General features: G+C 68.6%; 86 protein-coding genes and 3 tRNA genes (1 of these 89 cut by a window edge). 53 read left to right on the plus strand and 36 right to left on the minus strand.

The annotated features are described in order from the left end of the window. On the plus strand, positions 1–981 hold the 3' portion of the coding sequence (locus AC1RQF_RS13160; protein ID WP_492872205.1) for a DUF1800 domain-containing protein. Its footprint begins 456 nt before the window's first position; 981 of the gene's 1,437 nt are visible here — the last part of the coding sequence; the start codon falls outside the window, past its left edge; the stop codon is at positions 979–981. Positions 982–1,027: 46 nt separating this feature from the next. Continuing rightward, on the plus strand, positions 1,028–2,245 hold the full coding sequence (locus AC1RQF_RS13165) for a DUF1501 domain-containing protein (RefSeq protein ID WP_274002597.1): 1,218 nt from the start codon (positions 1,028–1,030) through the stop codon (positions 2,243–2,245). Between the two features lie 33 nt (positions 2,246–2,278). Here AC1RQF_RS13165 and hpnD read toward each other — a convergent pair whose 3' ends face one another. Further along, positions 2,279–3,115 (minus strand): presqualene diphosphate synthase HpnD, encoded by an 837-nt coding sequence (hpnD, locus tag AC1RQF_RS13170; RefSeq protein ID WP_492872206.1) that lies wholly within the window; start codon positions 3,113–3,115, stop codon positions 2,279–2,281. Between the two features lie 233 nt (positions 3,116–3,348). On the opposite strand from hpnD, the gene AC1RQF_RS13175 reads away from it, so the two are divergent. The 6 genes from AC1RQF_RS13175 (at position 3,349) to AC1RQF_RS13200 (ending at position 5,628) form a co-directional block, all read left to right on the plus strand. Further along, positions 3,349–3,435: transfer RNA gene (locus AC1RQF_RS13175), tRNA-Leu, on the plus strand. A 173-nt stretch (positions 3,436–3,608) separates the two neighbouring features. After that, positions 3,609–3,845, plus strand: a complete 237-nt coding sequence (locus AC1RQF_RS13180; protein ID WP_492872207.1) for an Arm DNA-binding domain-containing protein — start codon at positions 3,609–3,611, stop codon at positions 3,843–3,845. Further along, positions 3,766–4,020 (plus strand): phage integrase central domain-containing protein, encoded by a 255-nt coding sequence (locus AC1RQF_RS13185; protein ID WP_492872208.1) that lies wholly within the window; start codon positions 3,766–3,768, stop codon positions 4,018–4,020. Before AC1RQF_RS13180 ends, AC1RQF_RS13185 begins: the two co-directional genes overlap by 80 nt. 158 nt (positions 4,021–4,178) lie before the next feature. Next, positions 4,179–4,328 (plus strand): hypothetical protein, encoded by a 150-nt coding sequence (locus AC1RQF_RS13190; protein WP_492872209.1) that lies wholly within the window; start codon positions 4,179–4,181, stop codon positions 4,326–4,328. 383 nt (positions 4,329–4,711) lie between these two features. Then, on the plus strand, positions 4,712–5,209 hold the full coding sequence (locus tag AC1RQF_RS13195) for a lysozyme (RefSeq protein WP_492872210.1): 498 nt from the start codon (positions 4,712–4,714) through the stop codon (positions 5,207–5,209). Further along, positions 5,206–5,628 (plus strand): lysozyme inhibitor LprI family protein, encoded by a 423-nt coding sequence (locus tag AC1RQF_RS13200; protein ID WP_492872211.1) that lies wholly within the window; start codon positions 5,206–5,208, stop codon positions 5,626–5,628. The genes AC1RQF_RS13195 and AC1RQF_RS13200 overlap by 4 nt, the downstream gene beginning before the upstream one ends. 508 nt (positions 5,629–6,136) lie before the next feature. On the opposite strand, the gene AC1RQF_RS13205 is transcribed toward AC1RQF_RS13200, so the two are convergent. Next, a complete protein-coding gene (locus AC1RQF_RS13205) occupies positions 6,137–7,135 on the minus strand; it encodes a fimbrial protein (RefSeq protein WP_492872212.1) in 999 nt (332 codons plus the stop codon). Between the two features lie 288 nt (positions 7,136–7,423). Between AC1RQF_RS13205 and AC1RQF_RS13210 the strand changes: the two genes are divergently transcribed. Then, on the plus strand, positions 7,424–7,621 hold the full coding sequence (locus AC1RQF_RS13210) for a hypothetical protein (RefSeq protein WP_492872213.1): 198 nt from the start codon (positions 7,424–7,426) through the stop codon (positions 7,619–7,621). A gap of 345 nt (positions 7,622–7,966) precedes the next feature. On the opposite strand, the gene AC1RQF_RS13215 is transcribed toward AC1RQF_RS13210, so the two are convergent. The 3 genes from AC1RQF_RS13215 to AC1RQF_RS13225 all read right to left on the minus strand — a co-directional run bounded on the left by AC1RQF_RS13215 (position 7,967) and on the right by AC1RQF_RS13225 (position 12,752). After that, positions 7,967–9,808: an amidohydrolase gene (locus tag AC1RQF_RS13215; protein WP_274002627.1), complete on the minus strand. Its 1,842-nt coding sequence runs from the start codon at positions 9,806–9,808 to the stop codon at positions 7,967–7,969. Positions 9,809–10,418: 610 nt separating this feature from the next. Next, positions 10,419–11,528, minus strand: a complete 1,110-nt coding sequence (locus tag AC1RQF_RS13220) for a class II histone deacetylase (RefSeq protein ID WP_492872214.1) — start codon at positions 11,526–11,528, stop codon at positions 10,419–10,421. Positions 11,529–11,564: 36 nt separating this feature from the next. Then, positions 11,565–12,752, minus strand: a complete 1,188-nt coding sequence (locus AC1RQF_RS13225) for an MFS transporter (RefSeq protein WP_492872215.1) — start codon at positions 12,750–12,752, stop codon at positions 11,565–11,567. A 387-nt stretch (positions 12,753–13,139) separates the two neighbouring features. On the opposite strand from AC1RQF_RS13225, the gene AC1RQF_RS13230 reads away from it, so the two are divergent. Then, the gene (locus tag AC1RQF_RS13230; protein ID WP_492872216.1) at positions 13,140–14,282 is read left to right on the plus strand and encodes a helix-turn-helix transcriptional regulator; all 1,143 of its coding nucleotides are present in this window, start codon (positions 13,140–13,142) and stop codon (positions 14,280–14,282) included. Between the two features lie 16 nt (positions 14,283–14,298). On the opposite strand, the gene AC1RQF_RS13235 is transcribed toward AC1RQF_RS13230, so the two are convergent. The 4 genes from AC1RQF_RS13235 to AC1RQF_RS13250 all read right to left on the minus strand — a co-directional run bounded on the left by AC1RQF_RS13235 (position 14,299) and on the right by AC1RQF_RS13250 (position 16,134). Beyond that, entirely contained in the window at positions 14,299–14,922 is a 624-nt protein-coding gene (locus tag AC1RQF_RS13235; RefSeq protein WP_492872217.1) for a phospholipase D family nuclease, read from the minus strand. 386 nt (positions 14,923–15,308) lie between these two features. Next, positions 15,309–15,506, minus strand: coding sequence for a CsbD family protein (locus tag AC1RQF_RS13240; protein ID WP_492872218.1), 198 nt, complete (start codon positions 15,504–15,506; stop codon positions 15,309–15,311). Between the two features lie 71 nt (positions 15,507–15,577). After that, on the minus strand, positions 15,578–15,928 hold the full coding sequence (locus tag AC1RQF_RS13245) for a BON domain-containing protein (RefSeq protein ID WP_492872219.1): 351 nt from the start codon (positions 15,926–15,928) through the stop codon (positions 15,578–15,580). Further along, positions 15,925–16,134 (minus strand): hypothetical protein, encoded by a 210-nt coding sequence (locus tag AC1RQF_RS13250; protein ID WP_492872220.1) that lies wholly within the window; start codon positions 16,132–16,134, stop codon positions 15,925–15,927. The genes AC1RQF_RS13245 and AC1RQF_RS13250 overlap by 4 nt, the downstream gene beginning before the upstream one ends. 223 nt (positions 16,135–16,357) lie before the next feature. On the opposite strand from AC1RQF_RS13250, the gene AC1RQF_RS13255 reads away from it, so the two are divergent. Then, on the plus strand, positions 16,358–17,347 hold the full coding sequence (locus AC1RQF_RS13255) for a 2-dehydropantoate 2-reductase (RefSeq protein ID WP_274002639.1): 990 nt from the start codon (positions 16,358–16,360) through the stop codon (positions 17,345–17,347). A gap of 48 nt (positions 17,348–17,395) precedes the next feature. Here AC1RQF_RS13255 and AC1RQF_RS13260 read toward each other — a convergent pair whose 3' ends face one another. Then, positions 17,396–17,845: a MarR family winged helix-turn-helix transcriptional regulator gene (locus tag AC1RQF_RS13260; protein WP_252985047.1), complete on the minus strand. Its 450-nt coding sequence runs from the start codon at positions 17,843–17,845 to the stop codon at positions 17,396–17,398. A 157-nt stretch (positions 17,846–18,002) separates the two neighbouring features. Next, positions 18,003–19,160, minus strand: a complete 1,158-nt coding sequence (locus tag AC1RQF_RS13265) for a glycerate kinase family protein (RefSeq protein WP_492872221.1) — start codon at positions 19,158–19,160, stop codon at positions 18,003–18,005. Positions 19,161–19,528: 368 nt separating this feature from the next. On the opposite strand from AC1RQF_RS13265, the gene tig reads away from it, so the two are divergent. The 7 genes from tig to AC1RQF_RS13300 all read left to right on the plus strand — a co-directional run bounded on the left by tig (position 19,529) and on the right by AC1RQF_RS13300 (position 28,115). After that, positions 19,529–20,878 carry a trigger factor gene (gene tig / locus AC1RQF_RS13270; RefSeq protein ID WP_274002641.1) on the plus strand — a complete coding sequence of 450 codons (1,350 nt, stop codon included), beginning with the start codon at positions 19,529–19,531 and terminating at the stop codon, positions 20,876–20,878. A 136-nt stretch (positions 20,879–21,014) separates the two neighbouring features. After that, a complete protein-coding gene (gene clpP / locus AC1RQF_RS13275; RefSeq protein WP_274002642.1) occupies positions 21,015–21,668 on the plus strand; it encodes an ATP-dependent Clp endopeptidase proteolytic subunit ClpP in 654 nt (217 codons plus the stop codon). Between the two features lie 152 nt (positions 21,669–21,820). After that, the gene (gene clpX, locus AC1RQF_RS13280; RefSeq protein ID WP_274002643.1) at positions 21,821–23,092 is read left to right on the plus strand and encodes an ATP-dependent Clp protease ATP-binding subunit ClpX; all 1,272 of its coding nucleotides are present in this window, start codon (positions 21,821–21,823) and stop codon (positions 23,090–23,092) included. A 197-nt stretch (positions 23,093–23,289) separates the two neighbouring features. After that, a complete protein-coding gene (gene lon / locus AC1RQF_RS13285) occupies positions 23,290–25,710 on the plus strand; it encodes an endopeptidase La (protein WP_274002644.1) in 2,421 nt (806 codons plus the stop codon). A gap of 211 nt (positions 25,711–25,921) precedes the next feature. After that, positions 25,922–25,997 (plus strand) — tRNA-Val (locus AC1RQF_RS13290). 21 nt (positions 25,998–26,018) lie between these two features. Further along, positions 26,019–26,095, plus strand: a tRNA-Asp gene (locus tag AC1RQF_RS13295). 85 nt (positions 26,096–26,180) lie between these two features. Further along, positions 26,181–28,115, plus strand: coding sequence for a SurA N-terminal domain-containing protein (locus AC1RQF_RS13300; protein ID WP_492872222.1), 1,935 nt, complete (start codon positions 26,181–26,183; stop codon positions 28,113–28,115). Between the two features lie 258 nt (positions 28,116–28,373). Here AC1RQF_RS13300 and AC1RQF_RS13305 read toward each other — a convergent pair whose 3' ends face one another. Beyond that, positions 28,374–29,048 (minus strand): arylesterase, encoded by a 675-nt coding sequence (locus tag AC1RQF_RS13305; RefSeq protein ID WP_274002648.1) that lies wholly within the window; start codon positions 29,046–29,048, stop codon positions 28,374–28,376. Between AC1RQF_RS13305 and AC1RQF_RS13310 the strand changes: the two genes are divergently transcribed. Beyond that, on the plus strand, positions 29,047–29,766 hold the full coding sequence (locus AC1RQF_RS13310; protein ID WP_252984660.1) for an ABC transporter ATP-binding protein: 720 nt from the start codon (positions 29,047–29,049) through the stop codon (positions 29,764–29,766). The two genes, AC1RQF_RS13305 and AC1RQF_RS13310, sit on opposite strands and share 2 nt — an antisense overlap. A gap of 92 nt (positions 29,767–29,858) precedes the next feature. Here AC1RQF_RS13310 and pgi read toward each other — a convergent pair whose 3' ends face one another. The 3 genes from pgi to AC1RQF_RS13325 form a co-directional block, all read right to left on the minus strand. Continuing rightward, on the minus strand, positions 29,859–31,478 hold the full coding sequence (pgi, locus tag AC1RQF_RS13315; protein WP_492872223.1) for a glucose-6-phosphate isomerase: 1,620 nt from the start codon (positions 31,476–31,478) through the stop codon (positions 29,859–29,861). Between the two features lie 79 nt (positions 31,479–31,557). Beyond that, a complete protein-coding gene (locus AC1RQF_RS13320; protein ID WP_492872224.1) occupies positions 31,558–33,168 on the minus strand; it encodes an NAD(P)H-hydrate dehydratase in 1,611 nt (536 codons plus the stop codon). A gap of 32 nt (positions 33,169–33,200) precedes the next feature. Beyond that, the gene (locus AC1RQF_RS13325; protein WP_274002652.1) at positions 33,201–34,505 is read right to left on the minus strand and encodes an FAD-dependent oxidoreductase; all 1,305 of its coding nucleotides are present in this window, start codon (positions 34,503–34,505) and stop codon (positions 33,201–33,203) included. Between the two features lie 230 nt (positions 34,506–34,735). On the opposite strand from AC1RQF_RS13325, the gene purL reads away from it, so the two are divergent. Continuing rightward, positions 34,736–38,803, plus strand: coding sequence for a phosphoribosylformylglycinamidine synthase (gene purL, locus AC1RQF_RS13330; RefSeq protein WP_492872225.1), 4,068 nt, complete (start codon positions 34,736–34,738; stop codon positions 38,801–38,803). A 112-nt stretch (positions 38,804–38,915) separates the two neighbouring features. On the opposite strand, the gene AC1RQF_RS13335 is transcribed toward purL, so the two are convergent. The 5 genes from AC1RQF_RS13335 to AC1RQF_RS13355 all read right to left on the minus strand — a co-directional run bounded on the left by AC1RQF_RS13335 (position 38,916) and on the right by AC1RQF_RS13355 (position 42,690). Then, positions 38,916–39,695, minus strand: coding sequence for a peptidylprolyl isomerase (locus AC1RQF_RS13335; protein ID WP_252984654.1), 780 nt, complete (start codon positions 39,693–39,695; stop codon positions 38,916–38,918). 27 nt (positions 39,696–39,722) lie between these two features. After that, complete coding sequence (locus AC1RQF_RS13340; protein ID WP_274002655.1) at positions 39,723–40,031, minus strand: BolA family protein; 309 nt, start codon at positions 40,029–40,031, stop codon at positions 39,723–39,725. Position 40,032: 1 nt separating this feature from the next. Further along, positions 40,033–40,563, minus strand: a complete 531-nt coding sequence (locus AC1RQF_RS13345) for a septation protein A (protein WP_274002657.1) — start codon at positions 40,561–40,563, stop codon at positions 40,033–40,035. A gap of 78 nt (positions 40,564–40,641) precedes the next feature. Beyond that, a complete protein-coding gene (gene msrB, locus AC1RQF_RS13350; protein WP_274002658.1) occupies positions 40,642–41,073 on the minus strand; it encodes a peptide-methionine (R)-S-oxide reductase MsrB in 432 nt (143 codons plus the stop codon). Positions 41,074–41,124: 51 nt separating this feature from the next. Beyond that, positions 41,125–42,690, minus strand: a complete 1,566-nt coding sequence (locus tag AC1RQF_RS13355; protein ID WP_492872226.1) for a protein adenylyltransferase SelO — start codon at positions 42,688–42,690, stop codon at positions 41,125–41,127. 116 nt (positions 42,691–42,806) lie between these two features. Here AC1RQF_RS13355 and AC1RQF_RS13360 point away from each other — a divergent pair, with 116 nt between their 5' ends. The 5 genes from AC1RQF_RS13360 to AC1RQF_RS13380 all read left to right on the plus strand — a co-directional run bounded on the left by AC1RQF_RS13360 (position 42,807) and on the right by AC1RQF_RS13380 (position 50,602). After that, positions 42,807–44,450 (plus strand): 3-(methylthio)propionyl-CoA ligase, encoded by a 1,644-nt coding sequence (locus AC1RQF_RS13360; protein ID WP_274002661.1) that lies wholly within the window; start codon positions 42,807–42,809, stop codon positions 44,448–44,450. Between the two features lie 199 nt (positions 44,451–44,649). Next, on the plus strand, positions 44,650–46,734 hold the full coding sequence (locus AC1RQF_RS13365; RefSeq protein WP_492872227.1) for a 3-hydroxyacyl-CoA dehydrogenase NAD-binding domain-containing protein: 2,085 nt from the start codon (positions 44,650–44,652) through the stop codon (positions 46,732–46,734). Positions 46,735–46,769: 35 nt separating this feature from the next. Next, complete coding sequence (gene pncA / locus AC1RQF_RS13370) at positions 46,770–47,396, plus strand: bifunctional nicotinamidase/pyrazinamidase (protein ID WP_274004286.1); 627 nt, start codon at positions 46,770–46,772, stop codon at positions 47,394–47,396. A 45-nt stretch (positions 47,397–47,441) separates the two neighbouring features. Beyond that, positions 47,442–48,620: an acetyl-CoA C-acyltransferase gene (locus AC1RQF_RS13375; protein WP_492872228.1), complete on the plus strand. Its 1,179-nt coding sequence runs from the start codon at positions 47,442–47,444 to the stop codon at positions 48,618–48,620. A 155-nt stretch (positions 48,621–48,775) separates the two neighbouring features. Beyond that, on the plus strand, positions 48,776–50,602 hold the full coding sequence (locus AC1RQF_RS13380) for an ATP-binding response regulator (RefSeq protein ID WP_492872229.1): 1,827 nt from the start codon (positions 48,776–48,778) through the stop codon (positions 50,600–50,602). 659 nt (positions 50,603–51,261) lie between these two features. Here the strand turns inward: AC1RQF_RS13380 and AC1RQF_RS13385 are convergent. From AC1RQF_RS13385 to AC1RQF_RS13395, 3 genes are all read right to left on the minus strand, one after another. Then, complete coding sequence (locus AC1RQF_RS13385) at positions 51,262–51,609, minus strand: STY0301 family protein (RefSeq protein WP_274002668.1); 348 nt, start codon at positions 51,607–51,609, stop codon at positions 51,262–51,264. After that, positions 51,596–52,033: a BPSL0067 family protein gene (locus AC1RQF_RS13390; protein ID WP_274002669.1), complete on the minus strand. Its 438-nt coding sequence runs from the start codon at positions 52,031–52,033 to the stop codon at positions 51,596–51,598. Before AC1RQF_RS13390 ends, AC1RQF_RS13385 begins: the two co-directional genes overlap by 14 nt. A 379-nt stretch (positions 52,034–52,412) precedes the next feature. Further along, the gene (locus tag AC1RQF_RS13395; RefSeq protein ID WP_274002670.1) at positions 52,413–52,934 is read right to left on the minus strand and encodes a lipocalin-like domain-containing protein; all 522 of its coding nucleotides are present in this window, start codon (positions 52,932–52,934) and stop codon (positions 52,413–52,415) included. A 133-nt stretch (positions 52,935–53,067) separates the two neighbouring features. On the opposite strand from AC1RQF_RS13395, the gene AC1RQF_RS13400 reads away from it, so the two are divergent. The 6 genes from AC1RQF_RS13400 to AC1RQF_RS13425 all read left to right on the plus strand — a co-directional run bounded on the left by AC1RQF_RS13400 (position 53,068) and on the right by AC1RQF_RS13425 (position 57,414). Further along, on the plus strand, positions 53,068–53,991 hold the full coding sequence (locus AC1RQF_RS13400) for a LysR substrate-binding domain-containing protein (protein WP_492872230.1): 924 nt from the start codon (positions 53,068–53,070) through the stop codon (positions 53,989–53,991). An 87-nt stretch (positions 53,992–54,078) separates the two neighbouring features. After that, a complete protein-coding gene (locus tag AC1RQF_RS13405; RefSeq protein WP_274002672.1) occupies positions 54,079–54,390 on the plus strand; it encodes a Dabb family protein in 312 nt (103 codons plus the stop codon). Further along, the gene (locus AC1RQF_RS13410) at positions 54,390–54,878 is read left to right on the plus strand and encodes a PaaI family thioesterase (RefSeq protein ID WP_274004288.1); all 489 of its coding nucleotides are present in this window, start codon (positions 54,390–54,392) and stop codon (positions 54,876–54,878) included. The genes AC1RQF_RS13405 and AC1RQF_RS13410 overlap by 1 nt, the downstream gene beginning before the upstream one ends. Before the next feature lie 43 nt (positions 54,879–54,921). Further along, entirely contained in the window at positions 54,922–55,920 is a 999-nt protein-coding gene (locus tag AC1RQF_RS13415) for an NADP-dependent oxidoreductase (RefSeq protein ID WP_274002674.1), read from the plus strand. Between the two features lie 67 nt (positions 55,921–55,987). Then, entirely contained in the window at positions 55,988–56,947 is a 960-nt protein-coding gene (locus AC1RQF_RS13420) for an alpha/beta hydrolase (protein ID WP_492872231.1), read from the plus strand. A 26-nt stretch (positions 56,948–56,973) separates the two neighbouring features. Next, a complete protein-coding gene (locus AC1RQF_RS13425; protein WP_274002676.1) occupies positions 56,974–57,414 on the plus strand; it encodes a GNAT family N-acetyltransferase in 441 nt (146 codons plus the stop codon). 23 nt (positions 57,415–57,437) lie between these two features. Here the strand turns inward: AC1RQF_RS13425 and AC1RQF_RS13430 are convergent, their stop codons facing one another. Further along, positions 57,438–58,283 (minus strand): NRDE family protein, encoded by an 846-nt coding sequence (locus AC1RQF_RS13430; RefSeq protein ID WP_274002677.1) that lies wholly within the window; start codon positions 58,281–58,283, stop codon positions 57,438–57,440. 80 nt (positions 58,284–58,363) lie between these two features. After that, on the minus strand, positions 58,364–59,377 hold the full coding sequence (gene ygfZ / locus AC1RQF_RS13435; RefSeq protein ID WP_492872232.1) for a CAF17-like 4Fe-4S cluster assembly/insertion protein YgfZ: 1,014 nt from the start codon (positions 59,375–59,377) through the stop codon (positions 58,364–58,366). Positions 59,378–59,454: 77 nt separating this feature from the next. On the opposite strand from ygfZ, the gene mltG reads away from it, so the two are divergent. The 10 genes from mltG to AC1RQF_RS13485 all read left to right on the plus strand — a co-directional run bounded on the left by mltG (position 59,455) and on the right by AC1RQF_RS13485 (position 68,377). Further along, positions 59,455–60,471 (plus strand): endolytic transglycosylase MltG, encoded by a 1,017-nt coding sequence (gene mltG / locus AC1RQF_RS13440; protein ID WP_274002680.1) that lies wholly within the window; start codon positions 59,455–59,457, stop codon positions 60,469–60,471. Positions 60,472–60,473: 2 nt separating this feature from the next. After that, positions 60,474–61,094 (plus strand): dTMP kinase, encoded by a 621-nt coding sequence (tmk, locus tag AC1RQF_RS13445; protein ID WP_274002682.1) that lies wholly within the window; start codon positions 60,474–60,476, stop codon positions 61,092–61,094. A 17-nt stretch (positions 61,095–61,111) separates the two neighbouring features. Beyond that, positions 61,112–62,146, plus strand: a complete 1,035-nt coding sequence (locus AC1RQF_RS13450) for a DNA polymerase III subunit delta' (RefSeq protein ID WP_274002684.1) — start codon at positions 61,112–61,114, stop codon at positions 62,144–62,146. Between the two features lie 29 nt (positions 62,147–62,175). Next, the gene (locus AC1RQF_RS13455) at positions 62,176–62,682 is read left to right on the plus strand and encodes a GNAT family N-acetyltransferase (RefSeq protein WP_274002685.1); all 507 of its coding nucleotides are present in this window, start codon (positions 62,176–62,178) and stop codon (positions 62,680–62,682) included. Between the two features lie 20 nt (positions 62,683–62,702). Then, complete coding sequence (locus AC1RQF_RS13460; RefSeq protein ID WP_274002686.1) at positions 62,703–63,515, plus strand: TatD family hydrolase; 813 nt, start codon at positions 62,703–62,705, stop codon at positions 63,513–63,515. A gap of 11 nt (positions 63,516–63,526) precedes the next feature. After that, on the plus strand, positions 63,527–64,240 hold the full coding sequence (locus AC1RQF_RS13465; protein WP_492872233.1) for an ankyrin repeat domain-containing protein: 714 nt from the start codon (positions 63,527–63,529) through the stop codon (positions 64,238–64,240). 79 nt (positions 64,241–64,319) lie between these two features. Then, positions 64,320–64,673, plus strand: a complete 354-nt coding sequence (locus AC1RQF_RS13470; protein ID WP_252987698.1) for a Rap1a/Tai family immunity protein — start codon at positions 64,320–64,322, stop codon at positions 64,671–64,673. Between the two features lie 78 nt (positions 64,674–64,751). Beyond that, positions 64,752–65,939 carry a mechanosensitive ion channel family protein gene (locus AC1RQF_RS13475; RefSeq protein ID WP_492872234.1) on the plus strand — a complete coding sequence of 396 codons (1,188 nt, stop codon included), beginning with the start codon at positions 64,752–64,754 and terminating at the stop codon, positions 65,937–65,939. A gap of 34 nt (positions 65,940–65,973) precedes the next feature. Further along, positions 65,974–67,149, plus strand: coding sequence for an AAA family ATPase (locus AC1RQF_RS13480; protein WP_274002689.1), 1,176 nt, complete (start codon positions 65,974–65,976; stop codon positions 67,147–67,149). Between the two features lie 163 nt (positions 67,150–67,312). Further along, positions 67,313–68,377: a glycosyltransferase family 4 protein gene (locus tag AC1RQF_RS13485; protein WP_274002691.1), complete on the plus strand. Its 1,065-nt coding sequence runs from the start codon at positions 67,313–67,315 to the stop codon at positions 68,375–68,377. Between the two features lie 76 nt (positions 68,378–68,453). Here AC1RQF_RS13485 and AC1RQF_RS13490 read toward each other — a convergent pair whose 3' ends face one another. The 3 genes from AC1RQF_RS13490 to AC1RQF_RS13500 form a co-directional block, all read right to left on the minus strand. After that, positions 68,454–69,041, minus strand: a complete 588-nt coding sequence (locus AC1RQF_RS13490) for a BPSL1445 family SYLF domain-containing lipoprotein (protein WP_274002692.1) — start codon at positions 69,039–69,041, stop codon at positions 68,454–68,456. Positions 69,042–69,185: 144 nt separating this feature from the next. Beyond that, on the minus strand, positions 69,186–69,626 hold the full coding sequence (locus AC1RQF_RS13495) for a hypothetical protein (RefSeq protein WP_252987703.1): 441 nt from the start codon (positions 69,624–69,626) through the stop codon (positions 69,186–69,188). A 205-nt stretch (positions 69,627–69,831) separates the two neighbouring features. Then, complete coding sequence (locus AC1RQF_RS13500) at positions 69,832–70,116, minus strand: PsiF family protein (protein WP_274004289.1); 285 nt, start codon at positions 70,114–70,116, stop codon at positions 69,832–69,834. Between the two features lie 704 nt (positions 70,117–70,820). On the opposite strand from AC1RQF_RS13500, the gene AC1RQF_RS13505 reads away from it, so the two are divergent. Next, positions 70,821–72,197: a PelD GGDEF domain-containing protein gene (locus AC1RQF_RS13505; RefSeq protein ID WP_492872235.1), complete on the plus strand. Its 1,377-nt coding sequence runs from the start codon at positions 70,821–70,823 to the stop codon at positions 72,195–72,197. Positions 72,198–72,676: 479 nt separating this feature from the next. Continuing rightward, positions 72,677–73,711 (plus strand): asparaginase, encoded by a 1,035-nt coding sequence (locus AC1RQF_RS13510; protein WP_274002696.1) that lies wholly within the window; start codon positions 72,677–72,679, stop codon positions 73,709–73,711. A 64-nt stretch (positions 73,712–73,775) separates the two neighbouring features. On the opposite strand, the gene lysM is transcribed toward AC1RQF_RS13510, so the two are convergent. From lysM to gcl, 4 genes are all read right to left on the minus strand, one after another. Continuing rightward, the gene (lysM, locus tag AC1RQF_RS13515; RefSeq protein ID WP_252981911.1) at positions 73,776–74,246 is read right to left on the minus strand and encodes a peptidoglycan-binding protein LysM; all 471 of its coding nucleotides are present in this window, start codon (positions 74,244–74,246) and stop codon (positions 73,776–73,778) included. 356 nt (positions 74,247–74,602) lie between these two features. Next, positions 74,603–75,511, minus strand: a complete 909-nt coding sequence (locus tag AC1RQF_RS13520; RefSeq protein WP_492872236.1) for a 2-hydroxy-3-oxopropionate reductase — start codon at positions 75,509–75,511, stop codon at positions 74,603–74,605. Positions 75,512–75,554: 43 nt separating this feature from the next. After that, positions 75,555–76,364: a hydroxypyruvate isomerase gene (gene hyi, locus AC1RQF_RS13525; RefSeq protein ID WP_274002700.1), complete on the minus strand. Its 810-nt coding sequence runs from the start codon at positions 76,362–76,364 to the stop codon at positions 75,555–75,557. Between the two features lie 49 nt (positions 76,365–76,413). Beyond that, on the minus strand, positions 76,414–78,189 hold the full coding sequence (gcl, locus tag AC1RQF_RS13530) for a glyoxylate carboligase (RefSeq protein ID WP_274002701.1): 1,776 nt from the start codon (positions 78,187–78,189) through the stop codon (positions 76,414–76,416). Between the two features lie 156 nt (positions 78,190–78,345). Here gcl and AC1RQF_RS13535 point away from each other — a divergent pair, with 156 nt between their 5' ends. Continuing rightward, positions 78,346–79,257, plus strand: coding sequence for a substrate binding domain-containing protein (locus tag AC1RQF_RS13535; RefSeq protein WP_492872237.1), 912 nt, complete (start codon positions 78,346–78,348; stop codon positions 79,255–79,257). A 94-nt stretch (positions 79,258–79,351) separates the two neighbouring features. On the opposite strand, the gene AC1RQF_RS13540 is transcribed toward AC1RQF_RS13535, so the two are convergent. After that, positions 79,352–79,744, minus strand: coding sequence for a cupredoxin domain-containing protein (locus tag AC1RQF_RS13540; RefSeq protein WP_492872238.1), 393 nt, complete (start codon positions 79,742–79,744; stop codon positions 79,352–79,354). A gap of 16 nt (positions 79,745–79,760) precedes the next feature. Beyond that, positions 79,761–80,675, minus strand: coding sequence for a metallophosphoesterase family protein (locus tag AC1RQF_RS13545; RefSeq protein ID WP_492872239.1), 915 nt, complete (start codon positions 80,673–80,675; stop codon positions 79,761–79,763). 199 nt (positions 80,676–80,874) lie between these two features. Here AC1RQF_RS13545 and AC1RQF_RS13550 point away from each other — a divergent pair, with 199 nt between their 5' ends. The 9 genes from AC1RQF_RS13550 to AC1RQF_RS13590 all read left to right on the plus strand — a co-directional run bounded on the left by AC1RQF_RS13550 (position 80,875) and on the right by AC1RQF_RS13590 (position 87,537). Continuing rightward, positions 80,875–81,516: an RNA polymerase sigma factor gene (locus AC1RQF_RS13550; RefSeq protein WP_274002707.1), complete on the plus strand. Its 642-nt coding sequence runs from the start codon at positions 80,875–80,877 to the stop codon at positions 81,514–81,516. Further along, positions 81,506–82,531 (plus strand): anti-sigma factor family protein, encoded by a 1,026-nt coding sequence (locus AC1RQF_RS13555; RefSeq protein ID WP_492872240.1) that lies wholly within the window; start codon positions 81,506–81,508, stop codon positions 82,529–82,531. The genes AC1RQF_RS13550 and AC1RQF_RS13555 overlap by 11 nt, the downstream gene beginning before the upstream one ends. Positions 82,532–82,753: 222 nt before the next feature. Beyond that, entirely contained in the window at positions 82,754–83,128 is a 375-nt protein-coding gene (gene rpsF / locus AC1RQF_RS13560) for a 30S ribosomal protein S6 (protein WP_039221416.1), read from the plus strand. Between the two features lie 38 nt (positions 83,129–83,166). Beyond that, the gene (priB, locus tag AC1RQF_RS13565) at positions 83,167–83,466 is read left to right on the plus strand and encodes a primosomal replication protein N (protein WP_274002712.1); all 300 of its coding nucleotides are present in this window, start codon (positions 83,167–83,169) and stop codon (positions 83,464–83,466) included. A 3-nt stretch (positions 83,467–83,469) separates the two neighbouring features. Continuing rightward, positions 83,470–83,745 (plus strand): 30S ribosomal protein S18, encoded by a 276-nt coding sequence (rpsR, locus tag AC1RQF_RS13570; RefSeq protein WP_047900883.1) that lies wholly within the window; start codon positions 83,470–83,472, stop codon positions 83,743–83,745. 27 nt (positions 83,746–83,772) lie between these two features. Then, positions 83,773–84,225 carry a 50S ribosomal protein L9 gene (rplI, locus tag AC1RQF_RS13575; protein ID WP_274002715.1) on the plus strand — a complete coding sequence of 151 codons (453 nt, stop codon included), beginning with the start codon at positions 83,773–83,775 and terminating at the stop codon, positions 84,223–84,225. A gap of 143 nt (positions 84,226–84,368) precedes the next feature. Next, positions 84,369–85,751, plus strand: a complete 1,383-nt coding sequence (locus AC1RQF_RS13580; RefSeq protein WP_274002717.1) for a replicative DNA helicase — start codon at positions 84,369–84,371, stop codon at positions 85,749–85,751. 138 nt (positions 85,752–85,889) lie between these two features. Continuing rightward, positions 85,890–86,516: a DUF47 domain-containing protein gene (locus AC1RQF_RS13585; RefSeq protein WP_274002718.1), complete on the plus strand. Its 627-nt coding sequence runs from the start codon at positions 85,890–85,892 to the stop codon at positions 86,514–86,516. A gap of 10 nt (positions 86,517–86,526) precedes the next feature. Beyond that, positions 86,527–87,537: an inorganic phosphate transporter gene (locus AC1RQF_RS13590; RefSeq protein WP_274002720.1), complete on the plus strand. Its 1,011-nt coding sequence runs from the start codon at positions 86,527–86,529 to the stop codon at positions 87,535–87,537. Positions 87,538–87,995: 458 nt separating this feature from the next. Here AC1RQF_RS13590 and AC1RQF_RS13595 read toward each other — a convergent pair whose 3' ends face one another. Both AC1RQF_RS13595 and AC1RQF_RS13600 read right to left on the minus strand, forming a co-directional pair. Then, entirely contained in the window at positions 87,996–89,063 is a 1,068-nt protein-coding gene (locus AC1RQF_RS13595) for a C40 family peptidase (RefSeq protein WP_492872241.1), read from the minus strand. Between the two features lie 244 nt (positions 89,064–89,307). Then, the coding region (locus tag AC1RQF_RS13600) for a PhoH family protein (protein WP_492872242.1) at positions 89,308–90,812 on the minus strand (1,505 nt) is incomplete at its 5' end.

A 90,812-nucleotide genomic window follows, 5' to 3' on the forward strand; every position in this document is an offset into this window, starting at 1 on the left:
CTGCGCCGGCATGCGCTGGGACGTTTCGACACGTTGTTGCACGCGGTCGCGAAGGACCCGGCGATGCTTCAGTACCTCGACGGCGCGAACAACCGGAAGGGGCGGCCGAACGAGAACTTCGCGCGCGAGGTGATGGAACTGTTCACGCTCGGCGAAGGGCATTACACGCAGCGGGATGTGTCCGAAGCGGCGCGCGCGTATACCGGATGGAGCCTCGATCCCGACACGCTCCAATATGTTTGGCGTCCGAATCTTCACGACGACGGGATCAAGACCGTGCTCGGCGAGAGCGGCCCGTTCGACGGCGACCAGGTGCTCGACATCCTGCTCGCGCGACCGGAGACCGCGCGTTTCATCGGCGGCAAGCTGTGGCGCGAGTTCATCTCGGACACGCCCGATCCCGTGCGGCTCGACGCGATCGCGGCGCGCTTCCGGCAAAGCGGCTACGACATCAAGGCGGCGCTGTCCGAGCTGCTGCTGTCGGACGCGTTCTGGGACGACGGCAATCGCGGCGTGCTGATCAAGTCGCCGGCCGAGTTCGTCGCGGGCACCGTACGCCTGTTCGACGTCAGCTACGGCGATCCCGCGCAGTTCGTGAACACCTTGCGCGCGCTCGGACAGAACTTGTTCTACCCGCCGAACGTCAAAGGCTGGCCCGGCGGCGTGAGCTGGATCAACAGCACGACCCTGCTCGCGCGCAAGCAGTTCGTCGAGCAGCTGTTCCGCGCAACCGAGGCGGCGCGGCGGCCCGCGATGCGCGCGTCGACCGGGAAACCGGCGGCGGTCGGGATGCATTTCGATCTCGACGGCTGGCTCGGCGCGTATCGCACCAAGCCGCAGACGCAGCCGGACGTCTCGACGGAACTGCAGCTGCAGCACGCGGTGCTGCCGCTCACCCCCGTCGCGGCGATCGAGGCCGGCTCGACGAGCAGCGCGTATCTGCAGGCGCTGCTGATGGATCCGGCCTACCAGTTGAAATGAACGCGCGCGGCCGGCGCGCGGGATCCGTGTATGGAAGGACAGCATCATGAATCGACGCGATTTTCTGGCCCTGACAGGGCTCGCGGGGGCGGCGGGCGCCTCGCTGTGGATGCCGGGCGCTTGGGCCGCAGGCGCGCCCGTGCGCGGCGGCGCACGTTATTCGAACGTGTTGATCCTCGTCGAGCTGAAGGGCGGCAACGACGGCCTCAATACCGTGATCCCGTATGCGGATCCGACCTACTACGCGATGCGCAGGAACATCGGCATCAAGCGCGAGCAGGTATTGCAGCTCGACGAACACAGTGCGCTGCATCCGTCGCTCGCGCCGTTGCTGCCGTTGTGGCAGCAACGACAGCTCGCGATCGTGCAGGGCGTCGGCTATCCACAGCCGAACCTGTCGCATTTCCGGTCGATCGAGATCTGGGACACCGCTTCGCGCTCCGATGAATACCTGCGCGAAGGCTGGCTCACGCGTGCGTTCGCGCAGGCGCCGATGCCGGCGGGTTTCGCCGCGGATGGCGTGGTGCTCGGCAGCGCCGAGATGGGGCCGCTCGCGAACGGCGCGCGCGCGATCGCGCTCGTCAATCCCGCGCAATTCATCCGCGCCGCACGGCTCGTCGAGCCCGTCGCGTTGCGCGAACAGAATCCCGCGCTCGCGCACATCATCGACGTCGAGAACGACATCGTGAAAGCGGCCGACAAGCTGCGGCCGCGCGACGGGATGATCGCGTTCAAGACCGCGTTTCCGGCGGGCGCGTTCGGCACCTCGGTGAAGACCGCGATGCAGGTGCTCGCCGCGTGCGATACGCCGCAGCACACGCCCGCGCCGGGGCAGGGCGTCGCGGTGTTGCGGCTCACCTTGAACGGCTTCGACACGCACCAGAACCAGCCCGGCCAGCAGGCCGCGCTGCTCAAGCAGCTTGCCGACGGACTGGTCGCGATGCGCGCCGCGCTGACCGAGCTGGGCCGCTGGAACGACACGCTCGTGATGACGTATGCGGAATTCGGCCGGCGGGTGCGCGAGAACCAGAGCAACGGCACCGATCACGGCACGGCCGCGCCGCATTTCGTGCTGGGCGGGCGGGTGAAGGGCGGGCTGTATGGCGCGCCGCCCGCGCTGGGGCAGCTCGACGGCAACGGCAACCTGCCGGTCGCGGTTGATTTCCGGCAGCTGTACGCGACCGTGCTGGGGCCGTGGTGGGGGCTCGACGCGACCGGTGTGCTTGGGCAGCGCTTCGAGCCGCTGCCGCTGCTGCGCGTGTGACGGAGCGGGTGGGGCGCGCGATGCGCGCCGGAGTCAGCGCTTGCGCGCGGCGCGCCACGCAACCCACAGCTTGCGGATCGGCGTGAGCGCGATGCGCTGGTGCAGGACCTGGAAGCCGTCGCGCGCGATTTCTTCGAGCAGCGTCTGCGCGAGCGCCGCCTGCGCGCGCAGCGTGCGTTGCGCGCGGCGTGCGTCGGCGGGGATCGCGGCGAGCGCGACGTCGAGCGCGGCGCGCGCGCGGTTCGCCTGATACTGCATCAGCTCGGTGAACGCGGGGCTGTAGCGGCGGTTGAGCAGATCGGCGGCGGTGACGGTATAGCGTTGCAGCTCGTCGATCGGCACGTAGATGCGGCCGTGGCGCGCATCGTTGCCGAGATCCTGGATCAGTTGCGCGAGCATCAGCGCGCGACCGAGGGCGGCGGCCCAGGCGTCCTGCGCCGCGTCGGCATGGCCGGCGCTGGCGCGCGCGACGAGCGTGGCGAAGCTGCCGCCGACCTGGTCGAGATAGCGCTGCAGGTTCGCGAAATCGAGGTAGCGGGCTTGCTCCAGATCCATCCGGAAGCCGGCGGCGAGCGCCTGCAGCAGCGGTGCGTCGGTCGCGATCGCGGGATGGTGCGCGGCCAGGGCCTTCGACACCGGATGCGACGGCTGGCCTTCCGCGAGCGCGGCGAGTTCCTTTTGCCACCAGGCCAGCTTCGTGTGGCCGATGGTCGGATCGCTCGTTTCCTTGACGGTTTCCTCCAGTTCGCGACGCAACGCGAACAGCGCGGTCAGGAGTGGCTGGCGGGCGTACGGCGCCTGGCGCAGCGCGTAGTAGGCGCTGGAGCCTGGGGGCATGGCTTTCTGCTGGCAATAGTCGTCGAAATTCACGGGTCTGGAGCGAGTGGGGGCGAGGACGGCGGGGCGCGGCGGCGGGCGGGCCGGCCCGCCGCGCAGCGGACCGCGCGGCATTTTAGCATCGCGGCGGATTCGGGGCCGCCGGTAGAGACAAGCGCATGCGGATCGGTTAGAATCTCGCGCTCGCGCTTTTGGGCGGCTGTCCTGTCATGCAGGGCAAGCGGCCCTCGAAGCCCGCCGGCTGGCGGGTTCGACAGTGCCGAGGCGCGTGAGTGGCGAAATTGGTAGACGCACCAGGTTTAGGTCCTGACGCCCGCAAGGGTGTGCCGGTTCGAGTCCGGCCTCACGCACCACAAATTCTCCCAGCGAGAACCATGGCTGACCATAAAGCCTCGTTAGTCAATGACTTACGAGGCTTTTTGCTACCAGCGTTGCCCATCACTTCCCATTGGCGGCCACCAAATCGGTGGGACATCGTTGGGGGTAGTTTTTCTGACTTGGGGCGTCGAAATGCCCCCGCGCTCACATGCCCCTCACCAATGTCGCGATCCAGTCGGCCAAGCCCCGCGAGAAGGCCTACAAGCTGGCTGACGGTCAGGGCATGTACCTTGAAGTCATGCCGAGCGGCTCGAAGTACTCGCGTCTGAAGTATCGCATCGACGGCAAAGAGAAACGGATGGCCCTTGGGGTCTCCCAGCGATTACTTTGCTGCCGCCCGCAAGGCTCGAGACGAGATCAAAGCGCAGTTGCGCGGTGGGCTTGATCCGTCTCACGAAAAGAATCTTGTGAAGCTGCAGCGGAGTCTGGATCGCGAGAACACCTTCGAGGCTATTGCTCGGGAGTGGCATGAGCAGTGGAAGGAGCGCCATGCCGCACGGATCATGAAGCTGTTGGAGCGGGAGATTTTCCCTTCGCTGGGCGCTCGACCGATCGACTAGGTTTCGGCGCCCGAGCTTCTCGCTGTCTTTCGTAAGATTGAGTCACTCGATGCGATCGAACTCGCGCATAAGGCGATCCGGGCAACGAGCCAGATCTCCGGTATGCGATCGCGACGGGGCGTGCTGAGCGCGATCCGGCTCCGGATCTCCGCGGGGCTTTGAAAACCCGCACTGTCGTGCATATGACGCGTGTGAGCGAAGCCGAGTTGCCGGAACTGATGAAAAGCAACGAGGCATACGACGGCGATTACCAGACGCGGCTGGCGCTGCAGCTGATATCGTTCGATCCCAAGGACGTCGTTGTCTGAACCTCTGATTGGAGGCAGCATGGCAATCACGAATGAGCAGCTTGCTGAGTTTCTGATTGGCGTAGCGAGATCGCAGCAGGTGATCATCGACGCCGTCGCGCTGCATCTCGGTCAAGCAGATGGCCAAGCCTTCCGAGGACGTGCTGTGATACCAACGTTGCAGGCTGCTGCAAACGTGCGGAACCATGGCGCACAACCGACCTTACACGATCTTCCGTCGCGTGTTTTGCTGCGGCTCCAGGGAGATCCTCAGCCCGGAGCACGGCGGCTTGAGGAATGGGTAGCTCAAGAATTGACGAGAATCTTGAGATAGCCTTCGGTGATAAAGTGCGCTGTCCGCGTGGCCGTCGTGGATCCCAAAAAATGGCACTGAGAGGAAGAAAATGGCGAACGAAAACATGCGCCTCAGCGATGCGGGCTGGGCCGCACTGCGAGAGCGCGAACAGGCGGTCATGCACTACTACAACGATCAAGCGAACAACTGCACGTTCGGCGTCGGCACCCTTGCGCATACCGGCGCGTGCACGCCCGAAGAACTGCGGCGCCCGGTGACTGCAGCACAGGTCAATGCACAACTCGCCGCGCGTATTGGCACTGCAGAGGCGCAGGTCCGCCGGAACGTCACCCAGCGCGAACTCACGCAGGCGCAATTCGATGAGTTGGTCAGCTACACGTACAACGCCGGTAACACCGGGGCGCTGTCCGCGCTGCATTCTGCGAACCGGAACGACGACGCCGGGGTCGTTTCGCACATGAGCCAGCGCATCTACCTCCACCCACGCGATGCATGCGGACGGCGCCTCGCCCCGGTTCGATCAACTGGGCTCGCCAACCGGCGCCGCCTGGAAGTTGCCCCCTTCCAACGTCAGAGGACCCGATGAAGAAGCACTTTCTCTGGATGCTCTTGGCGATGTCGGCGGCCGCGGTGGCTGACCAGACGCCTGGTGACGAGATTTCGGCGCGTAGTGGTCTGCCGGCCAGCGAGGTCGCCGCATTGCTCAGCAACTGCGATGGGAGCCAGACCAGCATGAATTTCTGCGCGTGGCGTGACCAGATCGTCGCCGAGCGCGAGCTGCAGCAGGTCATTGACCAACAGGGTAGCGAGCACCCAGATCGCAAGGCAGCGCTCGAGGCGCGAATTTCGAAATGGAAAAAGGCGCGCGACGCGTCTTGCGAGAAGTCAGCCCGGAAAGAGTGGGGCGACGGCTCGATGCGTCCAGCGGCACAGGCGATCTGCGTGACGTCATCGACGAAGACGATGACGAAGCGGCTCGTGGCATCAAGCCACAAGGGGGCATGATGGTTAAGCGACGTAAAAAGTGAAGTACCAACTCACGGATCGGCAGGAGATGATTTTCTTTCCGATCTGGATGGTGGTCTTCATGTTCGCTATTTTCATGTACTTCAGCAAGTAGTCGACCTGATGGAGAAGCTTGATCGCTGGTAGCGCCGACGGGAAGTACCAGCTACCTGTTGAACTATGTTTGTGCCGGTCACGTTCCCGATTTCGAGGGAAAATGTCCGGGGGCACATGTGGGGGCAGGTTAAAAATACGAATTGAGAGAAACGCCATTTAAATTAATGGCTTAATTGGTGGTTGTGGTTCTCGGCCTCGCACCATCAAGCATCCGCAGGCGGCACAAAAACACCCCACAAGCCTTTTCAAGGGGGGAATTTCGGTTGCCGGATCTCCCTAGTCACCGCACGCAATACGTCTTTCCTCGCTTCACCCGCTCCGGTTGGGAGCAGCGGCCAGCGTCGCGGCCGCGCGGTGAGATTGCGCTCGCTGCATGGCACAGCTGCCTTCCTCATTGATATGACATGGTGAACGAGGCTAGCCCGATGGCGGTTCCAGGGACCAGCGCGCCCGATGTGCGTAGATATCTCGCCGTCAGCGGGATGCTGATGTTTGCGCTCGTTGCATTGCCGATGCTCCACTGATTCTGGTTGCCGGCGATCGCGGAATCGGGACCGAACTTGATCGGGATGGCGTTGTAGAGGATTTGATAGCCGATACCCTGTGCACTCGACGACTTGTTGAGAGACAGGACGTTCGATGCATTGTCCGGCTTCGCGACATCCGTCAGCGTCAGATTGATGCCGACGCCAATCGCGCAGGTATCCAGATCGATGGAAAACTTCGTGTCGCCCGTCGTCGAACCGATGTCCTGCAGGTCTTTGCTCATTACCCGAGGCAGATCGACATTGATTGATGAATGCTTGACCTTGCAGGTCTGGCTCGCCACGGTCAAAACTCCCTCGACACGGAGGACGTAGCTCGTGCGCACCCCGTCTTGCATGGCTCGCCAGGTCATGGTGGGAAGCTGGCTTCCGTTGATGGTTCCGGACTGCACCGGCCCGGTCACGACGAGCGTGACTCCAGCGTTGAAGCTCTCCTTCGGTGTATTGAAGGAGATCGAGGTTGTCTTGTTGAAGGGAGCGATCTGCGTATTGCTGATTCCTGGAACCGCAGCGCGGAACTGGATGCCGATTCCTGGTATGCCGGTTTGGTACGTGTCTTGGTAGCCGGGCACAAGTGTTCCGCCGCTAATCTCGGCTGTGGTCTGCACTTGCCCCGCCGCACATCCCGTGGAGATCGTATTCCAGCCATGCGCATAGGTCGTCTCGGTGCTGCCAACGACTTTGTTTCTCGGGATCAGCCAGTCGTTTACGATTACAGATTGATAAATAGGGGTGGGAATAGTGGATCCGCTTCCATTAAAAAACTGGCAAGACGAATGAGCATAGTTCGAGAAAATCGTAACAGAGGCAAATAATGCAATTTTTATCGATGATGTGATTGCCATATGATGGTTCCGGCGATGAGTCGAGCTGAAATTGTTTCGTCAGTACTTTATTGGGGGAAATTCAATTCGATGATTAAAAATTTGCTTTTAATTGTCGAATAGATTGCCTCGTTTTGATATGGGACGAGTACTAAATAAGATTGAAATCCATTTTGTACGAAGTCGTCGCATGACATCTCCGAGGCATGCTGCCGGCAGTGGTCGAAATTCGACCAGATCGACGCGGCCTCGATACCCTGGGGCGGAAAGCTGTTTGACCTCAGCGTGATTGCCGGGCCGGCGACGGGAGTGAACTTCCTGCCGCGTGGGCTGAATGCGATGAATCAGAACGGCTGTGCATTCCGGGATCCTGGCATCGACGGCGGCATCGGGCGAATGTCGATCAGTGGTAATGACAAGCAAGCGCAATGGATTGTGGATAAGGAGGTGGTTGCCGGCGAAGGAGTGGGCGGTGATTGGGTTGCCCGTCAAAGGGGGCGCAGGTGAGTGTTGTTTGAGATTGCTTAAATTCGATGGGTCGAATGGCGTCGGCTATCTTGTGGTGGGCATTGATTTTCGACGTGCCAATAAAATTTCTTTCGACCGGGGTGTCATTGGTTGACCCGAAAAAATCGCGGCGATGCAAGTCTGAGTGGCGCGAATAACATATATTTGGCGACTGCTTTCCTGGATCCTGACGCTGTCCGCGAGGTACAGGATGGCCGACGCATACGATGCCGTCCCGGCCCCTGCGCGCTCGTGCAGGTCATGCGACGCCGATCGCCGATCACGCGCTTGCGAAACGCATGATCAGCGGATCGAGCCACACCACTATCGATACCGAGACGTCGCCTAGCGGGTGTTCGCCTCCAAACTGTCGTAAACCTTGCGCCCGCTGACCCACGTCTCCAGCGCCGCGATGTCACGCAGCCGATACGGATTCCCGGGCTGATTGCCCTGCAGCGGATCGTCTGCGAGGATCACGAGGTCGGCCTGCTTCCCTTCCTTCAATGAGCCGACCTGATCGTCGAGATGGCACTGCCACGCCGCGTCGATGGTCACCGCGCGCAACGCCTCGGACGCGCTCAGGCATTCGGCCGCATTCAAGGTCGCCTGTTCCGGGTCCGCTTCCATCGTTCGCCCCATCGCCTGATCCATGTAGCGCAGCGGCCCCAGCGGAGACACGAAATGATCGCTGTGCAGGCTGACGCGCAGGCCCTCGTTCAGCGCCGATTTGCAGCGGTCGAGCTTCTGCGCGCGCGCTTCGCCCAGGATGGTCTTCTGGAACGCGCGTCCCCAGTAACCCACGTGGCCGATCAGGAAACTGGGCGAGATCGACAGCCGCTTCATGGCGCGCAGATCGTCGTCGCTGAGGAGCGAGGCATGCTCGATCCGATGGCGCAACGCGACCGGCGTCGCACCGGGTTGCGCGGTGGCCGACGCAGCAGGAGGAACCTGGCTCAGCGCCAGTTGGTAGGCCGCCAGCACATTGGCGATGGCTTCGTCCCCGTTGGCATGGGTCAGGACCGGCCATCCCTTCTCGACGACCTGTTGCATGACGTGCGCCAGGCCATCGACGGGCGAGAAGTTGAAGAGCCCGTTGGGCCCGACGCCGGGGACGCGGTGCTCGGCGCAGCACTTGTACGGCTGGCTTTGCAGGCCGGTCAGCCCCTGGTTGGAGCCGTCGGCAATCAGCTTCATCGCGCGGATGCTGAACAGCGCTTCGGGCGCGCTGGCGAATTCCGGCTTGAACTGATTCAACCACAACCGCCAAAGATCGTTGTTGCCGAACAGGGCCGCGCCCATGCGCGCCGTCATCAGCGGCGTCTTCGCCAGCGCCTGCATCAGGACAACTTCATAGAACCCGATGCCCATTCCCAAACCCGCGTCGAAGACGGTGGTGATGCCGCGCTTGTTCGCCTCCTGCAATACCGCTCGCATCGCGAGCAGCAGGTCCGCCGGTTGCGGCTTGGGGATGGCGTTCATCACCAGATCGACCCGCGTTTCGGTCAGCACCCCGTTGGGATAGGTGGCCTCGAGTCCGGCGGCCTGCAACGCGGCGCTGTTGGCATAGCCGAGATGGCCTGAGGCGTTGATCAGGAACAGGCGCACGTCCTTGCTGATGTCGTCCAGCCAGGCGCGGTCGATATCCACCCAGACGTCCATCAGCGACGGGTCGACGCCGCTTCCGCACACCCACGCGTCGCCTCCGGCCGGCGTATCGTTGACGGCAGCCACAATCTGGTCGCGGATCCAGGCCGCGCTGTAGCCGGGGCGCAGCTTCTGCTCCTCGAACGGCGTCACGTTGATCCACGGCGCGATGCGGAACACCGCGCTGGGCAGCAGGTGCATGTGCGGCTCGACCAGGCCGGGGAGCAAGGTCTGGCTGCCGTGGAGTATGCGTTCGATGGCGTTGGGGTGGCGCTCCCACATGCGTTGGCGCACCTCGTGGAGCGTGCCCGCGGCGACGACCTTGTGATCGGCGATACCCAGTGCGTCGACGCGCGTGGCGCAGTCTTCCGGATCCGGATAGATGCGTCCGCCGTGGAAGATGACGGCTTCGGGTTTTCGCGGCGTTTCCAGGCGGCTCAATTCCTGGAGCAAGTCTTGCCATGCGGATTCGCTTTGGCCGAGGACGGGCGCTAATAAATGCGGGCTGCAGCATGCACATCCGAGCTGGTGTCGCTGGAACATAATGGGCTCCTTGTCAGTTTTTATTGATTGCGCGAACGCATTGCTTATGGAAAGCAAAATCGACAGCTGGGCGGGTGCGCGAAATCCGCGTATTGCCGTGCGCGGGCTACGACTTCGATGCGTGCTGCCGGGCTGCCGGCTCGCATGACGGCGCGCGACGCGACATCGTCCTTGCTGTTCGCCGCAGACAATGTCGGGAATCAAGGCGCCGAAGACGGAGGGGGCGGGGGCGCGTGATGCGGAATCGATGAAGCTCGCTTCTGGAATCCCATCGGGACATTGCGTCGGCTCCGCATGCGACGACACCCGGCGCGGCGCAAATGCAATACGCGATGATATTTATAAATATGGATTTTGTATGGAGCGAGATCAAAATACCCGCGCCGATATTCGCGGGCAACTACGATAAATGGCGGGAAATTACAATGATAATCCGAGGTATTTTGTGGGAAATAAATGTATTGCCCGGGTTTTGACGGGGAATGCGCGGCGGTCGCGCAGGCCGGCTCCCGCCGGCCCTGGATCGTCCCGACCGGCGCCGCGCATGCGGCGCATATGACGGCCTCGCCCGGCGCGCGCCGAAGCGCTGGATAGCGCCGCTGACCGACGCCTAATAACCGAACTGCGACGCCAATTCGTCGATGAGGTCGCGCTGGAACGCGTTGAACCGCTCGCCCGGCTGCTGCGCGGTCATCAGCGCGAGCGCGGGGTCGTCGACCGCGGTGCGCAAGCCCGCCAATGTCTCGACGATCGCGAGGCCGCAGAACGGCACGTACGCCTCCGAATAGCCGCCTTCGTGCACGACCACCAGGCGTCCGCCGCACAGCCGTTCCGCCGCGTCCTTCACGCCTTGCGTGAGATGCCGGTAGCTGTCGCTGTGCAATTGCATGCGCGCGAGCGGATCGACCGCGTTCGCATCGAGCCCGCTCGCGACGACGATCAACTCGGGCCTGAACGCATCGAGCGCCGGCAACACGATGCGCGCGAGCGCGTGACGATAGGCGTCGTCGCCCGCGCCCGCGAGCAGCGGAATGTTGAGATTCGCGCCCACGCCCGCGCCTGTGCCGCGTTCCTCGGCGCCACTGTAGCCGGGCGGAAAGCAGCGGTCCTGGTGCAGCGAGATTGTCAGCGTGTGGGGATCGTCGTAATAGATCGACTGCGTGCCGTTGCCGTGATGCACGTCCCAGTCGATCACGGCGATGCGTTCCACGCCGTGTTTCGCGCGCGCGGCCTCGAGCGCGATCGGGATGTTGGCGAGCAGGCAGAACCCCATCGGCTTGTCGCGCAGGCAGTGATGGCCGGGCGGCCGCGACAGCGAGAACGCGTTGGGCGCGCGCGCGTCGAGCACGGTGTCGACGGCCGCGAGCGCGAGCCCGGCCGACAGCGCGGCGATTTCGTAGCTGCCCGGGCCGAACGGCGCGAGATCGCCGAGGTCGCCGCCCGTCGCGTCGCTCAGGCGCTTGAAGGCATCCAGATACGACGCGGGATGGATCCGCCGCAGATCGGCGTCGGTCGCGGCCGGCGCGGTTTGCATCGCGAGGCGGGCGCCGAGCCCGGAGGCCTGCACGAGCGCAAGCAGGCGGCGTTTCGAATCGGGCGATTCCGCGTAGCCCGCGGCCGACGGCGGCTGGACCCAGCCGCCGACCGGCAGGAACAGCGCGTGCATGCCGCCCGTATGCCAGAACGTGCGTTCGTCGGTGAAGAATGCGGTTTTGCTCATGAGATCGGTCAGGTGGGTTGGAAAGACAAGGCAGGGTCAACCGGCGCGCCGCTCGACGCGCAGCAGCAGCGCGAGCGACGCGCACGCCGCGACGGCCGCGAGCGCGAACAGCTGGCGCTGGGTGCCGCCGCCGTCGAGGAGCAGGCCGGCGACGAGCGGTCCGGCCGCGAGCCCCGCGCCGATCACGAGGTTGAGCGTCGCGATCAGGCGGCCGGACGGATCGACGCGCGCCACGCTGGCGAGCGCGAACGGCAGCACGAAGGTCCACGCGAACTTGAAGGCGAGGATCGCGGCGGCGAAGCCGGGCGCGCCCGCCTGCGCGGCGAGCAGAGCCAGCGCCCCGACGAGAATGCCGTAGCCCGTGTACAGCATCGCGCGCCGCGCCGCGCGTCCGCCGAGCAGCGCGGCGAGCGTCGCGCCGGCGATGCCGAACAGGCTCGCGATCGCGAGCACGGTGCCGGTGGCGGACGCATCGAAGCCGGCGGCGGCGGCGGCGCGACTGGCGAAGGTCCACACGCCGCCGATCGCGAGGTAGAACGTCAGCACGCCCGCGATGGCGAGCGCGGCGAGCCACGCGGACGAGGCGGGCGGCATCGTCTCGCCGTGGCCGGCGGCGCGCGCGCCGAGCGCGGCGGGGAACGCGCGCGCGAGCGGCGCTGCGAGCGCGCCGAGCAGGGCCAGCGCGAGGTACAGCGCGCGCAGCCCGAACAGCTGGAACACATGCGGCAGCACGAACAGGCCGATCGCGCCCGCGATCAGCTGGCCGATCACCCAGACGCCGTAGACCCGATCGTGGTTGCCGCTGGTGGCCGCGCTCGTCATGCACAGCACCATCAAGGTGCCGCCGCCGAACGCGGTGACGGCGCGCAGCGCGAGCAGCGCGGGGAAGCCCGGCATCAGGCCGGCGGTGGCGAGATTGCCGGCGCAGAACACGGCGACCGCGACGAATGCGACGCGCGGCGCGGCCACGCGCCCGAGCCATAGATAGGACGGCAGCGTCGCCGCGCTGAACGCGCCCAGCTCGACGAAGAAGTACACGCCGACCTGCGAGGCGGACAACCCGAACTGAGCCGCGAGCTGCGCGGCGACCGCGGGCGCGACGAGCAACAGCAGCGGCGTGATGGCGGCGAAAGCCACGAGCGCGGTGAGCGTGGCCGATGTGAAGTGCGGCGCGTTGGGGTGCGCGGCGGCGAGCGGCGCGGGTGGTGGCAGGGTTTCGGGCATGGGGTGGCCGGTTGGGGGCGGGACGGTCAGCACGATGGTGCCGGGCGGCGCACGTGCGCGGACGGCGCGGCATCGCCGTGCCGGGGCGGGTGGTGCTGCATCGGCGCTCCTTGCCGTGAGGCGGGGCCCGATGCGACGAGTGTCGGCGGCGATCCGGACCTTGCCCAGTCGTGCAGATGAACGTTGAGGAAAACCCGCGAGAGCCGGACGGCCGGAAGACACCGGGGGTGGCGCTTCGTCCGGCGACGGCGGCGCGGCAGGTCCCCGTCCAAATGAACGGGGTGTGAACGGGGGCGCGCCCGGGGGTTTTTCAAAAAAAGCGCTCGCTATAATCGTCCGTTCATCGCGGCACGCGGCCCGGGCGGTCCGGCGGGCGAAGGAGCTTCAGTGACGGTCAGCGCAGGAATCCGGCAGTACCCCGATGCGCCGAGCGACGTGCCGGCCGCGATCGTGCTCGACGAGGCCGCCTGGCCGTCGCGCCCGGCACGCCGGGCCGACTTCGCCGGTGTGCCGGGCGCGGCGGTGGCGTCGCCGCGCGAATTGAGCCTGTTGTTGCTCGATCTGTACGCGCTCGCGGGGCAGGCCGGGATCGGCGAATTCGAATGCCGCTTCTTCGCGCTGCTGTCCGGCTACCTGCCGTTCGACGCGGCCTGGACCGGCGTGACCACCCACCTGCCGTCCGGGCCGGTGATGCACAACAGCTACCTGTACCGCCTGCCGCCCGCGTTCTTCAGCGACTGGCTGCGCGTGCGCGACGCCGATCCGCTCGCGGCGCGGACCCTGGCGGCGGTCGGCTGCGCGGCGCGGGTCTCGGCGCTCGACGCGGGGCTCGACGGCTGTTTTCGCGATTGGTGCGTGCGATACGGGCTCGCGCAGCTGATGTGCGTGAGCGTGTTCGATCGTCGCTTCGGACTCACGACCTTCCTGTCGATCTATCGGCATGGGCTGCACCAGCCGTTCAGCGACGACGACGCGCGCCGCTACGAGGATGTGATCCCGCACCTGGCCGCGGCGCTGACCATCAATCGCGCGGCGCACCTCGCGCGGCTGCGCGGCGAGGCGGCGGCGTCGACGGCGCGCGCGATCTGCGACAGCTTCGGCGTGCTGCATCACGCGGATCCGGAATTCGAGGCGGCGCTGCGCGGCGAGTGGCCGCAGTGGCGCGGCGAGCGGCTGCCGGGCGAATTGGTCGAGCACGTGCGGGGCCATGCGGGGCAGCCGTTCCTGGGCGAGGCCCTGCGCGTGCAATGTACGGGCGTGGCGGGGCTGTTCCTGCTTGAAGCGCGCCCGCGTTCGCTGCTCGACCGGCTGAGCCCGCGCGAGCTGGCGGCGATTCGCTATTACGGCGAGGGGCGTTCGCACAAGGAGGTCGCGCAGCGCATGGCCATCTCGCCCGCGACGGTGCGGCATTACCTGCGCTGCGCGTATCGGAAGCTGGGGATGCACGACAAGAGCCAGATCCCGGGCGTGCTGGGCGCGCTGGATGCGCCGGACCGGCGCGCGGCCGACCCGCCGCCCGGCGCGGCATGACGGCGCGCGGCGACGCTCAGTAGCTGGAGCGGTAGTTCGTGCCCTGGTCGTAGCGGTTCTGCCAGTGCTGCAGGTATTGCGTGGCGAGCGCCGGGTTGTTCCACACGACGAGCACGTTTTCCGAGTTTCGCGAGGCGGCGGAGGCCGAGTAGTTGAACGAGCCGGTCTCGACGTGGCGGCCGTCGACGACGATGTACTTGTCGTGATGGATGGCGTAGCGGTCGATTGTGCGGGTCGGCACCTTCGCGTTGACGAGCAGGTTGAGCGCCTGCTTCGACGCCTTCGAGCGATTGCCGTCGTTGTCGACGACCACGGCGATGTCGACGCCGCGCTGGCGCGCGTCGAGCAGCGCGCGCACCACCTTCGGCGAGGTGAACGAATAGCCGGCGAGCCGCAGCGAGGCGCGCGCCGCGCCGATCACCTTCAGGACCAGCGCTTCCGCGCCGCCGTCCGGCGAGAACGCGGCCTCGATGACCTGGCCGGCCGGCGCTTCGCGCGGCGGCGCAGAGAGCAGGCGCGACAGGTAGGCGACGACCTCGGCGTACAGGGTGTCGGTAGGCGTCTTGGCGACGGCCAGTTGAGGGGCGGACAGCAGGGCGACGGAGAGACACGCGGCGGTCAGCCGGTTGCGCAACAGCATGAGGTTCGGGCGGAGCGTGGAAAACAAACGAGGCGAGAGTGTAACGGCAGTCGGCGGGTTTCGCGAAGCGACGCGTGCGTGGGGCGAGCCGGTGGGGCGCGGGAGGAAGGAGGCGCGTCGGATGGGAGAAGGAGGGGCCGTCCGGATCGATGAGCGGGTGCCGATGCGCGCCTGCGCGCGCATCGGCAAGCCGGCGAAAGTGATGCGGCCGGCCCGAATGGATGGCCGGCCGCGCGGTTGCCTACAGGATGTGAGCGACCAGGCAGGCGATCACGAGCACGCCGAGCGGCACGCCCAGCAGCCAGGCGATCAGGTACTTGCCCAATTCGACGCTCCTCGATGAGAGGGGAAGGGCGGGACGGCCGATCGTCGTCCCGCATGCCCGGTTACAGCGACTTGTCGAAATCCTTCAGTTGCCGCTCGGCCTCGTCGCGCGCGATGCCGTAGCGCTCCTGGATCTTGCCGGCGAGGTATTCGCGATTGCCTTCGACGGCCGCGAGATCGTCATTGGTCAGCTTGCCCCATTTCGCCTTGAGCTTGCCGGTCAACTGCTTCCACTGTCCCTTGATCTTGTCTTCGTTCATGCTGTTCTCCTGGTTGGGAATCGACGCCGCCGCGCGGGCGCGGCGGCGGTTGGTGCGAATCGCTGCAGGCGTCAGGCCTTGGCCTTCAGGCCGGCGGCATCCACGTGCTTCACGCCCTTCACGGCGCGCGCGATGGCCACGGCCTTCTTGACGGCGATCCGGGTCGGCAGCACGCCCGTGAGCGTGACGATGCCGTCGATCGTCTTCACGCCGACCTCGGTGCTCTTCACGCCGTCGGTGACGGCGAGTTCGCTCTTCACCTTGGTGGTGATCCAGGTGTCGGTGACGGGCTGGCTGGATTCGGCCGCCGCGCCGTCGCTGGCCGGTTCGGTCTGCGCGTAGGCGCTGCTCCAGCCGGCTGTGCCAAGCAGGAATGCGGTGCTGATCGCGAGTACGGACGAAAGGGATCGGGTTCGGTTCATGCGGGCCTCCAGGGGTGAAAGAAAGACGGGGTCGGCGAGCGCTCAGGCGCACCAGCCCGGGCCCGGCGCACGATCGGCGTGCCGGGTTGCGGCACGTCGGGCGGAACGGGGATGCCGGGCGGCTGCTGCCCGGGGAACGGCTTGCCGGGCTGGGGCGGCGGCACGTCGGCCGGTGGGCGCGGGTCGGGCGTCTGGTGCAGGTTCATCGGCGACTCCTTGCTGCGGATGTATTGGAATGCGTGACAGGTTCAGAATACGGAGCGGCAATCCGCGTCGACAGAGGCAAATGCACCCGGTTTCCTAGTGCGTTTGCGCCAGCCGGCGAGCAACCGGCCGCGGCGCGGGACGCCATGAAAACTGGTTGTGTTCGCAACCATGAATGCCTATCCTCGTCGGCACGACGATACCAACCAATCAGGAGACTCGACGATGAATGCATCCTCCGTGCGCGTGGCCGTGGTGGGCCTGGGCGCGATCGGCGGCCTGTTCGCCGCGGCGCTGGCGCAAGCCGGCTGGCAGGTCGGCGCGTTCGCGCGCGGCGCGACGCTCGACGCGGTCCGCGCGGACGGGCTGCGCATCGCCGACGAACAGGGCGGGGAGACCGTCGTGCGGCTGGCCGCGAGCGACGACGCGGCGGCGCTGGGCGAGCAGGACTACGTGGTGCTGGCGCTGAAGGCGCAGGCGCTGCCGGCGTTGGCGTCGCGGCTCGCGCCGCTGGTCGGGCCGCGCACGGTGGTGGTGGGCGCGATGAACGGGCTGCCGTGGTGGTTCCTGCACGGCTTTGCTGGGCCGCTCGACGGCGTCTGCCTCGAATCGATCGATCCGGCGGGGGCGGTGTCGGCGGCGTTGCCGCCGGCGCAGGCGATCGGCTGCGTGGTGCACCTGTCGTCGGCGACGTCCGCGCCCGGCGTGGTGCGGCGCGGGCGCGGCAACCGCCTGATCGTCGGCGCGCCGGACGCGGCCCGCGAGGCGGCCGCCGCGCGTTTCGCCCGGGCGCTTGCCGCGGGCGGCTTCGAGGTCGAGACGAGCGCGGCGATCCGCACCGAGATCTGGGCCAAGCTGTGGGGCAACATGAACATGAATCCGCTGAGCGCGCTCGCGGGTTCGACCGCCGATCGCCTGCTCGACGATCCGTACACGCATGCGCTCGCGCTGCGGATGATGGAGGAGGCCGACGCGATCGGCGCGCGGCTCGCGCTGTCGACCGGCATGAGCGGCCCGGAGCGGATCGCGGTCACGCGCCGGCTCGGCGCGTTCAAGACCTCGATGCTGCAGGACCTGGAGGCGGGACGCCCGCTCGAGATCGGGCCGATCCTCGGGGTGTTCCCGGAGCTGGGCCGCCGGCTCGAGGTGCCGACGCCTTACTGCGACGCGGTGCTGGGGCTGCTGCGGCAGCGCGCGGCCAACAGCGGGCTGTGAGCGGGCGCGGCCGGACGGCGCGAGGCCGGACGGCGCCGCGCCGGGTCGTCAGGCGAGACGGTCGCTCAGGCGCGCGATGATGCGGTCGAACGCGCGTGCGAAGACCTGCTGCTCGTGCTCGCTCAGGCCGGCGAGCAGCTCGGCGTTCCATTTGCGCGCGATCGGCATGATGCGGCGATTGAGCGCGACGCCGTCGCGCGTCAGCGCGACCAGCACGACCCGCGCATCCTCGTCGCTCGCGCCGCGTTCGACGAGCCCGCGCCGGATCAGCGCCTCCGCCGCGCGGCTGGCCTGGCTCTTGTCGAGGTGGGTGTGGCGGGCCAGTTCCATGATCGAGAACGGGCCGAACGCGCCGATGGCCGCGATCACCCGCGCCTCGGGCAGCGAGATGCCGAGCTTCGTCTGATAAAGCTCGCCGATCCCGCGATCGGACAGCTTGTTCAACACGTGCAGGCGATAGGTCAGAAACTGCTCGAGGCCGGCTTTGCTGCCTTTCATGTCGGAATCCTGAAGGAGGGGGCGGCCCGATTGTTGCCGTATCCCGGCGCGCGGTCAACGTCGGCGCGCGCGGTGCGGCGGCCGCGCGACGTCCGAACCGCCTTCGGCGAGGCGGCGGCGTCGCGCCGACGGCCGCCCTTTCAGGTGCGGCCGTACTTCAGGTGCGGCCGTACTTCAGGCGGGTCAGCTGTTCCGCCGCGTCGGCGAGCAGGCGGGCCGCGTCGCGGATCGCGACGTCGAGCGTGATCGGGCCCGGCGCGGGCGAGAAGCAGCCGTCGAAATGCGCGCCGAGCGCCGCGAGCGCGGCGGCGTCGACCGCGCCCGACAACAGCGTGGCCGGCACGCCCGCCGCGCGCGCGTGCCGGCAGGCGACGAACGGCGCCTTGCCGTGCAGCGTCTGCGCGTCGGAGCGGCCTTCGCCGGTGATCAACCAGTGCGCGCCCGCGAGTGCGCCGTCGAGGCCGATCTGCCGCGCGACCACCTCGGCGCCCGCTTCGAAGCGCGCGCCGAGCATGTGCAGCGCGAAGCCGAGCCCGCCCGCCGCACCGGCGCCGGACAGGTCGCGCGCGCGGCCGGCGGGCGTGCCGGGGCGGCGCGGCAGCGCGGCCTCGAGCAGCTCGGCGAAGTGCCCGAGCGCGGCGTCGAGCGGTTCGACCTGGGCGGGCGTCACGCCCTTCTGCGGACCGAACACCGCGGTTGCGCCGTGCGCGCCGGTGAGCGGGTTGTCGACATCCGACATGCCGATGAAGGTCGCCTGCGCGAGCCGCGGATCGAGGCCCGCCACGTCGAGGCGGGCGATGCGCGCGAGCGTGGCGGGCGTCGGTTCGAGCGCGCGGCCGTCGGCGTCGAACGCGCGCAGGCCGAGCCCGGCGAGCAGGCCCGCGCCGGCGTCGTTGGTGCTGCTGCCGCCGAGCGCGACGTAGAAGGTGCGCACGCCGTCGTCGAGCAGGGCGCGGATCGCGTCGCCGAGGCCGCGCGTGCTGCGCGCCTCGACCGGCGCGGCCATCCCGGCCGGGTCCGTGATGCCGACCACCTCGGCCGTCTCGACGAGCGCCGTATCCGGGCCGAGCCGGCCGACCGCCGCGTCGCGCGGCGCGAGCGCGGCGCCCGCCACGCGCAGCGTGCGTCGCGCGCCGCCGTGCGCGAGCATCGCATCGAGGGTGCCCTCGCCGCCGTCCGCCATCGGCCGGCAGCGCAGCTCGGCGTCCGGCTGCGCGCGGCGCACCCCGGCGCCGATCGCGTCGGCCACCTGCGCGGCGGAAAGCGAGCCTTTGAAGGAATCGGGCGCGATGACGACAACGGGCGGATGCGGCATGGTGTCTCCGGACATGGAACGTCGATTGGTGTGAGGAATTCGGCGGCGCGCGGCGCCGCGTCGGATCGAAGCTTAGCAGGGCGGCCGGGTGGCCCGGATACGGGGCGGCGCATGACCGGCATCGCGCGGGGTGCGGGCGTGCCGTCGACGGTCGCGGGGCGAGCGGGGATGGAATCTCGCGGTGCGGGGAAAATAGTTTGCTAGAATAGTCGATTCTTCCGGCCAAAGCCGTGCTTGGAAGCCGCCCGCGCTGCGCACGCTCGTCGTTTGCGCGCGGGGCGCGCAACGGCGGCGCGGGCACATCCGCCGCCGCGCGGGTACGGCAAGGAAAACCGATTCGCTCGAATAATTTTAGGACGATTGAAGCCATGGCTAACGTTGTTGAAAACCTCGGCAAGCTCGAACGCCGCGTCACGATCTCGCTGCAGAAGGCAGTCGTGCAGAAGGAAATCGACGCCCGTATTCAGAAACTCGCGAAGAACGTGCGCATGCCGGGCTTCCGCCCGGGCAAGGTGCCGCTCAAGATGGTCGCGCAGCAGTATTCGGGCCAGGTCGAAGCGGAAGTGCTGAGCGACAAGATCGGGCAGGAATTCTTCGACATCAGCCGCGCGGAAAACCTGCGCGTCGCCGGCCAGCCGAGCTTCGCGCCGAAGCAGGAAGCCTTGTCGGAAGAAGCGTACGCGTTCGACGCGACCTTCGAGGTCTACCCGGAAGTGAAGATCGGCGATCTGGCCGTGGCCGAGGTCGAGCGTTCGACCACGACCATCGGCGACGCCGAGATCGACCGCACCCTCGACATCCTGCGCAAGCAGCGCGTGCATTTCCACGCGCGCGGCGAAGGCGGCGAGCACGGTGACGGCGGCGCGGAAACGGCCGCGCAGAACGGCGACCGTGTGACGGTCGACTTCGTCGGCAAGATCGACGACGTCGCATTCCAGGGCGGTACCGCGGAAGACTTCCCGTTCGTGCTCGGCGAAGGTCGCATGCTGCCCGAATTCGAGAAGGCGGCGCTGGGCCTGAAGGTCGGCGAGTCGCGCGAATTCGACCTGACGTTCCCGGCCGACTATCACGGCAAGGACGTCGCGGGCAAGACCGCGAAGTTCACGGTCACGATGAAGAAGGTCGAGTGGGCGCACCTGCCGGAGATCGACGCGGCATTCGCGAAGTCGCTCGGCATCGAAGACGGCGATCTGACGAAGATGCGCGGCGAGATCAAGGAAAACCTGGAGCGTGAGGCGAAGCGTCGCACCCAGGCGATCGTGAAGAATCAGGTGATGGACGCGCTGCTGAAGATTTCGGAGCTGGACGTGCCGAAGGCGCTGGTCGAGCAGGACCAGGAGCGTCTCGTCGAGATGGCGCGCCAGGATCTCGCGCAGCGCGGCGTGCCGAATGCGGCGCAGGCGCCGATCCCGGCCGAGATGTTCACCGAGCAGGCCGAGCGCCGCGTGAAGCTGGGCCTCGTGCTGGCCGAACTGGTGAAGTCGAACGGCCTCGAGGCGAAGCCGGAACAGATCCGCGCGGAAGTGGACGAGTTCGCGAAGAGCTACGAAGACCCGAAGGAAGTGGTCCGCTGGTATTATTCGAACCAGCAGCGCCTCGCCGAGATGGAAGCGTTCGTCGTTGAAAGCAACGTCGTCGACTTCGTGCTGGGCAAGGCGAAGGTGACGGACAAGGAAGTGAGCTTCGAAGCACTGGCGAGCGCGACGGCGCAAGCTTAAGCGTTGCTCCAGCGGCGTGCTGGCTGTCCGAGCGACGGCCCGCACGCCGTTTTCGCATTCTGTGCGACTGCCGGTAACATGGTGGTCGCGGTTTGCTTCCGCTCCGTTCAATACTCACTCGGACAAGGCTCATTGAATGATCAATCGCGCTCAATTGCTGGATACGTTGGCTTCGCACGCTCCGCGGGATTTCGAGACCCAGGCGCTGGGTCTGGTGCCGATCGTCGTCGAGACGAGCGGCCGCGGCGAGCGTTCGTATGACATCTATTCGCGCCTCCTGAAAGAGCGCATCGTGTTCATGGTCGGCGAAGTGAACGACCAGACCGCGAACCTCGTGGTCGCGCAGTTGCTGTTCCTCGAGAGCGAGAATCCCGACAAGGACATCAGCCTCTACATCAACAGCCCGGGCGGCTCGGTGTCGGCCGGTCTCGCGATCTACGACACGATGCAGTTCGTGAAGCCCGACGTGTCGACGCTGTGCATGGGCCTCGCGGCCAGCATGGGTGCGTTCCTGCTCGCGGCGGGCGCACGGGGCAAGCGCTTCGCGCTGCCGAACGCGCGCGTGATGATCCACCAGCCGCTCGGCGGCGCGCGCGGCCAGGCGTCGGACATCGAGATCCAGGCGCGCGAGATCCTCTACTTGAAGGAGCGCCTGAACGCGCTGCTCGCCGAACACACGGGGCAGGACGTCGAGCGCATCGCGCGCGACACCGATCGTGATAATTTCATGTCCAGCGATGATGCGAAGGCATACGGGCTGATCGACCACGTGTCGGCCAAGCGTCCCTGATCTAGTGGGGTGCCGCCCCAAAACGGCGGCCGTCCCCGACGCCCCGAGCATCGGCGGCAAGCACATCCAGCCGGCCCCCGCGCACCCCGGATCGTGGTGTCGGGGGCAAACGGCGTATCATGTAACTCACGCGTCCGGAGGCTCATACATCCATGGCGGACAAGAAAGGTTCTAACAGCGAGAAGCTGTTGTATTGCTCGTTCTGCGGGAAAAGCCAGCATGAGGTGAAGAAACTCATCGCGGGCCCGTCGGTGTTCATCTGCGATGAATGCATCGACCTGTGCAACGAAATCATTCGCGACGAAGCAGCCGCGGCGGGCGTCGAAGCCAGCCTGTCGAAATCGGATCTGCCGAGCCCGCAGGAAATTCGCGACATCCTCGATCAATACGTGATCGGGCAGGAGCGCGCGAAGAAGATTCTCGCCGTCGCGGTCTACAACCACTACAAGCGCCTCAAGCATCTCGACAAGAAGGACGACATCGAGCTGTCGAAGAGCAACATCCTGCTGATCGGCCCGACGGGTTCCGGCAAGACGCTGCTCGCGCAGACCCTCGCGCGCCTGCTGAACGTGCCGTTCGTGATCGCCGACGCGACCACGCTGACGGAAGCCGGCTATGTCGGCGAGGATGTCGAGAACATCATTCAGAAGTTGCTGCAGAACTGCAACTACGAAGTCGACAAGGCGCAGCGCGGCATCGTCTACATCGACGAGATCGACAAGATCAGCCGCAAGTCGGACAACCCGTCGATCACCCGCGACGTGTCGGGCGAGGGCGTGCAGCAGGCGCTGCTCAAGCTCGTCGAGGGCACGATGGCGTCGGTGCCGCCGCAGGGCGGCCGCAAGCACCCGAACCAGGATTTCATCCAGGTCGACACGACCAACATCCTGTTCATCTGCGGCGGCGCGTTCGACGGCCTGGAGAAGGTCATCACCGATCGCACCGAGAAGACCGGCATCGGTTTCGGCGCGACCGTGAAGAGCAAGCAGGAGCGTGACGCGGGCGAGGTGCTGCGCGAGGTCGAGCCGGAGGATCTGATCAAATTCGGGTTGATCCCCGAACTGATCGGTCGTCTGCCGGTGGTCGCGACGCTCGGCAAGCTCGACGAGGCCGCCCTGGTGAAAATCCTGATCGAGCCGAAGAATGCGCTCGTCAAGCAGTACCACAAGCTGTTCGCGATGGAACGGGTCGAACTCGAAATCCGTCCGGGCGCGCTGCAGGCCGTCGCCCGCAAGGCGATCCGCCGCAAGACCGGCGCGCGCGGCTTGCGCTCGATCATCGAACAGGCGCTGCTCGACGTGATGTACGAATTGCCGACGATGAAAGGGGTCAGCAAAGTCATCATCGACGACAATGTCATCGACGGCGATGGTAAACCGTTATTGATCTATGAGGACGCGCCCAAGGTGGCGGGTTCGAATTGATCGGCTTTAAGGTGTGGTAAGCAAAAAAGCCGTTCATGGCGTCGTGAGCGGCTTTTTTTCGTTTATCTTTGTGGGTAACTCTGACTCGAACCGCCACGGTTGAATTTTTACCGAATATTTCCCACGCGCTGAAGGCTTGCAATCTGCTGTGCCGGCCTCAATTACCGAACAATTGATTCCACTCATGGGGAAATGAAATGTCAGGCACCCAACTTCTTCCGCCGGAACGCATCACGCTCCCGCTGCTGCCGCTGCGGGATGTCGTCGTTTTCCCGCATATGGTGATCCCGCTCTTCGTGGGTCGACCGAAATCGATCAAGGCCCTCGAAGTCGCGATGGAAGGCGGCAAGCACATCATGCTCGTCGCGCAGAAAACCGCGGCCAAGGATGAGCCGACCGAAAAAGACATGTACGAGGTTGGCTGCATCGCCAACATCCTGCAGATGCTGAAGCTGCCCGACGGCACCGTGAAGGTGCTCGTCGAGGGCTTGCAGCGCGCGCAGGCGCTGTCGATCGAAGAGCAGGAGACGCAGTTCTCCTGCGAGGTGATGCCGCTCGAACCGGATCACGCGGACAGCGCGGAAACCGAGGCGCTGCGTCGCGCGATCGTGTCGCAGTTCGACCAGTACGTGAAGCTGAACAAGAAGATCCCGCCGGAGATCCTGACCTCGCTGTCGGGCATCGACGAGGCGGGCCGTCTTGCCGACACCATCGCCGCGCACCTGCCGCTCAAGCTCGACCAGAAGCAGCACATCCTCGAGATGTTCCCGGTGATCGAGCGCCTCGAGCACCTGCTCGCGCAGCTCGAAGCCGAGATCGACATCCTGCAGGTCGAGAAGCGCATCCGCGGGCGCGTGAAGCGCCAGATGGAGAAGAGCCAGCGCGAGTACTACCTGAACGAGCAGGTCAAGGCGATCCAGAAGGAACTGGGCGAGGGCGAGGAAGGCGCGGATCTCGAGGAGCTCGAGAAGCGCATCAACGCCGCGCGCATGCCGAAGGAAGCCAAGAAGAAGGCCGATGCGGAGCTGAAGAAGCTCAAGCTGATGTCGCCGATGTCGGCCGAGGCGACCGTCGTGCGCAACTACATCGACACGCTGATCGCGTTGCCGTGGCGCAAGAAGAGCAAGGTCAACAACGACCTGTCGAACGCCGAGCGCGTGCTCGACGAGGATCACTACGGCCTCGAGAAGGTCAAGGAACGGATCCTCGAGTATCTCGCGGTCCAGCAGCGCGTCGACAAGGTGAAGGCGCCGATCCTGTGCCTCGTCGGGCCTCCGGGCGTCGGCAAGACCTCGCTCGGCCAGTCGATCGCCCGCGCGACGAACCGCAAGTTCGTCCGCATGGCGCTCGGCGGGGTGCGTGACGAGGCGGAGATCCGCGGTCACCGCCGGACCTACATCGGCTCGATGCCGGGCAAGATCCTGCAGAGCCTGTCGAAGGTCGCCGTGCGCAATCCGCTGTTCCTGCTCGACGAAGTCGACAAGATGGGCATGGATTTCCGCGGTGATCCGTCGTCGGCGCTGCTCGAGGTGCTCGATCCGGAGCAGAACCACACATTCGCCGACCACTACGTCGAGGTCGACTTCGACCTGTCGGACGTGATGTTCGTCGCGACCTCGAACTCGCTGAACATCCCGCCGCCGCTGCTCGACCGGATGGAAGTGATCCGCCTGTCCGGCTACACGGAAGACGAGAAGGTCAGCATCGCTCAGCGTTACCTGCTGCCGAAGCAGAAGAAGAACAACGGCCTGAAGGAAGGCGAGATCGAGGTCACCGAGCAGGCGATCCGCGACATCATCCGCTACTACACGCGTGAAGCGGGCGTGCGTTCGCTCGAGCGCGAAGTGTCGAAGATCTGCCGCAAGGTCGTGAAGATGCTGCTGCTCAAGAAGGCGACGGGCGCGATCAAGGTCGACGGCGAGAACCTCGACACCTTCCTCGGCGTGCGCAAGTACGACTTCGGTCTGGCCGCGAAGGAAAACCAGGTCGGCCAGGTCACCGGCCTCGCGTGGACGGAAGTCGGCGGCGATCTGCTGACGATCGAAGCGGCCGTGATGCCCGGCAAGGGCAACGTGATCCGCACCGGTTCGCTCGGCGACGTGATGAAGGAGTCGGTCGAGGCGGCGCGTTCGGTCGTGCGTTCGCGTTCGCGCCGGCTCGGCGTGAAGGACGAGGCATTCGAGAAGCAGGACATCCACATTCACGTGCCGGAAGGCGCGACGCCGAAGGACGGTCCGTCCGCCGGCATTGCGATGACGACCGCGCTGGTGTCCGTGCTGACGGGCATCCCGGTGCGCGCCGATGTCGCGATGACGGGCGAGATCACGCTGCGCGGCGAAGTGCTGCCGATCGGCGGGCTCAAGGAGAAGCTGCTGGCTGCGCATCGCGGCGGCATCAAGCTCGTGCTGATCCCGGAAGAGAACGTCAAGGATCTCGCCGAGATCCCCGACAACGTGAAGAACGCGATCGAGATCGTGCCGGTCCGCTGGATCGACAAGGTGCTCGAACTGGCGCTCGAGCGTTTGCCGGAGGCGCTGCCGGAAGAGGAGGCGAAAGCCGCCGCGCCGGTCGCGGATGCCGCCAAGGATGCGGGCGCGTCCGATTTCGTCAAGCACTGAGCATGAGCGGCGCGCCGTGCGGCGCGCGCTCCCGAAACCCGCGGCGCGTGCGCCGCGGGTTTTTTATGGGTGCTTGGGATCGGATCGCGCCTGGGCTATATTGCGTACGGAAGCGATGCGAATGGGCTTGGCAAACAGGGCGCGGTTGCGCTATAGTTGCGGGCTCGCTGCTTGAGGGTTGCAAGACTCCGGGCAGGCGGCAATGCGGAGCGGGTGCTTAGCTCAGTTGGTAGAGCGGCGCCCTTACAAGGCGTAGGTCGGGAGTTCGAGCCTCTCAGCACCCACCAGTTCCGATTGCCCAAGACCAAGGAGCGGTAGTTCAGTCGGTTAGAATACCGGCCTGTCACGCCGGGGGTCGCGGGTTCGAGTCCCGTCCGCTCCGCCATCATTCCGAAAGGCGAACTCCGGTTCGCCTTTTTTCTTGCCCGCTGAGGTAATATCGGGCGTTTTATCCTTCTCAATCGTCACGCATGCTCGATTTCTTCCGTAATCACCAGCGCCTGATGATGTTCCTCCTGCTCCTGATCGTGCTGCCGGGGTTGGGGATCGTCGGGATTCAGGGTTTCCGCGGCTTCTTCGACGAGACCGCGAATGTTGCGGAAGTCAACGGGCACAAGATCACGCGCGCCGAGTTCAACACCGCGCTGCGCCAGCAGGTCGACCAGGCGCGCCAGATGCTCGGCGCCCAGTTCGATGCGAAGACCTTCGATTCGCCCGAGCGCCGCCAGCAGCTGCTCGACAATCTGATCCAGCAGCGCGCGCTCGCCGACGAGACGCGCCGCCTGCACCTGACCGCCTCGGACGCGGAAGTGCGCCAGACGCTGCTCAGCGATCCGGTGATTGCCTCGCTGAAGAAGCCGGATGGTTCGTTCGACGGTGAGCGCTACACGCAGTTGCTGGCGATGCAGGGGATGACGCCCGACCAGTACCAGGAGCGCGTGCGCTACAACCTCGCGTTGCAGCAGATCCCGAACAGCGTGATCACGACCGCCTTCACGCCGAAGAGCCTCGCGCAGCACCTGACCGAACTCGCGGAACAGCAGCGTGAAGTGCAGGCCCTAGTCCTGAAGCCGGCCGACTACGCGTCGAAGGTGCAGCCGACCGGCGCGCAGATCGGCGCCTACTACGATGCGCACAAGGCGTCGTTCGCGACGCCCGAGTCGGCGACGATCCAGTACCTCGTCTATTCGCCGGCCGCCGCGGCGGCGAGCGCGCAGTTGACCGACGCCGATCTCAAGAAGTACTACGACGACAACGCCGCGCGTTTCCGCACCGACGCACAGGTGCGCGTGAGCCATATCTTCATCGCGGCCGCGAAGGATGCGAGCGCGGCCGACAAGAGCGCGGCGAAGTCGAAGGCGGAGCAACTGCTCGCCGACGTCAAGGCGCATCCAGACCAGTTCGCGCAGATCGCCGCGAAGCAGTCGCAGGACGCGCCGTCGGCGGCCAAGGGCGGCGACCTCGGTTTCATCGCGCGCGGTTCGACGGCAGGCGGCCCGGCGTTCGACAACGCCGCGTTCGCGCTCAAGCAGGGCGAGGTGAGCACTGTCGTGGAATCGGATCTGGGCTTCCACATCCTGAAGGCGACCGAGGTCAAGGCGGCGACGCAGAAGCCGTTCGCCGAGGTCAAGGATGCGATCGCGACCGAGCTGCGCCAGCAGTACGCGGCGAAGGCCTACGCGGACAACGCCGAGGGGTTCTCGTCGACCGTCTATGAGAAGTCCAAGAGCCTGCAGCCGGCTGCCGACAAGTACAAGCTGACGATCCAGACCGCGACGGTCTCGCCGCAGCTGAATCCGGCGCTGCCGCCCGACAGCCCGCTCAACAACGCGAAGTTCCTCGCGGCGGTGTTCTCGGCCGATGCGACCAAGGTCGGCAACAACACGCAGGCGATCGACGTCGGCAACAACACGCTGATCTCCGCGCACGTGACCGAGCACAAGCCGTCCGTCGTGCCGACGCTCGATGCGATCAAGGCCGCGGTGCGCGAGAAGGTGGTGGCCGAGCAGGAACTGGCGCTCGCGAAGCAGGATGGCGCGGCGAAGCTCGCGGCGCTGCAGAAGTCGAAGTCGACCACGGGCTTCACGCCGGCCGACAAGATCTCGCGCACGCAGGCGCACGGCTTGCCGCCCGCGGCGGTGAGCGCGATCTACAAGGTGGATCCGAAGTCGCTGCCGGCCTATGTCGGTGTCGATCTTGGCGAGGCGGGCTACGCGGTCTTCCGCGTCAACGCGCTGGTGCCGGCCGCGCCGGTCGACGCGCAGCGCCTGGCCGCCGCGCAGCAGCAGCTTGCGCAGGTGTACGCGCAAAGCGAGGTCGAGGCGGTGATGGCGGGGCTGCGCGACCGCTCGAAGGTCAAGCACTACGGCTCGATCGCGGACGCGTCCCAGGACGGCGGCGAGTAAGCCGCGCGCCCGGCTTGCCGGGCTTGCGCATCCGACACAAGGCCCCGCACGCGCGGGGCCTTGTTGCGTTTACGGCGCGCGGCGACTCAGCGCGCGGCGACTCGGCATCAGGGCTCGATCTCGCGGCGTCGAATTTGCCTGCTCATGGCTGTTCATCCGGTTGCGTTTCCTGGGACGCTGAAACATGGCGCGCGCCGGTTTCCCGGACGCTTCCGGACGAAGGCCCTATCGAAGCCTCGCCTCGCACGCGAGGGTGGCTCAGCGCGTGGTGGTCCGCAGCAGCGGCTTGAGCGCGGGCCACACGTTGTCGAGCAACTGGCCCTGCGCCTGCTGGGTCGGGTGGATCTGGTCGGCCTGGAACAGCTCGGGCCGGTTCTCGATGCCGGCCAGCAGGAACGGCACGAGCGGCACGCGCAGCTCTTGCGACAGCGTGCGGTAGACGCCCTGGAATTTCTGCGTGTAGTCCGGCCCGTAATTGGGCGGCACGTACATGCCGACGAGCAGCACCTTCGCCTGCGCGGCGCGGGCCTGCGTGACGATGTCGCGCAGGTTGCGCTCGGTGGTCGCGAGCGGCACGCCGCGCAGCGCGTCGTTGCCGCCCAGCTCGACGATCACGACCGTGGGCTTGAGGCGCGCGAGCACGGCCGGCAGGCGTGCGCGGCCGCCGCTCGTGGTGTCGCCGCTGATGCTGGCGTTCGCGACGCTATAATCGATGCGTTCCGTCGCGAGGCGCTGGCGCATCAGCGCCACCCAGCCGGTGTCGCGCGGCAGCCCGTACTCGGCCGACAGGCTGTCGCCGAGCACCACGACGACCGGCTTGCCGGCGTCGCCTCCCGCGCCCGGCGTGGCGGCCAGCGCGCCGCCCGTCGTGACAACGGCCCATCCGAGCCACGCGGCGATCGCGCCGGCTTTCCAGTGAAGTGTCTTGTTCATGCTCAAGAATACCGATCCGATCATCGAAGTTCGCAATGTGTCGAAACGCGTGGCCGACGCCGCCGGGGAACTGACGATCCTCGACGGGATCGACCTGACGGTGCGGCCGGGCAGCAGCGTCGCGATCGTCGGCGCGTCCGGATCGGGCAAGTCGACGCTGCTCGGGCTGCTTGCCGGCTTGGACAGCGCGACGGATGGCACGGTTCGCCTGCTCGGTCACGAACTCGGCGCGCTCGACGAGGATGCGCGCGCGGCGTTGCGCAACGGCGCGGTCGGCTTCGTGTTCCAGTCGTTCCAGCTGATGCCGCATCTGACCGCGCTCGAGAACGTGATGCTGCCGCTCGAATTGCGCGGCGGCGTGAGCGCGCGCGAGGCGGCGGCGCAGGCCCGCGAACTGCTCGATCAGGTCGGGCTCGGCGCGCGCACCGGCCACTATCCGAAACTGCTGTCGGGCGGTGAGCAGCAGCGCGTCGCGCTGGCCCGCGCGTTCGTCACGCGCCCATCGGTCCTGTTCGCCGACGAGCCGACCGGCAGCCTCGACGCCGCCACCGGGCATGCGGTGATCGACCTGATGTTCGATCTCAATCGCGCGTATGGCGCGACCCTCGTGCTGGTCACGCACGATCCCGAACTCGCGCGCCGCTGCGACGCCACCGTGACGCTCGACGCGGGCCGGCTCGTCGAGCCGGCCGCATCGCGGCAGCGTAGCGGCACCTGAGGGTTTCGGCCCCGGTAGCGCGGGCTTGGCCCCTCGCGCCGGGTGCCGCGCGGCTCGCGTGGAGGCGAGCCGCGCCGCCGGCACGGCGCCCGTCAACGCGCGAGCGCGGCGCGGGCCCGCGCGATCAGCGCGGAGGTCGACGAATCGTGCTTGCCCGGATCGGCCTGCGCCGCGTCGAGATCGGCTTCCACGACCTTGCCGAGGATCTTGCCCAGCTCGACGCCCCACTGGTCGAACGGATTGATGTTCCACACCGCGGCCTGCACCAGCACCTTGTGCTCGTACAGCGCGATCAGCGCGCCGAGCGCACCCGCGGTCAAGGCCTCGACGAGCAGCGTCGTGGTCGGCCGGTTGCCGGGGAAGGTCAGGTGCGGCGCCAGCTCGGGCTTGTCGCCCGCGATGCGGCGCGCCTCGTCGAGCGTGCGGCCGAGCATCAGCGCCTCGCTCTGCGCGAAGCAGTTCGCGAGCAGCTTCGGATGATGGCTCGCGAGCGCATGCTCGGGCGTCAGCACCGCGATGAAATCGATCGGCACGATCGTCGGCCCCTGGTGCAGCATCTGGAAGAACGCGTGCTGGCCGTTGGTGCCCGGCTCGCCCCAGGTGACGGCGGAGGTCGGGTAGTCGACGAAGGCGCCGTCGAGGCGCGCCGACTTGCCGTTGCTTTCCATTTCCAGCTGCTGCAGGTAGGCGGGCAGGAAGTGCAGCGCTTCCGAATACGGTGCGACCAGGTAGCTTTGCGCGCCGAAGAAGTTGCGATACCAGATCCCGATCATGCCGAGCAGCACCGGCAGGTTCCGTTCGAGCGGCGCGTGACGGAAATGCTCGTCCATCTCGTGCGCGCCGGCGAGCAGCGCGTCGAATCCGCGCGGGCCGATCGCGATCATGATCGACAGCCCGACCGCCGACCACAGCGAGTAGCGGCCGCCGACCCAATCCCACATTTCGAATACGTTCTGTCCGGCGATGCCGAAACGAACGACCTCGGCCGGGTTCGCCGACACGCCGACGAAGTGCTTCGCGAGCGCCGTCTCCGGACAGCCCTTCGCGATGAACCAGTCGCGCAGCGAGCGCGCGTTGGTCATGGTCTCGAGCGTCGTGAAGGTCTTCGACACGATGATCGCGAGCGTTTCTTCCGGGTCGATTCGTTCGAGCACGCGCGCGAGATCCGCGCCGTCGACGTTCGACACGAAATGGCTGGTGATCTCGGGCGTGGCGAGGTGATGCAGCGCGTGCACGACCATCTTCGGGCCGAGATCGGAACCGCCGATGCCGATATTCACGACGTGGCGGATCCGCCGTCCGGTGTAGCCGGTCCAGGCGCCGTCGCGCACCGCGTCGGCGAAGCGCGCCATCTTCGCGCGCTCGGCCGCGATCTGCGCGTGGAACGGCGCGTCGGACGCGGTCGCGCGCAGCGCGGTATGCAGCGCCGCGCGGCCTTCGGTCGGGTTCACGACCTGGCCCGCGAACATCGCGTCGCGGCGCGACTCGACGCCCGCCTCGCGGGCCAGTTGCACGAGCAGGCCCAGCGTCGCATCGGTGATGCGATTCTTCGAGAAATCGGCGGCGAGTCCGCCGCCCGAGAACGTGAAGCGCTCGGCGCGGGTCGGGGCGGGATCGTTGGCCGGCGCGAACCAGTCGCGCAGGTGCGCGTCGCGGATCTCGGCATAGTGCGATTGCAGGGCGTTCCAGGCGGGGAGCGTGTTCAGCGTCATGGCAGTCGTGGCGAAGCAGCGAATCGATGGGAGTCGCGCGCCGGCGGCGCGCGAGCGGGCCGCCGGCGCGGCGGGCCAGTCAGTATAGCGGCGCGGCCGCGATCGCGTGCGCGTAAAAGCGCCGGTTGAGCAGGCTGCGCACCATCGGCGCGAGCTCGCCCGCGGTCAGGCCGGCGGGGCCCGCGCCGCGCGCGACGAGGCAGTCGGCCGCGAGCCCGTGCAGATACACCCCGGCGCGCGCGGCCGCGAGGCACGGCAGCCGCTGTGCGGCGAGCGCGGCGATCAGGCCGCCCAGCACGTCGCCCGTGCCGCCCGTCGCGAGCGCCGCGCTGCCGGTCGGATTGATCGTGGTTTCGCCGTCCGGCGCGCAGATCACCGTGCCGGCGCCCTTCAGCACGACGACCGCGCCGAAGCGCCGCGCGAGCGCGCGCGCCGCCGCGATGCGGTCGCGCTGCACGGTCGCGGTGTCGACGCCGAGCAGGCGCGCGGCCTCGAGCGGATGGGGCGTCAGGATCGCCGCGCGATGGGTCGCGCCTTCGGCCTCGCCGGCCTCGCCGCGCGCGACGAGCGTCGCGGCTAGGTCGGCGTCGGCGGCGATCAGGTTCAGGGCGTCCGCGTCGAGCAGCAGCGGCAGGTCGAGCGCGAGCGCCGCGCGCAGCGCCGCCGCGCCGTGCACGCCGGTGCCGAGCCCGCAGCCGATCGCGAGCGCGCTCAACGCGGCGGTCGGCAGCGCGTCGGCCGGATGCAGCATCAATTCGGGGTGCGGCGGATCGTAGGCCGGCGCGCCCGCGCCGACGAAGCCGACATGCACCTTGCCCGCGCCCGCGTACAGGGCGGCGCGCGCGGCGAGGATCGGCGCGCCGGCCATCCCGGTGTCGCCGCCGACGATCGCGACGCTGCCGTAGCTGCCCTTGTGCGAGGCGAACGCGCGCGCGGGCAGCGCATCGGCGAACAGCGCCGGCGCATTCAGGCGCGTCGCGGGCGCGGCCGGCGCGTCGAGACCAAGCGACGCGACCTCGATCAGGCCGGCGAGATCGCGGCCTTCGCCCATGTAGAGCCCCGGCTTGGCGGCGATGAGCGACAGCGTATGCGTGGCCGCGACCGCGGGCCCGTCGCCCACGCGCATCCCGGTGTCGCTGTCGAGGCCGCTCGGCGTGTCGAGCGCGAGCACCCGGCCGTCGCGTCGCGCGCGGGCCGCGAGCCGCTCGGCGAGCGCGGCGAACCCGCCGTCGAGCGGCCGTGCGAGGCCGATGCCGAACAGCCCGTCGACGAGCCAGCCATAGGCGTCGAACGAGGCGGGCGGCGTCGCGCCGAGCGCGACGCCCGCGTCGCGCGCGCATGCGAGCGCCCAGCGCGCGTCGGCGGGACGCACCTCGACCGGCATGCAGACCTCGGTGTCGATGCCGAGCCGCTGCAACTGCGCGGCCGCGATCAGCGCGTCGCCGCCGTTGTTGCCGGGGCCGGCCGCGAACCAGACGGGGCGGGGATCGTCGCCGACCCGCGCCGCGAGCCAGTGCGCGGCGGCGTCGCCCGCGCGCTGCATCAGCGCATGCGGCGGCAGCGCGGCGTCGGCCCAGGCCTCGATCGCGCGCAGTTCCGCGACCGCCAGCAACGGGGCGGGCGGCGCGGCCAACGGATCGGCGGGGGCGGGGGGCGAAACGGGCAGGTCGGGCGGGGAGTCGGGCGGCATGGCGGCAGAGGACGGTCAGGGGCCGCCCGGCGTCAGGCGGCGAAGCGTTCCACGCGAAGCGCGGCGAGCGTCTCGGCCGGCACGCGGTGCGCGTCGCCGCCGAGATAATCCGCCACCACTTTAGCAGAGCCGCATGCGAGCCCCCAGCCGGCGGGGCCGTGGCCCAGGTTCACGTACACGCGTGGATGCGGGGTCGGACCCACGACCGGCAACCCGTCCGGCGACAGCAGCCGGATGCCTTGCCACGCGCGCGCGGCGGAGATCCGCGCCGCGCCGGGGATCCAGTCGTGGGTGGCCTGGCCGAGCAGCGCGAGCGCCGCTTCCGACAGCGGTTCGGCGAGCGGGCGGCTCGTGTCCTTCATGCTTTGCAGCACCGCGCCGCCGCCGATCCTGAGCCGCTGGCTCATGCGCGTCATCGTGATGCGCTTGATCGAATCGACGATCGCGAGGCGCGGCGCGTGTTCCTCGTAGGCGATCGGCGCGGTCAGCGTGTGCAGCCGCACCGGATGGAGCGGCAGATGCACGCCGAGCCTTTCGAGCAGCGCGAGGCTGCCGACGCCCGCGGCGACCACGATCGCGTCGGCCGAGATCACGTCGACCTCCTTGCCGCGCGTGGCGCGCGGGTCGCCGGGCTCGGGCGCGAGTTCGACGGCCGCGCGGGCCGTGTCGGTGCGGATCGCGGTGACGGCGCGGCCGAGCCGGAACTGCACGTCGTGTTCGTCGAGCACCTGCTTGACCAGTTTCACGAAAAGGGGGCAGTTCGCGGTGCGCTCGCCCTCGAACAGCACGCCGCCCGCGAACGGTGGATCGAGCGGCATCGAGGGTTCGAGCGCCGCGCATTCCTCGGGGCTCAGCACCTGGTGCGGCATCCCGAGCGTGCGCAGCAGCTCGAGCACGGGCTGCGCGTGCGTCCATTCGCGCGCGTCGCGCACCACGTGCAGCACGCCGCTCTTCTGTTCGAAGTCGAGCTGGAAACGGGCCTCGATGTCCGCGATCGCGTCGCGCGACGCGTCGACGAGCGGCCGCAGCTTCGCGTAATGGGCGGCGAACGCGTCCGGCTCGTTGAATTCGCCGAGGCGGCGCACGAAGCGCCGCAGCGGGCCGTTCAGGCCGGGCTTGTAGACGATGCCGCTCTTCAGCGGGCGGCGCTGCCGCATGAAGGTCGGCCCGAACCAGACGTCGAGCGGCGTCGGCAGCAGTGCGCCGCCGTGGCCGTAGGTGGCGCCCTGCGCGACCGTCGCGTGACGGTCGACGACGCACACGCGATGGCCGGCCGCGCGTAACTGATAGGCGGTGGCGACGCCGCCGATCCCGCCGCCAATGACGATGACATCCATGCTTGATTCGATGACGGGCGCGCATGCGGCCCGATGGGTAAGCTTCGAGGCGGGCCGCGAACGACCCGGTGAAGCGCGCATGATAGCGCCAAATGTCGCCGCCGACGGCGCGGGCGGGGTCGCGCACCGTCGCGAAGCGGGTCTGCAGGGCGGCACTTCCGGGTATAATTGCGGTCTTCTTTTCGCCCCACGTCGCCAGCTTGCGCGACTCATCGACGTCAGTCCAGCCCATGGCTCACTTCTCGTGTTTTCCCGGCGCTTCGGCCCTTTCCGATTTCCGTCAAACCCGCCTGCTCGACACGCTCAAGCAAATCGACGGCGATATCGTCGCGATCCGCGGTCAGTTCCTGCACTTCGTCAATGCGCATGAGCCGCTGCCGGCCGACGACGCGGCCCGCGTCGAGGCGCTGATGCACTACGGCGCGCCGTTCGAACCGGCGGCCGAGCGCGGGGCGACCGAGACCTTCGTGGTGGTGCCGCGGTTCGGCACGGTGTCGCCGTGGGCGAGCAAGGCGACCGACATCGCGCTGCACTGCGGGCTGTCGCGGGTGCGCCGCATCGAGCGCGGCATCGAGTTCACGGTCACGCTCAAGAGCGGCCTGCTCGGCGTCGGCGGCAAGAAGGCGCTGTCCGCCGAGGCGCGCGTCGCGGTGATCGCGGCGCTGCACGACCGCATGACGGAAAACGCGATCGCGGCGCGCGACGACGCGCGCCACCTGTTCGACGAACTGCCCGCGAAGCCGCTCGCGACGGTCGACGTGCTGGGCAGCGGGCACGCCGCGCTCGAAGCGGCCAACGCCGAACTGGGCCTTGCGCTCGCCGCCGACGAGATCGACTACCTGGTCGACGCGTTCCGCAAGCTCGAGCGCAACCCGACCGACGTCGAACTGATGATGTTCGCGCAGGCGAACAGCGAGCACTGCCGCCACAAGATTTTCAACGCGCAGTGGACGATCGACGGCGACGCGCAGGACCTGTCGCTGTTCCAGATGATCCGCAACACCGAGAAGCTGAACCCGCAGGGCACGATCGTCGCCTATTCGGACAACTCCTCGATCATGGTGGGCGCGCAGGCCGAGCGCTGGTTCCCGCGCGGCGCGTCGCAGAACGGTCCGGCCGAGCGCTATGGCCGCCACACCGAGATGAGCCACACGCTGATGAAGGTGGAGACGCACAACCACCCGACCGCGATCTCGCCGTTCCCGGGCGCCGCGACCGGCGCGGGCGGCGAAATCCGCGACGAGGGTGCGACGGGGCGCGGCGCGCGCCCGAAGGCGGGCCTCGTCGGCTTCACGGTGTCGAACCTCGATCTGCCGGGCGCGCGCGAAGGCTGGGAAAACGACCGCGACGCCGCGCAGCCGCCGGCCGGGCGCAATCCGGACGCGGCCCACGGCCAGTACGGCCGCCCGGACCGCATCGCGTCGCCGCTGCAGATCATGATCGACGGCCCGCTCGGCGGCGCCGCGTTCAACAATGAATTCGGCCGCCCGAACCTCGGCGGCTATTTCCGCGTGTACGAGCAGAACGTCGGCGGCCAGAGGCGCGGCTATCACAAGCCGATCATGATCGCGGGCGGCATCGGCAACATCTCCGATCAGCACACTCACAAGCACGACCTGCCGGCCGGCTCGCTGCTGATCCAGATCGGCGGCCCGGGGATGCGGATCGGCATGGGCGGCAGCGCGGCCAGCTCGATGGCGACGGGCGCGAACACGGCCGAGCTGGACTTCGATTCGGTGCAGCGCGGCAACCCGGAAATCGAGCGGCGCGCGCAGGAAGTGATCAACGGCTGCTGGCAGCTCGGCGACACGAACCCGATCCTGAGCATCCACGACGTTGGCGCGGGCGGCCTGTCGAACGCGTTCCCCGAGCTCGTCGACGGCGCCGACAAGGGCGCGCGCTTCGAACTGCGCAAGGTGCAGCTCGAGGAGAGCGGCCTGTCGCCGCGCGAGATCTGGTCGAACGAGGCGCAGGAACGCTACGTGCTGGCGATCGCGCCGGCCGACCTGGCGCGCTTCGAGGCGATCTGCGTGCGCGAGCGCTGCCCGTTCGCGGTGGTGGGCGTCGCGACCGACGTGCGCCAGCTGCAGCTCGTCGACGACGATGCGCAGGGCGCGCATGCGTACCCGGTCGACATGCCGATGGAAGTGCTGCTCGGCAAGCCGCCGCGCATGCACCGCGACGTGACGCGCGTCGCGGTCGAGCGCGCGCCGGTCGAGGTCACGGGCATCGCGCTCGCCGACGTCGCCGCGAGCGTGCTGCGTCACCCGACCGTCGCGAGCAAGTCGTTCCTGATCACGATCGGCGACCGCACGGTCGGCGGCACCTCGGTGCGCGACCAACTGGTCGGCCCGTGGCAGGTGCCGGTCGCGGACTGCGCGATCACCGCGATGGACTACGCCGGTTTCCACGGCGAGGCGATGACGATGGCCGAGCGCACGCCGCTCGCCGTGATCGACGCGCCGGCGTCGGGCCGCATGGCGGTCGGCGAGGCCATCACGAACATCGCGGCGGCGCCGATCGCGTCGCTGGACAAGCTGAAGCTGTCGGCCAACTGGATGGCCGCGTGCGGCACCGCGGGCGAGGACGCCGCGCTGTTCGACACGGTGAAGGCGATCGGCATGGAGCTGTGCCCGGCGCTCGGGATCGGCATCCCGGTCGGCAAGGATTCCCTGTCGATGAAGACCAAGTGGGACGAGGCGGGCGTCGCGAAGGAAGTGGTCGCGCCGGTGTCGCTGATCATCTCGGCGTTCGCGCCGGTCGAGGACGTGCGCTGCCACCTGACGCCGCAACTGCGCCGCGTCGCCGACGCGGGCGACAGCGTGCTGATCCTGATCGACCTCGGCCGCGGCCGCAACCGGCTGGGCGGCAGCATCTTCGCGCAGGTCACGCAGCAGGTCGGCAACGACACGCCGGACGTCGACGACGCGGAAGACCTGAAGCGCTTCTTCACGGCGGTCCAGGCGCTCAACGCGCAGGGCAGGCTGCTCGCCTACCACGACCGCTCGGACGGCGGGCTGTGGGCGACCGTGTGCGAGATGGCGTTCGCCGGCCACGCGGGCGTGTCGCTCAACGTCGACATGCTCACGCTCGACGCCGATCACGCGTCGGACTACGGCGATGCGAAGGACTGGGCGAAGCAGACCAGCGGCCGGCGCGACGACCGCACGCTGCGCGCGCTGTTTGCCGAGGAACTCGGCGCGGTGGTGCAGGTGCGCGCGGCGGAACGCGACGCGGTGCTCGCGGTGCTGCGCGAGCACGGGCTGTCGACCTGCTCGCACGTGATCGGCAGCGTGAACGAGCGCGACGCGATCGAAGTGTTCCGCGACGCCAGGAAGATCTACGACGCGCCGCGCGCCGAGCTGCATCGCGCGTGGGGCGAGGTCAGCTGGCGCATCGCGCGCCTGCGCGACAACCCGGCCTGCGCGGACGCCGAATACGACACGCTGCTCGACACCGCGGATCCGGGCCTGTCGCCGGTGCTGACGTTCGACGCGCAAGAGGACATCGCCGCGCCGTTCATCGCCACGGGCGCGCGGCCGCGCGTCGCGATCCTGCGCGAGCAGGGCGTCAATTCGCATCTGGAAACCGCCTACGCGTTCGATCGCGCGGGCTTCGACGCGCACGACGTGCACATGAGCGACCTGCTCGCCGGCCGCGCGACGCTGGCGGACTTCGCGGGCGCGGTCGCCTGCGGCGGCTTCTCGTACGGCGACGTGCTGGGCGCGGGCGAGGGCTGGGCGAAGACGATCCGCTTCAATCCGCAGCTGGCGGACATGTTCGCGGCCTTCTTCGCGCGCCAGGACACCTTCGCGCTCGGCATTTGCAACGGCTGTCAGATGCTGTCGAGCATCGCGTCGATGATTCCGGGCGCGGAAGCCTGGCCGAAGTTCACGCGCAACAAGTCCGAGCAGTTCGAGGCGCGGTTGTCGCTGGTCGAGGTGCAGCCGTCGCCGTCGATCTTCTTCGCGGGCATGGAAGGCTCGCGGATCCCGGTCGCGGTTGCGCACGGCGAAGGCTATGCGGACTTCTCGCAGCAGGGCGACGCGAGCCGCGTCGCGGTCGCGATGCGCTATGTCGACCATCGCGGCGCGGCGACCGAGGCGTATCCGTTCAACCCGAACGGTTCGCCGGACGGGATGACCTCGGTGACGACCGCGGACGGCCGTTTCACGGTGCTGATGCCGCACATGGAGCGCGTGCATCGCACGTTGCAGATGAGCTGGCACCCGGACGACTGGAGCGAGGCGAGCCCGTGGCTGCGCGTGTTCCGCAACGCGCGTCGCTGGCTCGGCTGATGTCCATGCCGTCGCTGTCGCCGCGTGCGGCGGCGGCCCGCGCAGGCCAATAAAAAAAGCCGCTCCGGGGAGCGGCTTTTTGCTGTCCGCGCGAACGCGGACGGGTGCGGTCTTACTCGACCTTCGCTTTCTGGCGCAGACCTTCCTCGAACGACTGCAGCTTCTGCTGGACCAGTTGCTGCGCGATCTGCTGCTTGACCTGCTCGAGCGGCGGCGGCGCGATGCTGCGGATGTCGTCGACGCGGATGATGTGCCAGCCGAACTGGGTCTTCACCGGTGTATTGGTCATCTGGCCTTTCTGCAGCTGCTGCGCGGCCGAGGCGAACTCGGGCACGTAGGCCTTCGGATCGGACCAGTCGAGGTCGCCGCCGTTTTTCGCGGAGCCCGGATCCTTCGAATATTGCTTCGCGAGGTCCTCGAACTTCGCGCCGGCCTTGATCTTCGCGATCAGGTCCTTCGCCTGCTGCTCGTTGTCGACGAGGATGTGGTGCAGGTGATACTCACGGCCGCCCGCGCCTTTCACGAGGTCGTCGTAGCGCGCCTTCACCTCGGCGTCGGTCGGCTGGTTCTTCTTCAGGAAATCCTCGATCATCGCGCGCAGCACGGCGGTCTGCTGCGCGACGACGATCTGCGCCTTCACGTCGGCGCGGGTCGGGATCCCTTCCCGGATCGCTTCCTGCATCAGGATCTCGCGGTTGACGAGTTCCTGGCGCACGGCCTGCTGCAGCTGCGGCGAGTCCTGCTGACCTTGCTGGACGAGCTGCGCGACCATCGCGTCGGCGCGCGATTTCGGAATCGGCGTGCCGTTGACCACGGCGATGTTCTGGGCGAAAGCCGGAGCGGCTGCGAGAGCGGCCACCAGGGCCCACAGGCGGGGGGATTTCAGGATCATCGGGGATTCCTAATGAGACGATTTGACTTAATGAGAAGACACGTTGAATTCTTCGGGGGTGTAAGCAACGATCGCGAGCGCGTGAATACCGCGCTGCATCGCCTCGGCGAGCGCATCATACACCAGCCGATGGCGTGCGACGCGCGCCTTGCCGGCGAACGCGGCGGACACGATCGTTACCGTGTAATGGCCGCCCGCGGCGGCCCCCGCGTGGCCCGCGTGCTGCGCGCTGTCGTCGCGCACGTCGAGCGAGGCGGGCGCGAGCGCGGCCGCGAGGCGCGCCTCGATCAGCGCGATCCGTTCGGCGGGAGAGGCGTTCAGGAACGCATCGCTCATGTCATTCTTCCTTCAGGTATTTCGCGAGCCACAGGCTCTGCAGGATGATGAACACGATCATCGCGCCCGTCGTGCCGAACAGCTTGAAGTTGACCCACTGCGATTCGGTGAAGTTGTGCACCACGTACAGGTTGGCGACGCCGAGCACGGCGAAGAACAGCGCCCAGGCGAGGTTGAGCTTGTCCCATACCGGGTGCGGCAGCGTGAGCTGCTTGCCCATCATTTTCTCGATCAGGTTCTTGTTGAATGCATAGCGGGCGGCGAGCAGGCCGACCGCGAAAAGCCAGTAAAGCACCGTGGGTTTCCATTGAATGAATTTCTCGTCATGCAGCACGAGGGTCGCGCCGCCGAACACGACGATCACGCCGAGGCTCACCCACAGCATCGTGTCGACTTTCTTGTGGCGGAACGCCACCCAGGCGACCTGGGCGAGCGTGGCGACAATCGCGACGGCGGTGGCCGTGAAGATGCCCCATAGCTTGAAGGCGGCGAAAAACAGGATGATCGGGAACAGGTCGAACAGAAATTTCATGGCGATCGCAGCTGCGTGACGGGCCTGGGCGGCCCGCCACCGTTGTAGGGACCCCGCGCGCGGGCGGTTGCCGCCCGCTTACTTCTGCCCGGGTTGAGGCTCGAAGTTTAACGCAGCCGAGTTAATACAGTAACGCAGGCCGGTCTTGTCGCGCGGGCCGTCCTCGAAGACGTGGCCCAGATGCGCGCCGCACTGGTTGCAGCGCACCTCGACGCGCGTCATGCCGTGCGTGTGGTCCATCTTTTCCTCGATCACCTCGCCGTCGAGCGGCTTGAAGTAGCTGGGCCAGCCGCAGCCCGAGTGGTACTTCGCGCCGGATTCGAACAGCGCGGTGCCGCAGACGACGCAATGGTAGATGCCCGTGTCTTCGGTATCCGTGTATTCGCCCGTGAACGCGCGCTCGGTGGCCGCGTGCTGGGTCACCTCGTACTGCATCGGCGTGAGCCGGCGGCGCAGCTCGGCGTCGTCCTTCTGGTAGGGGTAGGCCTGGTCGTCTCGATCATGGGACATGGTTCGTCTCTCCTGGGGAAGGGGCTGGGCGCGCGAGCGCGCGCCCCGGGGTCACGACGAGCAGCTCACCGCGAGCGAGCCGGCCCAGTCCGGCGGCAGCGCGGCATACGCGTCGTATTCCGGCTGTTCGTCGAACGGGCGGCTCAGCACCTGGGCGAGGCGCTCGAGTTCCGAGAAATCGCGTTCCTGCGCGCGGCGGATCGCCGTCTCCGCGAGATGGTTGCGCAGCACGTACTTCGGGTTCACGCGGTTCATCGCGGCGGCGCGCGCCGCGTCGTCGCGCGTTTCGAGCGCGAGGCGCGCGCGGTAGCGCCCGGCCCACTGGTCGAACGCCTCGCGGTCGATGAACAGGTCGCGCACCGCCGCATCGGCATGCGGGTCGTGCTTCGACACATGCGCGAGCCGGCGGAACGTCAGCGTGAAATCGGCGCGGCCCGCGTGCATCACCTCGAGCAGCTGGTTCGAGAGCGCGGCGTCGTCGTCGTGCGCGTGTTCGAGCCCGAGCTTGGCGCGCATCGCGCGTTCTAGCGCGGGGCCGAAGTGTTCCGGGAAGCGGGCGAGCACGGCCTGCGCGTCGTCGACCGCGCGCTCGGCGCGCGCGTCCTCGTCCGATGCGTCGTGCTGCAGGCCGATCAGCGGCAGCAGCGCCTGCGCGAGGCAGAAGCAGTTCCAGTGCGCGATGCGCGGCTGCATCCGGTACGCGTAGCGGCCCTGCGAATCGGAGTGGTTGCAGATGTGGTTCGCGTCGAACGCGTCGATGAAGCCGAACGGGCCGTAGTCGAGCGTGACGCCGAGAATCGACATGTTGTCGGTGTTCAGCACGCCGTGGCAGAAGCCGACCGCCTGCCACTGCGCGACCAGCGCGGCCGTGCGCTGCATCACCGCGTCGAGCAGCGCGAGGTACGGGTCGTCGGCGTCTCGGCAGGCCGGGTAGAAGCGCGCGATCACGTGGTCGGCGAGCGCGCGCAGCAGGTCGGGGCGGTCGTTCGAGAAGAAGTGCTCGAAATGCCCGAAGCGCACGAAGCTCTCCGCGACCCGCGTGACCACCGCCGCGGTCTCGATTTCCTCGCGCGCCACGGGATGGTCGGAGCCGATCACGGTCAGCGCGCGGGTCGTCGGGATGCCGAGATGGTGCAGCGCCTCCGAACCGAGGAATTCGCGGATCGACGAACGCAGCACCGCGCGGCCGTCGCCCATCCGCGAGTACGGGGTGCGGCCCGCCCCCTTGAGCTGCAGCTCGTAGCGGCGGCCGTCGTGCCCGATCTCGCCGAGCCCGATCGCCCGGCCGTCGCCGAGCTGCCCCGCCCAGACGCCGAACTGGTGGCCCGAGTAGACGGTCGCGTACGGCTGCGACGCGGCGGGCCAGGCGCGCGTCGGGTTGCCGCAGAACAGCTCGGCGAAGCCGGGGTCGCGGCGCACCGCGGGGTCGAGCCCGAGCATGCGCGCGGCGTCGTCGGAGAAGCCGACCACGTAGGGCGCGGGCAGCGGTGCGGCGGGCAGGCGCGTCAGGAACTCGGCGCCGAGCGCGAGGAACGCGTCGTCGCGCGGCGCCGCGAGCGACGCGGCGAGATCGGGGAGGGTGGCCGACAGCGCGGCCTCGCTTCTGGAAAACGACATGTTGATCATATGAAAGTAAGCCGATATTGTAATTCCGCGCCGCGCGGGCTGCTTGGCCGCGCGGCGCGCCGCATGCAGCCGACCGATTCGCCGGATCCTCCTGGGAGAACAAGACGATGGGCAAGCCGTTGCTGGGCCAGATGATGGAAATGCCGCTGCTGGTGTCGTCGCTGATCGCGCACGCCGCGCGCCACGCGGGCGACGTCGAGATCGTGTCGCGGCGCATCGAGGGCGACCTGCACCGCTATACCTATCGCGACTGCGAACGGCGTTCCAAACAGCTCGCCCAGGCGCTGACCCGCCTCGGCGCGGGCCAGGGCGACCGGATTGGAACGCTGGCCTGGAACGGCTACCGGCACCTCGAAGCCTATTACGGCGTCGGCGGGATGGGCGCGGTCTGCCACACGATCAACCCGCGCCTGTTTCCCGAGCAGATCGCCTACATCATCAACCACGCGGCCGATCGCTACGTGCTGTTCGATCTCAACTTCGCGCCGCTGGTCGACGCGCTCGCGCCGCAGTGCCCGCAGGTGGAAGGCTGGATCGCGCTGACCGACGCCGCGCACCTGCCGGGCGGGGCGACCCCTTTCCTCTGCTACGAAACGCTGCTCGCGGCCGAGGACGGCGACTACGCGTGGCCGCTGCTCGACGAGCGGCAGGCGGTCGGGCTCTGCTACACCTCGGGCACGACCGGCAATCCGAAGGGCGCGCTGTACTCGCACCGCTCGACCGTGCTGCACGCGTGGGGCGCGGCGCTGCCCAACGCGATGGCGCTGTCGGCGCGCGACGCGGTGATGCCGGTCGTGCCGATGTTCCACGTGAATGCGTGGGGGCTGCCGTATGCCTGCCCGCTCGCGGGCAGCAAGCTCGTGTTTCCGGGCAAGGATCTCGACGGCAAGTCGCTGTACGCGCTGATCGAGGGGGAGCGCGTGACCTATTCGGCGGGCGTGCCGACGGTGTGGCTCGGCCTGCTCAACTACATGCGCGAGGCCGGCGTGCGCTTTTCGTCGCTCGATCGCACGGTGATCGGCGGCTCCGCGTGCCCGCCCGCGATGCTGAACACGTTCCAGGACGAATACGGCGTCCGCGTGATCCACGCGTGGGGGATGACCGAACTGTCGCCGCTCGGCACGCTCGCGACGCTCGACTGGGCGCAGTCGCAGCGGCCGCGCGAGGCGCAGCGGCGTCTGCTGGAGAAGCAGGGGCGGGTGATCTACGGCATCGACATGCGGATCGTCGACGACGCGGGCCGCGAGCTGCCGCACGACGGCGTCGCGTTCGGCGAGCTGCAGGTGCGCGGGCCGTGGGTGATCGACCGCTATTTCGGGGTGGATGCGTCGCCGCTCGTCGACGGCTGGTTCCCGACCGGCGACGTCGCGACCATCGACGCGGACGGCTTCCTGCAGATCACCGACCGCAGCAAGGACGTGATCAAGTCGGGCGGCGAGTGGATCAGCTCGATCGACCTGGAGAACGTCGCGATCGCGCACCCCGCCGTGGCCGAGGCCGCGTGCATCGCGTGCGCGCATCCGAAGTGGACCGAGCGGCCTTTGCTGGTCGTGGTGCCGCGGCCGGGCGCGACGGTGTCGCGCGAGGAGCTGCTCGCGTTCTTCGACGGCAAGGTCGCGAAATGGTGGGTTCCCGACGACGTCGTATTCGTCGACGAGCTGCCGCATACCGCCACCGGCAAGCTGCAGAAGCTCAAGCTGCGCGAGCGCTTCCGCGACCACGTGCTGCCGACGACACAGGGCGCCGCCTAGGCCCGGCGGCGGTCCGCCCCGGGACGCGATGGACAGCCCGAGGTGAATTGAACGATCGTTCTTTTTTGATGTATCCTGCCTCCTGTATTCCGACGCGCGGCGCTTGGCCGCGAGCGGCGCCCCCGGCCGCTCATGGACGCACGATCGCCGCATAGCAGGCGCGCTGCCACGGCGCGCGCAACCGCATGGAGGCAGACAGATGGCAGTGGACTACACGACTCGCGACGGCGTCGCCGTCATCACGCTCGACAATCCGCCCGTCAACGGGCTCGGCCTGTCGACCCGGCTCGGCGTCATGGAGGGGCTCGAACGCGCGCAGCGCGATCCGGCGGTGGCCGCGATCGTGCTGACGGGCGCGGGCCGGGCCTTCTCGGGCGGCGCGGACATCACCGAATTCAACACGCCGAAGGTGCTCCAGGAGCCGACGCTGCACACCGTGATCGACGCGGTGGAGTCGAGCCCGAAGCCCGTGGTGGCCGCGCTGCACAGCGTGGTGATGGGCGGCGGCCTCGAACTCGCGCTCGCCGCGCACTACCGGATCGCGGCGGGCGGCGCGCAGATCGCGCTGCCCGAGGTCAAGCTCGGCCTCCTGCCGGGCGCGGGCGGCACCCAGCGCCTGCCGCGCGCGGTCGGCCTCGAAACCGCGCTCAACATGATCGTGTCGGGCGCGCCGGTGCCGTCCGAGCAGCTCGCGAAAAGCGGCCTGTTCGACGAACTCGCGGAAGGTGATCTCGCGGCCGCCGCGCTCGCGTTCGCGCGCAAGGTCGGCGCGGTGGTCGGGCCGCATCCGCGCGTGCGCGACCGGCCGATCGTGCACGACAACGCGGCCGGTTTCATCCAGTTCGCGCGCAACAGCGCGAAAGCCGCCGCGCCACATTTCCCGGCACCGCACCGCTGCATCGACGCGATCGAGGCCGGCGTGCAGCTCGGCTTCGACAAGGGGCTCGCGGCGGAGCGGGCAGGCTTCCTCGCGCTGATCATGACGCCCGAGAGCCGCGCGCTGCGCCACGCGTTCTTCGGCGAGCGCGCGGCCGCGAAGATCCCCGACGTGTCGGCGGCCACGCCGACGCGCGCGATCGAGACGGTCGCGGTGATCGGCGCCGGCACGATGGGCGGCGGCATCACGATGAATTTCCTCAACGCGGGGCTGCCGGTCACGCTGCTCGAAACCAGCCAGGAGGCGCTCGACCGCGGGCTCGCGACGATCCGCCGCAACTACGACGCGCAGGTGCAGAAGGGCAAGCTGACCGAGGCGAAGCGCGACGCGCGGCTCGCGCTGATCCGGCCGACGCTGTCGTATGCGGATCTCGCGCAGGCGGACCTGATCATCGAGGCGGTGTTCGAGGAGCTGGGCGTGAAGGAACAGGTGTTCCGCCGGCTCGACGAAGTCGCGAAGCCGGGCGCGATCCTCGCCTCGAACACCTCGACGCTCGACGTCAACAAGATCGCCGCGTTCACGAAGCGGCCGCAGGACGTGATCGGGCTGCACTTCTTCAGCCCGGCGAACGTGATGAAGCTGCTGGAGGTGGTGCGCGGCGGCGCGACCGCGAAGGACGTGCTCGCCACCGTGATGCAGCTCGCCAAGAAGATCCGCAAGACCGCCGTGGTGTCGGGCGTGTGCGACGGCTTCATCGGCAACCGGATGATCGAGCAGTATCTGCGGCAGGCGCTGTTCATGCTGGAGGAGGGCGCGCTGCCGGCGCAGGTCGACCGCGCGATCGAGAAGTTCGGTTTCGCGATGGGGCCGTTCCGGATGAGTGACCTGGCCGGCAACGACATCGGCTGGGCGATCCGCAAGCGCCGCTATGTCGAGCAGCCGGATTTCCAGTACTCGAAGATCGCGGATCGCCTGTGCGAGCTGGGCCGCTTCGGGCAGAAGACCGGCGCGGGCTGGTACGACTACGTGCCGGGCGCGCGCCAGGCGAAACCGTCGGCGCTCGTCGACGAGCTGGTGGTCGGCTATTCGAAGGAGCGCGGCGTCGAGCGGCGCCGCATCGGCGACGACGAGATCGTCGAGCGGCTCGTCTATGCGCTCGTCAACGAGGGCGCGAAGATCCTCGAGGAGAAGATCGCGTCGAAGGCCTCCGACATCGACATGGTGTACCTGACCGGCTACGGCTTTCCGCTGTGGCGCGGCGGCCCGATGCTGTACGCGGACACGGTCGGCCTCTACAACGTCGAGCGGGCGATCCGCCGCTACGCGGCGGCCCCGAACGGCGACGCGTGGCGGATCGCGCCGTCGATCGCCGCGCTCGCGCAGGACGGGCGCGGTTTCAACGCCTGACGCGGCCGCGCGATCCATCCGCAAGGAGACGCATGATGAAACGCAGTGACGAGGTTCTGCTCGTGATCGACGTGCAGAACGACTTCATGCCGGGCGGCCCGCTCGCGGTCGCCGACGGCGACGCGGTGGTGCCGGTCGTGAACCGGCTCGCCGCGGCCTTCGGGCACGTGGTGCTGACGCAGGACTGGCATCCGGCCGGCCACGTGTCGTTCGCGGCCAATCATCCGGGCCGCGAGGCTTTCTCGACGATCGCCCTGCCTTACGGCGAGCAGGTGCTGTGGCCCACGCACTGCGTGCAGGACACGGACGGCGCGGCGCTGCATCGCGACCTCGCGATCCCGCACGCGCGCCTCGTGATCCGCAAGGGGCACCACGCGGACGTCGACAGCTACTCGGCCTTCGTCGAGGCCGACGGCCGGACGCCGACCGGGTTGGCCGGCTATCTGCGCGAGCTGGGCGTGAAACGCGTGTGGTGCTGCGGCCTCGCGACCGACTATTGCGTCGCGTGGTCCGCGCAGGACGCGCGCAAGGCGGGCTTCGACGCCCTCGTGATCGAGGACGCCTGCCGCGCGATCGATCGCGACGGCTCGCTCGAACGCGCCTGGCGCAACCTGCGCGACGCGGGGGTGGCGCGCGTCACGTCCGCGGATGCGCTCGCATGACGCGGCCCCTTCCCATTTGCCGGAACACGTTTTCAGGAGACAGGCATGACTGAAGCCGTAATCGTATCGACCGCCCGCACCGGGCTCGCGAAATCCTGGCGCGGCGCGCTCAACATGACGCATGGCGCGACGCTGGGCGGCCACGTGGTCGCGGCCGCCGTCGCCCGCGCGCAGATCGACCCGGACAGCGTCGAGGATGTGCTGATCGGCTGCGCGAACCCCGAGGGCGCGACGGGCGGCAACATCGCGCGTCAGATCGCGCTGCGCGCGGGCTTGCCGGTCGGCGTGCCGGGCATGACCGTGAACCGGTTCTGCTCGTCGGGTCTGCAGACCATCGCGCTGGCCGCGCAGCGCGTGATCGCGGGCGAGGGCGAGGTGTATGTCGCGGGCGGGGTCGAGTCGATCTCGTGCGTGCAGAACGAGATGAACCGCCACATGATGATGGAAGGCTGGCTCACCGAGCATAAGCCGGAGATCTACTGGAGCATGTTGCAGACCGCCGAGACCGTCGCGAAGCGCTACGGCATCGAGAAAGCGCGCCAGGACGAATACGGCGTGCGTTCGCAGCAGCGCGCGGCGGCCGCGCAGGCGGCCGGGCTGTTCGACGCGGAGATCGTGTCGATCACCGTGCGCGCCGGCGTGGCCGACAAGGCCACGGGCCGCCTGTACACGAAGGAGGTCACGTTGTCCGCGGACGAGGGCATCCGTCCTGACACGACGCTCGACGGCGTGTCGAAGATCCGCTCCGCGGTGCCGGGCGGCGTGATCACGGCCGGCAATGCGAGCCAGTTTTCCGATGGCGCGGCGGCCTGCGTCGTGATGAATGCGAAACGCGCGGAGCGCGAGGGGCTGCAACCGCTCGGGATCTTCCGCGGTTTCGCGGTGGCCGGCTGCGAGCCCGACGAGATGGGCATCGGGCCGGTGTTCGCGGTGCCGAAGCTGCTCGCGAAGGCGGGCCTAAAGGTCGGCGACATCGATCTGTGGGAGCTGAACGAGGCGTTCGCGGTGCAGGTGCTCTATTGTCGCGACACGCTTGGGATTCCCGACGAACGCCTGAACGTGAACGGCGGCGCGATCGCGGTCGGGCATCCGTACGGCGTGTCCGGCGCGCGCCTGACCGGCCATGCGCTGCTCGAAGGCAAGCGGCGCGGCGCGAAATACGTGGTCGTGACGATGTGCATCGGCGGCGGCCAGGGCGCGGCGGGGTTGTTCGAGATCATTTGAGCGGTCGGTCGGTCGGCGGAGCGTTGCGCGCGGCACACGCCGGCCGGGTTGGGGGCTGTCCCGGACGGGGGGGAACGCGCTAAGATGCCGCTGCGCGGCGCGCAGCGGCCGCGCGCGATGCTGCTTGTCCACCAGTTGATGACGCGGACCGCCCGATGCCTGCCACCCGGACTTTCCTCAGTGCGTGCTGGTCGATTCCCGAGGCCGACGGAGAGACGCGCCGGCGTTTGCTGAACCGTCAGCTGCGTCCGCTGTTCCTGATCGTTCCGATTCTCTCGTTGACTCATTGCCTGGCCGCGATCTGGCTGATCGCCGCGCTGGGTGCCGCGCTCGCGCCGGCGGATGTCGTCGCATGGAGTATCGGCTTCGTGCTGTGCGAGGCGGCGTGGTCCGCGCATGCGCTGACCCGGCTCGCCGCCAGGCGGTCCGGCCGCCGCGCCGACCACACGCGCGGCGATCTCGCGCTTGCCGCGCTGCTGTGCGGCCTGACCGCGCTGTGGTGCGGCCTCGGGTTGTACCTGAGCACGCCGCGCATCGTCGACGAAGCCGACCGGCTCCTCATCGTCGCCTTCGTCCCCGGGCTGATCGCCACGGGCGTGCTCGCGAGCATCACGGTGCCCCTCGTGTCGGCGGCCTGGCTCGGCACGCTGACGGTGGCCGCGTGCCTCGCGGCGCTTCAACTCGATTACGTGCGCCACGGCGTCGGCATCGCGTTCCTGCTGTTGTACGCGGGGATGCTCGCGTCGGCCTTCCTGCTGATCTCGCGGATGTTCGTCGGCCGCGTGCGGGCCGAACTCGAATCGGCGCGCGAGCGGCGGCTTGCCGAACAGCTGGCGGTGGATCTGCGCTGCCAGAAGGAGATCGCCGAGCAGGCGAGCCAGGCGAAGTCGCGTTTTCTCGCGGCGGCGAGCCACGATCTGCGCCAGCCCGTCCACGCGCTGAGCCTGTTCGTCGGCGCGCTGCACAGCGTGCCGATGCCGCCCGAGGGCCGGCGGCTCGTCGAACAGATCGACGCCTCGACGAGCGCGATGGACATCCTGTTCGCGGCGCTCCTGGACATCTCGAAGATCGACGCGGGCGTCGTCGCGGTCGACCGCCGCGCGTTCCCGATCGACACGGTGCTCGAACGCGTGTGCCGCGATCATCGGGACGACGCGCGGGCCAAGGGCATCGCGCTGTCGCACGTGCGCTGCCGCGCGTGGATCGACTCCGATCCGACGCTGGTCGAGCGGATCGCGCGCAATCTGGTCGCCAACGCCGTGCGCTATACCGACGCCGGGCGCATCGTGGTCGGCTGCCGGCGTCGGCGCGGCGGCCGGATCGCGCTGCAGGTCTGGGATACCGGGCGCGGCATTCCGGCGGCGCAGCACGAACGGGTGTTCCACGAGTACTACCAGCTCGGCAATCCCGAGCGCGACCGCAGCCAGGGGTTGGGACTCGGGCTCGCGATCGTGCGCCGGCTCACGCACTTGATCGGCGCGACGGTGCGGCTGCGTTCGGCGCCGGGCTGGGGCTCGTGCTTCGAGGTGGGGTTCGCGCGCGCGCCGGAGCGGCCCGCGGAATCGCTCGACGCGGCCAACGAGTCCGACGTGCACGGCGCGGGCCTCGTGGTCGTGATCGACGACGAGGCGGCGATCCGCCTGGGCATGTCGATCCTGCTGTCGGGCTGGGGCTACGACGTGGTCGCGGCGGGCTCGGTCGACGAGGCGATCGAGCGGCTCGCCGCGCATGCGCGGCGGCCCGGCCTGTTGCTGTGCGATTTCCGGCTGCGCGGCGGCGAGACCGGGATCGATGCGATCCAGCGGCTGCGGACCGAATACAACGAGCCGATTCCGGCAATGCTGATCTCGGGCGACACGGCGGCGGAGCGCCTGCGCGAGGTGCAGGCGAGCGAGTTGCTGCTGTTGCACAAGCCGGTGCCGAACGACCGATTGCGCACGGCCATTGCGAGGCTGATCGTGATGGAGCCGGAGGAGGGGTAGGCGCTTGGCGGCGTGACGTCGCGGAGGGCTGTCAACGCGACTCAGGCGACGCGCCTGCCGAGGTGCTGGCTGACGAGTGGCGGTTGTTATATCAGCCGGTGTCGAGCAGCCGGCTGCGCCCGGTTATCACCCGGCCGATCGTGATGGAGCCGGAGAAAGGTTGGGCGGAAGGCGAGGCGGTTGGCGGCGCGGGGCCTGCAGTCAACGCGACTCGGGCGGCGCGGCGGCGAAGCGTCTGCGCGAGGTGCCGGCGGGCGAGTGACGGCAGTTGCACCAGCTCGCACTAAACCACCAGCTGCGCCCGGTTATCACCCGGCCGATCGTGATGGAGCCGGGGAAAGGTTGGGCGAAGGGCAAGGTGGTTGGCGGCTCGATGTCGCGGGGGGCTGTCGACGCGATTCAGACGACACGGCGGCGGAGCGCCTGCGCGAGGTGCTGGCGGGCGAGTGGCGACAGTTGCACCAGCCGGCACTCAGCAACCGGCTGCGCACGGCCATCACACGGCTGATCGAAATAGAGCCGGAGGACGGCCCGGCGGAGGACGCGGAACGGCCGGCGACGCGACGTCGCCGGCCCCCGATCAACGAACCGGGGCTCGGGAAGCGCGTCGCATGACGGCCGTGCGCATCCGGCTCGGCCATTCACAGGCAAGGCGGGGCTTACCGGCAGTTCAGCCCGAGCGTCTTGTCCGCGCCAATTCGGTAATCGCAGCGCGCGATGCGCTTGGCGAGCTTCACGTCCGAGGCCTGCCCGTCCGCGTACTTGCAGCGCACCGTGACGAAGCGGCCGGCATCGTAGACATAGCCGAGCTGCCAGTTGCCCGCCGTCGCGCCGGCCTGGTCGGGAACCAGGGTCGCCTGCTCGTCCGGCGCGCCGTCGAATACGTCGACGAAGCGCAGCGGTGCGCCGTCGCGCACCGGGCAGACGGGCGCGGAGCTTGCGGGCTCGATCGCGCAGCCAAGCAGCGCGGCGAAGGACAGCACGGCGACGCGCCTATTCCACGACATAGAAGTTGTCACCGTTGTTCGAGTTGCCATGCGCGCCCCAGCGCAGCATGCGCCGGCCGACGGCCTGCGGGCTCGGCGGCGTCACGAACTGGTCGTAGACGAGGATGCCGGCCGTGCTCTGGCTCACATAGATCGCCGCGTGCCCCTGGTAGTGGCCGGCGGCGTTGAAGGTCGCGATCACGGTGCCGGGCTGGATCTCGGCATTGTCCTTGACCGCCTCGCCCTTGTGCCAGTTGAAGGTCGGCGGCAGCGTCGGGCAAACCTTCTTCACGTACGACACGCACTGGCCGCACAGCTTGGTGCCCTGGGTGTCGCTGCCGGTTGGCACGGTGTCGAACGGGGCGAGGTTGGTGGTGGGTGCGCAGGTCCATTTGCCGACCGGTGCGGCGCTGTTGTTCTGGTAGTTGCTGGAAAGATAGGGCACAAACGCCTCCTGGTCGAGATGCCGGGTATCAGCGGATGCGCCGGCCGGAACGCCCTGGGCCAATGGCAGCGCCGGGTGGGGCGGGGTCGGTGCTCGCGCATTATGCTGAGTTTCGGCGGCAATAGGCAACTGTCTGAATAATGCGCGCGACCGTGCCGGCAAAGGGGGCGGGGGCGGCGGGGAAGGCGCCCCGGGGCGGGCGAGCGCAGCTTGCGCGACCGCGGGTCGGACGCGTCGGCAGCGGGCGCGCGGCGGCATGCGTATGGCCGCCCGAGTCCGTCGGATATTGCACGCGGTGACGGCGCGGACCTCCGCGCCGGTCGGGCGCACCGCGCCCTCGGCTTCTATCCGGACGTCCGGCGGCCTCACGCGCGCGGCGTCAATCGAGCCGCTTCCATACCGAGATCGGGACGTCGCCGTTCGGGCGCGGCGTCACGCGATAGCTCAGCTCCTTGCCGATCAGCTCGTACGTGCGGGTCTGCTGCTGCCCCTGCCAGTTCGGGAAGACCGCGTCGCGAATGCTGAACGTCAGCGTGTGCTCGACGGGATTCACCGTGATCGTGCCGTAATGGGTGCTCGCGCCGAGAAGCGCGTCACGGTACTCGGCCGCGGTGCCGGCGGCCTTGTCGTTCGACGCGAAGCGCTCGCGCTCGGCCTTGAAGATCTGCAGCGAGTAATTGCCGTGCGCGTCGATCAGCAGCAGGCCGCGCGGATCCGAGCCGTAGTCGCGGCCGCGCGTGCCGTCCGGGTGCTCGACGTCGGCCGCGACCAGCGTCCAGGTGCCCGCGAGCGGCGACGCGGCGGGGGCGTCGGCGGCCGCGGCGGCCCCCGACGACACGATCGATACGGCGAGCAGCAGACCGGGCAGGCGGCCCGGCTTGAAACAGGTTCCGATCTTCATGGGTCACCGTGGTGAAAGGGTGGGGTGGGCATCCGCCGCCCGGCGGGGCGGGTCGCGACGCCATTTGATACTAGCGGTTTGTCTGCGCTATAAATTCGATAATTCAGATCAAACCTATAAGCAAAACCGAAGGATGGCGATGCCGAACCTCGACATGGATGCGCTGCGGACGCTGGCGATCGCGCAGCAGCTGGGCAGCCTGAACCGCGCGGCCGACCGGATCGGCCGTTCGCAGTCGGCGGTCAGCCAGCAGCTGCGCAAGCTCGAGACGCAGCTGGGTCGGCCGCTGTTTCGCCGCCAGGGGCGGGGCCTGGTGCTGACCGAAGCCGGCGAGATGGCGCTGGGCTATGCGCGCCGCCTGCTCGAACTGAACGACGAGGCGGTGACCGCGATCCGCGGAGCGTCGCTCGGCGGCGCGGTCCGGTTCGGCTTGCCGGGCGATTTCGCCGAGACCTGGCTGCCGGCCGCGCTGGGCCGTTTCAAGCGCGCGCATCCGGGGGTGCGCGTCGAAATCGCCGTCGAACGCAACGGACTGCTGCTCGAACGGCTCGACGCTGGAGAACTCGACCTGGTGCTCGCGATGGGGCACGGGCAGCGGCCGGATGCGCAGCGGGTTGCGCACTTGCCGATGGTGTGGATAGGGCCGCCCGGGATAGGGCCGCCCGGGTCAGGGCCATCCGGGTCAGGGCCTTCCGAACCCGATCTGCGCGCGTCGCACGGCGAGCCGCTCGATCTCGCGCTGTACCCGCTGCCGTGCCTGTTCCGCCGCGCGGGCGCCGAGGCGCTCGACCGCGCGGGCATCCGCTGGCGCGTCGCGTACACGACGGGCAGCTTGCAGAGCCTGTGGGCGGGCGTGGCGGGCGGTCTCGGCATCACGTTGCGCACGGCCGCCGGACTGCCGTCGACGCTGCGCGTGCTGGGCGAGGCGCAGGGGCTGCCGCCGCTGCCCTCGGTCGAACTGTGCCTGCACGCGCGGGGAACCGGCGGCGGTCCGGCGCTGAACGGACTCGCACGGGTGGTGGTCGAGTCGCTCGCGGCGAATCTGGGCAATGCATAGAGGCGCGATTAATTTGGTACGCTTGTCACCTCTCGACGCCCGACGTCGTCCAGGCCGGCCCATGCCGGCACGCACCGGAGAAACGCAGTGATCAGACATATCGTGATGTGGAAACTGAAGGAGCACGCCAACGGCGCGACCCGCGCGCAGAATGCCGCGACGCTCAAGGAACGCCTCGAGGCGTGCCGCGACATCGTGCCGGGCATCCTGCACCTCGAAGTCGGCCTCGCGACGCCGGACCTCGATTCGACCTACGACGTCGTGCTGCTTTCCGACTTCGCCGACAAGGCCGCGCTCGACGCCTACCAGGTCCATCCGCTCCACGAGGCGGTCAAGCAATTCATCGGCACCGTGCGCGAAAGCCGCGAGTGCGTCGACTACCACGTCGATCGCGCATGATGACGAGCAGCACCCCGCAACCGCCGGCGCCGTCCGATCCGACCATCGAAAGCCCGTTCGTCGACACGCTCGGCGTGCGGCTCGTGTCCGCCCGCGACGGCGCGAGCGAAGTCGTGTTGCCGCTCGCCGCGCAGCACATGAACACCTGGAACATCGCGCATGGCGGCGTGACGATGACGCTGTCCGACGTCGCGCTCGCGATGGCCGCGCGCAGCCTGACCGAGGACGGCGTCGGCGTCGTCACGGTCGAGATGAAGGTGAATTTCATGCAGCCCGGGCGCGGCGAACTGCGCGCCTACGGTCGCGTACTGCACCGGTCGAGCACGATGGCCTACTGCGAGGGCGAGGTCCGCGACAGCGCGGGCAATTTCGTCGCGAAGGCGCTCGGCACCTTCAAGTACATGAAGCGGCTCGCGGTCGGGCGCGACATCACGCGCCAGCGCAGCCGCACCGACCCCGCCGTGCAACCGGGCCCGAGCGACGCCTAGCGGCGCCTGCCCGCGCGCGTCGCCTTCCTGTCAGGAGCCCCCGATGTCCGAGATCAATCGCCAGGTTCTGCTCGTGTCGCGCCCGCGGGGCGAGGCCAGCGTCGACAATTTCCGGCTCGTTCACACGCCGTTCGCGCCGCTCGCCGACGGTGAACTGCGCGTACGCAACCACTTCCTGTCACTGGACCCGTACATGCGGGGCCGGATGAGCGACGCGAAATCGTACGCGGCGCCGCAACCGCTCGACGCGGTGATGCAGGGCGGCGCGGCGGGCGAGGTCGTCGAGTCGCGGCATCCGGATTTCGCGGTCGGCGACCGGGTGGTCGGAATGCTGGGCTGGCAGGAGTACGCGACCGCGTCGGGCGCGGGGCTGCGCAAGGTCGACACGACCCACGTGCCGCTGTCCGCCTATCTCGGCGCGGTCGGGATGCCGGGCGTGACCGCCTGGTACGGCCTGAACCGGATCATCGCGCCGCGCGCGGGCGAGACCGTGGTGGTGAGCGCGGCGAGCGGCGCGGTGGGCAGCGTGGTCGGCCAGCTCGCGAAGCAGGCGGGCTGCCGCGTGATCGGCATCGCGGGCGGGCCGGACAAATGCCGCTACGTGGTCGATACGCTCGGCTTCGACGCCTGCGTCGATCATCGCCGCGGCCAGCTGTTCGACGATCTTGCCGCGGCGGCGCCCGGCGGGATCGACGGCTGCTTCGAGAATGTCGGCGGGGCCGGGCTCGACGCGACGCTCGCGCTGATGAATCCGTTCGGCCGGATCGCGATGTGCGGGATGATCGCCGGCTACGACGGCGCGCCGTCGCCGCTCGCGCGTCCCGAGCTGATCCTGACGTTCCGCCTGCGGGTCGAGGGCTTCATCGTGTCGGAGCATCTGGAGGTCTGGCCGGACGCGCTGCGCGAGCTGGGCGGGCTGGTCGCGCAAAAGCGCCTGCATTATCGCGAGACGATCATCCAGGGGCTCGACCGCGCGCCGGAGGCGCTGCTCGGCCTGCTCAAGGGCCACAATTTCGGCAAGCTGCTGATCGCGCTGACCTGACGGCGGCGTGGCATCATACGGCGCTTGTGTTCCGCTGCCGGCGGCGCGCGTGGCGCCGCTTCCCAAGATGCCCCTGAATCCCAAGATCGCCCAGGTGCTCGACATGATCGAGCGCGCGAAGCGTCCTCCCTATCACGCGCAGACGCCGCAGGATGCGCGCAGCGCCTACGCGCGCAGCGCGCCGATCCTCGATCTGGCGCCGGCGCCGATGCATGCGGTCGAGGACCTGCGCGTTCCCGCGCGCGACGGCGGCGAATTCGGCGCGCGGCTCTATCTACCGGTCGCGCCGAGCCTCGCCGAGCCGCTGCCGGCGCTGGTCTACTACCACGGCGGTGGTTTCACGGTCGGCAGCGTGGCGACCCACGACGCGCTGTGCAGGATGTTCGCGCACGAGGCGCACTGCGCGGTGCTGTCGGTCGACTACCGGCTCGCGCCCGAGCATCGCTTCCCGACCGCGGTGAACGACGCGGACGATGCGCTGGCGTGGCTGCACGCGCGGGCGACCGGCCTGGGCCTCGATCCCGCGCGGCTCGCGGTCGGCGGCGACAGCGCGGGCGGCACGCTCGCGACCGTCTGCGCGGTGCTCGCGCGCGCGCGCGGCATCGCGCTCGCGCTGCAACTGCTGATCTACCCGGGCGTCACCGCGCACCAGCGGACCGCTTCCCATGCGCGGCTCGCGAACGGTTACCTGCTGTCCGGCGAGACGATCCAGTGGTTTTTCTCGCAATACCTGCGCGACGCGTCCGACCGCGAGGACTGGCGTTTCGCGCCGCTCGACGGCATGCGCGACGCGCCGTCGTTCGCGGGCGTGGCCCCCGCGTGGATCGCGACCGCGGAATACGACCCGCTCGCGGACGAAGGCGCGGCCTACGCGGACAAGCTGCGCGCGGCCGGCAATGCGGTGACGCTGGTCTGCTACGCGGGGATGATCCACGAATTTTTCAAGATGGGGGGCTTCGTGCCCGAGGTGCGCGTCGCGCACGCGGCGGCGGCGGCGGCGCTGCGTGCGGCATTCGACCCCGACTGACGACGGCGCGACCGAGGAGACGGCGAATGGACCGGATCGAGGTGGAAAGCGGCGGCTGGTCCCGGCTCGGCGGCGATGCGTCGCGGATCCGCGATGCGGTGTTCGTGCGCGAGCAGCGGATTCCGGCCGAACTGGCGCTCGACGACGACGACCTCGATGCGCACCATGTGGTCGCCTATCTGGTCGATGGCGCGACGCTCGCCCGCCGCGCCATCGCGACGGGCCGACTGCTGCCGGACGGTGCGATCGGCCGGCTCGCCGTGCTGGCCGACGCGCGCGGTCGCGGCGCGGGCTCGCGGGTGCTGGAAGCGCTGCTGGCCGCGGCCCGCGCGCGCGGCGATGCGCGGGTGCGCCTGTATGCGCAGCAGGATGCCGTGTCGTTCTACTTGCAGCGGGGTTTCAGCATGGTCGGCGCGCCGTTCGAGGCGGCGGGCATCGCGCACGTCGAGCTTGCGCGCGCGCCCTGAGCGCGGCCGCCGCGCGCAGCCCGTCAGCGGGCGGCGGGCAGTTCGAGATCGAACACGAACGCGCGCTCGAACGCGCCCGGGCGGACGAGCCGGTGCGAACCGTCGTCGTCGCAGCGTTCCTTGAGTTCGACCGAGAGCCGCGCGCCTTCCTTCACGATCATGCGCAGCGCGGTGGTGCCGCGCGACCCGTATTCGGGCGTCTCGATGAAGGCGGCGGACAGCGCGCGTTCGCGTTCGAGCGGAATGCCCGTGTGCGGCAGCGCGTCGTCATCGGCCGTGCGCGTGTCGCGCATGATGTCGATCAGCGCGTCGAGCGGCGGCGCGGTCTCGTAGGTGAGCAGGGTGCCCAGTTCGCTGCGCTTGTGGACGAGCTTCGGCCACGGCGTGTCGAGCCGGGCGTTGGACAAGCCGTGCAGGCCGGGCGTGACGAGCGCCGGCGCGTCGGGCGCGGTCTGGCCGTCGGCCGGGCGATTGCAGTACCAGGCCAGCTCGCCGCGCCGGCCGTCGCCGACGATCAGGTTGAAGCCGTTGTACAGCGCGGCCGTCTCGGCCACGTGCGCGAGGTAGTCGAGCGGCGCGACGCCCGCGCCGCCGAGGAAATCGGACACGAGGCGGCCGCGGGTGGGCGCGCCGGCGCGGATGTCGAACGGCGCGCGGTAGTTGGTGAGCGCGGCGAAGCGGCCGTCGCGCGATACGCCGAGCCAGGTGCCGCCGCCTTCGAGGTCGCGGCCGGCGAGCACGCCGGGCACGTCTTCCCACCATGACAGCGGCGCGCTCGTGCGGCGAAAGAACTCGTCACGATTCGCGGTGAGGGTCAGCAGCGGGCCGTTGTCGGCGGTGGGCTGCCAGTCGAATACGATCAGGCACATCAGACGGATTCCTCGCTCGGATGACGCAGTGCGCGACGGCCGCGCGCGGCGCGGCCTGCGGCAGACGATAGCACGCCGGATCAGTTCTCGGTGGGTAGCGCGTAGGGCAGCGACAGGAACTGCAGCGCCGGGCCGTCGGCCGTCGCGAGGTGGACCGTGCCCGTGTCGAGCGCGACCAGCTTGATCTCGACCAGCGCGTCGACGCCGCCGTTCGGCGCGGCCGCCGCGTTGACGATCAAGCCGCACGGCTGGCCCGGGTCGTCCGAGTGGAACAGCTCGACGCCCGCGCGCGCGGCGCCGGTGTCGCCCGCGACGTGCGCGAGGGCCGTGCGGCGCTTGATGGTGCCGCGATACTGGCTGCGCGCGACGATTTCCTGGCCCGGGTAGCAGCCCTTGCGGAAATTGACCGCGCCGATCACGTCGAAATTCACCATCTGCGGGACGAACTGCTCGATCGTGGGCTGCGTGATGCGTGCTTCGCCCGCGCGCACGTCGAGCCAGTCCCAGACGGCGGGCGAGACGCGCGCGAGGCGCGCATCGAGCGCGGCGAGACGCGCCTCGACGTCGGCGCGCGCGCCGATCCACAGGTAGCGCAGCCGGCCCGCCGCGTCGGGCAGCCGGATCAGCGCGCCCGCGGGGCCGTCGACCTTGGTGTGCACGCCGTCCGGCAGCGCGTCGAACATGCCGGCGAGCGCGTCGCGCACGTCGCCCGCGAAGCCGACCGCGACGAGCGCGTCGCCGGCGTCGGCGAGCTTCGCCCTGGCGCGCAGCACGAACATCGACAGGCGCTTCTGCGCGGCGGGCTGCAGGTCTTTCGACACCAGCAGGCGGACGTCATGGCCCGCGCGCCATGCGAGGAACGACGCGAGCAGGCGGCCCTTCGGCGAACAGTAGCCGGCGAGCCGCGCGGCGCCGAGGTCGAGATGCTCGATGTCGTTGGTCAACTGGCTGTGCAGGAAGGTCGCGGCATCGGCGCCCGCGACGTCGATGATGCCGAACTGCGGCAGCAGCGTATACGCGCCGCTGCGCAGCGCGGCGTCGAAATCGGCGGAGGACGGAACGGGCAACGCGGGTGAGGCAATCGGTGTGCTCATGGAAGGCGGGAGGAGTCAATCCTGACTTTGGCGGAAGCGAGCTTGTATTATATGGGGTCTATCTGAGTCACGTTTCCATGTCCCTATTGAAGAAATGCGCCGCCCTGGCGGCGCTGGCCGTCGTTCTGGCCGTCGCGCTCACGGGCGCCGGCTATTACTGGGCCACCCGGCCGCTGCTGCTGCCCGCGGCGGCGCTGGACGTCACGATCAAGCCGCGCAGCACCGTGCGCGGCGTCGCGCTCCAGCTCCAGCGCGGGGGCGTGCCGGTCGAGCCCCGCCTGTTCGTCGCGCTGACCCGGGTGCTCGGCCTGTCGAGCCGGCTGAAATCGGGCAACTACGAGTTCAAGACAGGCGTGACGCCCTACGACGTGCTGCAGAAGATCGCGCGCGGCGACGTGAACGAATACGTCGCGACCGTGATCGAAGGATGGACGTTCAAGCGGATGCGCGCCGAACTCGACGCGAATCCGGCGCTGCAGCACGCGAGCGCGGGCCTGAGCGACGCCGATCTGCTGCGCCAGATCGGTGCGTCGGACGCCGAGGTCGCGCGCGGCAGCGGCGAGGGGCTGTTCTTTCCGGATACCTACCTGTTCGACAAGGGCACGAGCGACCTGAACATCTATCGGCGCGCGTACCGGCTCATGCAGTCGCGCGTCGCCGAGGCATGGGCGATGCGCGCGCCCGGGCTGCCGTACCGGAGCGCTTACGATATGCTGACGATCGCGTCGATCATCGAGAAGGAAACCGGTCACGCGGCCGACCGCGCGTTCGTCGCCGCGGTGTTCGCGAACCGGTTGCGCATCGGCATGCCGCTGCAGACCGATCCGACCGTGATCTACGGCCTCGGCGGCGCCTACGACGGCCATCTGCTCAAGCGCGACCTGCTGGCCGACACGCCCTACAACACCTATACGCGCCGCGGACTGCCCCCGACGCCGATCGCGCTGCCCGGCGCGGCGGCCCTGCAGGCCGCCGTGAATCCCGCGCCGACGACGGCGCTCTATTTCGTCGCGAAGGGCGACGGCACGAGCGTCTTCTCCGACACGCTCGGGGATCACAACAAGGCCGTGGACAAATACATACGAGGTCAATAGCAATGGCGCGCGGAAAATTCATTACGTTCGAAGGCATCGATGGCGCGGGCAAGACCACGCATCTGCCGTGGTTCTGCGAGCAGCTGGGCGCGAAGCTCGCGACGGCGGGGCGCCAGGTCGTCGTCACCCGCGAACCGGGCGGCACGCGGCTCGGCGAGACCCTGCGCGAGATCCTGCTGAACCAGCCGATGGACCTCGAGACCGAGGCGCTGCTGATGTTCGCCGGCCGGCGCGAGCATCTCGCGCTCGTGATCGAGCCCGCGCTCGCGCGCGGCGACTGGGTCGTGTCCGACCGCTTCACCGATGCGACCTTCGCCTACCAGGGCGGCGGCCGCGGGCTGCCGCGCGACAAGCTCGAGGCGCTCGAGCGCTGGGTGCAGGGCGGCTTCCAGCCCGATCTGACCGTGCTGTTCGACGTCTCGCCGCAGATCGCGAGCGAGCGGCGCGGCGCGGCGCGCATGCCCGACAAGTTCGAGAGCGAATCCGATGCGTTCTTTTCCCGCACGCGCGCGGAGTACCTGCGGCGCGCGGAGGAGGCGCCGCATCGGTTCGCGATCGTCGATTCGACCGAAACCATCCCGCAGATCCAAAAGCGGCTCGAAGGCGTGCTCGCGACGCTGTGACGAAGGAACGACGCTCCATGATCTATCCGTGGCAAACCGACGACTGGAACCGCCTGCAGGCGCTGCGCGCGCACTGGCCGCACGCGCTGCTGCTGCACGGGCAGGCGGGCATCGGCAAGCTGCGCTTCGCGCAGCACGTGGCGCAAGGCTTTCTGTGCGAATCGCCGCGCGAGAACGGCGAGCCGTGCGGCGCCTGCGCGGCGTGCAACTGGTTCGAGCAGGGCAATCACCCCGATTACCGGATCGTGCTGCCCGAGGCGCTCGCGGGCGAGGCGTTCGCGGCCGCGCAGGCCGATGAGCCCAAGGCCGCCGAGGCCGACGAGGGCGGCAAGAAGACCCGCACGCCCAGCAAGGAAATCAAGATCGAGCAGGTGCGCGCGCTGCTCGATTTCTGCGGGATCGGCTCGCACCGCGGCGGCGCGCGGGTCGTCGTGCTGTATCCGGCCGAGGCGCTCAACGTCGCGGCCGCCAACGCGCTGCTGAAGACGCTCGAGGAACCGCCCGCGGGCGTCGTGTTCCTGCTGGTGTCGGCGCGCGTCGACCGGCTGTTGCCGACCATCATCAGCCGCTGCCGGCAGTGGCCGATGACGGTGCCCGCGCCGGCCGCGGCGGCTGACTGGCTCGCCGCGCAGGGGGTGGCCGACGCGCCCGCGCTGCTCGCGGAGGTGGGCGGCGCGCCGCTCGCCGCGCTCGCGCTCGCGAGCGACGAGAACAGGCCGCTGCGCGACTGGACGCTTGCTCAGCTCGCGGCGGGCGAGGGCTGCGACCCGTTCGCGTGCGGCGAGACCTTGCAGAAGCTGCCGGTGCCGCTCGTGCTGGGCTGGCTGCAGCGCTGGCTGTACGACCTGCTCGCGCAGCGCATGGCGGGCGCGCCGCGCTATTTCCCGAGCCAGGCGAAGGCGCTCGCGCGCTGCGCGCAGGCGCTCGACGCGAACGCCTTCGCGCGTTTCATGAAGACGGTCACGCGGCAGCGCGCGGTGGAGAACCACCCGCTCAACGCGCGGCTCGTGTTCGAGGAACTCTTTCTCGGCTATCGCGACCTGTTCGCCTGACCCCGCCACGCCCGCACCCGGATGACACCATGACGCTTGCCTACCGTGACGCCACCCCCGACGACCTGCCCGCGATCGTCGCCATCTACAATTCGACCGTCGCGTCGCGCCAGGTGACGGCCGACACCGAGCCGGTCACGGTCGAGAGCCGGCGCGCGTGGTTCGACGCGCACAGCCCGGCCGGCCGGCCGTTGTGGGTGGTCGAGGCGGGCGGCCGGGTGATCGCCTGGCTCAGCTTTTCCGATTTCTACGGCCGGCCAGCGTATCGTCATACGAGCGAGATCAGCATCTACCTCGACGAGGCCGCGCGCGGCCGGGGGCTCGGCGGGCAGTTGCTCGCGGCAGCGCTCGCGCATGCGCCGGCGCTGCGCATCGATACCGCGCTCGGCTTCATCTTCGGCCACAACGCGCCGAGCCTCAAACTGTTCGCCCGCCACGGCTTCACGACCTGGGGGACGCTGCCGCGCGTCGCCGTGCTCGACGGCGTCGAGCGCGATCTCGTGATCCTCGGCAAGCGCCTCGACGGCGCGCACTGAACCTGCATCAGGAACGCATCATGTTTGTCGATTCACACTGCCATATCAATTTCGCAGGGCTCGGCGACCGCCTGCCCGAGGTGCTCGAGAATATGCGTCGGCACGACGTGACCCATGCGCTGTGCGTGTCGGTCGATCTCGAGACCCTGCCGGACGTGCTCGCGATCGCGCGCGAGCACGACAACGTGTACGCGTCGGTCGGCGTGCACCCGGACCACGAGGACGCGCGCGAGCCGAGCCTCGCCGAGCTGATCGAGCTGGCCGCGCACCCGAAGGTGGTCGCGATCGGCGAGACCGGGCTCGACTACTACCGGCTCGACGGCCGCACGATCGAGGACATGGAGTGGCAGCGCGAGCGCTTCCGCACCCACATCCGCGCCGCGCACGCGACGATGAAGCCGCTGATCGTGCACACCCGCGCGTCGTCGGCCGACACGCTGCGGATCATGGCCGAGGAGCGCGCCGAGGTGCCGGGCGGCGTGATGCACTGCTTCACCGAGCCCTGGCCGGTCGCCGAGCAGGCGCTCGCCCAGGGCTTCCACATCTCCCTGTCGGGGATCGTCACGTTCAAGAAGGCCGAGGAGGTGCAGGACGTCGCGCGGCGCGTGCCGCTCGAGCGCCTGCTGATCGAGACCGACTCGCCGTACCTCGCGCCGGTGCCTTATCGGGGCAAGCCGAATGAACCTGCGTACGTCAGCCATGTCGGACGCTTTATCGCGGCGGAACGCGGGATGACCGACGAGGCGCTCGCCGCCGCGACGTCGCAGAATTTTTTCCGGCTCTTCAAGATCGTCCCCGAGGACGGTTCGGGCCGTGTCTCAACCCAGGGGTAGGAGTGAAAAAAATGAAATCGATCAAGTACTTGTCGAAACAGGGCGCGCTGGTGGCGCTGGCTGCGCTGTGCGTCGCGGGCGGCCTGTCGGCGGCCGCGCCGGCCCAGGCGGAGTCACTGACCGGCATCGTGAAGGCGGTCAAGTTCGACGACATCGACGACATCGCGAAGCAGCTGAAGGGCGGGCTCGACCCGAACACGACCGACGACAAGGGCGATCCGCTCCTCGTGATCGCGGCGCGCGAGAAGTCCGACAAGGTCGCCGCGGCGCTCGCGGCGGCCCCGAACGTCGACCTCGAGAAGACCGACGCGGCGGGCGAGAATGCGCTGATGCTGGCCTCGCTGAACGGCGACCTGGGCCTCGCGAAGCTGCTGATCGACAAGGGCGCGGAAGTCAGCAAGAAGGGTTGGACCGCGCTGCATTACGCGGCCACCAACGGCCAGGACGCCGTCGTCAGGCTGCTGCTCGACAAGTCCGCGTACATCGACGCCGGCTCGCCGAACGGCACCACGCCGCTGATGATGGCCGCGCGCGGCAACCATGCGAGCACGGTCACGCTGCTGCTCGACCAGGGCGCCGATCCGGCGCTGAAGAACCAGCTTGGCATCAGCGCGCTCGACTTCGCGCAGCACTACAAGGCGCCCGACGCGATCGAGATTCTGTCGAAGCGCACCGTGCGGATCGGCGCGGGAACGCCGGGCGATGCGCAAAAAAGTGCAAAATGACGGTTTTCGGCGCGGCGTCAGGCCGCGCCGTCCGTAGTAGCGGCGGCTCCCGACGCCGCCTTGACATAAGGAACCCCCAATGTTGCGGGCTATGTTTTGCGCCGCCGCGCTCGCCGTGCCGTTGACGGCGGCTGCCTTTACCGGCGGCGATCTCGACAAGCTGTGCGCGAAGACCGACGTGAAGTCGCGGGCCTCGTGCGCGGCCTATATCGAAGGCGCGGCGGATGGCGTCTACAACACGATCGACGCGATCGGCGGCACGACCGGGCCGCGCGTCGGCCAGTATTTCTGCCTGCCGCCCGACATCAAGGCGCAGCAGATGACCGATGCGGTGCGCAAGTACATCGCGGAGAATCCGAAGCTCGCCGACTACAACGCGAGCACCGCGGTGTCGCTCGGGCTCGGCAAGGCGTTTCCCTGCCGGGCCAACTGAGCTTCAGGGCCGGCGCGGCCGGCCCTTGTCCGACGCGCGGGGCGCGCGCCCCGTCCCCCTGATCCCGCCACGGCGCTCATGATCACGCTAGACGACCTGCGGCGCATCGCCGATGCGCCGCTCCATTCCTGGCCCGGCACGTTGCTGACCTCGCTGCTCGCGGTGCTCGTCGCCGCGGCCGTGCACGGGCTCGGCGCGCGCGTCGTGCGGCGCGTCGCGCGGCCGTATCCGATCACGAGCGCGGTGGTGCGGTATATCGACAAGCCGTCGCTCGTCGTGCTCGCGTTCCTCGCGCTCGAATTCCTCTGGCTGCAGGTCGCCGATGCGCTGCCGTTCGCGGGCGGGCTGCGCACCTTCGCGGCGGTCGGGCTGATCGGCGCGCTGACCTGGCTGCTGGTGCGCGTCGCGGCGGCCGTCGCCGAGGCGATCGTCCAGGCCCATCCACTCGACACGCCCGACAACCTGCAGGCGCGCCGCATCCACACGCAGGCCCGGGTGCTCGCGCGCACCGTGATGGTGGTCATCGTGATCGTCGGCGTGGGCGCCGCGCTGATGACGTTTCCGAACGTCCGCCAGGTGGGGGCGAGCCTGCTCGCCTCGGCGGGCGTGGCCGGGCTCGTCGCCGGCATCGCGGCGCGGCCGGTGCTCGGCAACCTGATCGCGGGCCTGCAGATCGCGCTGTCGCAGCCGATCCGGCTCGACGACGTGGTCGTGATCCAGGGCGAGTGGGGCCGCATCGAGGAGATCACCGGCACCTACGTGTCGGTGCGCCTGTGGGACCAGCGGCGGCTCGTCGTGCCGCTGCAGTGGTTCATCGAGAATCCGTTCGCGAACTGGACCCGCAACAGCGCGGAGATCATCGGCACCGTGTTCCTGTTCGTCGACTACCGGTTGCCGCTCGCGCCCGTGCGCGCCGAGCTGGCGCGGCTCGTCGCCGCCGCGCCCGAATGGGACGGCCGCGTGCAGGTGCTGCAGGTCACCGACGCGACCGAGCGCGCGATGCAGCTGCGCGCGCTCGTCAGCGCGCGCGACTCGTCGCTGGCCTGGGACCTGCGCTGCCGGGTGCGCGAAGGCCTGATCGCGTTCATCCAGGAACACTATCCCGACTGCCTGCCGCGCACCCGCGCGGAGCTGTTCCCGCACGCGGCGACCGACGCGCGCGACGCCGCGCCGACCGGCCAGCCGGCGGCGCCGTCGGCCGCGAGCACGGCGGCCCGCACGGCCGCGGATCCGACCGCATCCGAACCTTCCGCCGCGCCGCGCTGACGCGCGCCGGTCCACGCCTCTCGCCCAGGACGCCATGTCGCCGCTTTCCGTTCTCGCCATCGCCAACTACCGCTCGCTGCGCGAACTGATCGTGCCGCTCGCCGGGCTCAACGTGATCACCGGCCCGAACGGCAGCGGCAAGTCGAGCGTCTACCGCGCGCTGCGCCTGCTTGCCGACACCGCGCAGGGGCGCGTGATTCCATCGCTCGCGCGCGAAGGCGGGCTGCCGTCGACGCTGTGGGCGGGGCCGGAGCGCTTCACGCGCGGCATGCTGGCGGGCGACGAGCCCGTGCAGGGGACGACGCGCCGGGACCCGGTGAATCTCAGGCTCGGCTTCGCGAGCGAGGATTTCGGCTATGCGATCGACCTCGGCCTGCCTGTGCCGGGTCAGACGGAATTCAATTTCGATCCGGTGGTGAAGCGCGAATGCATCTGGAACGGGGCGGTGCCGCGCCCGTCGTCGCTGCTGGTCGACCGGCACGGCGCGCTGATCCGCGCGCGCGACGCCGCCGGCGCCTGGCGCAGCGTGCCGCAGCCGGTCGCGAGCTTCGACTCGATGCTGACCGAGTTCGTCGATCCGACCAGCGCGCCCGAGATGATCTCGGTGCGCGAGCGGATCCGCTCGTGGCGCTTCTACGACCATTTCCGCACCGACGCGGCTGCCCCGGCGCGCCTGTCGCACATCGGCACGCACACGCCGGTGCTCGCGGACGACGGCACGGATCTCGCCGCGGCGCTGCAGACGATCCGCGAGATCGGCGATCGCGAGGCGCTCGCCGCGACCATCGACGACGCGTTTCCGGGCGCCGCGGTCGACATCGACAACCCCGGCGGGCGCGGCCGCTTCGAGGTGCTGATGCGGCAGCCCGGCCTGTTGCGGCCCCTGGCGGCGGCGGAGCTGTCCGACGGCACGCTGCGCTACCTGTTGCTCGCCGCGGCGCTGCTGACGCCGCGCCCGCCCGCGCTGATGGTGCTGAACGAACCGGAGACGAGCCTGCATCCGGACCTGCTGCCGGCGCTCGGCCGCCTGATCGCGCGCGCGGCCGAGCGCTCGCAGGTGATCGTTGTGTCGCATGCGGCGCGCCTGATCGCGACGCTCGAGCGCGAACCGGGCAGCCACTCGCTGGTGCTGGAAAAGGAGCTGGGCGCGACCCGGCTCGCCGACGTCGACGCATTCGACCGGCCGCCGTGGAAGTGGCCGACGCGCTGAACGGCGGCCCCGGCGCGCCCGCGCCCGATGTATCCTCGCTGTAACAAACCCCAGGAAATGCAAGTGCGGCGGCGAGCGGCCCCGCACTCGATACAATAACGAGATATTCCAGCCGGTCCGGCCGTCATGGCCGCACAGCCGGCGGCCTCAGGAGATCACGCCCATGAGAATTGCCCAGATCGCGCCGTTGACGGAATCGGTGCCGCCCAAGCTGTACGGCGGCACGGAGCGCGTGGTGTCGTACATCACCGAGGCGCTCGTCGACCTCGGCCACGACGTGACGCTGTTCGCGAGCGGCGATTCACAGACCCGCGCGAAGCTGGAGGCCGTGTGGCCGCGCGCGCTGCGGCTCGACGTGTCGATCCGCGACCGGATCGCGCCGCACATGCTGCTGATGGAAACGGTGGCGCGGCGCGCGAAGGATTTCGACGTGCTGCACTTCCACATGGATTACTACTCGTTCTCGGTGTTCAACCGGCAGGACACGCCGTTCGTGACGACCCTGCACGGCCGCCTCGATCTGCCGGAGCAGCAGCCGGTGTTCGACACCTTCGATACGGCGCCGGTGATCTCGATCTCGAACGCGCAGCGCCAGCCGCTGCCGCAGGCGAAGTGGCTGACGACCGTGTATCACGGGCTGCCGGAGACGCTGTACACGCCGCAGCCCGTCGAGCAGAAATACCTCGCGTTCCTGGGCCGGATCTCGCCCGAGAAGCGCGTCGACACCGCGATCCGCATTGCGCAGCGCTGCGGCATGCCGATCCGCATCGCCGCCAAGATCGATTCGGCGGACGAGGAATACTTCGAACGCCAGATCAAGCCGCTGTTCGCGTTGCCGCATGTCGAATTCATCGGCGAGATCGCCGATCACCAGAAGGCGGAATTCCTGTCGGGCGCGCATGCGCTGCTGTTCCCGATCGACTGGCCGGAGCCGTTCGGCCTCGTGATGATCGAGGCGATGGCGTGCGGCACGCCGGTGATCGCGTTCAATCGCGGCGCGGTGCCGGAGGTGCTGGAGGAAGGCTTGACGGGTTTCATCGTCGAGGACGAGATCGGTGCGGTGGCGGCCGTGAACCGGCTGGACACGCTGTCGCGCGAGCGGGTGCGCGCGCGTTTCGAGTCGCGCTTCACGTCGCGGCGGATGGCGCAGGAATACGTCGACGTGTACCAGTCGATGATCCGCGCGCAGAAACGGGCGCGCTTCAAGGTGATCGATTCCGCGTCCTGAGCCGCGCAAAAAAACGGCGATGCAGGTGCATCGCCGGGCAAGGCGGCGGCGCGCCCCGGCACGGGGCGCGCGGCGCTCAGATCGCGAGCTTCGAGATCTTGGTGCCGTTGATCGACACGTCGCCCATCAGGCCGGCGTTGGTGAGCACGATCACCTCGACGGGGGCCGTCGCGGTGGTGGTGTCGATCGCGCCGTTCGCGCCCATCTTCACGAGCGCCACCGAAGCGTCGCCGCCTGCCGACCAGCCTTCCGAATTGCGGAATTTGTCGAACGCGTCCTGCGTCATGAACAGGAACACGATGGCCTTCGACTGCGCGCCGGCCTGCAGGCCGACCGACACCGACGACGTGTTGTAGTAGCCGATGGTGCTGCCGCCCACGCGCAGCGCGCCGTTGCCGGACTGGCCGCCGATGATGAGGCCGGCCTGGATCACGTCGGGGAACACCAGCACGCCGCGCGCCTTGCCGGCCAGCTCGCGCGAGCCCGGCACGGTCGAGTACAGGCGCGACAGCGTCGCATCGACGCTCGCATCGATCGCCTGACGCTTCGACGCGTTGGTCGCGGCGCTAGCGGGCTTGTCCGGCGTGGTCGTGCAGCCGGCGAGCGCGAGGCTGCCGACAAGGAGGGCGGTGGCGGCTTTCAATACGAGATTCCGTTTCTGCATCGTCGTTCTCCATCGTTAGTCGTTCAGAGTGATTTCCGTGCTGCCGGAGCGTCACGTCAGACGTTATATCACAGCGGCTTACGAAGGCATTTCGGCGGCCCGCGTTCGGGCATCGTTCGTGTTGCGAAGCATCGACCCGGCGCGTCAATGCGAAACGGGGGGCTTGATGGGCGGGCGCCGCAGCGCACGGCGGATCAGCGCGATCACGACGCCGCATGCGAACAGAAACGCGGCAGGCACGATCCAGTAGCCGACGAATGCATGCCATAGATAGCCGAACAGCGTGCTGCGGCGCAGCGTGAACTCGTCGCGGGCTTCCTGCTGGCGCGCCGCGTTCGCGGTCAGCACCTCGGCCGGGCAGCCGGCGGCGCGCGCCTCGTCGGGCTCGCCGCGGCAGCGCGCGGCCAAGCCCGCCGCGCGCTGCGCGTCGGTCAGTTGCCAGGTGGTCAGTGCCTGCTGGAGGTCGGCGTAGTTATAGGCCATTTCCTCGCGAATCTCCCGAACCGCGACGATCGCGACGGGCACGGCCCAAAACACGATCACGATCAGCCAGCGCCTGAACCAGCGGTGTTGTCTCCATGCCATCCTCTTGCCTCTCCGTTTGATGCGGGTTGAGGGGCGGCCCGATGGCGCTTCTTGTTCGTGGGGAGGGCCGCGTAGCAGCCATCATAGAAGAAAACGCGGCGAATCGCCGCAGTTGGATCAAGGCTTCGTCAGCTTGCTTCGACGCGCCCAAAAAAATGCCGCGTCCGTCGAAACGGCCCGCGGCATTGTGGCGGCGCGCGCGGTGTCAGGCGGCCGGCTGACTCGACAGGCAACTCTTCATGAACGCCTTGCGATCGTCGCCCATCTTGCCTGCCGCATCCTTGTTGCAGGCCTTCATCTTGTCTTGCTGGCTCATCTTCTTCTTGGCCGACAGGCAGTCCTTCATGAACGCCTTGCGCTCGTCGCCCGACTTTCCGGCTGCTTGCGCGTTGCACGCCTTCATCTTGTCCTGCTGGTTGTTTTGGGCGAAGGCCGGCGAAGCCAGCATGCCGCCGACGAGCAGTGCAGCCATGAGCGATCGGATTTTCATTGGACACTCCCAGTGGGTGAATTGCATGTTCTGTGACATGACCGCCCCCGCGCGAAGTGCATGGGGTGCGGTTTGCATTATGGCAAATCATCTTAAAAACAACAAAACGCTGATCGAAAAAGCCACGTCCGGCATTTCCCTCGCAAACGTACAGATTTGAACATCTTTAACACGCAAACGATTGGCACGACGGTATCGCGCGCCAAGCCGCGCGGCCGGGCGGGCGGATGCCGCTCGCGCAGGGTTGAGGGGAGCCGGGCGACGGGTTATAACCTCGCTGCGCGGTGGTTGCACCTCTCTTTTTTGAGATATTGCGGAAGGGGAAGCAGCGAGCGTTCGTCCGCGTACTGTGTAGAGCAGCGATGCCGTCGTGAAATGGCATCGATACCAAGATGGCGCCGCGGTTGCGCGGCGCCTGGCCAACGTTCGTTACGCGGCGGGGATGCATCGCACGCGGCGATTTCACGCTGTCCGGCCGGTACGCGGGATGGCAGGTTGTTGACTGATGTTGTCGTTCGATCAGATACGCGCGTCGTGTGGGGAACCATGCGCCTGCCGGCATCGCGCACCGGCACATCACTGGGCGCGTGCGGGCGGCGCGGGCCGGGCGTCGGCGCGCGTGCGCCGGGACCGGTTGCGACGCGCCGCGCCTGCCGCCGCCCGGGCGGGCGCGGTGCGGGCCGCCTTCGGCAGAGGGGCCCCGCATGGCTGAGTCGATCTCGACCGAGCTGGGCGCGCCGCATGCACGCGGCGGCATCGCAGGCTGGTTCGCGCCGGTCCGGCGCGGCTCCGCGGTGATGCTGGAGACCCTGTTCGCGACGCTCGCGCTCGTGATGGTGGGCCATTTGCGCAGCCCCGGCGATCCCTTGCAGGCGCATGCCGACTTTCCCTGGCTGTGGTTCGCGCCGGCGGTGTTCGCGCTGCGCCGCGGCACGCTGGCGGGCGTCGGCAGCGCGGGCCTGATGGTGCTGGCCGCGCTGTGCTTCGGCGACGGGCGCGTGGCCGCGGCCTTTCCTTCCGCCGCTTTCTTTCTGGTCAGTTGCGCGCTGACGCTGGTGGCCGGACAGTTCGGCGACCTGTGGGCGTCGCGCGCGCGGCAGGCGCGCGCGGCGCGCGTCGATCGCGCGGAGCGTCAGTCGGTGCGGACCAAGCATGCGTTCCTGCTGCGCCTGTCGCACGAACGGCTCGAACAGGACGGCGTGGCGCGCCCCGCGACCTTGCGCGAGGCGTTCACGCGCTTGCGCGCGCTCGCGCTCGACGATGCGCCCGCGGCAGCCTCCGCGCCCTTGCCGGGCGCTGCGCGCTTTCTCGATACAGTCGCGCAGGCCTGCCGGCTCGAACGCGCGGCGCTGTACGCCTGGCGCGACGGCGTGCTGGGCCGCACGCCGATGGCGGCGATCGGCGAGTCCTTCGAGTTCGATCCGGCCGCGCCGCTCGCGCACGAGGCGCTGGAGTCCGGCAAGCTCGCGCGCTCCCAGCCGGGCGCGCGCTCGCGTCACTTCGCCTGCGCGCCGCTCATCGACGCGACGGGCGCGCCGGTCGGCGTGCTCGTGATCGAACACATGCCGTTCCTCGCGCAGACGCGCGACAACCTGCAGTTCCTGCTGACGATGTGCGGCTACTACGCGGACGGGCTGCGCCACGCGCCGCTGACGCGCGCGCTGCGCGACGCGTGCCCGTACGATTTCGCGCTCGATTACGCACGGCTCACGCGGCTGCACGACACGACCGGGATCGAATCGTCGCTCGTCGCGCTGGTGTTCGAGCGCAGCCGGGTCGGCCGCATGTGCCGCGAGCATGTGCTGCGGATGCGCCGTTCGCTCGATGCGCAATGGTTGCGCCCGGGCGGAGCGGGCGACATGGTGCTCACGTTGATGCCGCTGACGGGGGGCGGCACGATGGACGGCTATCTGATCCGGATGGAGGAGAGCCTGCGCGTGCAACTGGGCGTGTCGTATGCCGACGCGCGCATCCGGGTCGCGACCACGCGGGTCGGCGGCGGGGAGCCGATCGAGATGCTGCGCGCCTTTCTCGCGCAGTGCGATGAATTGAGCGTCGCGCCGAGCCGTGCATTGAGTTGAGCGTCGTGTGATCTGTTCGGACGTCGCGTCTCGATCCGCGAGTGGCGCGCGCCGGCGTCGAGCGGGGCGGCCGAGGGTGCAGCCGCGCGGGACAGTGCACGGAGTTGCGTGTCGTATGGTCTGTTCCGGGCGCCGCGCCCCGATTTGCGAGCGGCGCGCGTCGGGCGGCCGCGAGAGGAGGCGCGCGGGACTATGCACCGCGTTGAGTGTCATGTGGCCTGTTCCGGACCGGACGTCGCGCCTCGATCCGCGAGTGGCGCGCGTTGGCGTTGGGCGGGGCGGCCGAGGGCGCGGCCGCGCGGGGCTACGCGCCGAATTGAGCGCCGCATGGTCTGTTCCGGGCGTCGGCCCCCGGCACGTCGGCAGTGCAGGCCGGCGCAGAGCCGGGCGGCCCCGGGTGGAACCGCGCAGGTCGCGCGCGTCGGCCCGAACCGCGCGACATTGCAGGAAACCGGGCCGCAGCCAGTACAATCGCGGCCATGAACGCATCCACACCGAATTCCCCTTCCTCCCCGTCCGGGCGCGCCTTGCCGCGCATCGCAGTGCTCGCCACCGGCGGTACGATCGCGGGCGCCGCGCCCGACGCCGCGCGCACGGCCGGCTACCAGGCGGGCGCACTGGGCGTCGCGTACCTGCTCGACGCGGTGCCGGCGCTCGCGCAGGTCGCCCGGATCGAGGGCGAGCAGATCGCGAGCATCGACAGCAAGGATCTCGCGCTGCCGCTCTGGACCGCGCTCGCCGAACGGATCAACGCGCTGCTCGTGGACGAGTCGGTCGACGGCGTCGTCGTCACGCACGGCACCGACACGCTCGAAGAAACGGCCTATCTGCTGCACCTGACCGTGAAGAGCGAGAAACCCGTGGTGCTGACCGCCGCGATGCGGCCCGCGACCGCGTTGTCGTCGGACGGTCCGCTGAACCTGTTGAATGCGGTCGCGGTGGCCGGCAGCGAGGCCGCGCGCGGACAGGGCGTGCTCGTTGCGTTCAACAACAAGATTCACTGCGCGCGCGATGTGGTCAAGACGAGCACCTATGCAGTCGACGCGTTCCACACGCCGGACCTGGGCGCGCTGGGCTGGGTGCAGGACGGCCGCATCGAGTTCGCGCGCCGCGCGACGCGGCCGCATACGCTCGCCGCGCGCTTCGCGGCGCCGGCCGAGTGGCCGCGCGTCGAGGTGGTGACGAGCTACGCGGGCGTGTCGCGGCTCGCGGTCGACGCATGCGTGGCGGCCGGCGCGCGCGGCCTCGTCGTCGCGGGCACCGGCAACGGCTCGCTCCATGCGGAATTGCAGGCCGGGCTCGCGGAGGCGGCCGCGCGCGGCATCGCGGTGGTGCGCGCATCGCGGGTGGGGGCCGGCCACGTGATGCGCAACGGCGCGGCGAACGACGACGCGCTCGGGTTCGTCAGCGCGGGCTCGTTGAATCCGTTCAAGGCGCGCGTACTGCTGATGCTTGCGCTCGCGCACGGTGTAAGCGGTGCGGCCGACCTGCAGCAGGTGTTCGACACGTATTGAGCGCGGCATCGCGCGCAGAAAAAAAGCGAACCCGCGGGTTCGCTTTTTTTTCGGCTGCCGCGGCTCAGTCCTGCGGCGGAATCACGAGCTTCTGGCCCGGATAGATCTTGTCCGGGCTCGACAGCATCGGACGGTTGGCCTGGAAGATCACGTCGTTCTTCGCACCGTTGCCGTAGTACTTCTCGGCGATCTTCCACAGGTTGTCGCCGGACACGACGTCGTGATACTGCACTTGCGGATCGTCCGGCTGCAGGTCGTCGTCGTTGACGCCCGCGACGCCTTGCACGTTGCCGGCCGCGACCTTGACCTTGGCCTTGGTGTCGAGATCGCCGACGCTGCCCGACAGCGTGACGGTGCGCGACGCGCCGTCGAAGGCGACTTGCAGGTTCGAGGTGTCGAGGCCCTGCGCGGCGATGTAGTTCTTGATGGCGTCGGCCGCGGTCTGGTTGGCGGAGGCCGGATCGCTCGCGGCCTGCTCGTCGCTCTTGCCGAGCAGCTTCTCACCCGCTTCCTTGATAAACGAAAGAAGACCCATCGCAACACTCCTTCAGGTGGTTGATAAAAAACGCGCCGTGAAGTGGCGAAAAAAACACCGCGACGAGCGCGGTGACTTTTTCGAAAGGCGTGGCGAAAGTGTAGGCGTTCGCGCGCGAAATTGCATGATAAATCCCACGCGCGAACGTCAAGAAATGTAATAAGCCAGGCAGGCGTGAGATCCGACAGACGGACACCCGACGATGACGTCTGACCGACCAAGGCTTCCCCGGCATCGCCGGGTGCCGCTGCGGACCCCACCAGCCGCTCTCAGCCCAGAGCGGCCTTAAATGCCCGCCGCATGCTTGCGCACGCGACGGGCGCCCCACATGCCGGCGCGCCTCGCGCGCCGGGCTGTCATGCGACCTTGGCGTCGCGCTGCGGCTCGGCTATTTCGTAGTTCGACATGATCTCGAGCGCGCGCACGATGGCGGAATGATCCCAGCTGCGGCCGCCGTGCGCGGCGCATACGCTGAACAGCTGCTGCGCGCTCGCCGTGTGCGGCAGTGCGACGCCGAGGCGGCGCGCGCCGTCGAGCGCGAGGTTCAGATCCTTCTGGTGCAGCTCGATGCGGAAACCCGGATCGAAGGTGCGCTTTGTCATCCGTTCGCCATGCAGTTCGAGTATGCGCGACGCCGCGAAGCCGCCCATCAGCGCCTGCCGCACACGTTCCGGATCGGCGCCCGAGCGCGCGGCGAACAACAGCGCTTCGGCGACCGCCTCGAGGTTGAGCGCGACGATGATCTGGTTCGCGACCTTGGTGGTCTGGCCCGCGCCGTTGTTGCCGATCAGCGAGATGTTCCTGCCCATCAGTTCGAACAGCGGACGGGCGCGGTCGAACGCGCGCTGCGGGCCGCCGACCATGATCGTCAGCGTGGCGTCGCGCGCGCCGACTTCGCCGCCCGACACCGGCGCGTCGAGGTAGTCGCAGCCGAGCGCGTTGATCTCCTTGGCGAAGGCCTGGGTGTCGAGCGGCGAGATCGAGCTCATGTCGATCACGAGCTTGCCGGCGGACAGGCCCTTCGCGACGCCGTCGTCGGCGAACAGCGCGTTGCGCACGTCGGGGGTGTCCGGGACGATCGAGATGATCACGTCGGCGGCTTGCGCGACCGCGGTCGAGTGCGCGACGACCTGCGCGGCTGCGCGCAGGTCGTCCGGCACCGGATAGGCGCCGTTGACGACGAGCCGATGGCCGCCCTTGAGCAGGTTGCGCGCCATGTGCGCGCCCATGATGCCGAGTCCGATGAAGCCGATCGTGGTTGCCATGTGTTGTCTCCTGGTTGGGCAGGGGGAGGATGCGGGGCGCGGCTCAGGCGAGCGCGCGCGCGGCGGCCGCGTCGAGGCCGGCGACGTCGCGCAGCCAGCCGAGGCCGTCGACGGTCGTCGTGCGCGGCTTGTACTCGCAGCCGATGTAGCCGTCGTAGCCGAGCGAGTCGAGCAGCGCGAACAGGTACGCGTAGTTGATCTCGCCCGTGCCCGGCTCGTGGCGGCCCGGATTGTCGGCGAGCTGGATGTGCGCGATCGACGCGAGGTGCCGGCGCAGCGTCGCCGCGAGTTCGCCCTCCATCCGTTGCATGTGGTAGATGTCGTACTGCAGGAACAGGTTGTCGGAACCGACCGCGCGGATCACGTCGAGCGCCTCCGCCGAACGGTTCAGCGCGAAGCCGGGAATATCGTAGGCGTTGCACGGCTCGACCAGCAGCCGGATGCCTTCGCGCTTGAGCGCGGCGGCGGCGAAGCGCAGGTTCTCGACGATCGTCACGAGCGTCGTGTCGCGCGCGGCGCCCGCGGCCGGGATGCCGACCAGGCAGTTCAACTGCGGCACGCCGAGCGCCTTCGCATAGTCGAGCGCGCGCCCGACGCCGTCCTGGAATTCGCCGACGCGGTCGGGCAGGCAGGCGATCCCGCGCTCGCCCTGGTCCCAGTTGCCGGCGGGCAGGTTGTGCAGCACGAGACGCAGGTGGTGGCGCGCGAGCTGCTCGGCCAGCTCCTCTTTCGCATAGGGATACGGGAACAGGAACTCGACGGCGTCGAAGCCCGCTTCCGCGGCCGCCTGGAAGCGGTCGAGGAACGGCGTCTCGTTGAACAGCATGGTCAGGTTGGCGGCGAATTTCGGCATGGTGCGAGGAATCTCCAGGGTCGGTCAGGCAGGAAGCGGCCGGATGGCCTCAGTCGAGCAGGGTGATCGCGGTCGGGGCGTGCTCGGGCTTGTCCGCGAGATCCTCGAACTCGTTGATCGCGTCGATCTCGGCGCCCATCGAAATGTTCGTCACGCGTTCGAGAATCACCTCGACGATCACCGGCACGTTGAACTCGGCGAGCATCGCCTGCGCCCGGCGCAGCGCCGGCGCGAGGTCGTCCGGCTTGAACACGCGCAGCGCCTTGCAGCCGAGGCCCTCCGCGACGGCGACGTGATCGACGCCGTAGCCGTTCACTTCGGGCGCGTTGATGTTGTCGAACGCGAGCTGCACGCAGTAGTCCATGTCGAACGCGCGCTGCGCCTGGCGGATCAGGCCGAGATACGAGTTGTTGACCACCACGTGCACGTACGGCAGCTTGAACTGCGCGCCCGCGGCCAACTCTTCGATCATGAACTGGAAGTCGTAGTCGCCGGACAGCGCGACGATCGGCCGGGCCGGATCGGCCGCGCGCACGCCGAGCGCGGCGGGGATGGTCCAGCCGAGCGGGCCGGCCTGGCCGCAGTTGATCCAGTTGCGCGCCTTGTACACGTGCAGGAACTGCGCGCCCGCGATCTGCGACAGGCCGATCGTGCTCACGTAGCAGGTGTCGCGGCCGAACACCCGGTTCATTTCCTCGTAGACGCGCTGCGGCTTGATCGGCACGTTGTCGAAGTGGGTCTTGCGCTGCAGGGTGCGCTTGCGCGCCTGGCAGTCGTCGACCCAGGCGCTGCGGTCCTTGAGTCGGCCCGCCTCGCGCCATTCGCGCGCCACCGCGACGAACAGCTCGAGCGCGGCCTTCGCGTCCGACACGATGCCGAGGTCCGGGCCGAACACGCGGCCGATCTGGGTCGGCTCGATGTCGACGTGCACGAACTTGCGACCCTTGGTGTACACCTCGATGCTGCCGGTATGGCGGTTGGCCCAGCGATTGCCGATGCCGAGCACGAAGTCGGAGGCGAGCAGCGTCGCGTTGCCGTAGCGGTGCGCGGTTTGCAGGCCGACCATGCCGGCCATCAGCGGATGGTCGTCGGGAATCGCGCCCCACGACATCAGCGTCGGAATCACGGGCACGCCGACCGTTTCGGCGAAGCTCACGAGCAGGTCCTCGGCCGCCGCGTTCAGCACGCCGCCGCCCGAGACGATCAGCGGCCGCTCGGCCTCGTTGAGCAGCGTGAGCGCGGCCTCGATCTGCACGCGCGTCGCGGCGGGCTTGTAGAGCGGCAGCGGCGAGTAGGTGTCGATGTCGAACTCGATCTCGGCGAGCTGGACGTCGATCGGCAGGTCGATCAGCACCGGCCCGGGGCGGCCCGAGCGCATCAGGTGGAAGGCCTGCTGGAACACGCGCGGCACCAGCGCCGGTTCGCGCACGGTGACCGCCCACTTGGTCACGGGCTTGGCGATCGACTCGATGTCGACGGCCTGGAAGTCTTCCTTGTAGAGGCGCGCGCGCGGCGCCTGGCCGGTGATCGCGAGGATCGGAATCGAATCGGCGGACGCCGAATACAGCCCCGTGATCATGTCGGTGCCGGCCGGGCCCGAGGTGCCGATGCACACGCCGATATTGCCGGGCGCGGCCCGCGTATATCCCTCGGCCATGTGCGACGCGCCCTCCACGTGGCGCGCGAGCACGTGGCTGATGCCGCCCGAGCGGCGCAGCGCCGAGTAGAACGGGTTGATCGCCGCGCCCGGCACGCCGAAGGCGGTCTGGATGCCTTCCTTTTCGAGCACGAGCACGGCGGCGTCGACGGCTCTCATCTTGGCCATGGGATGTCTCCTTGATTAGCGGATGCTGGATGTGGGGCAACTTTAGGGCTGACTAAAAGCTTTGATAAGATCCGGTCGAGTCGCTTATTTCGAGACTAAAAGTATGGAATGGCGGCCGGCACGCACCGCGTGGGCCGGCGCCGGAGGAGACACGGCATGGATCGCTTCAAGCAGATCGAGACTTTCGTGCGGGTGGCCGATGCGGGCAGCCTGGCCGCGGCGGCGCTGGAGGAGGGCGTGTCGCCCGTCGTGCTCGGGCGGCGCATCGACGCGCTCGAGAAGCGGCTGGGCGTCAAGCTCATGTACCGCTCGACGCGGCGGCTGGTGATCAGCGAGGAGGGCGGCGCCTTTCTCGAACGGTGCCGCGGGCTGCTCGGCGAATGGGAGCAGGCGGAGAACGAGCTGGCCGCCGGGCGGCGCGCGGTGAGTGGGCACCTGATCGTATCGGCGCCCGCCGCGTTCGGCCGCAAGCACGTCGCGCCGCTCGCGCCCGCGTTCGCGGCCGACAAACCGGGACTGCAGCTGTCGTTCAATCTCACCGACCGCGTGGTCGATCTGGTCCGCGAAGGCTACGACCTGTCGATCCGGATCGGCGGCGCGGTGGATCCGAACTTCGTCGCGGTGAAGCTCGCGTCGAACCGGCGCGTGGTGTGCGGCACGCCCGAGTACTTCCGCCGGCATGGCCGGCCCAGAACGCTCGACGATCTGCTCGCGCACAATTGCCTCGCGTTCAACCTGCAAGGCGGCCAGAACCGCGGCTGGTACTTCCGGCGCAACGGCAAGCTGGTGACGATGCGGGTGGCGGGCACGCTCGACTGCAACGACGGCGAACTGCTGCACCTCTGGGTGTCCGAAGGGCTCGGGCTCGGCTGGCGCTCGACCTGGGAGATCGCGCGCCAGCTCGAGCGCGGCGAGCTGGAGACCGTGCTCGACGAGTTCGCGCTGCCCGACTACGACATCCTGGCCGTCTATCCGCAGCAGCGCTACGTGCCGGCGCGGGTGCGCTACTTCATCGACTATCTGCGCGACGTTTACGCGCGGCCCGGATACTGGAGCGGCGCGGCCTGAGCGCGTGGCGCGGCGGCTTGCGCCGGCCGTGCGCGCCGGTCGCCGACGTCGCGCGGCGGCCCGGTTCGGGATGGGGCCCGTTCATGTGACGCGCTCAGCCGACGACGATCGTGCCGTTCATCGTCTCGTGGCCGGAGCCGCAGAAGATGTCGCACAGGAACTCGACCGTGCCGGCCGCGCCGGCTTGCGCGGCCACCTTGACGACCGAGCCGGGCGGCACGTCGGCGCGCACGCCGAACTCGGGGATCGAGAAGCCCATCACGGTGTCCAGCGCGGTCAGCGCGAAGATCACGGTTTCGTGCGGCGCGAGCGTGATGCGGTTCGGCGTGAACACGAAGCGCCGCGCGCTGACCGTGATCACGCGCGGCCCGGCCGCGCGCACGCCGAGGCCGCCGAGCGCGGCGGCGGCGCCGGCGACGCCGAGCAGCCAGCGGCGGCGCGAGGCGGAGGGCGGCGTGCGGCGGTCGAGGGAAGGAAGGCGGGGCATATCGGTTCTCCTCATGTCATGAATGGTCGCCGGATGCGCCGGCGTCGATCGGCCGCTCGGTCAGCGCGAACGCGCCGGGCGCGTCGCCGACCCGCGCGTCGCGCCAGCCGAGCCCGCGATACGGCGCGGCGGGGTCCCACGGCACCGGCAGACGCTTGGCCTGCGAGCCGGGCGCGGGCAGCGGGAACATCAGCGAGCGGGCCGAGTGATGCGCGATATGGCCCGTCATCGTATGCAGCGCCTGATGGATGTGCCCGTAGAACACGGTGACGTTGGAATAGGGCATCAGCAGGTCCAGCACCTGCGCGCCGTCGCGCGTCGCCCAATCCCATTGCGGCGCGAGGTCGAACAGCGGGCGGTGCGTGAAGAGCACGATCCGCGCATCCTTCGGCTGGCGCGCGAGATCGTCGGCGAGCCAGGCGCGCTGCGCGTCTCCGACCCGGCCGGCCGGATCGGAGACGTTGTCGAGCGTGATGAAGTGCACGCCCTTGTGATCGAACGTGTAGTGCGTGTCGCCGAAGTGCTCGCGGTAGGCGGCGCCGTTGTCGAGGCTCGCGTCGTGCTCGCCGGGCATCAGGTGCAGCGGCTTCGCGTCGAGGCGCGCGATGATCGACTGGAACCCGCGCATGCGGGCGTGGCGTTCGTCGACATCGTCGGTCGTATGCGTGAGGTCGCCCGTGAAGATCACGAAGTCGGGCGCGACGGGCAGCGCGTTGACCGCGGCCACGGCCTTCGGCAGCGTGCCCTTCGCATCGGGGTTGATGGCCGGCCCCTCGAATCCCCAGTGCGAGTCGGACAGTTGGACGAAGAAGAAATCGGCGTCGCGGGCGGCGCTCCAGCCGGGCAGCGCCGACGCGAACGCGGCGCCCGCGCCGCAGGCGGCGAGGCGAAGAAAATCGCGCCGTCCGACGGCGCGGGATGAGGGGGACATGGCGGCTCCTGGTGACGGGACGGATACCTGTCAAACCGCCGGGCCGCGCCGCTTATTCCAGATTTATTTTTCACCGGCGCGGGGGGCGGGCGGGAATAAACTGGCCGCTTGACCGGTAGGTGAGGCAACGGGGCGCGCGGCGCGCAGGACGCGCTGCGCCGGGCGACGGCATCGGCGTGACGAACTAGGGGGGCGACACGTGGACGAACATGGCCGGAACGGCGGCACCGGGGCGTCGGGCGATGCGGCGGCGCGCAGCCTGCGATTCCAGCAGCTGGCGCTGCCGCATCTCGATGCGGCCTACAACCTCGCGCGCTGGCTGTGCGGCAACGCATCGGATGCCGAGGACGTGGTTCAGGAGGCCTGCCTGCGCGCGTACCGTTTCTTCGACGCCTTTCATGGCGACAGCGCGCGGGCCTGGCTGCTGACGATCGTGCGGCGCACCTGGTACACGGAATGGCGACGGCGCGCGCAGGCGCGCGAGACGGCGGCGCTGGCCGAGGCGGAGGGCGAGCTGGACGCGGCCGAGCCCGACGGCTGGGACGTGGGGGCGGATCCACAGGCCTTGCTGATCCGCGCGGAGGATGCGCGCCGCGTGCACGAGGCGCTCGCGCGGCTGCCGGCCGAGTACCGCGAGGTGCTCGTGCTGCGTGAAATGGAGGACCTGAGCTATCGCGAGATCGCGGCGATCGCGGACGTGCCGCTCGGCACCGTGATGTCGCGGCTCGCCCGGGCCCGGCGCCGGCTCGCGACGCTGCTGGCGGCGCAGCGGGGCAGCGTGCCGGCGGGGGCGTCCGTGGCGGCGGAGGAAGCGAAACCGGAGGCTGGCGATGAACTGTGAGGACGCGCGTCCGCTGCTCGATGCGGACCTTGACCGTGAACTGTCGCCGTCCGACGTGCTGCGGGTCGGACGGCATCTCGACGGCTGCGCCGAGTGTCGACGCGTGCGCGCGACGCTGGCGGCGGCCGGCCGCGCGGTGCGTCAGGCGGATTACCACCGCGCGCCGGAGGCGTTGCGGGCGCGCATCGTGGCGGGGTTGCCGCTAGTTGCGGCGGCGGGGGCGGCTGGCGCGATGGGGGCGGCAGGTACGGCAGGTACGGCAGGTACGGCAGGTACGGCAGGTACGGCAGGTACGGCAGGTACGGCAGGTACGGCAAGTACGGCAAGTACGGCAAGTACGGCAGGTACGGCAGGTACGGCAGGCACGGCAGGCACGGCCGATGCGGCCGATTCGGCCGATGCGGCGAAGCCTCCGCTGTCGCGCCCCGGGTGGCGTGCACGCTGGTTCGGCCAGGGCGGCGCAGCGAACGGCGGATCCGCGGGCCCCGCTCGCGGCCGCGCGTACGCGGCGCCCGGCGTCGGCTGGCTGGGCGGTTTCGCGCTGGCGCTGGCCGTGGCGGTGGCCGTGACCGCGCTCAACGCCCGCCGCGGCGACACGGCCGCGCAGGTCGACGAACTGGTCGCGAGCCATGTGCGCGCGGGGCTGTCCGGGCGCGACATCGACGTGATCTCGACCGATCAGCATACGGTCAAGCCCTGGTTCAACGGCCGGCTCGACTATGCGCCGCCCGTCGTCGATCTGGCGGCGGACGGCTTCGCGCTGGTGGGCGGCCGTCTCGACTACGTGGCGCACCGGCGGGTGGCGGTGCTGATCTACCGCTACCGCAAGCATGTGATCGACGTGTACGTGCTGCCCGGCGCGACCACGCCGTTCGTGACCGTCGACCAGGGCTACGCGCTCGCGCGCTGGCCGGCCGCCGGCATGACCTGGTGGGCGGTGACCGATGCCGAGGCGCCCGCGCTGGCGGCATTCCGGACGGCGCTCGCGACGCGGCTGCCCGCGCGCGCGGAATGACCGGGGCCGGATCATCCGGCGGCCCGACATGGACGGGAAAGAGGGGCGCAGGCGCTTCAGGCGGGACGAAAAACGGGCCAAGTAGTTGAAAACACGGTCGATTTGCAGTGCCGGCCACTGGAAAACCTTGCATGCGGACTGCCGGCGGGTTACACTCTCTGGCTTCTCACTTGCCACACCGGTTCAGACGCCCGGGTGGCTTTAATCCACAAGGAGTGTGTAATGCGTCATTACGAAATCGTATTCATCGTGCACCCCGATCAGAGCGAGCAAGTGCCCGCGATGATCGAGCGTTACAAGACCACGATCACCTCGCACGGCGGCCAGATCCACCGTGTCGAAGACTGGGGCCGTCGCCAACTGGCCTACATGATCGAGAAACTCGCGAAGGCTCACTACGTCTGCATGAACATCGAGTGCGACCAGGCGACGCTCGACGAACTCGAACACGCGTTCAAGTTCAACGACGCCGTGCTGCGTCACCTCATCGTCAAGATGAAGAAGGCCGAAACCGGCCCGTCGCCGATGATGAAGGAAGTTCAGCGCGAAGAAGCCAAGAAGGCGGCTGCAGCTCAGCCGACCGAAGCGCAGGCTTAAGTTTTAGTCATTAAGCCATCAAGGAGCGCGTACCCGACGTGAACAGGCTGCAACTGACGGCGAGCGTCGTCGAGCGAGAACCGCTGCGGTATACCCCCGCCGGCGTTCCGATCGCGAGCTGTACGTTGCAACACCGCACGGAGGTCGTCGAAGCAGGTGTCGCGCGGCAGGTCGAGTTGACCATGCCGGCCGTGGCGGCAGGCGAGGCGAGCGGCAGGCTGGAACGCTGCGCGATGGGCGTCGAGACGCTCTTCAGCGGTTTCCTGGCGAAGAAAAGCCGCAACGCGAGAACCTTGGTGTTTCACATCACATCATTGCAGGACATTGGAAAGGACTGAATCATGCCCCGCCCGACTGGTAAGAAATTCGACAAGCGTCGTCAGCAACAAAACCCGCTCTTCAAGCGTAAGAAGTTCTGCCGTTTCACGGCAGCCGGCGTCGAGCAGATCGACTACAAGGACACGGAAACGCTGAAGGACTTCATCGGCGAGAACGGCAAGATCACGCCGGCGCGTCTGACGGGCACCAAGGCCCACTATCAGCGTCAGCTGGACACGGCCATCAAGCGCGCGCGCTTCCTCGCGCTGATGCCGTACACCGACCAGCACAAGGCGTAATCAGGCGACGCGATAAGGAGAATTCGAATGCAAATCATTCTGTTGGAAAAAGTCGCCAATCTGGGCAACCTCGGTGACATCGTCAAGGTCAAGGACGGCTACGCCCGCAACTTCCTGATCCCGAACCGCAAGGCTCGCCGTGCAACGAAGGACGCGATCGCCGAATTCGAAGTCCGCCGCGCGGAACTCGAAAAGGTCGCCGCCGAGAAGCTGGTCGCGGCGCAGGGCGTCGGCGAAAAGCTGAACGGCCAATCGTTCCAGATCACGCAGAAGTCGGGCGTCGACGGCCGTCTGTTCGGCTCGGTCACGAACGGCGACATCGCCGAACTGCTGAAGAAGGCAGGTTACGACGTCGAGAAGGCGCAAGTGCGTCTGCCGGAAGGCCCGCTGAAGATGGTGGGCGAGCACTCGGTTCAAGTGGCGCTGCACACCGACGTCGTGGTCGATATCACGGTTGCCGTGGTTGGCGATCACGCGTAAGGCGTACAATGCTTTCGGACGGCCGGCAGGCTGTCCATAAAAAAGGGCAGGAGCCCGGGCAACCGGGTCCTGCCTTTTTTGTCGTCTGGAGAAGACGACGCCGCGCTGGCGAAGCCACGCTCATTTCGCGATAATCCCAAGCCATGAATGCGCCGCAAGATCCTCAAATCGAATCGTTGAAAGTCCCGCCGCACTCGCTCGAAGCCGAGCAATCGGTGCTGGGCGGCCTGTTGCTCGACAACGCAGCCTGGGATCGGATTGCCGATTTCCTGACGCAGGGCGACTTCTACCGGTACGACCACCGGATCATCTACGAGCACATCGGCCGCCTGATCGCGTCGACCCGTCCGGCCGACGTGGTCACGGTCTACGAATCGCTCGGCACCTCGGGCAAGGCCGAGGAGGTGGGCGGATTGGCCTACCTGAACGCCCTCGCGCAGAACACGCCGAGCGCGGCCAACATCCGCCGCTACGCCGAGATCGTGCGCGACCGCGCCGTGCTGCGCCGGCTGGTGTCGGTCGCCGACGAGATTTCCGCCGACGCCTTCAATCCGCAAGGCAAGGAAGTGCGCCAGCTGCTGGACGAGGCGGAGTCGAAGGTGTTCTCGATCGCCGAGGACGGTGCGCGCGGCACCCAGGGCTTCCTCGAGGTCGGGCCGCTCCTGACCCAGGTGGTCGAGCGCATCGATACGCTGTACCACACCGCGAATCCGAGCGACGTGACGGGCACGCCGACGGGCTTCGTCGATCTCGACCGGATGACCTCGGGCATGCACGGCGGCGAGCTGATCATCGTGGCCGGGCGGCCGTCGATGGGCAAGACCGCGCTCTCGATGAACATCGGCGAGTACGTCGCGGTCGAGTACGGGCTGCCGGTGGCCGTGTTCTCGATGGAAATGCCGGGCACGCAGCTCGTGATGCGGATGCTGGGCTCGGTCGGCCGGCTCGACCAGCATCGCATGCGCACCGGGCGCCTGAGCGACGAGGATTGGCCGAAGCTCACGCACGCCGTGCAGAAGATGAGCGAGGCGCAGCTGTTCATCGACGAGACGGGCGGCCTGAACCCGATGGAGCTGCGCTCGCGCGCGCGCCGGCTTTCGCGCCAGTGCGGCAAGCTCGGCCTCATCATCGTCGACTACCTGCAGCTGATGTCGGGCTCGTCGCAGGGCGAGAACCGCGCGACCGAAATCTCGGAAATCTCGCGCTCGCTGAAGAGTCTCGCGAAGGAACTGGACGTGCCGGTGATCGCGCTGTCGCAGCTGAACCGCGGCCTCGAGCAGCGGCCGAACAAGCGGCCGGTGATGTCGGACCTGCGGGAATCGGGCGCAATCGAGCAGGATGCGGACGTGATCCTGTTCATCTACCGCGACGAGGTCTACAACCCGGACAGCCCCGACAAGGGCACCGCGGAAATCATCATCGGCAAGCAGCGTAACGGCCCGATCGGACCTGTTCGGCTCACGTTCCATGGTCAATTTACGAAGTTCGACAACTTTGCCGGGGCGCAGAACTTCTACGGCGAGTAAAGCTGGTTGTAAACCCCTAATTTCCGAAACGTTGTATCTCGTCGCCGATGACGTGATCGAGCGCTTCGCCTCAAACTGCGAAACGGTACAATGTCGCCGTTTTTTATGACAGTTGTTTGACCATTTTCCAGGGATCCCATGTTCGGTCGATTCATGCCCACCGAAGGCAAGTTCTTCGAAATCTTCAACGCGCACGCGAACTACATCGTCTCCGGTGGCCGCGAGCTGGAACTGCTGATCGACAATCTCGCGGATGCCGAGATTCACAAGCAAAACGTTCAATCGGCCGAAAAGGCCGCCGACAAGCTGACGCACGAAGCGATCGACTTGTTGCACAAGACCTTCATCACGCCGCTCGATCGCGACGAGATCCACAAGCTGATCACGACGATGGACGACATCCTCGACCTGATGGAGGACGTCGCGACGGCCGTGTCGCTGTATGACGTGCGCGCCGTCACGTCGGAGGCGAGCCAGCTCGCGCACATGGTCACGCAGTCCGCGCAGCACGTGCAGCAGGCCGTGGCGCTGTTGTCCGACATGAAGCAGTCCGGACAGATCCTGAAGGCCTGCGAGGACATCGACCGCTGGGAATCCGAGGCGGACCGCGTGCTGCGCTCGGCGCTGTCGAAGCTGTTCCGCGAGGAAGAGGACGTCAAGAACCTGATCAAGCTCAAGGCGATCTACGAATTGCTCGAGCAGATCACCGACAAGTGCGAGGACGTCGCGAACATCATCGAAGGCATCGTGCTGGAAAACGCCTGAGCCGACGACGATGCATTCGATCCAACTCGCCCTGTGGGTGGTCGCGACGCTGGTGCTCGTCGCGCTCCTGTTTGACTTCATGAACGGCTTCCACGACGCCGCCAATTCGATCGCGACCGTCGTGTCGACCGGCGTGCTGAAGCCGCAGCAGGCGGTCGTGTTTGCCGCCGCGTTCAACGTCATCGCCTATTTCGTGTTCCACCTGAAGGTCGCCCAGACCGTCGGAAAGGGCACGATCGATGCGAGCATCGTCGACCACTACGTGGTGTTCGGCGCGCTCATCGGGGCGATCGGCTGGAACATCATCACCTGGTACTACGGCATTCCGTCCAGTTCGTCCCATGCGCTGATCGGCGGTCTCGTCGGCGCGGCGGTCGCGAAGTCGGGCTGGGGCTCGCTCAACGTCGACGGCCTGATGAAGACGGTGGCGTTCATCTTCATTTCGCCGCTGCTCGGCTTCGTCCTCGGCTCGCTGTTCATGCTCGGGGTGTCGTGGCTGTACTTCCGCACGGCGCCGAGCAAGGTCGACCGCAGGTTCAGGCGCCTGCAGCTGCTGTCCGCCGGGCTCTACAGCCTCGGCCACGGCGGCAACGACGCGCAGAAGACGATCGGCATCATCTGGATGCTGCTGATCGCGTCGGGCTACGCATCGGCCACGGCCGACGCGCCGCCCGCCTGGGTGATCGCGGGCTGCTACCTGTCGATGGGCCTCGGCACGCTGTTCGGCGGCTGGCGGATCGTCCGCACGATGGGCCAGAAGATCACCAAGCTGAAGCCGGTCGGTGGTTTCTGCGCGGAGAGCGGCGGGGCGATCACGCTGTTCATCGCCTCCTGGCTCGGCATTCCCGTGTCGACCACACACACGATCACCGGCGCGATCGTCGGCGTGGGCGCGACCCGCAAGCTGTCGGCGGTGCGCTGGGGCGTGGCCGGCAACATCGTGTGGGCCTGGGTGCTGACGATTCCCGCATCGGCGCTGATCGCCGCCGCGGGATGGTGGATCGGTCACCAGGTGTTCTGACACCGGATTTCACCGCAAGCGCGCAAGGCGCCGTGGGCCGAGAGGCCCCGGCGCCTTTTGTTTGGGCGGATGATTTCGGATCGTGTGGGCTGGGGGGCTGACGATTCCCGCCTCGGCGCGGATTATTGCCGTGGGCCGCTGGATGGGGCACCCGGTGTTCCGACACCGCGTTTCATCGTAAGCCGTGCAAGATGCGGCGAATCGGGAGGCTCCTGCGTCTTTGTCGCGCGGGACCGGGAGCGGATGAGGTCCGGCTCGGCGCAGATCGCCGTCGCGGGCCCCCGGTGCTCTGGCGCAAGACTTCATCGCAAGCCGTGCGAGGTGCCGCGAGTCGTGAGTCAGCGACGCCTTTGTCGTATGGACGACTGATTCCGGATCGGGACGGCCCCCGGGGTTCTGGATTCCGGGCGGGCGCTGGACGGAACGCCGCCGACCGTTTCGCGTGGCGTGCGCGACGCTCAGTCGCCGCCGCCCGTCGCGAAGCGGGCGATCGGGTCGTCGTTGGTGCTGGTGGCGGCGGGCGCGGCGTTGCCGGGCGCAGTGGAGGCCCGCAGAACCTGGACGCCGCCCGGGGCCGCGAGTTGCGCCTGGCGTGCCGCCGCGCGCGCGGTGGGCGGCGGCGGTTCGAAGGCGTCGGCTGCGGCTGTGATCGGATCCGACGGCACGACGGCCGTCGTGGGGATCTCGTTGGCCGGTGCGGCCGTGAGCACGGGAGCGGGTGCGACTGCGCCGGCCGCGCGCGCCTGCTGTTGCGCGGCGCTCAGGCCCGGAGGCGGCGGTTCGAACGGATCCGGCTGCGCGGTCGCCATCGCTGCCGGCCGGACCGGTGCAGGCACAGGCGCCGCCGGTGCCGGTGCGGGTCCGGCGGCCGCCGCGACCGGCGCGGCCGCATACGCTGGCTGCACCGGCGCGACGCGCGGCGCGGGCGCCGGCTCGGGCGGACGGCTGGCCTCATAGGTCGGCGTGTCGAACGGCGCGGCCTTGTCCCGCGGCGGCGCGACCCGGCGGATGCCGTCGAAGCGCTTTGCCCAGTAGGGATTCGTCAGATAGTCGAGCCGCACCGTGCCGCCCGTCGAGGGCGCGTTGACGAAGCGCAGCTTGCCGACATAGATGCCGACGTGCGAATGGGCTCGCCCGGTCGTGTTGAAGAAGATCAGGTCGCCGGGCGCGATGCCGTCCGGCTCGATCGTATCGCCGCGCTGGCTCATGTCGGCCGTGGTGCGCGGCAGCGTGACGCTGGCTGCGCGGCCGACCACGTAGCGCACGAGCCCGCTGCAATCGAAGCCGCTGTCGGGCGTGTTGCCGCCCCAGCGGTACGGCACGCCGACGAGGCTCATCGCCTGGATCGAGATTTCCTCGCGCCCGACGCTGTGGTCGACGAAGTTCGGGAAGCCGCGCGGCGGCGGAAAGGCGCGGGGCGTCGTGATCGTCATCCCCGACGAACCGGTGCGCGCGGTCTTTTGCGGCACGCTTGAGCAGGCCGCAAGCAGGAATAGGACGAAGACGGACAGCCAGATTCGCAGCATCAGGGGAGGGCGAACGCGGCGCGTTCGCCGATCGTATGACCAACGGAGATAGAGGCGATAGTAGTCCGTCCGGCGGGGCTTTCGCAAGAAAACTTGAGAAACGACTTGAAGTTTCGCGCGTAACTGTTGTAACCGTCGCTTGCCGGCGCCCGGATTGCGCGAGATTCGACCCTATAAATAAAAATGGCGCCCGGGGCAAGCCCGGGCGCCATGTCGTGCCGCGTCTGGCGACGCGACGGGCGGATCAGAGGATGTCGGACGCGTAGTCGGCGAGGCGCGAGCGCTCGCCGCGCGCGAGCGTCACGTGGCCGCTGTGGCCCCAACCCTTGAAGCGGTCGACGACGTAGGTCAGGCCGGAGCTGCCTTCCGTCAGGTAGGGCGTATCGATCTGCGCGATGTTGCCGAGGCAGATGATCTTCGTGCCGGGGCCGGCGCGCGTGACGAGCGTCTTCATCTGCTTGGGCGTGAGGTTCTGCGCCTCGTCGATGATCACGTACTTGTCGACGAAGGTGCGGCCGCGCATGAAGTTCATGCTCTTGACCTTGAGGCGCGAGCGGATCAGCTCCTGGGTGGCCGCGCGGCCCCATTCGCCCGCTGCGTCGTCGGTCTTCTGCAGCACTTCGAGGTTGTCGTCGAACGCGCCCATCCAGGGCTGCATCTTTTCTTCCTCGGTGCCGGGCAGGAAGCCGATGTCCTCGCCGACCGGCACGGTCGCGCGCGTGACGATGATCTCGTTGTAGCGCTTGTCGTCGAGCACCTGCGCGAGGCCCGCCGCGAGCGCGACGAGCGTCTTGCCGGTGCCGGCCTGGCCGAGCAGCGTGACGAAGTCGATCTCCGGATTCATCAGGAGATTGAGCGCGAAATTCTGCTCGCGGTTGCGCGCGGTGATGCCCCACACGTTGTTCTTGTGGTGGCTGTAGTCGCGCAGCGTCTGCAGGAGCGCGGTCTTGCCGTTCAGCTCGCGCACGATCGCATGGAACGTGGGCTCGCCGTTCTGCGGCTCCAGGTGGACGAACTCATTGACGAGCAGCGAGGCAACGAGCGGCCCCGTCACGCGGTAGTAGGTGGTGCCGGTCTTGGTGTCCTGCCAGCTCTCCATGCCCTTCGCATGCTTGGTCCAGAAGTCCTGCGGCAGCTCGCGCACGCCCGAGTACAGCAGATCCTTGTCCTCGAGCACCTGGTCGTTGAAGTAGTCTTCCGCGGGCAGGCCGAGTGCGTGCGCCTTGATCCGCATGTTGATGTCTTTCGACACCAGCACGACCTGGCGGTCCGCGCGTTCGCGCTGCAGCGCGCGCACCACGCCGAGGATCTGGTTGTCCGCCTTGCCTTCCGGCAGGCCGTCGACCGGCTCGATCCGGGTGAGCGTGGTCTGGAAATACAGGCGGCCGAGCGCCTCGCGGCTGCCCAGACGCGAGAGCGGGATGCCGGCCGAGATCGGGCCGGCGTTCGCGACGAGCGCGTCGAGCGTGCGGCTGACCTGGCGCGCGTTGCGCGCGACTTCCGACATGCCTTTCTTGTGGTTGTCGAGTTCCTCGAGCGTCATCATCGGCAGATAGACGTCGTGCTCCTCGAAACGGAACAGGCTGCTCGGGTCGTGCATGAGCACGTTCGTGTCGAGCACGAACAGCTTCTGCAATTCGGTCGTCGCGTTCTTGCGGCCGCGCGGCTTGGCGGCCTCGCGCGGCGCGGCGGCGACCGGCGCGGCCGGTTTGGCGGCGGCGGGCTTGTCCTCGCGCGCGACGGCGGGCG

This window comes from Burkholderia sp. GW821-FHT14F03 (genome assembly GCF_058803765.1).

Bases quoted from the DNA above. Each gene is read 5' to 3' on its own strand.
- rplI (WP_274002715.1), top strand. From the start codon at position 83,773: ATGCAAATCATTCTGTTGGAAAAAGTCGCCAATCTGGGCAACCTCGGT.
- AC1RQF_RS13585 (WP_274002718.1), top strand. From the start codon at position 85,890: ATGTTCGGTCGATTCATGCCCACCGAAGGCAAGTTCTTCGAAATCTTC.
- AC1RQF_RS13410 (WP_274004288.1), top strand. From the start codon at position 54,390: ATGACGAGCAGCACCCCGCAACCGCCGGCGCCGTCCGATCCGACCATC.
- mltG (WP_274002680.1), top strand. From the start codon at position 59,455: ATGTCCCTATTGAAGAAATGCGCCGCCCTGGCGGCGCTGGCCGTCGTT.
- AC1RQF_RS13395 (WP_274002670.1), bottom strand. From the start codon at position 52,934: ATGAAGATCGGAACCTGTTTCAAGCCGGGCCGCCTGCCCGGTCTGCTG.
- tig (WP_274002641.1), top strand. From the start codon at position 19,529: ATGGCTAACGTTGTTGAAAACCTCGGCAAGCTCGAACGCCGCGTCACG.
- pgi (WP_492872223.1), bottom strand. From the start codon at position 31,478: ATGACGCTGAACACGCTCCCCGCCTGGAACGCCCTGCAATCGCACTAT.
- AC1RQF_RS13180 (WP_492872207.1), top strand. From the start codon at position 3,609: ATGCCCCTCACCAATGTCGCGATCCAGTCGGCCAAGCCCCGCGAGAAG.
- AC1RQF_RS13215 (WP_274002627.1), bottom strand. From the start codon at position 9,808: ATGTTCCAGCGACACCAGCTCGGATGTGCATGCTGCAGCCCGCATTTA.
- AC1RQF_RS13420 (WP_492872231.1), top strand. From the start codon at position 55,988: ATGCCCCTGAATCCCAAGATCGCCCAGGTGCTCGACATGATCGAGCGC.
- AC1RQF_RS13310 (WP_252984660.1), top strand. From the start codon at position 29,047: ATGCTCAAGAATACCGATCCGATCATCGAAGTTCGCAATGTGTCGAAA.
- AC1RQF_RS13450 (WP_274002684.1), top strand. From the start codon at position 61,112: ATGATCTATCCGTGGCAAACCGACGACTGGAACCGCCTGCAGGCGCTG.
- clpX (WP_274002643.1), top strand. From the start codon at position 21,821: ATGGCGGACAAGAAAGGTTCTAACAGCGAGAAGCTGTTGTATTGCTCG.
- AC1RQF_RS13195 (WP_492872210.1), top strand. From the start codon at position 4,712: ATGGCGAACGAAAACATGCGCCTCAGCGATGCGGGCTGGGCCGCACTG.
- AC1RQF_RS13245 (WP_492872219.1), bottom strand. From the start codon at position 15,928: ATGAACCGAACCCGATCCCTTTCGTCCGTACTCGCGATCAGCACCGCA.
- AC1RQF_RS13480 (WP_274002689.1), top strand. From the start codon at position 65,974: ATGTCGCCGCTTTCCGTTCTCGCCATCGCCAACTACCGCTCGCTGCGC.
- AC1RQF_RS13475 (WP_492872234.1), top strand. From the start codon at position 64,752: ATGATCACGCTAGACGACCTGCGGCGCATCGCCGATGCGCCGCTCCAT.
- AC1RQF_RS13555 (WP_492872240.1), top strand. From the start codon at position 81,506: ATGAACTGTGAGGACGCGCGTCCGCTGCTCGATGCGGACCTTGACCGT.
- AC1RQF_RS13385 (WP_274002668.1), bottom strand. From the start codon at position 51,609: ATGTCGTGGAATAGGCGCGTCGCCGTGCTGTCCTTCGCCGCGCTGCTT.
- rpsF (WP_039221416.1), top strand. From the start codon at position 82,754: ATGCGTCATTACGAAATCGTATTCATCGTGCACCCCGATCAGAGCGAG.
- AC1RQF_RS13495 (WP_252987703.1), bottom strand. From the start codon at position 69,626: ATGGCATGGAGACAACACCGCTGGTTCAGGCGCTGGCTGATCGTGATC.
- AC1RQF_RS13345 (WP_274002657.1), bottom strand. From the start codon at position 40,563: ATGAAATTTCTGTTCGACCTGTTCCCGATCATCCTGTTTTTCGCCGCC.
- AC1RQF_RS13200 (WP_492872211.1), top strand. From the start codon at position 5,206: ATGAAGAAGCACTTTCTCTGGATGCTCTTGGCGATGTCGGCGGCCGCG.
- AC1RQF_RS13255 (WP_274002639.1), top strand. From the start codon at position 16,358: ATGAATGCATCCTCCGTGCGCGTGGCCGTGGTGGGCCTGGGCGCGATC.
- AC1RQF_RS13520 (WP_492872236.1), bottom strand. From the start codon at position 75,511: ATGGCAACCACGATCGGCTTCATCGGACTCGGCATCATGGGCGCGCAC.
- lysM (WP_252981911.1), bottom strand. From the start codon at position 74,246: ATGGGTCTTCTTTCGTTTATCAAGGAAGCGGGTGAGAAGCTGCTCGGC.
- clpP (WP_274002642.1), top strand. From the start codon at position 21,015: ATGATCAATCGCGCTCAATTGCTGGATACGTTGGCTTCGCACGCTCCG.
- AC1RQF_RS13250 (WP_492872220.1), bottom strand. From the start codon at position 16,134: ATGAACCTGCACCAGACGCCCGACCCGCGCCCACCGGCCGACGTGCCG.
- AC1RQF_RS13485 (WP_274002691.1), top strand. From the start codon at position 67,313: ATGAGAATTGCCCAGATCGCGCCGTTGACGGAATCGGTGCCGCCCAAG.
- AC1RQF_RS13365 (WP_492872227.1), top strand. From the start codon at position 44,650: ATGGCAGTGGACTACACGACTCGCGACGGCGTCGCCGTCATCACGCTC.
- AC1RQF_RS13360 (WP_274002661.1), top strand. From the start codon at position 42,807: ATGGGCAAGCCGTTGCTGGGCCAGATGATGGAAATGCCGCTGCTGGTG.
- AC1RQF_RS13505 (WP_492872235.1), top strand. From the start codon at position 70,821: ATGGCTGAGTCGATCTCGACCGAGCTGGGCGCGCCGCATGCACGCGGC.
- AC1RQF_RS13220 (WP_492872214.1), bottom strand. From the start codon at position 11,528: ATGAGCAAAACCGCATTCTTCACCGACGAACGCACGTTCTGGCATACG.
- AC1RQF_RS13430 (WP_274002677.1), bottom strand. From the start codon at position 58,283: ATGTGCCTGATCGTATTCGACTGGCAGCCCACCGCCGACAACGGCCCG.
- AC1RQF_RS13465 (WP_492872233.1), top strand. From the start codon at position 63,527: ATGAAATCGATCAAGTACTTGTCGAAACAGGGCGCGCTGGTGGCGCTG.
- AC1RQF_RS13375 (WP_492872228.1), top strand. From the start codon at position 47,442: ATGACTGAAGCCGTAATCGTATCGACCGCCCGCACCGGGCTCGCGAAA.
- AC1RQF_RS13260 (WP_252985047.1), bottom strand. From the start codon at position 17,845: ATGAAAGGCAGCAAAGCCGGCCTCGAGCAGTTTCTGACCTATCGCCTG.
- AC1RQF_RS13325 (WP_274002652.1), bottom strand. From the start codon at position 34,505: ATGGATGTCATCGTCATTGGCGGCGGGATCGGCGGCGTCGCCACCGCC.
- AC1RQF_RS13540 (WP_492872238.1), bottom strand. From the start codon at position 79,744: ATGCCCCGCCTTCCTTCCCTCGACCGCCGCACGCCGCCCTCCGCCTCG.
- AC1RQF_RS13240 (WP_492872218.1), bottom strand. From the start codon at position 15,506: ATGAACGAAGACAAGATCAAGGGACAGTGGAAGCAGTTGACCGGCAAG.
- gcl (WP_274002701.1), bottom strand. From the start codon at position 78,189: ATGGCCAAGATGAGAGCCGTCGACGCCGCCGTGCTCGTGCTCGAAAAG.
- ygfZ (WP_492872232.1), bottom strand. From the start codon at position 59,377: ATGAGCACACCGATTGCCTCACCCGCGTTGCCCGTTCCGTCCTCCGCC.
- AC1RQF_RS13580 (WP_274002717.1), top strand. From the start codon at position 84,369: ATGAATGCGCCGCAAGATCCTCAAATCGAATCGTTGAAAGTCCCGCCG.
- lon (WP_274002644.1), top strand. From the start codon at position 23,290: ATGTCAGGCACCCAACTTCTTCCGCCGGAACGCATCACGCTCCCGCTG.
- AC1RQF_RS13355 (WP_492872226.1), bottom strand. From the start codon at position 42,690: ATGTCGTTTTCCAGAAGCGAGGCCGCGCTGTCGGCCACCCTCCCCGAT.
- AC1RQF_RS13300 (WP_492872222.1), top strand. From the start codon at position 26,181: ATGCTCGATTTCTTCCGTAATCACCAGCGCCTGATGATGTTCCTCCTG.
- AC1RQF_RS13455 (WP_274002685.1), top strand. From the start codon at position 62,176: ATGACGCTTGCCTACCGTGACGCCACCCCCGACGACCTGCCCGCGATC.
- rpsR (WP_047900883.1), top strand. From the start codon at position 83,470: ATGCCCCGCCCGACTGGTAAGAAATTCGACAAGCGTCGTCAGCAACAA.
- AC1RQF_RS13225 (WP_492872215.1), bottom strand. From the start codon at position 12,752: ATGCCCGAAACCCTGCCACCACCCGCGCCGCTCGCCGCCGCGCACCCC.
- AC1RQF_RS13340 (WP_274002655.1), bottom strand. From the start codon at position 40,031: ATGAGCGATGCGTTCCTGAACGCCTCTCCCGCCGAACGGATCGCGCTG.
- AC1RQF_RS13545 (WP_492872239.1), bottom strand. From the start codon at position 80,675: ATGTCCCCCTCATCCCGCGCCGTCGGACGGCGCGATTTTCTTCGCCTC.
- AC1RQF_RS13380 (WP_492872229.1), top strand. From the start codon at position 48,776: ATGCCTGCCACCCGGACTTTCCTCAGTGCGTGCTGGTCGATTCCCGAG.
- AC1RQF_RS13595 (WP_492872241.1), bottom strand. From the start codon at position 89,063: ATGCTGCGAATCTGGCTGTCCGTCTTCGTCCTATTCCTGCTTGCGGCC.
- tmk (WP_274002682.1), top strand. From the start codon at position 60,474: ATGGCGCGCGGAAAATTCATTACGTTCGAAGGCATCGATGGCGCGGGC.
- hyi (WP_274002700.1), bottom strand. From the start codon at position 76,364: ATGCCGAAATTCGCCGCCAACCTGACCATGCTGTTCAACGAGACGCCG.
- AC1RQF_RS13265 (WP_492872221.1), bottom strand. From the start codon at position 19,160: ATGCCGCATCCGCCCGTTGTCGTCATCGCGCCCGATTCCTTCAAAGGC.
- pncA (WP_274004286.1), top strand. From the start codon at position 46,770: ATGAAACGCAGTGACGAGGTTCTGCTCGTGATCGACGTGCAGAACGAC.
- AC1RQF_RS13460 (WP_274002686.1), top strand. From the start codon at position 62,703: ATGTTTGTCGATTCACACTGCCATATCAATTTCGCAGGGCTCGGCGAC.
- AC1RQF_RS13415 (WP_274002674.1), top strand. From the start codon at position 54,922: ATGTCCGAGATCAATCGCCAGGTTCTGCTCGTGTCGCGCCCGCGGGGC.
- AC1RQF_RS13590 (WP_274002720.1), top strand. From the start codon at position 86,527: ATGCATTCGATCCAACTCGCCCTGTGGGTGGTCGCGACGCTGGTGCTC.
- AC1RQF_RS13335 (WP_252984654.1), bottom strand. From the start codon at position 39,695: ATGATCCTGAAATCCCCCCGCCTGTGGGCCCTGGTGGCCGCTCTCGCA.
- AC1RQF_RS13500 (WP_274004289.1), bottom strand. From the start codon at position 70,116: ATGAAAATCCGATCGCTCATGGCTGCACTGCTCGTCGGCGGCATGCTG.
- AC1RQF_RS13425 (WP_274002676.1), top strand. From the start codon at position 56,974: ATGGACCGGATCGAGGTGGAAAGCGGCGGCTGGTCCCGGCTCGGCGGC.
- AC1RQF_RS13320 (WP_492872224.1), bottom strand. From the start codon at position 33,168: ATGCCGCCCGACTCCCCGCCCGACCTGCCCGTTTCGCCCCCCGCCCCC.
- msrB (WP_274002658.1), bottom strand. From the start codon at position 41,073: ATGTCCCATGATCGAGACGACCAGGCCTACCCCTACCAGAAGGACGAC.
- purL (WP_492872225.1), top strand. From the start codon at position 34,736: ATGGCTCACTTCTCGTGTTTTCCCGGCGCTTCGGCCCTTTCCGATTTC.
- AC1RQF_RS13510 (WP_274002696.1), top strand. From the start codon at position 72,677: ATGAACGCATCCACACCGAATTCCCCTTCCTCCCCGTCCGGGCGCGCC.
- AC1RQF_RS13490 (WP_274002692.1), bottom strand. From the start codon at position 69,041: ATGCAGAAACGGAATCTCGTATTGAAAGCCGCCACCGCCCTCCTTGTC.
- AC1RQF_RS13205 (WP_492872212.1), bottom strand. From the start codon at position 7,135: ATGGCAATCACATCATCGATAAAAATTGCATTATTTGCCTCTGTTACG.
- AC1RQF_RS13305 (WP_274002648.1), bottom strand. From the start codon at position 29,048: ATGAACAAGACACTTCACTGGAAAGCCGGCGCGATCGCCGCGTGGCTC.
- AC1RQF_RS13535 (WP_492872237.1), top strand. From the start codon at position 78,346: ATGGATCGCTTCAAGCAGATCGAGACTTTCGTGCGGGTGGCCGATGCG.
- AC1RQF_RS13470 (WP_252987698.1), top strand. From the start codon at position 64,320: ATGTTGCGGGCTATGTTTTGCGCCGCCGCGCTCGCCGTGCCGTTGACG.
- AC1RQF_RS13235 (WP_492872217.1), bottom strand. From the start codon at position 14,922: ATGCTGTTGCGCAACCGGCTGACCGCCGCGTGTCTCTCCGTCGCCCTG.
- AC1RQF_RS13165 (WP_274002597.1), top strand. From the start codon at position 1,028: ATGAATCGACGCGATTTTCTGGCCCTGACAGGGCTCGCGGGGGCGGCG.
- AC1RQF_RS13400 (WP_492872230.1), top strand. From the start codon at position 53,068: ATGGCGATGCCGAACCTCGACATGGATGCGCTGCGGACGCTGGCGATC.